This window comes from Inquilinus limosus, assembly GCF_051487185.1.
Classification (GTDB): domain Bacteria; phylum Pseudomonadota; class Alphaproteobacteria; order DSM-16000; family Inquilinaceae; genus Inquilinus; species Inquilinus limosus_F.
This window is the reverse complement of the sequence record NZ_JAHVDK010000012.1, coordinates 57672-169067: the sequence shown is the minus strand read 5'-3', so window position 1 is coordinate 169067 and position 111396 is coordinate 57672. Positions and strand designations below refer to the sequence as shown.

Genomic DNA, 111396 nt, shown 5'->3' with positions numbered 1-111396 from the left:
TCCCTGCTGATGGACCTGCCGGACGTGGCCTTCGAGGCCGAGGCTTCGGACGGCGAGGGCTACGACCTGGTCGATTTCGACGCCGATCTCGACGATGCGGACAGCCTGGCGGGCGAGGACGCGGCGTAGCTGCCGGCCGCTGATGGATCCTTCCTCGTCGCATGCCGAAAAGCTTTGCCGTGCGGGACGTCTTGTCCTAATCGGAGGCGATACTTCCGGCGCGGTTCATCTTGTCCCTTTCCCTCGGCATCGACACCGGCGGCACCTTCACCGATGCGGTCCTGTTCGACCCGGACCGCGGCGTCGTCGCCGCCGCCAAACGGCTGACCACCAAGCACGACCTGGCGCTGGGCATCGGCGCCGCGATCGACGCGGTGCTGGAGCAGCACCCTGCTGAGATCGGCTTCGTCGGCCTGTCCACCACCCTCGCGACCAACGCCGTGGTCGAGGGCCAGGGCAACCCGGCCTGCCTGATCCTGATCGGCTATCCCGAAGCGGCGCTGGACCGCGCCGGGCTGCGCGCCGCGATCGGCGGCGACCCGGTCGTCGCCGTCTCCGGCGGCCACCATCCGTCGGGCGAGGAGCAGGCGCCGCTGGACCTCGAGTCGGCCCGCGCCGCCATCCTGCGCCACGCCCCTTCCGTCACCGCCTTCGCCGTCGCCGGCTATTTCGCCGTGCGCAACCCGGCGCATGAGCAGGCGGTGCGCGACCTGGTGCGCGACCTGACCGGCAAGCCCGTGACCTGCGGCCATGAGCTGACCTCCGGCCTCGACGCGCCGCGGCGGGCCCTGACCGCCCTGCTCAACGCCCGGCTGATCCCGCTGACCGCGTCGCTGATCCGGGCGGTGCGTGGCCGGCTGGACGCCCGCGGCATCGCAGCGCCGCTGATGGTGGTGAAGGGCGACGGGTCGCTGATCGCCGACCGCTTCGCCCTGGCCCGGCCGGTCGAGACCGTGCTGTCCGGCCCCGCCGCCAGCGTGGTCGGCGCCCGCTGGCTGACCGGCCGCGAGGACTGCTTCGTCTCGGATATCGGCGGCACCACCACCGACATCGCCATCCTGAAGGACGGCCTGCCCCTCCTGAGCCGCGAGGGCGCCCAGGTCGGCGGCTGGCGTACCATGGTCGAGGCGGTGGAAATCCGCACCTTCGGCCTGGGCGGCGACAGCGAGGTGCGGGTCGAGCCCGGCATCGGCCTCGCCGTCGGGCCGCGCCGGTCGGTGCCCTTGAGCCTGCTGGCGCATCAGCATCCGGAGATGCTGGTGGCGCTGCGCCGCCAGGCCGAGCGCGCTGAAGGCACCAGCCTGGACGGCCGCTTCGCCCTGCGCCTGCGGGCGCTGGACACCGACACGCTGTCGCCGCAGGAGCGGCGGATCTGGGACGCGCTGGCCGACGGGCCGCAGCCGCTGGAGGCGGTGCTGACCAGCCACCTGCTCGACCGGCCGCTGGAGCGGCTGGTGGCGCGCGGGCTGGTGATCCTGTCCGGCTTCACCCCGACCGACGCGGCGCATGTTCTGGGGCTGCATGGCGGCTGGTCGCGCGAGGCGGCGCTGCTGGGCGCAACCCTATGGACCCGCCGCCCGGCCGAGCCGGGCTGGACACCGCCCGCCGATGCCGAGGTCTTCGCCCGGGCGGTGCTGGAGCGGCTGACCGGGGACAGCGCCCTGGCGCTGGTCGAGGCGGCGCTGGCCCGCGACGGCGTCGTCGAGCCGGCGCGGGAGGCGCGCGGCCTGCTGCCCCGCCGGGCGGTGGCGGGCGATGCCCCCGTCTCCACCTTGCTGCGCCCTGCCCTCGCCCTCGGCCTGCCGCTGGTCGGGATCGGCGCTTCGGCCGCGACCTACTACCCGGAGATCGCCCGGCGGCTCGGCACCGAATGCGTGGTGCCGGAACATGCCGGCGTCACCAACGCGATCGGCGCGGTGGCCAGCGGCGTGCTGCAGCGGGCGACGGTCACCATCACCGCGCCGGAGGAAGGCCGTTTCCGCGTCCATGCCCCGGGCGGCCTCCGCACCTTCGGCAGCCTGGAGGAGGCGGCCGCCCATGCCGAGGCCGAGGCGTGCGGCCGGGCCGAGGTCCTGGCGCGCGAGGCCGGCGGCCGGGAGGTGGCGGTGACCGTCACCCGCGCCGACCGGGTGGTGACGATGGCCGGCGGCCTCGACCTGTTCGTCGAAAGCACCGTCACCGCCACCGCCGCAGGGCGGCCGCGGATGGGATGATGGCCGACGAGCCTGCGAAACAAATCTGAAATATCTGAGAAGATATCCACGCTATTTCTTTTCCCGAGACCACGTCTCCTTAACAAAAGTTTATCTTATCTCGGCTATAGCTCGCTCCGTCAGTGATTCCATTGACTTGGGGACAGCCATCCTCAGGCGTTCGCCGGCCGGCATGGCTCGGACGGCCCAGGTCGACGGACAGCCAGCAGGAGCCAGCAACGATGTCCCTTCCCACCTCCCGTCGACTCGTCCTTCAGGGTGGCGCCGCCGCCGTGGCCCTGGGCGTGATGGACAGCCTGGGCGCGCTGTCGCTGCGCCAGGCCCAGGCCGCCGCCAAGGGCGAGAACTGGACCGCCCCGGTGCCGAGCCCCTATGGCGGGCTCGCCCCCGTGGCCGACCAGAGCACGGGCCTGCCATTGCTGCTGCTGCCGCCGGGCTTCAGCTACAGCTCCTTCGCCTGGACCGGCGACCGCATGGCCGACGGCCAGCCCGTCCCCGCCCGCCATGACGGCATGGCGGTGATGGCCGACCGCGGGCGGTTCGGCTGGGGCGGCTGGCACGGCCGCGGGCGTGGTCACGGCCGCGACCCGGAACTGGTGCTGATCCGCAATCATGAGGTCAGCGCCTCCGCCACCCCGATCAGCGCCCCCGGCACCTACGACACCGGGACGATCGGCACCACCGGCCAGCGCGCCGGCGGCGGCACCACCACGCTGCGCTTCCGCGACGGCAAGTGGCAGACGGCCGAGGCCAGTCTCGCCGGCACGCTGGTCAACTGCGCCGGCGGCCCGACGCCCTGGGGCACCTGGCTGAGCTGCGAGGAGGTCAAGACCAACGCCCTGTCCAGCGCCGGCCGCCGGCACGGCTATGTCTTCGAAGTGCATCCGGAGGCCGAGCGCACCACCGGCCGCCCGCTGGTGGCGATGGGCCGCTTCAGCCACGAGGCGGTGGCGATCGATCCGCGCACCGGCATCGTCTATCTGACCGAGGATGACCGCAACAAGGCGGGGCTGTACCGCTTCATCCCCGACGACCGCTCCGGCCGGCCGGGATCGCTGGAGCATGGCGGCCGGCTGCAGATGGCGCGGGCGCGCCGCCGGCCCAACGCCGACCTCGTCGTCGCGCATATCGGCGACGAGTACGAGCTCGAATGGATCGACATCCGCGAGCCGGACATGGACGCCGTCGCCGCGCCGACGGACTTCCCCGACATCGGCGCCGGCGAGACCCTCAGCGGCCCGTTCGCGCAGGGCTGGGCCCAGGGCGCGCTGCGCATGAGCCGCGGCGAAGGCATCTTCTATGCCGATGGCATGATGTTCATCGTCGACACCAGCACCGGGGTGGAGCCGAGCGGCCGCCGGGGCCGCGGCTACGGCGCGGTCTGGGTGCTGCACCTCGCCTCGCAGCGCCTGCGGGCCCTGTTCGTCAGCGAGAGCCAGATCGCCGCGCACAACCCCGACAACATCACCGTCAGCCCGCGCGGCGGCGTGGTGCTGTGCGAGGACCCGGATGCGGCGCCGGACGGCAGCCCCGACGCCTTCGGCCCCGGCACGCGGCTGGTCGGCCTGACCCGTCGCGGCGCGCCCTTCTACCTGCTGAAGAACAATGTCGAGCTAACCGCGAGCCAGATCGCCGGCGCCGGCAAGACCATCGCCGAGGGCGACTACCGCGACAGTGAGTTCTGCGGCGCCTGCTGGAGCCCGGACGGCCCGACCCTGTTCGTCAATGTCCAGAGCCCGGGCATCACCTTCGCGATCACCGGCCCGTGGGAGCGCGGGCCGCTCTGATCCGGCAGTGCAGGCCGGGTTCGCCTTGTGCGAACCCGGTCTACGCCCCGAGCTGTTTCAGCATGTAGCTGGTGTCCTCCAGCATGCCGGCGGGGGAGCGGGCGTGGCCGGGGACGATGCCGAACAGGCGGAAGCCTAGGCTTTCATACAGCTTCTCGCCGTTATCGCCGCGCCGGGTGTCGAGCAGCAGCAAGCTGCGGCCGTGGCGGCGCGCCAGGTCCTCGGCCGCGAGCATCAGCATGCGGGCGATGCCGCGGCGCCGCGCCGCCGGATGCACCAGCAGCTTGGCGATCTCGGCACGGTGGATCCCGTTGGCCGGCATGCCGAGCACGAGCTGCACGGTGCCGACCGTGCGGCCATCCAGCCGCGCCACGATCAGGCGCCGGGCGCCGCTGCGGAACGCGGGTTCCAGCCCCCGCCAGAAATCCCGCGCCGCCGCGACCGTGAAGGGCAGCACGAAGCCGACGCTGGCGCCGTCCAGCACGCAGGCCTGCAGCACCTCCGCGAGGTCGTCGAGATGTTCGGCGAGACCGTCGGCCTCGACCTCCATCAGGGTGACCGGGGATGGAATGGAGGTATCGGGCATGACGGCGCTCACGGCTTGCAGACGGCGATGACGTAGTGGGCCGGGCGCGGCCCGGGGCAGGCGAAGCGGGTCGGGCCGAACAGGCGGAAGCGCAGGCAGTCGCCCGGCTCCAGCCGGTGGCTGGTGCCGTCGACGGTCAGCTCCAGCACCCCGTCCAGCATCCAGACATGCTGCTCCAGCCCCTGGATCGGTGGCCCGTCATAGGCCACCACCGCGCCGGCAGGCAGCGTGCCTTCCACCAGCTCGCCGCGGAAGCCCGTGGCCGGCGGCGACACGCTGCGGCGGCGGAAGCCGCTCTCGGGATCGGTCCAGCCCGGCTGCTCGGCCCGGCGCAGATGCTGCGGCGGGTCGGTCTCGACCTCGGCGATCAAGCCGGACATGGTGCGGCCATAGGCGGTGCAGAGCCGGCCGAGCAGCGAGGCGGTCGGGCTTGTCTCGCCGCGCTCCATCCGCGACAGCGTCGCCCGGCTGATGCCGCTGCGCTCGGCCAGGACGTCGAGCGACCACCCCTGCTCCGCCCGCAGCGCCGCCAGGCGGGCGGCCAGACGAGCGTCCACCGGCTCCAGATCGTTGATCATCTCGCTTCTCATGATCGAGAAATTATCCCGACCATGAGAGCGACCGCAAGGGCCTACCGCACCGGCGGCGGTGCGAAGCGCGGGTCGCGCGGCGCGTCGGCCGGGAACGGCTGCGCTTCGGCAGCCACCACGTCATTGGCCGGATCGTCGAGGGTGAACACCGCCATGCCGATGACGCCGATGTTGCGCGGATCGCCCTGCAGCGTATTGGCGGCATAAGCCTCGCCCGACGCGGAGAAGCGGAAGGCCGCGACCGCATCCTCGCTCTTGCGGAAACCCTCGATCACCAGCATGTCGCCGGGACGGACCACATAGCCGCGGTTGGCGATGCTGCCCGACCGGCCGCTCAGCACGTCGAGCCCATCCACCGTGGCCACGATCTCGACCGTCTGCCGGCTGCGATTGCTGAAGGCAAGCCGGTACAGGTCGCCGGATCGGCCGCGAAGCCGGAACTCGCCGTTGGCGGCGGGCGTCACGGGCATCGACCGGCCCTGGGCGTCGAGCACCGCCCATTCGATCCAGCCATAAGCGACAGGCAGCCTGCGGAATGCGGCGCCGGATGTCCCGGCCGGGCGACCGCCCTCGTAGCGGATCGTCACTCTGCCTTCGGGGCTGGACCACAAGCGGTCCAGATGGACGAAACGGATCGAGGACGCGATCGTCTCCCCCCATCGCGTACCGAGCCGGCTCGTCGGCGCCGGCTCGCTCCACGGAGCCATCAGACGATCCGCACTTGGAGCCAGCGTCTCCTGCCGCACCATCGGCGTCTCGGCCACCGACGGCGGCGGCGCCGGCCGGGACGAGATGCAGGCGGCCAGCGCCAAAAGCAGCCCGGCCGGCAGAATTCTCCAAAGAACGCGCATGATCCCTCCCCCGAGACATCCAGCGCCGCATGATCCCTCCCGCTCTGCGGCGAAGCCGTGGCCAGCCGGAGGTGAATCGAAGGCCGAGCAATCCCGGTACAGTGGCGCTCCGGTGTCCCTGCTAGGGATCGGCGGCGGGCCTTCCGCCCGTGAAGAGACGGAGACGACCATGCCGCTGCGTCGAGCCCTGCCCCTCCTCGCCCTCCTCGCCTCCCCCGGCGCCGCCTCGGTCGCCGATACGCTGCCCGAGTGTCGTGCGCCGGCGGTGCTGGACGATGGCTGGGCCGTTGCCGCGCCCGCGGGCGAGGGCTTCGAACCGGCAACGCTCTGCGCCCTCGGCCCGACGCTCGCGGCCTGGACCGAGGGCAACGCCCATGCCGTGCTGGTCGCGCGGCACGGCCGTCTGGTCTATGAGCGGTACTTCGCCGGCGAGGACCAGATCTGGGGCCAACCGCTGGGGCGCATCCCGCACGACGCCGAGACCCGGCACGACCTGCGCTCGATCACCAAGAGCGTCACCGCGCTGCTGGTCGGCATCGCCGTCGACACTGGCTGGATCAAGGACATCGACGCACCGGTGCTGTCGCTGCTGCCGCAATACGCCGATCTGCGCTCGCCAGAGACGGACCGCATCACCCTGCGCCACCTGCTGACCATGTCGAGCGGGCTGGCCTGGAGCGAGGAACTGCCCTACAGCGATCCGCGCAACAGCGAGCGGCTGATGTCGGACGCGCCGGACCCGTATCGCTACGTGCTGGAGCAGCCCTTCGCCGCCGCGCCGGGCGAGCGCTTCACCTATAGCGGCGGGGCGACGGCGTTGCTGTCCGCGGTGCTGAAGCAGGTGTCCGGCCGATCGCTGGACGTGCTGGCGCAGGAGGTGCTGTTCGCGCCGCTCGGCATTGCCGATGCCGAATGGGTGCGCTACCCGAACGGCGACCCGATCGCCGCCTCCGGCCTGCGACTGCGGCCGCGCGACATCGCCAGGATCGGCCAGCTGGTGCTCGATCGTGGCGCCTGGCAGGGCAGGCAGATCGTCTCCGCGGAATGGATCGAGCAGGCGACCACGCCGCAGATCGCCGTCGACGACCGGTTCTCCCACGGCTTCCATTGGTGGCTGGGCCGGTCCTTGGTGGATGGCCGGGAGATCGGCTGGATCGCCGGCATCGGCTGGGGCGGGCAGCGGCTGTTCCTGGTGCCATCCGCGGAGCTGCTGGTGGTGATCACCGCCGGCCTCTACGACCGGCCCGACCTGCAGAACGAGCTGGCCCGGATGGTGCTGGAGCGCCACGTGCTGCCGGCGGTGACGGGTCTTTAGGGCGACGCCTGCGAGCGGTAGAAGGCAGCCGCATCGGCGGTGAAGGCGGCGCGGGCGGAGGAGTCGAAATAGAACATGTGCCCGCCCTTGTAGAGCCGGAACGTCACGCGCCCCGCCGGCCCCGCGGGCGGCAGATGGTCGATCACGTAGCGGCTGACGGAATAGGGCGTGACGATGTCGCTGCGGCCATGGGCGACCAGCACGTCGAGATCCGGATTGAGCGCCAGCAGCTCGCGCAGATCCTGCTCGATGCTGGCCTGGGCGATGCCGCCGCGGGCCTCCCACTTCCAATCCCGGGCGACCTGTCGGTTGAGCAGGTTGAAGGTCAGCACCGTCCTGAAGCCGAGCGCATTCTGCGCGTAGCCGACGAACAGCCCGCCCAGGGCCTGGGTGTAGCCGTCGAGCACGGGGTCGGGACCGTCGTCCGGAGAGCCGGGGAACGGATCGGGCGCGAGAAAGGCGGCGTCGTAGGGGCTGGCGATCTCCGCCCCATCCTCGCCGGCCTGCTCGAGAATGGCGTTGCCGATGAAGCCGCGCGAGCGGGCGACCACGTCGGCCGGCCGCCCGATGATCGCAGCCACCCGGGCATGGAAGGCATCGGCCGCCTCGCCTTCGGGCGGCCGCCCGGCCAGGGTCGTCAGATAGTCGGTCAAGGCGAAACGCTCGGCCGCAGCGAGCGCCTCGGGCGTGAAGGCGCCGCGGCGATCGAGTTCGGCCGCGGCGAGCGAGGGCAGCCGCAGCGCGGCGACGAGCGCGAGCCGGTCGGCCCCGAATTGCAGCGGGCCCTCCATGAAGGGCGAGACCATGACGATGCCGTTGACCATGACACCCTGGTCGCGCTGCAGCGCGCGCGCCACCTTCACGCTGCGGAAACCGCCATAGCTTTCCCCGAGCAGGAATTTCGGCGAGGTGTTGCGCCGGCTCTGCGCCAGATAGAGGGCGATGACCTTGGCAAGCGATTGGGCGTCGGCGCGCTCGCCCCAGAAGTCGTCCGACTTGTCTGGCTTGACGGCGCGGCTCCATCCGGTCCCCACCGGATCGATGAAGACCAGGTCGGTGAAGGCCAGCCAAGTGTCGGGATTGTCGCGCAGGCGCGCCCTGGCGGGAGTCCGCGGGAAGTCGGACGACACCGCCTGCGGTCCCGCCAGTCCGAGCTGCAGATAGGCCGAGGCCGCGCCGGGCCCGCCGTTGAATGCGAAGGTCACCGGACGGGTCCCGGCGGGAGCATCGTCCAGGACATAGGCGGTGTAGAAGACCGCGGCTGAACGCTCGCCATTCGGGTCGAACAGCGAGATGGTCCCGGCGGTGGCAGTGTAGGCCAGCGTCCGGCCGCCGACGGACAGAGTGTGCCTGGTGACCGAATCGGCCGGCAGCAGCGCCAGCACGCGGCCGGAAGAGGCCGAGCGGCCGGCGTCGCCTTCCGGCTGCTGCGCCAGGGCCGTGGCGGCCAGAAGCAGGACGAGCAGGCTGGCGAGGAGCGGTCGGAGGGAAATCCTGTGCAGGGCCGTCACCCGTCGAGCTGGGAACCCCAACGACATGTCGGCACCCGGACCGCCGCTGCCAAGTGCCTGCCTATTCGGTCTGGACCCCGCGCTCGCGCAGCATGGCGACCAGGGCGTCGCGCTGCGGCAGGTACTCGTCGCGCAGCAGGCCCAGCACGTAGGCGTCCAGGAACTGGCCCTGCTTGCGCACATGCTGGCGCAGCAGCCCCTCCTCCTTGAAGCCGAAGCGCTTGTGCATGCGGACGACGCCGGGGTTGCTGGCCAGCACTTCGCAGCACAGCTTGTTCAGCTTCAGCTCGAGGAAGACGTGATCCAGCACCCTGAGCTCGACCCAGCTGCCGATGCCTTTGCCGCGCAGATCACTGGCGCCGAGATAGAAGGCCCAGGAGCATTTGCTGTTCTGCTGGTCGATATCGACCAGGTTGGCGAGGCCGATCGGCTCGCCGTCGTCGAGGATGATCCAGTAGACCCGGCGCGGATCGGCCATGGCGCGGGCGAACCAGGCGTCGTGCTCCGGCCGCGTGATGACGTGGTCGCTGTACTGGTGGACCGCAACATGCGGCAGGCTCCGCCAGGTGAACAGCCGGTCGGAATCTCCCGGCTCCACCCGCCTCAGGCTCAGCATTCCCGCGCTCCCCCGGATTCTCGCGATGCGTGTGCCGTCATAGGCCGGGCCGCCCGCCGCTGCCAAGAGCCGCGACGGGCGATCGATGGGCTTACGAAGCGGCTATGCCGCCAAGGCGCGCCGGCGCTCCTCCACCACCTGCTCGGCGATGCGGCCCATCAGCTCCTGCAGATGGTCGAAGCGGGAGGTAAAGCTGCCGACGCCGAGCGTGACCGATCGCAGCTCGACCGCCAGGCCGTGCATCTCCGCTTCCGGCATCTGGCATTCGATCAGGTCCCAGCCGGTCCAGCCCTCGCGCGCGGTCATGCCGAGGATCTGGCCGCGCCGGCTCGAGACAATGGCATGGACTTTGGCGGTGTATTCCGACGGCACCGCGATGGTGACCGCCTGGATCGGCTCCAGCAGCACCGGGTCGCAATTCGCCAGCCCCTCGGCCATCGCCATCTGCGCCACCGTGCGGAAGGCCTGGTCGGAGCTGTCGACCGAATGGTGCTGGCCGTCGACCAGGGCCACGGCGATGTCGACCACCGGGAAGCCCAGCGGGCCGCGGTTCAGGGCCTCGCGCGCCCCCGCCTCCACCGCCGGGATATAGTTCTTCGGCACGGCGCCGCCGACCACCTTGTTCTCGAAGGCGAAGCCGCCGCCGCGCGGCAGCGGCCGGATCTCGACATGGATGTCGGCGAACTGGCCGTGGCCGCCGGTCTGGCGCTTGAACCGGGAGTGCTGCTTGGTCGGCCGCCGGATCGTCTCGCGATAGGCAGTGCGCGTCGGCACCGTGGTCACCGCGACGTTGAAGCGGCTCTTCAGCCGCTCGACCGCAATCTGCAGCTGGATGTCGCCCTGCCCGGCCAGCACCAGCTCGCCGGTGGCTTCGACATGCTGCACCGACAGGGCCGTATCCTCCTCGCAGATCTTGGCGAGCGAGGTGGTGAGCTTGACGTCGTCCTTGCGGTCCGACAGGGCCAGGGCGACGGCATGCACCGGATCCGCCGGCTTCGGCCAGTTCCAAGTCGCCTCGGTGGTGCCGTCGGCGCGCAAGGTCTGGCCGGTGGCGACGTCGTCGAGCCGGGCGATGCCGACGATCTCGCCCGGGCCGACCTCGGCCAGCTTCTGGCTCTCGCCGCCCTTCAGCCGGTAGAGGCCGGAGATCCGGCGGCTGCCGAGATTGCTGTTGTCGGCCAGCCGGCCGCTCCACAGCCGCACCAGGCTGAGCTTGCCGGTATGCGGCTGGTGCTGGGTCTTGAACACGGTGGCGGCGAATCCGCCCTGGGCGTCGTAGCCGAGCCGTGTCGCCGCCGCCTCATGCGACGGCGCCTCGTGGCGCAGCGCCTTCCACAGTCGGGTGACGCCATTGCCGTGCTCGGCCGAGCCGAAGAACACCGGCACAATCAGGTCCTGCTGCAGGTCGCGGGTGAGCTGGGCATAGATCTCCTGCGGCGCCGGGATCTTGTCCTCCAGCAGCTGCTCCAGGAGGGCGTCGTCAAAATCGGCCAGGGATTCGAGCAAGCTCTGGCGCGCCTCCTCCTGGCGCGGCCTGATGTCGCCAGGCGCCTCGATCAGGTCGGAGGATTGGTTCTCGCGCCATTTGTAGGCGCGGCCGCTGACTAGGTCGACATAGCCGGAGACGCTGTCGGCCTCGCGGATCGGCACCTCGCGCAACAGCAGCGGCCGGGACGAGACCTGCTGCAGGGACGCCAGCAGGTCGCGCATGCGGATGCCGGACCGGTCCATCTTGTTGATGAACAGGATGTGCGGGATCTCGTGCTCGTCGAGGAAGCGCAGCAGCGGCGCCAGGATCACGGCGCGGTCGGGATCGGCCTCGGCCACCACCACGGCGATGTCGGCGACCATCAGCGCGGCCAGGGCGTCCTGCGCCAGCTCGACCGAGCCGGAGCAGTCGATCAGAGTCCAGTCCTCGTCCAGATAGCGGCAGGATGCGATGTTCGGCTCGATCGTCATCTGCCGGGCGCGGGACTCGGGCGAGGCGTCGCCCACGGTGTTGCCCTGGGCCACGCTGCCCTTGCGCGGGATCGCGCCGGCGCTGTGCAGCAGCGCTTCCAGCAGCGTGGTCTTGCCGCTCGAATACGGCCCGACCAGGGCCGCGCTTCTGTATCTGGGGGCAGGGCGTTCCTGCGGCATGCGCATCCTCCCTTCTGCACGGGCCCGCCGTGCCGACCGGGCGCATTGCCCGATCACGCGGGCGCCTTCAGGCATCAGGATGACACTTCCGCGACGATCGGCACAGCCCCGATCGAAGCCTCAGGCGATCGACCCCGGCGTGAAGGTCGGGGCGACGCTGGCTGGGCGGCCCGGCAGGTCCAGCGCCGTCACCCGCTCCGGCGTCCGGGCGACGATGCGGCCGGCGCGCAGGACCAGGAGGCGGGTGGTCTTCAGCCGCACCGCCTCGAACGGGTCGGCGGCCTGCAGCACCACCAGGTCAGCCCGGCAGCCCGGCGCCAGGCCGTAGCCGTCAAGCTCCAGGATCTTCGCCGCCTCGGTGGTCACAGCGGCGAAGCACCGGCCGATGGCGTCGAGCGAGGTCATCTGCCCGACATGCACCGCCATATGGGCCACCTCCAGCATGTCGGCCGAACCCATCGAGTACCAGGGGTCCATGACGCAGTCCTGGCCGAGAGCGACGGTGATGCCGGCCGCCATCAGCTCCGACACCCGGGTCATGCCACGGCGCTTCGGATAGGTGTCGTGCCGGCCCTGCAGGGTGATGTTGATCAGCGGATTGGCGATCGCGGCGACGCCGGCCTCGCGCATCAGCGGGATCAGCTTCGAGACATAGTAGTTGTCCATCGAATGCATCGAGGTCAGGTGCGACCCCGTCACCCGGCCTCCGAGGCCGAGGCGATGGGTCTCCGCCGCCAGCGTCTCGATGTGGCGGGACATGGGGTCATCGCTCTCGTCGCAATGCAGGTCGACCGGCAGCCCCCGCTCCGCCGCGATCTCGCACAGCCGGCGCACCGAGGCGGCGCCGTCCGCCATCGTGCGCTCGAAATGCGGGATGCCGCCGACCACGTCGACGCCGAGGTCGAGCGCGCGCAGCAGGTTCCGCTCGGCAGTGGCGGAGCGGTAGAGCCCGTCCTGCGGGAAGGCGACGAGCTGCAGGTCGAGATAGGGCGCGACGCGGCGCTTGACCTCGAGCAGCGCCTCGACCGCCAGCAGCCGGTCGTCGCAGACATCGACATGGCTGCGGATCGCCAGCAGCCCCTGCGCCACGGCAAGATCGCAATAGGCCATGGCGCGGGCGATCACCGCCTCCTGCGTCAGCTGCGGCTTCAGCTCGCCCCACAGCGCGATGCCTTCGAGCAGCGTGCCGGAGCGGTTCATCCGCGGCAGGCCGAGCGACAGCGTGGCGTCGAGATGGAAATGGGAGTCGACGAAGGGCGGCGTCACCAGCCGGCCGGTGACGTCGATCTCCTGTCCTGCCTCCGCGGCCAGATGCGGCTCGACCGCGGCGATGCGGCCGCCCTCGATGCCGACATCGATGCCGGTGCGGCCATCGGGCAGGTTGGCGTTGCGCAGGACGAGATCCATGGCGGGGCTGGCCTTCACGAAATTTCACTGAGGGAACGGCGCCGCCGACGATAGCATGCGGCCAGTGCAGAGAAAGACGGGAGAGCACCCATGTTCGGCTCGACATGGGGCGAGATCCGCCGGGCCCAACCCGACGAGGCGGAGGCGATCCGCGCCCTGGTGCGCCGCGCCTATGCGAAATGGATCATCAGCGTCGGCCGCGAGCCGATGCCGATGCGCGCCGACTATGTCCGCGCCCTGGCCGAGCACGAGATCTGGATGATCGACGGCATCCATGGCTGCATCGCGCTGATCGAGCTGAAGCCCGAGCCCGACCACCTGCTGATCGTCAATGTCGCGGTCGACCCCAGCCATCAGGGCCGCGGCCTCGGCCGCCGGCTGCTGGACTTCGCCGAGCAGGAGGCGCGACGGCGCGGCCTGCCCGAGATCCGGCTCTACACCAACATCCGGATGTCGGAGAACCGCGCCCTCTACGCCGCCCGCGGCTATCGCGAGACGCATCAGGAGCAGCGGGGCGAGTTCACCATCGTGCACATGGCCAAGCCCGTCCCCGCCGCTTGATGCTTGGACGGCGGACCTACAGCACGAAATCGGCGGCCACGAGGGCGATGCTGCCGGTCAGGGTGATGTGGAAATCGGTGACCTTATCGCCGTTGACGTCGCCGCCGATCGTGGTGACGCCATTGACCACGGCGTAGCGGAGCTGGCCGGCGACGCCGGTGTAGAGAGCGGAGCCAATGAAGCTGAAGGCCTGGTTGCCGGCGATGCCGGCGTTGGCGTCGATTGCGCTCAGGTCGATGCGGTCGGCTTGGGCGTGGCTGAAATCGGTGACCCGATCGGCATCGGCACCGACCACGCTGTCGCCGAGAGCGATGAAGTAGAACCGATCGGCCCCGGCACCGCCGGTGAGAGTGTCCTTGCCGGCCCCGCCGACGAGGGCGTCGTTGCCGTTCCAGCCCTGCAGCGTGTTGGCGCCGGCGTCCCCGGCCAGGCCGTCATTGCCCTGGCTGCCGGAGAGGTTCTCGATCCCGACCAGGACGTCGCCCTGGGCATCACCGCCGCCGACAGCGCCGGTAGCGAGGCTGACCGAGATCCCGACCGAGCTGTCGAAGTAGCTGGCGGTGTCGGTGCCGGCGCCGCCGTCGAGACGGTCCGCCCCCGCCCCGCCGCGGAGCGCGTCGTCGCCGTCCATGCCATTGAGCGTGTCGTTGCCGGCCATGCCGGCGAGCGTATCGGCGCCGCCGTAGCCGGACAGGATATTGGCCACGGCCGAGCCGGTCAGGACGTCGCCGAAGCCGACGGTGCCCACGATGTTCTCGATGTCGCCTCCGATCACGTCGCCCTGGGCGTCGCCTCCGGAGGCGGTCAGCGCCGTCAGGTTGACCATTACCCCCGCAGGGCCGTCATAGTTGATCGTGTCGATGCCGGCGCCGCCGGCCAGCACGTCGGCGCCGGCACCGCCGGTGAGGAAATCGTCCCCGTCGCCGCCGTTGAGCGTGTCGTTCCCGGCCAGGCCGGACAGCACGTCGGCACCGGCCTGGCCTGCGAGCCCATTGGCGGCGCCCGACCCCGTCAGGCTGTCGCCGAGGCCGGTGCCGCGGATGCTCTCGATATCGGTGCCGATGCTGTCGCCCTCGGCCTCGCCGCCGGCAGCGGTGAGCTGGGTCAGGTCGACGGTCACCCCGGCCGTGCCACCATAGGCGATCGTATCGGTGCCGGCGCCCCCGATCAGCGCATCCGCCCCGGCACCGCCCTGGAGCACGTCGTTGCCGGCGCCGCCATCGAGCGTGTCGTTGCCATCCAGCCCACTGAGCGTGTCGTTGCCGCCATTGCCCGACAGCACATTGGCGAAGATCGATCCGGTCAGGACGTCGTTGAACCCGTTGGTGCCCTGGATGTTCTCGATATCATTGGCGATCGTGTCGCCTTGGGCGTCGCCGCCGACGCCGGTCCCGCCGATGGCCACAGTGACGCCGGCCGGGCCGTCGTAGTAGCGGATGGTGTCGATCCCGGCGCCGCCGTTCAGCGTGTCCGCCCCGGCGCCGCCGTCGAGCACATCGTTGCCGCTGCTGCCGTTCAGGCTGCTGACCCCGCCATGGAGGACATCGTTGCCGGCGCCGCCGCGGAGCTGATCGTCGCCCGCGCCCCCGTCCAGCGTGTCATCGCCGCCCTGGCCGTCGATGATATCGGCGCCGCCCCGGCCCAGCACGACATTCGCCCCGGCCGAGCCGATCAGCGTGTCGGCGAAGCCGTTCGAGCCCTCGATGTTCTCGATATCCGCGCCGATCACGTCGCCCTGTGCGTCGCCGCCCGACGCGGTCAGGGCGGTCAGGTTGATGGCGATGCCGGCGGAGCTGAAGAAATAGGTGATCTGGTCGATGCCGGTGCCGCCGCTCAGCGTGTCCGCGCCGGCGCCGCCCTGGAGGACATCGTTCCCGTCGCCGCCGCGCAGTGTGTCCGTGCCTCCGCCCGCGGCCAGGGTGTCGTTGCCGGCGCCGCCGTCGAGCAGGTCGTTGCCCGACCCCGACGCATCGCCGGCGACCAGGCTGTCGTCGCCGCCGAGGCCATAGAGGATGTTGTTGCCTGCCCCGCCGACGAGCCGGTTGGCCGCAGCCGAGCCGGTCAGCGTGTCGTTGAAGGCCGATCCCTCGATGTTCTCGACATCGGCGGCCACCACGTCGCCCTGGGCGTCGCCGCCGCTGCCCGCACCGCCGATCGTGACGGTCACCCCCGCGGCGCTGGCGCCGTAATCGGCGGTGTCGATCCCGGCGCCGCCGTTCAGCGTGTCCGCGCCGAGCCCGCCGCGCAGCCGATCGTTTCCGTCGCCGCCATTCAGGGTGTCCTGGCCCTCGGCCCCGGCGAGGGTGTCGTTGCCGCCGAGCCCGTTGATCGTGTCGTTGCTCGCCATGCCCTCGAGATTGTCGATGCCAGCGCCGCCATTGATGACCGCCATGATGGATTCCGCTCGGAAAACGAGAATTTCGACCTCGGATCCTGCCGGAAAAAGACACTAATGACGGTTCGTTTTGCAGATATTTTATTTCGCGCGCTGGAGCCGGAGGCTAGCTGCCGATCGCGCCGCTCGCGAGCGCCATGGCGACGGCCTCGGCGCGGCTGCCCGCGCCCAGCTTGCGCATGGCCGAGGCGACATATTCGTTGACGGTGTAGACCGACAGCGACAGGCGGCGCGCCGTTTCCTTGCTCGACGCGCCGCGGGCGATCCAGGTCAGGCAATCGCATTCGCGTGGGGTCAGGGGCGATGGCGACACGGGCAGCGCGGATGCCGAGGCCCGAGCCGCGGCCAGCCCGCGCTCGATCCGCAGCGCCCGGCTGAGATGCGGCCCGACCATGCGCAGCATCCTGACCTGCGCGTCATCCCAGTCCGGCCGGCGCCGCGGCCGCCAGACCGACAGCATCGCCGAGAGGTCGCGGCGCTCGAAATCCACCCAGTACAGGCCGTGGTCCTTGCCCTGGGGCCGCATGAAATCATTGTAGAACTCGGTGCGCCGGTACTCGGCATCCGGGATCAGCGCCGAATGGGCGAAGGTGGCGCCGGGCTTCAGCCGCGGCAGCACGGGCAGGAGCGGCAGCAGCTTGTGGTAATGCGCGTGGTAGCGCTCGACATAGTTCGGGTCGGTCTCGGTCGCCAAGGTCCCAGGGCTCGGCGCTCTCGGGCCGATCCGGCGCAGCACCACCGCGTCCCCGCCGAGCGCCTCGCCGAGCCGGCACAGCACCGTGAGCCAGTCCTCATTGCCGGTTCCGGCGTCGTAGATCAGGTCGATCAGACCGAGGATCTGCGGCTCGTCCGGTCGGGCGACGTCAGACGGCCCGTCGGCGCCCGGCCGAACCGCCGTCCCGCCGATGGAACGGCCCTGCATGACGTCCCCCTCTTCTCACGCCAAACCTGGCGCGGCCCATGCCGTGCATAAGAGGATAATGATTTGGCCGTCCCTTGTCGCGGTGACGGCGCGCACAGCCTCAGGCTTCGAACAGGGGTCCAGCGGCCTCGACCGGCCTACGGCGAAGCCTTGCGCCTGATCGATCCCCATGGCGCGGACGAACTCGAGGATTTCGGTGTCCTCCACCTGCTCGGCGACAATGCTCGACGGCCGCCGTGGCTCTCGCAATGGGCACGGCCTCACGATAAGCCGTTATCGTGAGAGACCGAATTCCGGAGCGGATGATGGATGTGACGATGCGCGCGGCCGAGGCGACCGACCTGCCGGCGCTCCTGCGCCTGCTGGCGGACGATCCGCTGGGCAAGAACCGCGAGACGGCGGTCGAGGCGCCCTATCAGGCGGCCTTCGCCGCGATCGCCGCCGACCCGAACCAGAAGCTGGTGGTGGCGGAGCTGGACGGCCGAGTGGTCGGCTGCTTTCAGCTCAGCTTCATCCCCGGCCTGTCACGCCGCGGCGCCTGGCGGGCGCAGATCGAATCCGTGCACATCGATTCGGCGCTGCGCGGCCGCGGCGCCGGGCGGGTGATGATGGAATGGGCGATCGCCCGGGCGCGAGAGCGGGGTTGCGCCCTGGTCCAGCTCACCACCGACAAGCGCCGACCCGACGCCCACCGCTTCTATGCCCGGCTCGGCTTCGTCGCCAGCCATGAGGGCATGAAGCTGGAGCTGTAAGGGCAGGCATCGATTACGGTGTCCCCCCGGGGGAATCACCATGCCATCACCCAAGCTCGTGCCCGAGCTCTATGTCTCGGACATCGACCGCAGCCTGCGGTTCTACACCGGAGTGCTCGGCTTCGCCGTGCTCTACGACCGGCCGGAGGAGCGCTTCGCCTATCTCGACCGGAACGGCGCCGCGCTGATGTTGGACCAGCCCGCCGATCCCGGCCGCATCTGGCTGGCCGGGCCACTGGAGCCTCCCTACGGCCGCGGCATTAACCTCCAGATCGAGGTTGCGGATGTCGACGCCCTGAACGCCGCCGTGCTGGCCGCCGGAGCGCCGATTGAGCGGCCGCTGGAGGAACGCTGGTATCGCCGCGACGCCGTCATGCTCGGCCAGCGCCAGTTCGTGGTCCAGGATCCCGACGGCTACCTGCTGCGCTTCTTCCAGCCTCTCGGGTCGTGGCCGGCGCCGTCGGGAGAGGGCTGATGCTGTTCAAGCGCCCGGTGCTGGACCGGATCGCCGCCGGTGCCGTCACCCTCGCCTTCCGCCGCTGGCGCCGGCCGACGGTGCGGGCGGGCGGGACCCTGGCGACGCCGATTGGGGTGCTGGCGATCGAGGCCGTCGACATCATGGCCGCGGACCGGATCACCGAGGCGGAGGCCCGCCGGGCTGGCTTTGCCGGACGCGAAGACCTGCTCGCCAGCCTTGGACCGGCGGAGGGCGAGCTGTACCGCATCGCCTTCCGGCTCCAGGGCGCGGATCCGCGCGCGGCGCTGCGGGAGCAGGACGATCTTTCGACGGAGGACGTCGCCGCCCTGCGCGAGCGGCTGGACCTGCTCGATCGCACGGGCCGGCACGGCGCCTGGACCCGGGCGGTGCTGCGGCTGATCGCCGGGCGGCCGGGCACCCGGGCCCCGGAGCTGGCCGCCCATCTCGGCCGCGAGACCGCCGCCTTCAAGACGGATGTGCGCAAGCTGAAGGCGCTGGGCCTGACCGAGAGCCTGGCGGTCGGCTACCGCTTGTCGCCGCGCGGCCGCGCCCTGCTCGAGCGGATTGGGGACGGGTAAGCCGCCGCCGTCCCGATCACCCCGCCCGGTGCTCCTTCGCGAATTCCCGCTCGAATTCCGCGATCACCTCTTCCTGCTCCGGCACCAGCGTCCGGAAGATCGTCGCGGCGAAGGCGATCGGCGCCGAGCCGGGCGCGGTGATCACCAGCCCGTCGCCGACGCAGGGCCGGTCCTGGTAGTGACCCTGGCCGCAATAGGCCGGCGCGTGCCTGGTCAGAAACTCCAGGCTGTTGCTGGTGTGCGGCCGGTCGTCCAGCAGGCCGGCGGCGGCCAGGGCCAGGGTGCCGGCGCAGATCCCGGCGCTGGGCTTGCCGGCCTGCGCCCGGGCCTGCAGCGCCGCGGTGACCGGCACGAAGGGCCCGTGCTGCCACCAGGCGTCACTGCCGACCAGGATCCAGAGATCCGCAGCCGTCTGGTCGACCTCCGCGATTCCCCGGTCGGGCTGCAGCGTCACGCCGCCGATCGACCGGACCGGCCGGCCGTCCAGGGTGGCCGCGGTGACCTCCGCCCCGCCCAGCCATTCGCGCATCCCGGCCAGCGCCGGACCGGCCTCCCAATCCGCCCAGCCGTCGAGGAACAGCGCAACGATGCCCTTGGCCATGGCATCCTCCCGGATCAGTTCATTTTTTGTTCCTATCACGATTTCCGCGGCGAGGCCATCGCCCATCGGCCTTGACGCCCTCCGGCCCCCGCCCCCATGGTCTCGCCACCTTCGGACGGAATCGGCAGAGCCGCCTTGGACGACGCCAGCCCGAGCAAGGACCGGTCGGCCCAACTGACGCTGCGGCCTGCTACGGCCGCAGACGCCGGCACGCTGGCGGCGATCCATCGCCGGGCCCGCGAGTCGGCGGACATCCCGAATCTGCACAGCCGCACCGCGGTCCGCCGCTTCCTGCTGCGCACCATCCAGCAGTCGCAGGTCATGATCGCCTGCCACGACGGGGCGCCGGTGGGCTATGTCGCGCTCCACAACGGCTGGCTCGACCAGCTCTACATCCACCCGGATCACCACCGCCGCGGCATCGGCTCCACGCTGCTGGGCTGGGCCCGGCGCGAGAGCCCCGACCTCCGCCTTTACTGCTTCGCCCACAACGCCCGCGCCCTCGCCTTCTACCGGTCGCATGGCGGTGTGATTCTCAGCGAAGGCGACGGCTCCGACAACGAAGAGGGATTGCCCGATCTCCTCCTCGGTTTCCCGGAAGGCTGAGAGGCCGCTGCCGTCCTGCGGCGGTTTCCGGGGCGCCTTCGCCGTCGCCGTACTCCGGCCCTCGAACGCGCTGTCAGCCGGCTCATAATATCCCATTCTTCCACGGACTCTGAGCCATCGCCTGCAACCCCGTGATTTCCATGACGAATCCGCATGCGGAACGACCCTGGATTGAACAACTCCGTGCTTGCACCCGCCACGGAACTGACACAATATGTGGGGCCTGGGTGCGACGAACCACCCACCGCTGGGGTCAGCCACAAGAATCGGATCTGTGGCGATTCTGTCGAGGGTGGCACCGCGCCAGGTCCGGAAAGCCGCAGGCTTCTGCGGCTCACGGAAAATAACCACCGGTTCCTCACCGGGTATTCACTGGTCTGTCCACCAGGTTATCCACAGAGGAAGCAAATTTTTGATTTTCAATACTTGTTTTCGACTTAGGATGACGGTTCCTTGACTGGTCTGTGACGGCCCGCTGGCGCGGAGTCGTCGGTGGAGTTCGGCGCGGGGATCGCGATCCCCGAGGACATCAGACGGGGGTCGCGGCGGCGCGACGGAGAAGGAGGATTGGGGACCATGCGGATCGAACGGCGCTTCACGGCCGAAGGGCACGACGCCTATGAGGGGATCGAGTTCCGGTCGGCGACCAGCGAGATCCGCAACCCGGACGGCTCGGTGGTGTTCCGCCAGACCGACATCGAGGTGCCGGCGGAATGGAGCCAGGTTGCGTCCGACATCCTGGCGCAGAAGTATTTCCGCAAGGCCGGCGTGCCGGCGCGGCTGAAGCGCGTCCGCGAGAAGGGCGTGCCCGAGTTCCTGTGGCGCAGCGTGCCCGACGAGAAGGCCCTGGCCGAGCTGCCCGAATCGGAGCGCAGCGGCAGCGAGCGCACCGCCCGCCAGGTGTTCGACCGGCTGGCCGGCACCTGGGCCTATTGGGGCTGGAAGGGCGGGCTGTTCGATTCGGCCGCGGACGCCCGCGCCTATTTCGACGAGATGCGCTGCATGCTGGCGCAGCAGATGGCGGCGCCGAACAGCCCGCAATGGTTCAACACCGGCCTGCACTGGGCCTATGGCATCGACGGCCCGGCCCAGGGCCACTGGTATGTCGACGAGGCAACCGGCGAGCCGCGCCTGTCCGACAGCGCCTATGAGCGGCCGCAGCCGCATGCCTGCTTCATCCAGTCGGTCGCCGACGACCTGGTGAACGAGGGCGGCATCATGGACCTGTGGGTCCGCGAGGCGCGCCTGTTCAAATACGGCTCCGGCACCGGCTCGAACTTCTCCAAGCTGCGCGGCGAGGGCGAGAAGCTGTCCGGCGGCGGCCGCTCCTCCGGCCTGATGAGCTTCCTCAAGATCGGCGACCGCGCCGCCGGGGCAATCAAGTCGGGCGGCACCACCCGCCGCGCCGCCAAGATGGTGACGGTCGACATCGACCACCCGGACATCGAGACCTATATCGACTGGAAGGTGGTCGAGGAGCAGAAGGTCGCGGCCCTGGTCGCCGGCTCCAAGCTCGCCCGCAAGCACCTGAACGAGGTGATGGAGGCGTGCCACGGCGTCTCCGACGCCGAGACCGGCGACCGCTTCGACCCGAAGCAGAACAAGGCGCTGAAGCGCGCCATCCTCGGCGCCCGCAAGGCGATGCTGCCGGAGAACTACGTCCAGCGTGTCATCCACTTCGCGCGCCAGGGCTATACCGGCATCGACTTCAAGGTCTACGACACCGACTGGGATTCGGACGCCTATCTCACCGTCTCGGGCCAGAACTCGAACAATTCCGTCCGCCTCACCAACACCTTCCTCGAGGCGGTGCAGCGTGACGGCGAGTGGCAGCTGATCCGCCGCATCGACGGCAAGGTGGCGAAGACGCTGAAGGCCCGCGATCTATGGGAGAAGATCGGCCACGCCGCCTGGGCCTCGGCCGATCCCGGGCTGCAGTTCGACACCACCATCAACGAGTGGCACACCTGCCCGGAATCGGGGCGGATCAACGCCTCGAACCCGTGCTCGGAATACATGTTCCTGGACGACACGGCCTGCAACCTGGCGTCCCTGAACCTGATGACCTTCCGCCGCGCCGACGGTTCCTTCGACGTGCCGGCCTTCGAGCACGCCTGCCGGCTGTGGACCATCACCCTCGAGATCGCGGTGATGATGGCGCAGTTCCCGAGCCGGGAGATCGCGCGGCTGTCCTATGAGTTCCGCACCCTCGGCCTGGGCTACGCCAATATCGGCGGCCTTTTGATGGCGTCCGGCATCCCCTATGACAGCGAGGAGGGTCGCACCCTCTGCGGCGCCATCACCGCGCTGATGACCGGCGTCGCCTACGCCACCTCGGCCGAGATGGCGAAGGCCGTGGGGCCCTTCCCCGGCTATCAGAAGAACGCTCCGCACATGTTGCGGGTGATCCGCAACCACCGCCGCGCCGCCTATGGCGAGACGGAAGGCTATGAGGACCTGTCGATCCTGCCGGTGCCGCTGGAGGCCGATGCCTGCCCGGACCAGGAGCTGGTCGCCGCCGCCCGCCGCGCCTGGGACCGCGCGCTCGGCCTCGGCGAGAGCTTCGGCTATCGCAACGCCCAGGCGACGGTGATCGCGCCGACCGGCACGATCGGCCTGGTGATGGATTGCGACACCACCGGCATCGAGCCGGACTTCGCCCTGGTGAAGTTCAAGAAGCTGGCCGGCGGCGGCTACTTCAAGATCATCAACCGGGTGGTGCCGGAGGCGCTGCGCGTTCTCGGCTATGACGATGCGCAGATCGAGGCGATCGTGCGCTACGCCGTCGGCCACGGCACGCTGGAGAACGCACCGGCGATCGGCTGGGACGCGCTGAAGGCCAAGGGCTTCACCCAGGCCGCGATCGACTCGGTCGAGCTGGGCCTCAAATCGGCCTTCGACATCAAGTTCGTGTTCAACCGCTACACCCTCGGCGACGATTTCCTGACCGGGACGCTGAAGGTGCCGGCCGCGGCGCTGGATGACATGTCCTTCGACCTCCTCGCCCATCTCGGCTTCTCCCGGGCCGAGATCGAGGCCGCGAACACCTATTGCTGCGGCGCCATGACCCTTGAAGGCGCGCCGGGGCTGAAGGACGAGCACCTGCCGGTGTTCGACTGCGCCAACCCCTGCGGCCGCATCGGCAAGCGCTTCCTGTCGGTCGAGAGCCACATCCGCATGATGGCGGCGGCGCAGCCCTTCATCTCGGGCGCGATCTCCAAGACCATCAACATGCCGAACGCGGCGACGGTCGAGGATTGCAAGCAGGCCTATCTCCTGTCCTGGCAGCTCTGCCTCAAGGCCAACGCGCTCTATCGTGACGGCTCGAAGCTGAGCCAGCCGCTCAACGCCTCCCTCCTCGAGGACGACGCCGAGGACGAGGAGGACAGCGTGGTCGAGCGCATCATCGAGGCGCCGGCCGCGGTCCGCGCCCCGATGGTGGCGGAGCGGATCGTCGAGCGGGTGGTGGAGCGGATCGTCGAGAAGACCGGCATCCGCGGGAAGCTGCCGCACCGCCGCAAGGGCTATACCCAGAAGGCGATCGTCGGCGGCCACAAGGTCTACCTCCGCACCGGCGAATACGACGACGGCCGTCTCGGCGAGATCTTCATCGACATGCACAAGGAAGGCGCCGCCTTCCGCAGCCTGATGAACAACTTCGCCATCGCCGTCTCGATCGGCCTGCAGTACGGCGTGCCGCTGGAGGAGTTCGTCGAGGCCTTCACCTTCACCCGGTTCGAGCCCTCGGGCCCGGTGCAGGGCAACGACGCCATCAAGATGGCGACCTCGATCATCGACTACATCTTCCGCGAGCTGGCGGTGTCCTATCTCGGCCGCAGCGACCTGGCCCATGCGACGCCGGACGACCTGACGCCGGACACGGTCGGCAAGGGCGTGGCCAAGGACGACGGCAAGGCCCCGGCCGTGGCCGAGGCGGCGACACCGATCCGCCGCGTCGCCTCCACCGGCTTCGTCCGCGGCAATTTCCGGGTGTTCGAGGGCGGCAATGTCCGCGACGTCGCGGTCGCCCGGATGGCCGAGGTGCAGGAGCTGGTGAGCGAGGCGGCGACCGCATTGCACACCGAGGGCGCCACCGCCCTGGCGCCGGAGCCGGCCAAGCTTCGCGCGGTGGCGATGAGCGGCACGGCCGACACCCGCCTGGCCAAGATCCGCGAGGCGCGCGCCAAGGGCTATGAGGGCGACCCCTGCCCCGAATGCCAGAACATGACCCTGGTGCGGAACGGCACCTGCTTGAAGTGCGACACCTGCGGCGGGACCACCGGCTGCAGCTGAGGCCCGGAGGGCGATAGGAAGCGAAGCAGAAGAAGAGGTGCCCGGGTAAAACCCGGGCACTTCTTTATCGAAATCTCACAAAAGCCCTCGTGAGCGGGGAATCCTCAGCAGCGCGCACGGCTCGCTAGAAAACGTCTCACGCGTTCGTGCCGTGGCCTCTCCAGGATCGCCCCGGGAGGACCGTTCTCCACCACCTCGCCGCGGTCCAGGAACCAGACGGCGTCCGCCACCTCGCGCGCGAAGCCGAGCTCATGCGTGACGACGATCATCGTCATGCCGCCGCGGGCCAGCGCCTTCATCACCTGCAGGACCTCGCCGACCATCTCCGGGTCGAGCGCGCTGGTCGGTTCGTCGAACAGCATGATCTCCGGGTCCATCGCCAAAGCCCGGGCGATGGCGACCCGCTGACGCTGGCCGCCGGACAGCTTGGCCGGAGAAAGAGCAGCCTTGTCGGCCAGACCGACACGGGCGAGCTCGGCCATCGCCCGTTCCCTCGCCTCGGCCTTCGGCATCCGACGAAGACGCCTGAGGCCGAGCTCGACATTGCCGAGCGCGGTCAGGTGCGGGAACAGGTTGAAGGCCTGGAACACGAAGCCGATCCGCCGGCGCAGCCGGTTGATGTCGACCGCGCGCGATGCGACGTCGACGCCGCCGACCAGGACCCGGCCCTCTTGGATCTCCTCGAGCCGGGTCACCGTCCGGATCAGCGTCGACTTGCCGGAACCGGAGGGGCCGAGCAGCACCGCCACCTCGCCCCGGCGGACCTCGCCGGAGACGCCGTTCAGGACCGGCAGCGGCCCGAAGGACTTCCGGACCTCCTCGAACCGGATCATGCCGTCGCCTCCACCGCCCGTACGAGGCGAAGTCCCGCCCGCCGCGCAGCGACGCGGCGCTCGAGCCACCGCGCCACCGATGTCAGGGCGAAGCAGAGCGCGAAATAGGTCAGCGCCAGCAGGCCGTAGACCTCGAACGGCTTGGTCATCAGCTGGTTGTTCACCTGGCTGGCGGCGAAAGTCACCTCATGGGCGCTGATGACGTAGCCGAGCGAGGTCTCCTTGATGGTCGAGACGAACTGGCTGACCATGCTGGGCAGCATGTTGTGCAGCGCCTGCGGCAGCACCACCCGGAAGGTCGTCGGGATGTACCCCAGGCCGAGGGCGCGTGCTGCCTCGACCTGGCCGCGCGGCAGGGCCTCGATGCCGGCCCGGATGATCTCGGACAGGTAGCTGGCCTCGTAGATCACCAGAGTGATGACCAGCGTCTCAACGCCGCCGATCGGCCGGCCGATGACCAGCGGCGCGACGAAGTAGGTCCAGAAGATGAACATGATCAGCGGCAGGCCGCGGACGACATGCACCACCGCCTTGGCCGGCGCACGCAGCCAGCGATAGGGGCTGAGCCGGGCCAGCGCCAAGGCGACGGCGAAGGGGAAGCTCAGCAGCAGGCCGAGCGCCGCCATGAACAGCGTCATGGCCAGACCGCCGACCGGCCCGTGCGGATACTGGCCGATCAGGAACAGGAGCCAGTTGTCCTGCAGGATCTGGAGCATCAGCGGACCTCCAGCTTGAGCCTGCGGTCGGCATACGAGCCCAACGCCATGATCCCGAAGGAAACGGCGAGGTAGAGCACGGTGGCGACGGCGAAGGCCTCGAAGGTCTTGAAGGTGTAGCTGTCGACCTCGCGTGTCCGGTAGGTCAGCTCGCCGAGGCCGATCGCCATGGCCAGGCTGGTGTTCTTGAACAGCAGCAGGGTCTGGTTGATCAGCGGCGGGACCACGATCCGCAGCGCCTGCGGCAGGATCACCCAGCCCATGGCCCCGAGATAGCCGAAGCCGATCGAGCGGGCGGCCTCGTACTGCGTCTTCGGGATCGAGCGGATGCCGCTGCGCAGATCCTCCGAGACATAGGCCGCGCAGGCGAGGCCGAGGGCGACCGCCGCCAGGAGGAACTCGCTGCCGTGGCCGTTGATCCAGACCAGCATGGCCCGCGGCAGCAGCTGCGGGATGCCGAAATACCAGACGAAGATCTGCACCAGCAGCGGCACGTTGCGGTGGTATTCGACATAGGCCGCCACCAGCCATTCGCACGGCCGGAACGGGATCATGCGGATCAGGGTCAGGAGGATGCCGGCCGCCATGCCGAGCAGCCAGGCGGCGATGGTCAGCGCGATCGTGGTGGCGAGGCCCCAGACGAACCAGCCCAGGTACTCGCCCGACAGGACCGCGGCAGGATCGAAGATGGTACCCATGGCGTCGCGTTCCGCTTGGGCGGCGGGCACGCCCGCCGCCCCTGCCGGTTCAGCCCTTGATCTCTTCGATCCGGAAGTCCCGCTTCAGGCCGTAGACGGTGTCCGGCCCGAACCACTTGGTGAAGATGCGGTCGGCCTCGCCCGAGGCTTCGAGCGCCGCCAGGGCCTTGTCGACCTCGCCCTTGAACGCCGTCTCGCCCTTGCGGATGCCGAGGCCCCAGGGTTCGACGAACACCGATTTCTCGATGATGGCCAGGGGCGCCGACTCCTCCGCCTGCTTGCGCAGCTTCACCAGGATCAGCTCCGAGGCGCAGAAGCCGTCGACCTTGCCCTGGATCAGGGCGAGGAAGGCGGAGGACGAATCCTGGAACGTCACCGTCTCGGCCTCCGGGATCTCGCGGCGAACGCCCTGCTCCGAGGACGAGCCCTTCAGGGCGCTGACTTTATGGCCGGCCAGCTGGTCCAGGGTCTCGATCCCGGAATCGGCCGCCACCAGCATCTTCTGCTGGCTGACGAAGTAGGAGTAGCTGTAGTCGATCTGCTGCGCCCGCTCCTTCGACCAGCCGAGATTGGCGGCCAGGATGTCGACGCGCCCCTGCAGCAGCTCCGGAATCCGGGCCTCCACAGCGATCGGCTTCAGCTCCAGCTTGACGCCCAGCGCCTCCGCGACCTTGCCGCACATGTCGACGTCGTAGCCGACAATCTCGCGCGTCTTCGGGTCCTGGAAGCTGAAGGGCTCGGCCGTGCCCAGCGTGCCGCAGATCAGCGTGCCGCGCGCCTTGACGTCGGCCAGCTCGTCGGCCCGGGCGGTGACGGAAACCCCTGCGGCGAGGGCCATGCCCAGCACCAGGATGCGAAGCGACATCATGACGGAAACCTCCATGCTTGGTCTTGTTTGGTGTCAGGCGAGCGCGGCGCAGGCGCGCGCCAGCCTGGCGCAGGCCTCCTCGATCTGCGGCAGCGACGCCGCGATCGACAGGCGCAGATAGGGCGACAGGCCATAGGCCGTGCCGTCGACCACGGCGACGCCGGCCGCGTCAAGGAAATACATCACCACGTCGCCGTCGGTCTCGAGCACCCGCCCCTCCGGCGTCCGTCGCCCGATCAGCCCGGCGCAGGAGGGATAGACGTAGAATGCGCCGTCCGGGGCGCGGCAGGTCAGGCCGGGACAGGCGTTCAGCAGCTCGACCGCCCGGTCGCGACGGGCGCGGTAGGCGGCCCGCATCTCCGCCACGAAGCCCTGGTCGCCGGTCAGCGCCGCCGCCGCTGCGGCTTGGCTGACCGAGCAGGCGCCGGAGGTCGACTGTGACTGGATGGTGTTGATGGCGGCCATCAGCGGCGCCGGGCCGGCGCCGTAGCCGATGCGGAATCCGGTCATGGCGTAGGTCTTCGAAACACCGTTCACCAGCAGCGTGCGATCCAGGAGCCTCGGCTCGACCGCCACCGGACAGACCGCGGCGCCGCCGTCGAACCGGATATGCTCGTAGATGTCATCGGTCATCAGCGCCACCTGCGGATGGCGCAGCAGCACATCGGCCAGAGCGCGCATCTCGGCCTCGGCGTAGAAGGCCCCGGTCGGGTTGCAGGGTGAGTTCAAGATCACCCAGCGTGTCCGCGGCGTGATCGCCCGCTCCAGCGCCTCGGCCGACAGCTTGAAGCCGGCCTCCTCGCTGCAGGCGACGATAACGGGCGTCGCATCGCAGGCCAGCACCATGTCGGGGTAGGAGACCCAGTAGGGTGCCGGAACGACGACCTCGTCCCCCTCGCCGACGGTGGCGGCCAGGGCGTTGTAGATGACCTGCTTCGCACCGCCTCCGACGCTGATCTGGTCGGCCCCGTAGCGGACGCCGTTCTCGCGCTCCAGCTTCGCGACGATGGCCCGGCGCAGCGCCGGGGTCCCGTTCACCGGCGTGTACCGGGTCTCACCGGCTTCCATCGCCGCCGCCGCGGCCGCCCGGATATGGGCCGGCGTGTCGAAGTCCGGTTCGCCGGCGGTCAGGTCGATGATGTCGCGGCCCTGCGCCTGCAACTGCTGGGCTCGGGCGCGCGCGACCATGCTGGGCGACGGCTTGATGCGCCGGACCCGGGCGGACAGGGCGATGGCTCCAGGGAGTCCGGTCATCGCGCAGCCTCCTGCCGCAGGCCGACATAGCCGTCGGCGCGGCCCTCGCTGATCGCCTTCAGGGCCTCGGCCTCTCGCGCCTCCTGCCGGCGCACCAATGCCAGGAGCTCGCCGGCGACGGCGCGGTCGAAGCAGACGACGCCGTCCTCGTCCCCGAGCACGACGTCGCCGGGCATCACCACCATGCCGTCGATCGCCACCGGGACATTGATCTCGCCGGGACCGGACTTGTACGGCCCGCGATGCGTCACGCCTCGGGCGAAGCAGGGGAAGTCCGCCGCCGCAAAGGCGGCGACGTCGCGGATCGCGCCGTCGATCACGAAGCCGGCCACGCCGATGGCCCGGGCCTTGCTCATCATGATCTCCCCGACCAGCGCCTGGCCGAGGTCACCTCCCCCGTCGACCACCAGCACGTCGCCCGGCCGCAGCAGCTCAAAGGCCTTGTGCAGGGTGATGTTGTCGCCGCCGCGGGTCTTCACCGTGACCGCTGTCCCGATCAGCCGCGCGCCGCGGTGATAGGGCCGCAGCAAGCGGGTGCCGTGCAGCCGGTTCATGTTGTCGGAGACGATGGCCACGGCCGCGTGGCGGAAACCGTCCAGGATCTCGGCCGGGACTGGCGGTTGGGAGGGGAGCAGACGATGACCTGGGACGTCCATGGCGGGAGCACGGGAGTGGCGCGCCGCAGCGCTGATCGGAAAATCATTCCGCCGCACAGACGTGAGGAAAAGCGAATATTTTTGCTATATATAGATCGCTTTCATTCATCGATCACGCAGACCGGCCCGTGACAGTCACTTTGAAGCAGGTGGAAGCCTTTCACTGGATCGTGCGGCTCGGCAGCCTGGTCGATGCCGCCGAACGCCTGAACCTGGCTCAATCGACCATCTCGAAGCGGATCCAGGAGTTGGAGACGATCCTCGGCAAGCCGCTGTTCGATCGCGGCAGCCGCACCGTGCGCCTCACCCGCACCGGTGAAGCGCTGGTGCCGCTCGCGGCGGATCTGCTGAAATCGGAAGCCCGGTTCCGCGAGGCGGCCGCCGGGCCCCTCGCCTTCAGCGGACCGTTCCGCTTCGGCGTGACGGAGCTGATCGCCGTGACCTGGCTGCCCAAGCTGATCGTGGCGATGAAGGCGGCCTATCCGCAGGTGGTGCCCGAGCCCGAGGTCGACTCCAGCGTGACCTTGTTCGAGCGGCTGGCCGAGCGCCGGCTCGATCTCGTCATCGGCCTCGACCCGCCGGCCAATCCTGAGTTCAGGGCGGTGCCGCTCGACAGCGTCAACCTGCAATGGATGTGCGCGCCCGGCGTCGGGCCAGCCGAGGAAGTCGTACCGCTCTCGCGAATGGCGGACTATCCGATCCTGACGCAATCCGCCGGCTCGGGCCTGCAGCGTCTGGTGTTGGACTGGCTCGCGGCCAACGGCCTCACCGTCAACCGCATCGTCCGCTGCAACAGCCTGCATGTCCTGGCCGAGCTCGCCGCTGCCGGGCTCGGCATCGCCTTTCTCAGCGAAGTCTACAGCCGTCCCGAGGTCGCCGGCGGGCGGTTGCGGGTGATCAAGACCGACCCGGCCATTCCGCCGATCCAGTACTTCGCCGTGCACCGCACAGGTGTTCTGGACACGCTGGGTGCGCTGATCGCGCAGATCGCCCAGGAGTGCTGTGACTTCTCGGTTGGTCGATGACCGCTCTCGCCGCGGTGACCTGACGTCCGTTCATACGATCCGGGACGAAGCCGCCGCCGGCTCAGGCCGGCCGGCCCTTCCGGGTCGGCGGCTCACATCCGCACGATGATCTCGACCTCTGGCGGCCGTGTGCCGCCGGGGGAGACGACGACCTGGTCGCCGATGCGCTGGAAGGTCAGGGTCACCTGCCGCTCGCCGACCGGCAGGGCCTCGACCGTCAGGGTCTCGATGCCGATGGGCAGGCGCGGACGGTCGATGCGGATGCGGTTGCGGGGGCCGTCGATCTTGAGGCCGAGGCAGGCCTGCAGCGTCATGAACACGGCGCCCGAGGCCCAGGCCTGCGGCAGGCAGGCGACCGGATAGGCGATCGGCCCCTCGCCGCGCACCCGCGGAAAGCCGCAGAACAGCTCGGGCAGGCGCATGTCGAAATGCACCGCCGCCTCGAACAGCCCGCTCAGGAGGCGCACCACGCCGTCGCGCTCGCCGTAGCGGGCCAGGCCGGCGGCGCAGATCGCCCCGTCATGCGGCCAGATCGAGCCGTTGTGGTAGGACATCGGGTTGAAATTGGCCTCGCCGCGGGCCAGGGTGCGGATGCCCCAGCCGGAGTTGAACGACGTGCCGAGCAATTGCCGCCCGACCTGCGACGCCCGCTCCCGCGACGGCAGGCCGCAATAGAGCAGGTGCCCGGCATTCGAGGCGCGAACGCGGCAGGGCTGGCCATGGCCGTCGAGAGCCAGGGCGTAGAAGCCGAGGTCCTTCATCCAGAACCGGCCTTCGACCGCCATGCGCAGCGCCTCGGCCCGCACACGCCACTGCGTCGCCTGCTCTTCCAGCCCGCGCTGCGCCGCCAGATCCGCCATGGTGCGGAAGGCGGCGAAGGCGTAGCCCTGGACCTCGACCAGCGCAATCGGGCCGTCCGGGAACCGGCCGTCGGCGTGGAAGACGGAATCGTGGCTGTCCTTCCAGCCCTGATTGGACAGCCCCTTCTCGGAGCTGCGGGCGTAGTCGACGAAGCCGTGGCTGTTGTTGTCGCCGACCCGCTCGATCCAGCCGATGGCGCGCAGCAGCGCCGGCCACAGCTCCTCGATCAGCGCCATGTCGCCGGTGCGGCCGGCATAGGCGCCGGCCAGCATGATGAAGAGCGGCGTGGTGTCGACCCCGCCGTAATATTCGCCGAAGGGCAGTTCGCCCAACGCCACCATCTCGCCCTTGCGCGCCTCGTGCATGATCTTGCCGGGCTGGGCGTCCTTGAAATCCGAGGCTTCCAGCGCCTGACGCGAGGCCAGGAAGCGCAGCACGCCGCGCGCCAGAACCGGGCTCAGCCACAGCGTCTGCAGCGCGGTGATGATGGCGTCTCGGCCGAAGGTGGTCGAGAACCACGGAATGCCGGCATAGGGATAGGGTCCCGTCGGCAGCTCGGTCACCAGCAACGACAGGTCGGAGCGCGACTTCTCGATCCAGTCGTTGAACAGCCGGCCGGAGGTGCGCAGGATCGTGCCGTACCGCGACAGGGTGCGCATCCGCCGCTTGGCCTGGGCGGTGGCGTGGCGGAACCGGACGCGGCCGGGCGGCGGCGCCTCCTCCGACCCGATCTCGACATAGAGGTCGACCGCGCCATGGCCCGGCAGCCGGAACCGGAACTCCGCCGTGTCGCCGTCCAGGCGCGGCGGCGCCTCCGAGAACCGGATCACGGCCTGGCGCCCGACCTTGTCCAGGCCTTCGTATCGCAGGACGACCGCGTCGCCGCGCACCTCCGGCTCCGCCAGCCGGCCGCGATGCAGCCTCGAGGCGCCGCGCACCTCGAACATGTCCCGGAAATCCGCCGCGAAGCGGAGGGTGATCGGCACCTGCACCTCGGCCGAGCCGAAATTCTCCACCCGGATCTGCTCGTACAGCCGGTCACTCCACAACAGGATCGAGCGCTGCAGATGGATCGCCCCTTCCGGCAGCCCCTCATCCCCAAGCGGTGACGGGGTGCGGTTGGTCGCGTGCGTGGTGAAGACGGCGTTGTCATGGCTGAGCCCGGCACCGAGCAGCGAGGGCAGCTTGCCGCCGAGCAGGACGATGAAGCGGGACAGGATGCGGGTGTCGTTGTGGAACAGCCCGTCATCGTCGCCGGCGATATTGCCGAGGGCGTCGGCGACGAGGAAGGTGTCCCCGTGCTTCAGCGAATACATGCGCATCGGCACGCGCCGGGCGGAGGCGTCCGGTGGCGGCGCCGGCTCCGGGACGGGCTCGCCCGGAGTCAGTTGCGGCTCGGGCCGGCTCACTCAGCCGCCATCAGGGCTGGAGCGAGCTCGCCGTCGACGCCGGCCAGGCGGCGGTACAGCTCGAGATAGCGCTCCGCCATCACCCGGCTGGAGAAGCGCCGTTCGAAGATGCGGCGGATCTCCCGCCGGTCCAGTTCCGGCAATCGCCCGACCGCCTCCACCGCCTCGTCCATCGACCGGACGATGAAGCCGGTCTCGCCGGTGTCGATCACCTCGGGCACCGAGCCGCAGTTCCAGGCGATCACCGGCGTGCCGCAAGCCATGGCCTCGATCATCACCAGGCCGAAGGGCTCGGGCCAGTCGATCGGGAACAGCAGGCCGGCGGCGTTGCCGAGGAAATCCGCCTTGGCATCGTCGCCGATCTCGCCGATGAACTCGACCAGCGGGTCGTCGAGCATCGGCTCGATCGTCTCGCGGAAATAGATCTGGTCGGCAGTGTCGACCTTGGCCGCGATGCGCAGGCGGCAGCCGGACCGGCGGGCGATCTCGATCGCCCGGTCAGGGCGCTTCTCCGGCGAGATCCGTCCGAGGAAGGCGAGATAGCCGCCCCGCGGCGTATCGGTCGGATGGAAGAGATCCTCCGCCAGCCCGTGATGGACGGTCGCCACCCAGTTCGAATCGGCCAGCGGCGCCCGCTGGGAATCGGAGATCGAGACCAGCGGGTAATCCGGCCAGCGCCGGTACACCTCCGGCAGGTCCTTCAGGTCCAGCCGGCCGTGCAGGGTGGTCACCGTCCGGTGGGCGATCTCCTCGAACACCGGGAAATGGATCATGTCGACATGGAAATGGATGATGTCGAACTCCTCCGCCCGCCGCCGCAGCTCGTGCAGCATCGAGAGATGCGCGGCGAGATCGGATTTGAGCGGGCTCGGATCGAGGCGGATCGCCTGGTCGCGCACCGGGACCAGCTTGGCCCGGCTCTGGGCGTCAGCGCTGGAGAACAGCGTGACGTCGTGACCCAGCGCGACGAGAGCGTCGGAGAGATGGGCGACGATCCGTTCCGTGCCGCCATAGAGCCTGGGCGGCACGGCTTCATAGAGAGGTGCAATCTGGGCAATCTTCATCGACGAACCTGATTGTGACATGGCGAGCCTTGCCGCCGTTTCGGGACACCGGGGGCCGCCCGGTCGGTGCGCACGCGGGCAGGACGGCGGGAGCAGCGACGGTTAGGAGGGCGTGCCGGCGTCCGCGCGATGGCTCGCGCGGGCGGCGGTTGCCAGCCGCCCGGCCCGCGGTGCCGCGCGCCGCAGGGCCGGCAAGGTCGGAACCCGTCCCCGCGCCGGGTCGGCCAGGCGTGCGACGCGGTCGGGCGGATAGGCCTCCCGCAGCACTTCGGAGACGAAGGTGTTGGCGAAATCCGCGGAGGCGTCCGGATGGGCCCGGCAGAACACCTCCAGCGCCTTCTCGCACGCGGTCCACTCGTCCGCCCCGCCGTCGCGGCTGGAGCGGTAGGCGGCGAGCACTCGTGCGCGGATGGATGATGCGGAACCGGTCATGCTGGTCCTCTCTTCCAGGCCCCGGAGACCGGGGCGTGCTGATCACGAGCGTCCGCCGGGCGCCACCTCGACCGCAAAGGTCTGGGTCCTGCCGTCCCGCTCGATGGTGAGTTCGACGCGGTTTCCAACCGGCGTGAGGCCGATCTTGTTCCGGAGCTCGGTCGAATTTCTCACCGGCACACCGTCGACGGCGACGACCAGGTCGTTGGCCCTGATCCCCGCTCGCGCCGCGGGCGACCGTTGATCGACGGAGACCACCACCGCCCCCTGGGACTGGTCGAGATGCAGCGTTTCCGATAATTCGGGCGTCAGGTCGCGGATGGTGACGCCGATCCGCCCGCGCTGGACCGAGCCGTTGCGGACGATCTGATCCATGACGCTGCGCGCCATGTTGATCGGCACGGCGAAGCCGATCCCGACATTGCTGCCGGTGGAGGACAGGATCGCCGTGTTGATGCCGATCAGCCGGCCGTTCAGGTCGATCAGCGCGCCGCCGGAATTCCCCGGATTGATCGAGGCGTCGGTCTGGATGAAGTTCTCATAGCCGCCGTTGCGGCTGATGCCGCTACGGCCAAGGGCGCTGATGATGCCCGAGGTCACCGTCTGGCCCAGCCCGAAGGGATTGCCGATGGCGAGGACGAAATCGCCGACCTGCAGCCTGTCGCTGTCGCCGAACGCCATCTGGGTCAGCGAGGGGTTGCCCGGGATCCGCAGCACGGCGATGTCGGTCGCCGGGTCGCGCCCGACCAGCCGGGCGGTGAAGCGCTGGTTGTCCTTGGTGGTGACCTGGATCGTGTCGGCGTCGTCCACCACATGATTGTTGGTCAGGATGTAGCCGTTCCGGGCGTCGACGATGACGCCCGACCCCGCGGCCTGGACCTCGCGCTCCACCACCTCCGGCATGTCGAAGAAGCGGCGGAAGAACGGATCCTGGAACAGCGGGTTCCGTTCGCGCACATGGCCGCGGACGGCGATATTGACGACGGCCGGCGTCACCTGCTGCAGGATCGGCGCGACCGAGTTGAACTGCGGGCCGGCGAAGGGCGGCAGGGTGCCCGCCGCCGGCGCCGCCGCACCGGACAGGACGAGGATCAGGGCGCCGACGGCCGCCCGGAGCCGGCCGGAAAAGACTCTGCGAACCACCACGATACCTCCGAAGCGATATCCAATGGGACCAGGCCAGGATGCAGGCCGGCCGGCGGCACGGGACGCGACGAGTCGCCTCGCCTCCCTTCTCCGCCGACCGGCCACGCCTCAGTAATCCATGCCGGCCCCGGGCATCGGGGTCTCGGCCGCCGGCTTCTTCGGCACTTCGGCGACCATCGCTTCGGTGGTGATCAGCAGCCCGGCGACCGACGCCGCGTCCTGCAGCGCCGTACGCACGACCTTGGCCGGGTCGATGATGCCCTTGGCGTACATGTCGCCGTATTGGCCGGTCTGGGCGTCGAAGCCGAAGGCGTGGTCCTTGGCCTCCAGCACCTTGCCGACCACGAGCGACCCGTCCTCGCCGGCATTGAGCGCGATCTGCCGCGCCGGCGCCTGCAGCGCCCGGCGGACGATGTCGATGCCGGTCCGCTGGTCGTCATTGTCCGGCTTCAGCCCGTCGAGCGCCTTGGCCGCGCGCAGCAGGGCGACGCCGCCGCCCGGCAGGATGCCCTCTTCCACCGCGGCCTTGGTCGCGTGCCTCGCATCGTCGACCCGGTCCTTGCGTTCCTTCACCTCGATCTCGGTGGCGCCGCCGACGCGGATCACCGCGACGCCGCCCGCCAGCTTGGCCAGACGCTCCTGCAGCTTCTCGCGGTCGTAGTCCGAGGTGGTCTCCTCGATCTGCGCCCGGATCTGGTTGCAGCGGCCCTGGATCTCATCCTTGGACCCGGCGCCGTCGATGATCGTGGTGTTCTCCTTCTCGATCACCACCCGCTTGGCGCGGCCCAGCATGTCGAGGGTGACGTTCTCGAGCTTGATGCCGAGATCCTCGGAGATCGCCTGGCCGGCGGTCAGGATGGCGATGTCCTGGAGCATCGCCTTGCGGCGGTCGCCGAAGCCCGGGGCCTTGACCGCCGCGACCTTGAGGCCGCCGCGCAGCTTGTTGACCACGAGGGTGGCCAGCGCCTCGCCCTCGACATCCTCGGCGATGATCAGCAGCGGCTTGCCCGACTGCACTACCGCCTCGAGCAGCGGGACCAGCGCCTGCAGCGAGGACAGCTTCTTCTCGTGGATCAGGATGTAGGCGTCCTCGAGCTCGACCCGCATCTTCTCCGGATTGGTGACGAAATAGGGCGAGACATAGCCGCGGTCGAACTGCATGCCCTCGACGATCTCGAGCTCGGTGTCGAGGCTCTTCGCCTCCTCGACCGTGATCACGCCCTCGTTGCCGACCTTCTGCATCGCCTCGGCCAGGAACTTGCCGATCTCGGCGTCGCCATTGGCCGAGATGGTGCCGACCTGGGCGATCTCGTCGTTGCGCGTGATCTTCCGCGCCTTGGTCGCGAGCTCGGCGACCACCGCCTCGACCGCCTTGTCGACGCCGCGCTTCAGGTCCATCGGGTTCATCCCGGCGGCGACGGCCTTGGCGCCTTCCCTGACGATCGCCGAGGCCAGGATGGTCGCGGTGGTGGTGCCGTCACCGGCAATGTCGCTGGTCTTCGACGCGACCTCGCGCACCATCTGCGCGCCCATGTTCTCGAACTTGTCGGAGAGCTCGATCTCCTTGGCGACGGTGACGCCATCCTTGGTGATCCGCGGCGCGCCGAACGACTTGTCGAGCACAACGTTGCGGCCCTTCGGGCCGAGCGTGACCTTGACCGCATCGGCCAGGATCTCGACGCCGCGCAGCATCCGCTCGCGCGCGTCAGTGGAGAATTTCACATCCTTGGCAGCCATGCTCATCCCTCCTCAATGATACGCGACCACGCGGGTGGATCAGGCGGCCTTCCTCAGCGAAGCTCCCTCCAGAATACCCAAGATGTCGCTTTCCTTCATGATCAGGATTTCCTGCCCGTCGAGCTTGACCTCTGTGCCCGACCATTTGCCGAACAGCACCCGGTCGCCGACCTTCACATCGAGCGGCACAAGCCGGCCCTGCTCATCCCGCGCCCCTGGGCCGACGGCGATGACCTCGCCCTCCTGCGGCTTCTCCTTGGCGGTGTCGGGAATGATGATGCCGCCCCTGGTCCTCTCCTCCTGGTCGAGGCGCCGGACGGCCACGCGATCGTGCAGCGGACGGAACGTCATTGCGGACTCCTGTCTTGCCAATAGCGTCGTATGATCATGGGCTGCGCCGCTGAAATGCAGGAGCGCCGGCCCAACAGAGGCCGACATAGGAAGGCCGAAAATCGGCTTCAAGAACCTTCCGAAAAATTTTTGGCACTCCCTGCTGGAGAGTGCCAAGACACTGGAATCGCGCACAAAAACCTATTCCAGCCAGTCATCCCACGGTGCCGTGGAGCGCAGAACGCCGCGACAGGCTGGATGCCGGACGCAGTCCGTGCCACTCTCGCCGCCCCCTGCCCTGCCGACGTGCTCGAGACGATGCCGACGCCGCAAGCCCATCCCTGGCTCGAACCCCTCTGGGTCCGGCTGCTGATCGTGGTCTTCCTGATCGCCGCCCTGGCGGCCGAGCTCCTGTGGCTCGGAGATCGGCTGTGGCTGTTCCTGTGGGGCGCGGCCCTGGTTTACGCGGTGTGGGACTTCTTCCTGCGCGGGATCTACGGCAAGCCGAAGGACTGACATCGTCGCGACCAGGGCATGTCCAGATGCCTTCGGCCTGCTAAGATGGGGCGAGCTCTATCGGGGGAGTGAGCTGATGCCGAATACGGTGAGAGTGCCGAACGCGTTGAGATGGTATGTCGGAAATGCCCGATATCTGGCAGCGATAGTGTATCATCTTGTCGGCGTTCACAGACGGACCTGCAATATCTGCGGTTACACGGGCCTTTTCAGGGCCGCCGGCTTGCCACCACGATACGATGCCCGGTGTCCGAGCTGTGGCAGCCTCGAACGGCACAGGCTGTTGTTCTTCTGGTTCAAGGACAATGAGTCGACCATCCAAAGGTCGTCCGTTCTTCACTTCGCGGCCGAAAGCGTCCTGCAGGCATTCTTGAAGCAGACGGCGAAGTCCTATCGCTCCGCCGATCTTCGGCCCGGCGCCGGGGATATCGTTCTCAATATCGAGGAGATCGACCTTCCGTCGGAATCCGTCGATATGGTGATATGCAACCACGTGCTGGAGCATGTGGATGACCGCAGGGCGCTGTCGGAGATTCATCGCATCCTTACGCCAGACGGACTGGCCGTGCTGTCCTTCCCCAATGTGCCGGGGTGGCCGGAAACCTATGAGAATCCAGCCGTTGTCGACCCGCGTGATCGCCTGCTCCACTTCGGACAGGCCGACCATGTCCGCGTTTTCGGCTATGACGTGCGACGGCGGATCAGCGATGCCGGGTTCCGGCTGGAGGAGATCACGGCAAAGGAGCCGTTCGTCCACCGCCATGCGCTGATGCGGGGCGAAACAATCTTCATCGCCCGGAAGACGGCACCGGCCTGACGCCTCACACCGCCTGTCCGCTCGCCGTCTCGAACAGGTGCAGCCGGTCCGGGTCGAGGCTGATCGTCGCCGGCTCGTCCGGCTGCACCGGGAAATGCGCGTCGACCTGGGCGGTGAACTTGCTGCCGGCCACCTCGCCAAGGATCAGTGTGTGGGCGCCGAGCGGCTCGATCACCCGCGGCAAGATCGGCAGCGTCACCGGCCCGGCTGCGCCGCCCGCGACATGCTCCGGCCGGAGGCCGATGGTGACGGCGAGGCCGTTGCGGCCGGCCAGCGCCGCCTGCTTGGCGGTAGGCACCGGCAGCATCGTGCCGTCCTCCAGCCGCAGCCCCGGCGGGCCGCCCTCGGCGACCAGCGTCGCCGGCAGGAAGTTCATGCTGGGGGCGCCGATGAAGGCGGCGACGAACAGGTTGGCCGGGCGCTCATAGAGCGTCAGCGGCTCGGCCGCCTGCTCGATCCGGCCCTGGTTCATCACCACCACCCGGTCGGCCATGGTCATGGCCTCGACCTGGTCGTGGGTGACGTAGACGATGGTGGTCCGAAGCCGCCGGTGCAGCGCCTTGATCTCGGCCCGCATCTCGATCCGCAGCTTGGCGTCGAGATTGGACAGCGGTTCGTCGAACAGGAACACGTCCGGGTCGCGGACGATGGCGCGGCCGATGGCGACGCGCTGGCGCTGGCCGCCCGAGAGCTGCTTCGGCCGGCGGTCGAGATAGGGATCGAGGCCGAGGATGCGTGCCGCCTCCTTGATCTTGGCGTCGATCGCCGCCTTCGGCTCGCCCCGCACCTTCATGCCGTAGCCGATGTTCTCGCGCACCGTCATGTGCGGATACAGGGCGTAGTTCTGAAACACCATGGCGCAGTTGCGCAGCCCGGGGCGCAGCTGGGTGACGTCGCGGTCGCCGATCCGGATGGTGCCGCCGCTCGCGGCCTCCAGCCCGGCGATCATGCGCAGCGTCGTGGTCTTGCCGCAGCCCGAGGGCCCGACCAGCACGACGAATTCGCGGTCCGCGATCTCGAGGTCGAGCGACGGGATGACGGGCACGTCGCCATAGGCCTTGGTGACGGCTTCGAGTCTGACGCGGGCCATGATGTCCTTGTCTCTGGGGCTTCGGCGGGCGCCGCCCCGCCGCCGGATGACGGCGGGGCGGCCTCGTCCCTACGCCTCGGGCCTACTTCTGCAGGGGCGGCAGCCCCATCGAGGCGCGGTAGGCGGCGAGTTGGGTGTCGCGGCCGAACTCGTCGGTCAGCTTGTTCCACTGCTCGGCGATCGAATCGAGCGCCTGCTGCGGCGTCACCTCGCCCGCCAGCGCCTTGGACAGCTCGATCTCCAGCACCTCGGTGTAGGAGAAGTAGCCAGGAAGGCGCATGTCGAGGGCCACGTTCTTGGCCTCGAGGCTGCCTCGCTGCGCCGCCAGGTACTCGTCCGCCTCCTGCTTGGTCATCTTTTCGAGCCAGCGGTCGGGCGCGAAATGGCTGAGGCGGTAAGGGTTGACGCCGGAACCGCCGGTCACCGTGGCGATGCCGCTGTTCTCCGGGTTCGAGACCCATTCGACGTAGTTCCAGGCGGCTTCGACATTCTTGCCGGCCGAGGGTACGGCCGCCTGCCAGCCGCCATACGCCATGAAAGGTGAGAATACCGGCTGGTCGAACTTGTCCCAGGCCTTGGTCTTGTGATTCCAGATCTCGGTCGAGCCGGGGGTCAGGGCCGAGCCGACATGGCCGGCCACCTTGCTCTGCGTCTTGTCGGCGCCGATCACGCCGGTGTCGCCCCAGTCGAAGTTCATCGCCACTTGGCCGCCGGAAAAGGCGGTGCGGATGTCGCCGGAGGAGAAGTTCAGCGCCCCGGGCGGCGAGAACTTCACCGACTTGATGTAGTCCTCCAGCGCCTTGGCCCAGCCGGGGTTGTTGACCTGCGCGTCCATCGTCTCCGGATCGAAGAACATGCTGCCCGGGTTCTGCGGATCGTTGGTGTAGCTGGCGGCGTGGGTGAAGAAGAACCAGAATTGCTGGCCGCCGCGCCGGAACGCCTCTGCCGTGCCCCATAGCTTCTGGTCGGGCCGGGTGAAGAACTCCGCGATGTCGTAATATTCCTTCCAGGTCTTCGGCGGGGCCAGGTCGTAGCCGTACTTGGCCTTGAAGGCCTGCTTCTCCTTCGGGTCGTCAAACAGGTCCTTGCGGTAGGACAGGGTGTGCAGGTCGCCGTCGATCGTCTGCGACAGGTGCTTGCCGTCCCATACCATCAGCCGGTCGCGATAGACCGGGGCGATGTCCTCCCAGTCCTTGCCCTGGCGCACGGACGCCGGCATCTCCGACAGATAGGGCGCGAAGTCCGGCATCCAGGCCGGGGCGAAGGTGATGACGTCGAAGGTCGACTCGCCGGCGGTCATCGCCGTCAGGTATTTCGGATAGAGCTCGCCGAACGGGAACTCGACCACGTTGACCTTGCCGCAGGTCTTCTGCTCCCAGGTCTTGGCCGCCATCTGCAGCGCCAGCGCGATGAACGGACCGGTCTGCGAGCCCGCGGTCAGGGTCACCCCGGAATAGTCGGGGTCGCAGGCCGCGGCGGCGGGGCCGTGGAGCGCCGCGGTCAGCGCCAGCGCGCCGGCGGCAGCGAGAAGCATGTTTTTCATCGTTGTTCCTCCCTGAATCGCGATCATCGGATGCTGCCCAGCAGCAGGCCGGATCGCATCAGCCTGGCCAGGAGAATCGCCATCACCATCATCGGCCCGATCGAGATCATGGCGGCGACCGAGATCGCCCACCATTCGTCGCCGCGATAGGAGTTCTGCCCCGACAGCATGATCGGCAGGGTCTGCCAGCTTCCGGCGGTCAGCAACAGCGAGAAGAGGAACTCGTTCCAGACGAAGCTGAGCGTGATCATTGACGTGGCGATCAGACCGGGCCGCGCCATCGGCAGCACGATCTCGAGGAAGATGCGGAAGCGCGGCACGTCATCGACCAGCGCCGCCTCCTCGATCTCGACCGGCAGCGCCTGGAAGAAGTCGCGCATCAGCCAGACCACGATCGGCAGCGAGAACGCCGTGTAGCACAGCGTCATGCCCCAATAGCTGTCGAGCAGCGGCAGGCCGGCCTTGCCGACCTCGGAATAGAGGAGATAGAGCGCGAAGGCGGTGACGATCGGCGGGAACATGCGCTGGCTGACGAACCAGAACACGACGTCGTCATTGCCCAGCACCGGTCCGGGCAGGCGCAGCGCGTTGAGCGGCACCGACACCAGCAGCGCCGCGACCAGGGCGCCGCCCAGCGCCTGCAGCCGGGTCAGGCCGAGGGCGTTCGACAGCAGCAGGAAGCCGCCGATCGCGACCGCGGCGAAGGCGACCCCGGCCAGGAGGCGGACTTGGAACGGAAACCGCACCAGCGCATAGGCCGCCATCGACCCCAGGGCCACCGACAGCACCGTCGCCGACAACCCGATCAGGGTGGAGTTGACGAAGGGCGTGATGAAGTTGCCGCGGACGCCCGTCAAGGCGTCGATCCAGGCCTGCAGCGTCGGCTCGAAGTCGATCCAGGGCAGGTAGGTCGGCCCGCCGCTGACCGCGACCGGCGGCTTGAACGAGGTGATCAGCGCCCAGTAAATCGGGAACAGCGTCACCAGGAACCAGGCCAGGCAGAGCAGGAAGACGAAGCTGCGTCTCGGCCGCGAGGGAGTCATCGCCGCTTCTCCAGATGCGGCTTCAGGATCGCGAGATAGACCGTGCCGAAGACGACGATCACGATCAGGAACAGGAAGCTGAGCGCCGAGGTGTAGCCGAGGTTGAACTTCTTGAACCCTTCCTGATAGGCGAACAGGGTCAGGGTCTCGGTCGAGACGCCGGGGCCGCCGCCGGTCAGGACGAAGACCGTGTCGATGATCTTGAAGCCTTCGATGATGCGGATGAAGACGACCGCGGCCGAGATCGGCAGCAGCATCGGGAAGGTGATGCCCCAGAACTGCTGCCAGGCGCTGGCGTTCTCGAGCTGCGCCGCCTCGTACACGTCCTGCGGCAGGCTCTGCAGCCCGGCCAGCATCATCAGGATGACGAAGGGCGTCCACTGCCAGACCTCGACCGCGATGATGGTGCCCAGCGCCCAGGTGGCATTGGTCAGGAACGGCAGGTTCGGCAGGCCGAACTGGGTGAACATGTCGTTCACCGGCCCGACCGTGGAATGGAACAGCATGCGGCCGACCAGCGACACCGCGATCGGCGCCATCAGCATCGGCAGCAGAAAGCCGACGCGGAACAGACGTTCGCCCGGAATCTTGCTATGCAGCGCCAGCGCGATGGCGAAGCCGAGGACGTACTGGATCGAGACCGATAGGAAGACGACGGTCGCGGTCGTCCGCACGGTGGTCCAGAAGCGCGGATTGGCCAGCAGCGAGGCGTAGTTGTCGAGCCCGACGAAGCGCGGCGGCAGCGGCGGCACCAGCCGCATGCTCTGGAAGCTGATCGTCAGCGAATAGATGAGGGGAAAGATGCCGACCAGCAGGACGACGAGGAAGGCCGGCCAGATGAAGGCGTGCTTGATCGGCTCCCGCAACGTCGCTGCCTCCCATCGCCGCTGCCTGTCGCGCGGCTTTGCTGACTTGTCGTACGTTATGGTGAGTCACCCCGCCAGCGCAACCGGCGGAACCGAAGGGAGAAGGATCTGATGGACACCGTCGACCCCGTGCGGAATGCCGCGCCCGCCCCCGCGGCCGGCGGCATCTCGGCGGTGATCTTCGATTGCGACGGGGTGCTGGTCGACAGCGAGATCATCGCCTGTCGCGCGGTGGCCGAGCTGATCGCGCGGCACGAGCCGCGGGCGCCGGTCGAGGAGCTGGTGGAGCAGCTGGTCGGCACGCCGGACATGCACATTGTGCGCCAGGTGGCGGCGCGCTTCGGCACCGTGTTCCCGGACGATATCGGCCCGCGCATGGCGCAGGTGATCGACGACGCGCTGGCGCTCGGCCTCGATGCGATCCCCGGGGTGCAGGTGGCGCTGGCAGGCCTCGGCCTGCCGATGGCGGTGGCCTCGAACAGCCATGCCGACCGGGTCCGCCGCTCGCTCGAGATCGCTGGCCTGACCCGCCTGTTCGGCGAGCATGTCTATACCCCGGAGGCGGTGGCGCGGCCGAAACCGGCGCCGGACCTCTATCTGCACGCGGCCGCGCGCCTCGACGTCGAGCCCGGCCGCTGTCTGGTGATCGAGGATAGCGTCACCGGCACCACGGCCGGTGTCGCCGCCGGCATGACGGTGATCGGCTTCCTGGGCGGCCGCCACATCCGCGACGGCCATGCCGACCGGCTGCGCGCCGCCGGCGCCCGGCTGATCTGCCCGCATATGGACGATCTGGCCGGGCTGGTGGCGGGCCTCCGGGACTGACCTGCGATCAGGCGGCGGCCGCCCGCGCGGGCTCGACCCGGATCACGGTCAGGTTGCGCGGCTTGCCGGAGGGGGTGATCCAGGTGATGGTCTGGCCGCGGCGCAGGCCGATCAACGCGGCGCCGACCGGGGTCAGCACCGACAGGCGGCCGGCTTCGATGTCGGCCTCCTCCGGATAGACCAGGGCGACGGTGTGCTCCTCGCCGGTCTCGTCGTCGCGATAGGTGACGGTCGAGTGCATCTGGACCACGCCCTTGGCCGCGGTCGCGTCGATGATCTGGGCGCGGTCGAGCTCCGCCGCGAGGAAGTCGGCGACCGCCGGGAAGGCATCCGCCGCGGCGTCGGCCAGCGCCGCGAGGCGATCATAGTCGCCGGCGGTGACGTGGATTTCCGGACGCTTGGGCAGGCTTCTGCGGGACATGCCGACTTTCCTTTCTTCTGACGGCCCGTTTCGGGGATCACGCCCCGAAGGCCTTGGCTGCGACCGGCGCCGCATGGCTGCCGGGACGCGGAAAACTTTGGAAAAGGTGGGAAACGGGTCGCGCGGTGCGACGAAGGCGAGAACGGACGGACGGGGCGGCCCAACCACGGGGGCACCGCCCCCGAGGTCAGCAGCCCCGGGGCTGAAGCGGCGTTCGACGCGCCGCTATCGGGTTCGTCCACGGTGTTCTCATGATGATTGAGAAATAGGTTGTCGGGCCGCGGCCGTCAACCGGGGCGGTCCGGATCCGCTCCGCCCAAGAAAAAGGCCGCGCGGCGACAAGCGCCGCGCGGCCGCGAGGACCGGAAGACCGGTCAGAGCACGAAGTCGGACGCCTCCAGGACGGTGTGGGTCCGGACGAAGATCTCGAAATCCGCCCGGCCATCGCCGTTGGTATCACCGACCACGCTGCCGCTGGTGAATTCGCCGACGACGAAGCGCAACTCGCCCGCGACATTGTGGAAGGCCTGGTCGCCGATAAAAGTGAAGGCCTGGTTGCCGGCCACGGCGGCGTTCGCGTCGATCGCGGAGAGGTCGATCTTGTCGCCCTCGACGCGGATGAAGTCGTAGACGATGTCCCGGCCGCCACCCACCGTGCTTTCCGACGCGGCGGCGAAACGGAACATGTCGGCGTCGTCACCGCCGCTCATGATGTCTGTGCCGGCGCCGCCGATCAGCACGTCCTGGCCCAGCCCACCCTTGAGATTGTCGGCTCCGGCGCCGCCCTTCAGCAGGTCCTCGCCGGTGCCGCCGGAGAGCTGGTCGTTGCCGCTGCCGCCGTCGATCTGATCATTGCCGAGCCAGCCGTTCATCGTGTCCGCACCGGCGGTGCCGACCCGGATGTCGTTGACGTCACGGATCGAGGCATGCAGATCGGTGAACACCTGCGCCGACGTCTCGGCAGCCTCCTCGAGCGTTCCGGCCAGGGCGATCAGGGCATCGAGCTGCGGCACCCCGCCGCCGATGTCCTGGAACTCGGCGATCACCTCCTTCAGGTCCTGGACCACGTCGGAGATGTTCATCACGCTCATATCGAGCACGGCCTGCAGGCCGTCCCGACCGTTGACGCCGCCGATCAGGCTCTCCAGCGCGGCGCCGATTACGCCGTTCTCGCCGAAGAACTGGTTGATCACCGCCTCGGGCGCCACGCCGTGCAACAGGCCGTCGTCGCCGGCCAGAAGGTCGGCCACCGTGCCGGCGATGGCCAGCGGGCCGGCGACCTTGATCACCTCGCCGCCGATGGCCAGCACGCCGACATCCAGCAGCGTGTTGAACACGTCCCCGATCAGCCCGTCGCCGAGCGCGTTGCGCAGGCCGAGCTGGTCGCCGCCGAGGATACCGAACTCGCTGAAGAAGTTGCCGATCAGGCCGCCGTCGCCCTGCAGCAGGCTGCCGTTCAGCGCCCCGCCGAGCACGTCGCCGAGAAGCGTGTTGAGCACACCGGCGGCGCCGCCGAGCACGCTCTCGAGCAGGCCGGACACGCCGCCGCTGTCGATCACGTTCTGCATCAGGACATCCGGCGACAGGGCGCCGAGGGCGCCGAGGGCGCCGAGCAGCAGGTCGGTCAGGCCGCCGCCGTCCGGGCCCAGCACGTCGCCGAGCAGACCGCCGAGGATGCCGTCGGTCAGCAGGCCGTCGAGCACGTCCAGCCCCGGCAGTTGATCGAAGATCCCGCCGATGATCTCGCCGACATCGGTGCCAACGCCCGCCTCGGCCAGGAGGCCACCGATCAGGCCGTCCGCGTCGAACAGGTTGCCGATGATGCCGGTGACGCTCAGGTCGTCGAACAGCCCGCCGACATCGCCCAGCACGCCGCCGATCAGGCTGGTGACGAGCCCACCCTCGCCCACCAGGCTGTCGCCGAGGCCGCCGACAATGTCGACCACATTGGCGAGCAGGCCGTTGGGGTCGAGCAGCGAACCGACCAGGTCGCCGGAGCCTTGCACCACCTCGACCAGTTGAGTCAGCAGCCCGTCCTCGCCCAGCAGGCCGCCGAGCACACCATCGGCGCTGAGCAGACCGCCGTCGCCGAACAGCCCGCCGAGCAGGTCGTCGACCGGCACGCCGCCGATCGCGCCGCCGAGCAGACCGCCGAGATTGCCGAGCAGGCCGGACACCACGCCGCCGATCAGGTCGGGGGTGAGCAACTCGCCGAGCAGGCCGCCGGCATCGGTGAGCCCGCCGAGGAGATCACCGAGCAGGCCGCTGAGGCCGCCGCCGAGCAGGCCGCCGAGCAGCCCGTCCAGGACACCATCGAGCAGCCCGCCGACGCCGCCGAGAACACCGCCCAGCAGACCACCGACGCCGCTCACCACGCCGCCCAGCAAGCCGTCCTCGCCGAGAAGACCACCCAGCAATCCGCCAAGCAAGCCGTCGCTGTCGAGAAGTCCATCCAAGGAATCTGTGGAAGCCATTGTCTACTCCTCCAGGGATTTGGGAGCCCCAGACGCCACCGTTCTCTTGACGGCTTCAAGCCTCTTCTGACAAGGCTAACACGTATTTCGGAGAGAAATAAGAATTTATGCAGAAAAACAGGAATCATCGCTTTTCAATTACTCATGATATTTCCCGGATATTCTATTTCATTTTACATAAAATGGTAGTCAGCACGGCAGGCCGCGACCCGGCCTCCGCAGGAAAGTGTCGCGTTCGCGAGCCGGCGAAGGCGGCTCGCGATGACGGCTCAATCAAGGACTTGCCGGCATCAGGACTGGCGCAGCAGCGCCTCGACCTCGTCGCGCCGCGGCATCGACGGCGCCGTGCCCGCTCGGGTCACCGAGATCCCGGCGACAGCGCAGCCGAAGCGGACCGCCTCGGCCATCGGCCGGCCCTCGGCCAGGGCCAGGGCGAAACCGCCGTTGAAGGCGTCGCCCGCGCCGGCGGTCTCGACCACCTCCCCGGCCGCGAAGGCCGGGACATGCACGGTGTCTGACCGGCTCTTCAGCAGGGCACCCTTGGCCCCGAGGGTGACGATCACCGTGCCGACGCCCTTGCCCAGCAGCACCTCCGCCGCGCGCGCCGCCTGCTGGCCGCTGTCGACCGCGAAATCGACCAGGCTCTCCGCCTCGGTCTCGTTCGGGGTGAGATAGTCGACCAGTGGATAGAGATCGTCCGGCAGCGCCATGGCCGGCGCCGGGTTCAGGATCGTCGTCACCCCGTGCCGCCGCGCGATCTCCAGCCCGCGGCGCACCACCGGCAGCGGCAGCTCGAGCTGGGCGACGAAGACCCGCGCCGCGGCGATCGCCGGCGCCGCCGCTTCGATCTCGTCCTCGGTCAGGGCCGCCGCGGCCCCCGGCTCGATGATGATCGCGTTCTCGCCGGTCCTGCCGTCGACGAAGATGAAGGCGGCGCCGGTCTGCCGCTCCGGGTCGGTCAGCACATGGGTGGCGTCGATCCCCTCGGCGGCATAGAGGCCGCGCGCCATCTGGCCGAACGGGTCGGTCCCGAGCTTGGTGATGAAGGCGACGTCCGCACCGGCCCGCGCCGCGGCGACCGACTGGTTCGAGCCCTTGCCGCCCGGGCCGAGCTTGAAGCCCCGCGACAGCAGAGTCTCGCCCATCACCGGCAGCCGGGCGGCGCGGAAGGCGAGGTCGGCGACGAAGACGCCTTGAATGGCGATCCTGGCTCGCATGAGGCGGCTCCTACTTCGGCGGGATCACGCCCATCTTCAGCAGGAAACAGCCATAGAACCGCCCCTCCCCGGCCCGGACCACGGCATAGGCCCGCTTCGCCTCCTCGTAGAAGGCGAAGCGCTCGATCGACCCCATCGGCCAGGACCGGCCCTCGGCCCGGTCGATCTCGGCCTGGACCTCGCGCTGCACCTCCGGAATCTCATCGGGCTGCCCAACCACCTCCATCCGCCGCGCCGGATGCTCGACGAAGCTGTCGAGCGGCATCAGCGACAGGATCGCCCGCACCGCCCGGGCGGCGCTGACGCCCGGCAGCTCGATCGGCGTCTTGACCATGGTGTGCTGCGCCACCGAGCGGGACGGGAAGTTGGTGTCGCAGATCACCAGGTCGTCGCCATGCCCCATGCCGGCCAGGACATACAGCAGATCCGGGGTGATGATCGGATCGATGTTTTTCAGCATTCTCAGCAGCTTCCCTGGGTTTCCTCGAGCGGCATGGAAACTTGGCCACGCATGCCCTCGCGCCTTGATTTGTCGTGCTTTTCGGCCCGGCGCATTCTGGATCACCGGCGCGACGCTTGGCAACATGGCCGTGGCGCCCCGGCTCGTGTATAGCTGCGGCCATGTCGCTTCTCAGCCGCTACATGTTCCGCCAGATCGCGGTCGCCACGGTGCTCGCCACCGTGATTCTCGTCTTCGCGATCATGCTCACCACCTCGATGCGGCTGATCCAGCTGATCGTCGACGGCGGCGTCGGCGTCGGCATGTTCCTCGAGCTGGTCTTCTTGTCGATGCCGGAGTTCCTGATCGCGGTGCTGCCCGTCGGCGTGGTGGCGGCCTGCCTGATCGTCTACAATCGGATGCTGGCCGACGGCGAGCTGCTGGTGATGCGCGGCGCCGGCATCGGCCAGATCCGGCTGGCCCTGCCCGGCCTGCTGATGGGGCTGATCATCACCGGCCTCAGCTACAGCATGACGCTGTATTTCTGGCCGGTGGCCAATCGCGAGTTCCGCGACCTGACGGCGATGGCCCAGTCGGACGTCTCCGCCGCCTTCCTGCAGACCGGCGAGTTCAACGCCATCGGCGACAGCAAGACGGTGTTCGTGCGCAGCCGCAACCCGGTGACCGGGGATCTGAGCGGCATCCTGGTGCACATCACCGACAACGAGACCCAGCCGGTCACCATCATCGCCGATCGCGGCTATGTCGAGGACAGCGAGGACGGGCCGCGGATCGTGGCGCTGGACGGCGTGATCCAGCAGCTCGACCGCAAGACCGGCAAGGTCGACCCGGTGGCCTTCGACAGCTACACCGTGCCGCTGAACACACCCGGCGCCGAGGACCTGGCCCGCAGCTACCGGGCCCCGTCCGAGCGGTTCCTGCCCGACCTGCTCTACCCCGACCCGAATTCGCCGCGCGACCAGAAGAACTACGGCCGGCTGGTGATGGAAGGGCACAAGCGCATCACCGACCCGCTGCTGCCCTTCGCCTATGTCGTCTTTTGCCTCGGCGTCCTCCTGAGCGGCGACTACAACCGCCGCGGCCTGGGCCGCCGCATCCTGGTCGCTGCGATCGGCGTCGTCGCGGTACAGGCCACGACCATGAGCATCGCCGGCATGGCCCGCGATTCGCTGCAACTGGTGCCGGTCATGTATGTGCTGCCGATCGTGACCACGATCGCCGGCTTTACCATCCTGCTGATGGCGCGGCGCCGGAAGGTCCCGACGGAGGCGCCCCCGACGGCCCCGGATCTGGCGCCCGCCTGACGCATCCCAGGCTGTCGCAGGCCTGGATGCAGAACACTGCCAAACCACAACCTGTTGTGGTTCAAAGGCCGATCGCAAACGGTATTTGGTCTGATCCCGGCGGGCCGCTATAAGCGGCTCTATGCCCCGCGACCCGCTCTCCGTTCTGCACGACATCTTCGGCTACACCGCCTTCCGCGGCCAGCAGGCGGAGATCGTCGGCCATATCGTGGCCGGCGGCGACGCGCTGGTGCTGATGCCGACCGGCGGCGGCAAGTCGCTGTGCTACCAGGTGCCGGCGCTGGTGCGGGCGGGGCTCGGCGTCGTGGTCTCGCCGCTGATCGCGCTGATGCAGGACCAGGTCGAGACGCTGCGCCAGCTCGGCGTCCGCGCCGCGGCGCTGCATTCGGCCCTGCCGCCGGGCGAATCGCGCGGCATCACCCGGGCGATGCGGTCCGGCGAGCTCGACCTGCTCTACGTCTCGCCCGAACGGTTGCTGACCGACGGCCTTCTCGACCTGCTGGACGACTGCAAGCTGGCGCTCTTCGCCATCGATGAGGCGCATTGCGTGTCGCAATGGGGCCACGACTTCCGGCCGGAATACCTGCAGCTCGACATGCTGGCGACGCGCTATCCGGGCGTGCCGCGCATCGCCTTGACCGCCACCGCCGACGGCCCGACCCGGCGCGACATCGCCGAGCGGCTGAAGCTGCAGAATGGCCGCATCTTCGTCGCCGGCTTCGACCGGCCGAACATCCGCTACCGCATCGTGCCGAAGGAGAATCCGCGGCAGCAGCTCCTCTCCTTCATCCGGCGCGAGCATCCGAACGAGGCCGGCATCGTCTACTGCCTGTCGCGCAGCAAGGTCGAGGCGACGGCGGAATGGCTGCGCGGCGAGGGCATCGAGGCCCTGCCTTACCATGCCGGGCTGGACCGCGAGGTGCGGGCCGCCAACCAGGACCGCTTCCTCAAGGAGGACGGCGTGGTCATGGTCGCGACCATCGCCTTCGGCATGGGCATCGACAAGCCGGATGTCCGCTTCGTCGCCCATCTCGACCTGCCGAAGAGCCTCGAGGCCTATTATCAGGAGACCGGCCGTGCCGGCCGCGACGGCCTGCCGTCAGACGCCTGGATGGCCTATGGCATCCAGGATGTCGGCAAGATCCAGGGGCTGATCGCGGATTCCGATGCGCCGGAGCGGCAGAAGCAGATCGACCGGCAGAAGCTGGACGCGCTGCTCGGCTATTGCGAGACGGTCCGCTGCCGCCGCCAGGTGCTGCTGGAGTATTTCGCCGACGCGCTGCCGCAGCCCTGCGGCAACTGCGACACCTGCCTGGAGCCGGTCGAGGCCTTCGACGGCACCGAGCTGGCGCGCAAGGCGCTGTCCTGTGTCTACCGCACCGGCCAGCGCTTCGGCGTCGGCCATGTCATCGACGTGCTGACCGGCAGCGAGACCGACCGCGTCCGCCAGCTCGGCCACGACCGGCTGAGCACCTGGGGCATCGGCCGCGACCTGTCGAAGGCGGAGTGGAAGTCGGTGTTCCGGCAATTGGTGGCGGCCGGCCTGCTGGTGGTCGACACCGAGGGCCATGGCGGGCTGCATCTGGCGCCCGACTGCCGCGAGGTGCTGCGCGGCGAGAAACAGATCCATCTGCGGCGCGAGGCGGTGAAGCGGACCGCGCGCGGCAAGGCCGGCAGCCGCACCGTGCGGGCGCTGCCGGACGACCCGGCCGAGGCGTCGCTGTTCCAGGCGCTGCGGGCGAAGCGGCTGGAGCTGGCGCGCGAGCAGGGCGTGCCGCCCTATGTCATCTTCCACGACGCGACCTTGACCGAGCTGGCCCATGCAAGGCCGCGCTCGATCACCGAATTCGCCGCCATCCCCGGTGTCGGCCAGGCCAAGCTGCTGCGCTATGCCGACGCCTTCCTGGGGGTGATCGAGCAGCACGCAGAGTAGCGGCCCTTCACCAGACGAACGGCACCAGCCGATAGCGCACGCGCCGGGCATAATCCGGATAGCCGGGCAGGCCGCGATGCAGCTCGCGATCCTCGAGCGCGGTGCGGATCACCAGGATGACGGTAAAGGCGACGGAGGCGACGAGGCCCCACCAGGAGCCGAGCATCAGCGCCGTCGCCGCGAACCAGGCCAGCGCCGCGGTGTAGAGCGGATGGCGCACCACCGCATAGGGCCCGGTCGTGATCACCTTGTGCGCCCGCTCCTCCTGGATCCGCACCACCGGCGCCAGGAAGGTGTTCTCGCGGAAAACGAGGCCCATGGCGAGGAGCGACAGGATCAGCGCCGCCGCCCCGGCCCATTGCAGCCAGACCGGCATCGCCGACCAGCCGAAGCGCACCGCATCCAGCCCGATCAGCACCAGCCAGAGCGGGAAGAGCGCAAACAGGACCGGCAGCAGGATCCGGTCCCACAGCGGCTGCCCCTTCTGGAACGGCGACTTCATCCGCTCCTCCAGCAGTGCCGGGTCGTGCCGCGCCAGCCACAGGCAGAACGGCACGGCAAGGCCGAAGGACAGGATCAGATAGGCCCAGGCGGCCGGCCAGCGCAGCGTTCCCGCCGCGCCGAACAGCAGCGCCGCGAACACCACGACCTCGATCGCGAGGGCGATCCAGACCTTCCTCGGCATCGCTCCGTCCCTCCGACAGGCCGGCCCTGCGCCGATCGGGTTTGACCGGCCCGTCCCGCTGGCCGAAAGATGTCGGCCCGGTTCCGACTGAACAACACTGCCGCCGACCGACATGTCCAAGTCCCGCCGCCCCGCCACCGTCCTCGCCCATGCCGGCCGCCACCCGAGAGCCAATCACGGCATGGTCAACCCGCCCGTCTACCACACCTCGACCGTGCTGTGGCCGACGGTGGCGGCGATGGACGCGGCGCATAGCGGCTTCGAGCACGGCCAGTACAGCTACGGCCGGATCGGCACCCCGACCAGCGAAGCCTTCGAGGACGCGGTGGCGGCGATCGAGGGCGGGCACGGCGCAATCGCCGTCTCCTCCGGCCTCGCCGCGGTCAATGTGGCGCTGACCGCCTTCGTCAAGGCCGGCGACCATGTCCTGATCACCGACAGCGCCTATGGACCGACCCGGCGCTATGCGGACTCCGTCCTGAACCGCTTCGGCGTCGAGGTCGAGTACTACGACCCGCTGATCGGCGCCGGGATCGAGCGGCTGTTCCGGGACAACACCCGGCTGGTCTATCTCGAATCCCCCGGCTCGCTGACCTTCGAGGTGCAGGACGTGCCGGCGATCGCGGCCGCGGCCCGGGCACGCGGCGTCCTGACCGCGCTCGACAACACCTGGGCCACGCCGCTCCATTTCGACGCCTTCGGCCACGGCGTCGATGTCACGGTCCACGCCGCGACCAAATACATGGTCGGCCATTCCGACGCGATGATGGGCATCGTCGGGGCCAAGGACAAATCGGTCTGGCAGACGCTGAAGACCTGTGCCGTGCTGGCCGGCCACTGTGCTGGGCCGGATGACCTGTACCTCGCCCAGCGCGGGCTGCGCACCATGAGTGTGCGGCTGCGCCAGCACCAGGAGAACGCGCTGGAGATCGCCCGCTGGCTGCAGGCGCGGCCGGAGGTGTCGCGCGTGCTGTACCCTGCTCTGCCGCAGGATCCCGGCCATGCGCTGTGGCGGCGCGACTTCACCGGCGCCTCGGGCCTATTCGCGATGGTGCTGAAGCCGGCCTCCAAGGCCCAGGTCACGGCGATGCTGGACGGCATGGAGCTGTTCCAGATGGGCGCGAGCTGGGGCGGTTATGAGAGCCTGATCCTGCCGACCCATCCGGAGAAGATCCGCACCGCCACGCGCTGGGAGGCCGAGGGGCCGGGCATCCGGCTGCATGTCGGGCTCGAGGACCCGGCCGACCTGATCGCCGATTTGGAAGCCGGCCTCGACCGGCTGAGGGCTGCGGCATGAACGCGGAGACGCTTCTCGACGAGGTCCGGTTCGACGCCGACGGGCTGGTCCCCGCCATCGCCCAGCAGCACGACACCGGCGAGATCCTGATGCTGGCCTGGATGAACCGCGAGGCGCTGGCGGAGACGCTGGCGACTGGCCGGGTCTGCTACTGGTCGCGCTCGCGCCGGGCGCTGTGGCGCAAGGGCGACACCTCCGGCCAGGTGCAGCGCCTGGTCGAGCTGCGCCTGGACTGCGATGGCGACGCCGTGCTGGTCCGGGTCGACCAGACCGGCGTGGCCTGCCACACCGGCAGGCGCAGCTGCTTCTTCCGGGTCGCCCGCGACGACGGCGCCTGGCACACCGACCTGCCGGTGCTGCAGGATCCGAAGGCGCTGTACGGGCACAATCATTGACCGATCGGTCAGCCTTTCGAGAGGAGAGGGCGTGATCCGATGGCCCGAGCGGATCTAGCCCAGCGGCGCGTCCGCGGCGATCAGGAACCACGGCAGGGCGAGGCCGGCGATCCGGCCGATCGTCCGGGTCCATGACAGGTCGAAACCATCCCGCTCGACCATGCGGTCCAGATCGATCACAAGCACCTCGTGAAGGCTGGTGTCGTTGGTCGCGGTCCAATGGTTGATGCGGTTCGACCCGTCGATCACCCAGAACGTGCCCGACCGGCGGGCCAGGATCACCGGCCCCTGCAGCCCCCAGGGTTCCGACCGGTCATGACGCCCGCCACCGTGCCGCGCGAGCGCATCGGTCGACCACAGCTCCTTGGAGATGCGCCACCGGCCGTCGCCGGGCGGCAGCTCGCCGAACCGTTTCGCCAGGAGGCGCCGCAGCACATTGTGGCCCCTCCATGCCCCTCTTCGGCGATGGTTCCGCAGGACACGCCAGACCTCGCGCCAAAGGCGATCCCGGTACCGCACGCGTGCTCCCCTCCTCGCACGGAGACCGCTCTTCCTGGCAGGTCACACGGGCGATGCGCATGCCCCATCGCCGCAAACGGCGGCAATCAGGGGTTGTAAGCTGAAGATTACATTTTTGTGACAATTCGGCCAATACCTGATCCTCGCTGCCTTGGGCAGCACAGGGGGCTAGGATTCCAATCATCGACCGAGCGGAAGGGCGAGTGGTAAGGGGCCCGGGCAGGCTCTATACCCGGATGAGGAGCATTACGGAAAATGCTGAAAAATCTCGCGATTGCCCTGACCATGTCGCTCGCGGCGGCACGGCCGGGCCAGGCCGCCGATGTCGCCATCACCCTGGACGATCTGCCCTATGCCGTGCCGTCGCGCGTCTCGCCGCAGGAGGGGCTGGCGATCGTCGAGGCGATCAACCGGACCCTCGGCCGCTACGGCGTGATCGCGACGGGCTTCGCCATCGGGCAAAAGGTGAATCCGGACAGCCTTCCGGCCCTCCTCGCCTTCGTCCACGCCGGCCATGGCCTGGGGAACCACAGCTGGTCGCATCCGGACTACAACCGGCTCACGCCGGAGGAGTTCAGGACCGAGACGGCACGGGCCGACCAGGGGCTCGCGGATTGGCTGACGGACGGCAAATACTATCGCTTCCCCTTCCTCCATCAGGGCGAGACGTCGGAGAAACGGGAGGCCGCGGCGGCGATCCTGGCGCAGCTCGGATACCAGAACGTGCCGGTCTCGATCGACAATGACGAGTACCAGTTCAACGACGACTACATGAAGGCCCTGGCCAAGGGCGGCAGCAAGGCAGCGCGGGAAATCGCCGGCCGCTACCTGCAGCACATGCAGGAGCGGACCGGGTATTTCCAGGCGCTGGCGAAGGACAAGCTCGGACGCGACATCAAGCACATCCTGCTGCTGCACATGAACCGGATCAACGCCGACCATCTCGATGATCTGCTCGGCTGGTACAAGGCCCAGGGCTGGAGCTTCATCACGGTGCAGGAGGCGCTGATGGATCCGGTCTACTCGGCGGAAGACCACTATGTCGGCCCGAAGGGCCTGTCGCAGATCGAACGCGTGACCACACGGCCTTGAGAACCGCTTCCGGGAACGGCCGACGAGGGGCACCGATGCTCCAGCGCCCTCACCTGTTGGCGTCAGCGATCGCCGGCGACCCGAGCTAGGTCCTGGTCGTGGGTCTCGCGGATCAGCCAGACGGCGGCCAGGCTGATCACCGCGGCGATGCTGATATAGCCACCGACCCAGCCGAGCCCGCCCTGCTCGACCAGCATCTGGGCGATGTAGGGCGCCAGCGACGCGCCGAGGATGCCGGCCAGGTTGTAGGTCAGCGAGGCGCCGGTGTAGCGCACCCGGGTCGGGAACAGCTCGGGCAGGAAGGCGCCCATCGGGCCGAAGATCAGGCCCATCAGGAACAGCCCGAGGCACAGAAACACGGTCACCAGCAGCACCGAGCCGCTGCCCAGCAGCGGGCCGAGGGCGAAGCCGAACAGCGCCGTCAGCATGCCGCCGACGATCAGCACCGGGCGGCGCCCGATGCGGTCGCTGAGGCGCGAGGCGATCGGGATGCCGATGCCGAGAAAGATGATGGCGAAGCATTCCAGCCCGAGGAAGGCCTGGCGCGAATAGCCGAGCGCCTTGGTGCCGTAGCCCAGCGAGAACACCGTGGTGATGTAGAACAGGGCGTAGCAGGACACCATCGCCAGCGTGCCGAGGATGGTGATCCGGGTGTGGCGGGCCAGCACCTCGCCGATCGGCACGCGCACCCGCTCCTGCCGCTCCATGGCCTTGCGGAACACCGGCGTCTCGACCAGCTTCAGCCGGACATAGAGACCGACCGCCACCAGCGCGGCGCTGAGCAGGAAGGGCACGCGCCAGCCCCAGCTGCGGAACTGGTCGTCGTCCAGGCCCAGCGCCAGCAGCAGAAACAGCCCGTTGGCGGCAAGGAAGCCGATCGGCGCCCCGAGCTGCGGGAACATGCCGAACCAGCCGCGCTTGCCGGCCGGGGCGTTCTCCACCGCCAGCAGCACCGCGCCGCCCCATTCGCCGCCGAGGCCGAGCCCCTGGCCGAAGCGCATCAGGCACAGGAGCGCCGGAGCCACCCAGCCGATCGCAGCATAGCCGGGCAGGACGCCGATCAGGGTGGTCGAGACGCCCATCAGCAGCAGCGACGCCACCAGCGTCGCCTTGCGGCCGATGCGGTCGCCGAAATGGCCGAGCAGCGCCGAGCCGATCGGCCGGGCGAGGAAGGCGATGGCGAAGGTGGCGAAGGCGGCGAGAAGCTGCGCCGCCTCCGATTCCTGGGGGAAGAACACCGGCCCGAAGACCAGGGCCGCGGCCGTGCCGTAGATGTAGAAGTCGTAGAACTCGATGGCGGTGCCGACCAGGCTCGCCACCACGATCCGGCCGGTGGTGTTGGCGGCGGCCGGGGCGGCCGTCCTCCCGAATGTTGTGTCCGTCATGAAGGAATGTACCGATCGTTGCGCAGCCTTCTGGGCTGCGTTCCTTTTCTGTCGCGGCCGGCCGCGCCGTCAACACCAAGCAGAGCGGCCGGCCCGGCGTCTCGGACATGACTGCAGCGCGTGGGGCGAAGACTGCCGGCCCGCCGCGACGATCTTGCGATCGGAGACGGAACGGAGCATCAAGCGTTCGTCGCCCGGAGGACCCGGCGCCTCCATCCGTTCGACGTCGAAGGACCCGTTGCTCGATGACCGATCGCAAAGCCGGCCAAGTCCGGCCGGACATGAACCCCTGGCTGTTCTTCCGCCGCTGGCTCGCCAACCCGCGCGAGGTGGGGTCGGTGACGCCCTCCTCGCCCGCCCTGAAGCGACGGCTGACCCAGGAGATCGTCCGCGGTCCCGACGAGTATGTGATCGAGCTGGGCGGCGGCACCGGGGCCATCACCCGCGGCATTCTGGAGCGCGGCGTCCCGGCCGAGCGCCTCTACGTGCTCGAGATCAACCCGGAGATGGCGCAGCATCTGCGCGAGACCTTCCCGGGCATCCATGTGATCGAGGGCGATGCCCGCCGCCTGAGCGAGATCCTGCCACCCGAGGTGGTCGGCAAGGTCGGCACCACCGTGTGCGGCATCCCGATGCTGCTGCTGACGCTGGAGGAGCAGAAGGCGATCCTCGATTCGGCCTATTCGGTGATGCCGCAGGGGCGGCAGGTCGTGCTCTACACCTATGCCCTCTCCTCGCCGCTGCAGCGCGAGGCGCTGGGCCTGACCGGCCGCCGCGTCGGCTTCGTCCCAGCCAACATCCCGCCGGCCTCGGTCTGGGCTTATCGGCAGCGCAGCGCCGGCTGACGCGTCCCGCTCCGCTTCCGCCGCCCTGCGCGACAGGGCATAATTCCCACCTGACGGATTCGACCAGCGACGCCCGGCCGGCCGACTGGTCGTGCGTCTATGGCCGGCACGGTGCCGGGCCGCCGGCTTCGAAGGATGGGTGACGATGAGACCTTCGCTTCTTCTGATCGCCGCGGCCGGGCTCGCGCTGCCGATCGCGCCGCCGGCGCAGGCCCAGGGCCCCGCCTATCATCTCCAGCTCCAGGTCAACAGCACCTCCGGCCTTGGCGGCGGATCGTGCCGGATCAGCACCGGGGTGATCGGCACCTACCCGGACAGCGCTGGCCGGCTGGCGATCGGCACGCCGGTGGACCTGGTCGTCCCCTGCGCCGCGGCCGGGGCGTCCTTCTTCGACGCCCGTCTGGCCGGCCGTCCGGGCGCTTTCCAGCCCGCCGGGCCGGATGCGCTGCGGCCGCTGGCGACCCCCGTGCCGCTGCCGGCGGCCGGCCCGGCGGCGCCGAGCCTGGCGCCGCCTCCGCCACAGCCGCAGCAGGTGCTGCAGCCGCAGCCGCGGCAGGTGCTGATCGCCCCGACCGCGCCCACGAMGACCCGGGCCGCGCCTCCCGCCGCGCCCCAGTGGCAGGCGCCGCGGCCGATGCAGCCGCTGCCGGCCAACCCGGTGGCGCCGTCGCGCCCGCTGGTCGTTCAGGGGGCGGCGCCACCGGCGACCGCCGCCCCGGTCACGGTGGCGCCGAGAACCACCCTCACCCCGTCGCGCTCATTCGCGAGCCCGGCGCCGGTGCCGCCGGCCCAGGGGGGCGACACGGCCATGATGCGCCCGGACGCGGCGATCGTGCTGACCTTCGGCCCGGTCAGCGCCGCCCGGACCGGGACGTCGCAGCGCGTCGTGCTGCCGACCGATCCGAGCTATCCGGCGCTGCTGACCCAGCTCGGCGGCATCGTACCGGGCCAGACCAAGCCGCTGCCGCGTTAGCCTGCATGGCCCCCGCGCTGCCGTCCTTCGAGACACCGCGCCTGATCCTGCGGCCGCGGACCATGGCCGACCTCGAGGATTGTCTGGCGATGGACCGCGATCCCGAGGTGGTACGCCACATCGACGGGCCCTGGAGTGATCCGGAGGCGCATCGCCGCTTCGTCGAGGACCGGATCACCCGGACCTATCCGGACGGCATGGGCTATTGGACGGTGCGGGCGAAGGCACCCGAGGGCCGCTTTCTCGGCTGGGTGCTGCTGATTCCCGCCGACGCCGTGGGGCCGGAGATCGAGATCGGCTGGCGGTTGGTTCGCGCCGCCTGGGGCCACGGCTATGCCACCGAGGCTGCGGCGCCGATCCTGGCCCATGCGCGTGAGACGCTGGGGGTGACCGTTATCGCCGATATCGATCCGGGCAACACCGCTTCGATCCGGGTGGCTGAGAAGATCGGCATGCATCGCCTCGATCCCGCCGGCACGAGCCGCTCCATCCGCTACTCCAGCTAGATCCGCTCGATCGCGATCGCCGTCGCCTCGCCGCCGCCGATGCAGAGGGCGGCGACGCCGCGGCGCAGGCTGTGGCGCTGCATCGCCGCCAGCAGGGTGACGATCAGCCGGGCTCCGGTGGCGCCGATCGGATGGCCGAGAGCGCAGGCGCCGCCATGGATGTTCACCCTGTCCTGCGGCAGGTCGAGCTCGCGCATCGCCGCCATCACCACGCAGGCGAAGGCCTCGTTGATCTCGAACAGCTCGACATCGCCCGGCCGCCAGCCGACCTGGTCGAGCAGCGTCCGGATCGCGCCGATCGGCGCCGTGGTGAACCATTCCGGCGCCTGCGAATGCGTGGCATGGCCGCGGATCGCGGCGAACACAGGCAGGCCCAGCCTGTCGGCGACCGAGCGCCGGGCCAGGACCAGCGCCGCGGCGCCGTCAGCATTGGCGCTGGAGCTGGCGGCGGTGATGGTGCCGTCCGGGCGGAAGGGCGGCTTGAGCATCGGGATCTTGTCGGCCGACAGCGACCGCGGGTTCTCGTCGACCGCGATCTCGACCGGGCCGCCCTTGGCCGGGACCGCGACCGGCGCGATCTCGGCGGCGAAGGCTCCGGCCGTGATCGCCGCCTGGGCCCGTTGCAGCGAGACCGAGGCGTAGGCGTCCTGGTCCGCCCGGGTAAAGCCGTAGCGGGCGGCCGTGGCCTCGCCGAAATCGCCCATCGCTCGACCCTTGTCATAGGCGTCCTCGAGCCCGTCCAGCGCCGCATGGTCGAAGATCCGGCCATGGCCGAAGCGCAGCCCGTCGCGCACGCCCGGCAGCAGCCAGGGCGCGTTCGACATGCTCTCCATACCGCCTGCAACGACGATGCCGGCGGATCCGGCGGCGATCAGGTCGCGGCCGAGCATCGCCGCCTTCATGCCGGAGCCGCAGACCTTGTTCACCGTGGTCGCCCCGACCGCGTCGGGCAAGCCGGCGCCGCGGGCGGCCTGGCGCGCCGGCGCCTGGCCCTGCCCGGCCGGCAGCACGCAGCCCATCAGCACCTCGTCGACCTGCGCCGGCGCGACGCCGGCCCGGGCGACGGCGGCGGCGATCGCGGCGGCGCCGAGCTGCGGTGCGACCAGCGGCGTCAGCGCGCCGCGGAAGCGGCCGAGCGGCGTGCGGGCGAACCCGACGATCACGACGGGATCTTCGGCGGACATCGGAATTCCCTTGGATCGTTATATGACGACCACAATATTATAACCGTCATCTAAAAAGGCAATCTCCGCCATCATCGGCGAGGACACCGGGAGGCCGGCATGCGCTACAGCAAGGACCACAAGCAGGAAACGCGGGAGCGGATCATCCGCACGGCGGCGAAGCGGTTCCGCGAGGAGGGAGTGGAGGCGGTAGGCGTCGCCGCGCTGATGGCCGATGCCGGGCTGACCCATGGCGGCTTCTACGCCCATTTCCCGTCCAAGGAGGCGCTGGTGGCCGCTGCCTGCGTCGAAGGCTTCGGCGAGAGCCAGGCCCGGCTGCGCAGGACTGTGGAGCGCCGCCCGCCCGGCGAGCGGTTGGCGGCGATGGCCGAGACCTATCTGACGCCGGCGCATCGCGACCACCCGGGCGAAGGCTGCACCGCTGCCGCGATCGGGCCGGAGATCGCGCGCCATCCGGCCGAGACCCGCGCCGAGTTCACGCGCGGCCTGCGCGGGCTCCTGGCGCTGGCCGAGGAGGCGATCGAGGCCGATGGCGGCGACCCGGCGGCGGCACCGCAGGCGGTCGCCGCGATGGTCGGCGCCCTGATCCTGGCCCGCGTCGTGACCGACGAGGCCCTGTCGGACCGATTCCTCGCGGACGGGGTGCAGGCCGTCCGGCGTCTTGCGCCGCGCGGGGCCGGGTGATGGGTTCTGAGCCTCCTCACCGCCCGGTGAGCCGGCCCGGCTGATGGCAGCGGAAGCCGGCATTGCCGGGCGCCGGCGCCGGCTGATAGAAGGCGCCATGGCCCGCCCGATCTTCACCTTCCCCGATGACGCCGCCTGGAACGAGATGCGCCAGGCGGTCGAGTTCGGGGTCGAGATCGGCGACTATGCCGGCCGGGTGTTCCTGCCCGCGGCGGCGCTGCGCTTGCTGCTCGGGCATCGACCTACCCCGGCCGAGGCGGTCGAGATCTACCACCTCCACCGCGCCGCGATCGAGCGCGCGACGGAGCTGCGGATCGAGGAGCGGCGGCTGGACCCCGACGCCAATGTGACGCTGGACGGGCGCGACCTGCGGCGCCGTTGATGACGCCGGCAGCCATCCCCGCCTCTCAGGGCAGCGGAGGGTCGAAGGCCGGCATCCGAAAGCCGGCGCCCCACACGACGGTATAGCCGAATTCCATAAGGCAGACCTGGATCCTCGTTCGATCGTCGATCCTCGGACTCGCCGCCATGGATCCAGCCAGCCCGTTGAAGCCGGCTGCCGCCCCCACCAGCGCGCCCAGAACGGTCGCATTCCTGACATTGCCGTGAAGGAGCGTTGCGCCACCACCACCGATCGACGCCCCCGCCGACGTTGCTGCCAGGACGGCCAGCCCGCCATTCGGGCCGGATGGTCTTGCCGCAGCCTCGTCCTGGCACAGTTTCAGATCCTTCTCGTAATGGATGCCGCCGTCTCGCGAGGCCTGGGGATCGATGTCGGGCCGGATATCGTAGGCGCTGCAGGCGGAGAGAAGGATGGAGGCAATCGCCAGCGCCGAGGCGGCGGGGAGCAGAGATTGCGGCCCGCCTGCGCCACAAAGTGCCGGCGCGGCCTGTTTCCGCGGATGCATGGGCAGCCTCGCCATTGGATGTGCCGACTGATCCATCGATATGTATCAAAAATAGAGCCTTAGTCTACTTCTCTATTTTATATGTCACTCCCGTTCAGCCATATGCCGTCCGCCACAGCGGAACTATGTTGCGATTGGTTCTTACTTGCGATACCGAGACGCCCATGGCCTGCAATGATGCTCTTCAGCGGAACGGGAGCGGTCGCACCCCACCCACCGTCACCGGCCGAGGCGGCGTTTCCGGCCGATCCAACGGCCCCTCCGTCCGGATCGCGGGGCTGGCGTGATCGAGATCCTGCGGCCGATCTTCACCGGGGATCTGGCGCATTGCGGCGAGGCCGTGGTGCTGCCGGATGACGACCGCCCCGCCCTTCCCGGCCCGAGCCTGCTCGACCCGGCGGTGATCGACCGGGTGCTCGACGACTATACGGCCCGGTATCCCGGGGCGGATCGGCGCGCCGTCGCCTCCTTCTGGTCGCAATGGTACTTCGCCCGGCTGCTGCCGCCGGTGATGGCGGCGAGCCTGCTGCTCGGCCGCCGCTTCCCGATCGCGCTGTCGGAGGTCGCGGTGATCCCGGCGCCGGAGGGCCACCCGATCGCCTTCCGGATGGCGCATGACGGCGAGCCCGAGGAGGAGATGGACATCTTCCGCCGCTTCGACCGGCTGATCGGCGATCACATCGAGCCCTTCATCGCCGCCTGGGCCCCGCACACGCGGGTGGCGCCGCGGCTCTACTGGAACAACGCGGCGGTCTATCTCGACTGGATCCTGGGCGAGATCGCGGCCCATCCGCTGGCCCGCGGCAGGAGCCTGGCAGCCGAGGCCGGCCGTCTGCTGTCCAGCCGCGAGCGGCCGGACGGCACGCCGAACCCGCTGTTCGATCCGCTCCAGACGGTCGAGGAGGACGGCGAGGCCAAGCGGTGGCGCCGGCTGTGCTGCCTCCGCTACCGACTGCCGGAGATCCCGGAATGCGGCACCTGTCCGCATCTGCGGGCACGGCTGCGCAAAGCCCCGACGCAGCAGGTCGCCTGAGCGGTCTGGCTAAAAATCCACAAAAATCAGCACACTGTAGGATATTCTTATGTCAGAGCCCCGGCCGCGCCGTCTCGCGCATCGGCGTGGGCAGCGTTTTCCATGCCCGGATCAGCTCGCCCAGTACGACGAATGCGAGAACGAGACATCGTTGACAGATTTCCGGTGGTGTTGAGGGCGCTGCTCGCGCCGGCCCGGCCGGGCCGACCTGTGCCAAGGGCCAGGATGTCCCATCCTTCGGTGTGCCGGACTACCGGTCGGCCCAGTGGTGAGAGGCCTCTGTGATGCACGATCCTTCCTCTCGTTTCCAGGCGCTGGCGGTGACGTGAAGGACCACGTCCCTCGACCGAGACGGCGGCCTGTCCGCGAGGAGAACTCATGAAGATCGCCGTCATAGACGGGACCGGCCTGATCGGTTCGAAGGTCGTCGCCAAGCTGACCCAGAAGGGCCATGAGAGGGGCATCAGCCAGGAGGCGGCGGCGCGGCAGCTGTTGGACGAGAAGCAGCCCTCGATGACCTTCGTGACGCCGGAGCAGCTCGGCGGCACCGTCGCCTTCCTGTGCTCGGCCGCGGCCGACCAGATCACCGGCACGAGCGTGTCGGTCGACGGTGGTTGGACCGCCCAATAGACGCCATCCCGGTACAGGATCCGATCCGCATTCGCAAGTCGGCCCGGATCCGACCCCGCCGGCGCGTAGCCCCGGCCGGCTTCTCCATTGCCAGATCATGCGGACCGTAAGGGAAACCACCATGTCAAAGTTCACGGACAGCGTCGCCATCGTCACTGGCGGAGGAGCGGGGATCGGACTTGCCGTCGCGACAACGCTCGCTGAAGCCGGCGCGCGGGTTCTCATCACGGGAAGACGCCCCGATGCCATCGAGACGGCCGCGTCGACACACCCGGCCATCGAAGGCTTCGTTGCCGATGCCAGCAGCCCCACCGCCGCGGAGGCGACGGTTGCCCGGGCAATCGAGCGCTGGGGAAGGCTGGATATCCTGGTCAACAATGCCGGAGCGGGGCAACCGGAGCCGCTCGAGACCGCCTCACTCGACAGCATAGAGGCTGTTTACAAAACGAACGTCTTCGGGCCGACGCTGCTCGCGAAGGCGGCGCTGCCGCACCTTCGGAAGACCAAAGGAGCGATCGTCAATCTGTCGAGCACGCTTGCGCGCAAGCCGATCGCCGGCTTTTCCGCCTACGCGGCCAGCAAGGCCGCCCTCGAGCAGCTGACGCGCACCTGGGCGGTCGAGCTTGCGCCGGACCATATTCGGGTCAACGCGGTCGCTTCCGGCCCGGTCGAGAGCGATTTTCTGCGGGAACGCATGGGTTTTTCCGATAGCCAGATCGCGGCGATCAAGGCGAAGGAAATCGAGATGATCCCCCTGCATCGGCGCGGCGTCCCTGAGGATGTTGCCCGCTGGGTCGTCGCATTCGCCGATCCGAGCGCCGACTGGGTCACCGGACAAATTCTTGGCGTGGATGGCGGCTTCAGTCTGTGAGTCGCTTTCTTCCATCGCCATGCCCGACGTGAAATATCTCGTGGTCGAACGAGGCGCGACGGTCGACGAGCGCGTCGTGGCCGAATTCGAATGGTTGGACGAGGCAGTTCTCTACGCGGTCATCCAGTACTCAGAGTATGAGCGCCGCCGCAGTGGCGTCATGGTCTACCGCGATGAAGACGGCAGACGCTCCCACGAGTTCTGACTAGGTTGGAGACTGAATTGAGCGGCGAGCGGGTGGAGCGACGGTTGGCGGCAGTGCTGGCGGCGGACGTCGCCGGCTATAGCCGCCTGATGGGCCGAGATGAGGAGCGCACGCTCGCAGAGTTGAAGACCACCAGGCAGACAGTGTTCGATCCCACCGTGGCCGCTTATCGCGGCCGCATTGTCAAGACCACTGGCGACGGCCTGCTTGTGGAGTTTGCGAGTGTTGTCGATGCCGTGCGATGCGCGATCGAGGTGCAGCGTTCGATGTCCGCGCAGAACGCCGATTTGCCGCAGGAAGTAAGAATCGAATACCGAATCGGCGTGCACGTCGGCGATATCATTATTGATGACAATGATATTTTCGGCGACGGGGTAAACATCGCTGCACGGTTGGAAGGTATCGCGGAGCCTGGGAACGTCTGCATCTCAGATGACGCCCAACGCCAAGTCCGCGGCAAGGTCGATATTGCCTTCGAAGACATCGGCGAGCAAAACCTCAAGAATATTGTCGAACCAATTCGCGCTTGGCGTATTAGGCTGCGCAGCGACTCGATCGGAGCACCGGCAGAACCTGCCGAAGCCAGCCCGTTGCCCGCCCTTCCTGACAAGCCATCCATCGCTGTTCTTCCGTTTCAAAATTTGAGCGGCGACGCGGATCAAGAGTACTTTGCTGACGGCATGGTCGAGGACATCATTACCGCGTTATCACGATTCCAATTTTTATTTGTGATTGCTCGAAACTCATCATTTACCTACAAAGGAAAGTCGATCGACATCAAACAAGTCGGCCGCGAGCTTGGTGTTCGTTACGTCCTGGAAGGCAGTGTGAGAAAGGTGGGTGGTCGCGTACGCACCACGGGGCAGTTGATCGAAGCGGCCACCGGAGCGCATCTGTGGGCAGAGAAATTCGACGGAGCGCTTGACGACATCTTCGAGCTGCAGGATCACTTTACGAAAAAGCTGGTCGGCGCGATCGCCCCGAAGGTGCAGCAGGCGGAAATCGAAAGATCAGCCCGCAAGCCAACCCAAAATCTCGATGCTTACGACTATTATTATCGAGGCATCAGTCTTTTGCAGCTCATGACCGCCGAAGCTAATGCGGAGGCATTGCAACATTTCCGGTTGGCGATCGATCTCGACCCGTCCTTCGCTGCGGCATATGGGCTGGCATCGGAATGTTATCGCCTCCGACAGAACATCGGTTGGGCAAGAAACGATGCTGAGCAGCTGGCTCGCGGCAGGCAATTTGCTTTACTCGCAGTCGAGCATGGCGGGGACGATGCCGTAGCATTGGCATGTGCGGCGCAGTTTTTTGGGTTTGCCATGCGTGATGCGCAAACCGCCGATATCCTTGCCAACCAGGCACTGTCCGTAAATCCGAACCTGTTTCGGGCTTGGCAAGCCCGGAGCTGGACGAGCGTCTATCTCGGACAGCATGAGAGGGCTCTGACCGAAATCAGCCACACGATGCGGCTCAACCCGGTCGACCCCCAGATGCATCAGGCGGAAGCCGCCATGGGCATCGCGCTGCTTCTACTTCATAAGCCGGCGGAAGCATTGGAGTGGATCAACAAGGCGCTCGCGCGCCGTCCCAGCTTTCCGTCTGCGCTCAGGTTCGCAGCAATTGCATATTCGCTCCTGAATCGTGTCGATGAAGCGCAATCCATGATGAGACGACTGCAAAATGTCGACCCGGAAGCACGAGTTTCCCAACTAAAGAATTGGATACCATTCCAGCGCTCGGAAGATGCAGAAATATTCATTGAGGGAATGCGCAAGTCTGGAATGCCGGAATAATTTTTTCCCCAGAATATCAGGCGCCTCCCTACTTCCGGCCAAGCCGCTCACAAGGATGGATCTCTCTCAAGCGAAGGCACGGCTTCGGGTTTGATCCGGGTCCGAGGGCATGGTCGGCGTCAGCCAAAGGGACAAAGCGGCCAGGCATTATTCACACCTGGATCGCTTCTCCCGCAAACAACAGCTTCGATCACGTGGATCCTTTATCGAGAGGTCGACACCGCTCTGTCCGGCAGCGCGGCGACTCCCGCCGCTGGCGGCAGATGTGGCCCGTCATTCTTGGCGGATTTCCTTGCATGGGCGAAGCCGCCGCGGGTGACCTCGCGGCGGTTCGGTGTGATCGCAGCTTAGCCGGCCGCTGATGGCGCGGACCGCTTTCGCTCCGCCACGGCGGTGGCCAACAGCTTGTCCACGCGGCGCCCGTCCATATCCACGACCTCGAAGCGCCACCCCTCCCAGCTGAAATGATCGCCCGCGGCCGGGATCCGGCCGAACTGGTGCGGCGTGAATCCGGCAATGGTGTTGAAGTCGCGGTCCTCCGGCCACCGCCGGATGTGCAGCCGGCCGAACGCCTCCGCGGCCGATGTCAGGCCGTCGATGAGGTAGGAGCCGTCCTCGCGCGTCACGATGGCCGGTTCCTCGCCCGCCTCGGGGATCTCACCCGCAATGGCCTCGAGAAGATCGGTCTGGGTGACGATCCCTTCGAGAGTGCCGTATTCGTCCATCACAACCGCCAGGCGGACCGGCTTGGACTTGAACTGCTCGATGACCTTCAGAACCGCGGTCGCCTCGTGCAAAACGACCACGTCATGAATGGTGCTCATCGGATCGAGCGGCTGGCCGTCGATCACCCGGTCGAGCAGATCCTGCTTGCGCACGACACCGACGATCTCGTCGATGCTGCCGCGGCTGACCAGGAGTTGCTCGTGGCGGCAGGCGCGAATGGTCTTGAGGATCTCCTCCCGGCTGTCGCCGGCGTCGATCCACTCGACTTCGGGCCGCGGCGTCATGATATCCCGGACGCGGCGCGTGCCGATGCTGAAGATCCGGTCGGCATACTCCTGCTGCGCCGGATCGAGCAGGCCTGCCTCGCGGCTCTGGGCGACGATGAGCCTGCGCTCCTCCGGCGAATGCAGCATCTCCTCTCCGGTGCCGGGCTGAAGACCGGCCGGGCGCAACACGCGGTTGCCCGTTCCGTTCAGGAACAGGATGATCGGGCGGAACAGGAACAGGAAGGCCGCGAGCGGCCGGACGACCCACAGGGCCGTGCCTTCACTGCGCTGCAGCGCCAAGCTCTTCGGCGCCAGTTCCCCGAGCACGATGTGGAGGGCGGTGATGATGAAGAACGCGATCGCCACCGCGATGGCGTGCGAACCGTATTCGGCCATCGAGCCGGGTAGCGCATTTAGCAGCGGTTCGATCAGATGGGCCAGGGCGGGCTCACCGATCCAGCCGAGGGCCAGCGACGAGATGGTGATGCCGAGCTGGGTCGCAGCAAGGTTGGAGTCGAGGTGACTGACCGCCCGCTGCAGCGCCACGGCATTGGTGCGGCGCTGCGCCACCAGCTCCGTCACCCGGCTGCGCCGCACGGCGACCAGGGAGAATTCGGCGGCAACGAAAAACCCGTTGGCCAACACGGGAAAAAGGACAGCGATGATCTTCAGGATGTCGATCGTACTGTCGTCTATGCCGGACATTGTCTCCTTCTTTTCGCGCCGCGAGGGGCGCGAATCGTTTGCAAATGGAGACTGATTGAAGCATGGCCGCCCTGGCCGGGTGAACGGCCCTTCAGGAGGGACCCCAGATCGATGCGAAGATGGTCGGTCGCGTCAGAGCGCTAGCGCCGCTCCTCCGGCGGCTTGATGTGGCGGAACTGTACGAGGAGCAGCAAGTCATAGGCGATCTTGAGGGCGCCACAGATCAAGAGCGGCCATGCCTTGTAGGACGCAGCGAACAAGGCACCGGCCAGCGCGGGACTGGCCGCGGCGGCGAGGCTGCGCGGGACGGAGGTGAAGCTTGCCGCGGCAGCTCGCTCGGCCTCCGTCACCACGGCCATCACGTAGGACGATCGCGTCGGCACGTCCATTTGCGAGAGCGCGGCGCGGACCAGCAGCAGGGCAAGAGCGACGGCAAGGTCGGGCGCGAGCGCCGCGAGCATCAAGGCGATGCTGGAGGGAATGTGGGTGAACACCATCGTGTTCACGAGCCCGATGCGCCGCGACAGCCAGGCGGCAACGGGAAAGGAGAAGGCCGACAGCACGCCCGACCAGAAGAAGAACACGCCCGCGGCCGAGAGCGACATGTCGAACCGCTCGAACAGCCACAGCGCCAGGAGGGACTGCACGACGAATCCTCCCGCGAAGGCATCGAGGCTGAACAGGGCCGCGAGCTTGAGGACGATGGCGCGCGAGGGGCCAAGCGCGGCGGCGTCCGCCTCCCTCGCGGGCGGACGCTTGGGGATGCGGGCATAGAGCAGACCGCCCGCGAGCCCGACAAGCGCATAGAGGACGAACATCAGCTTGATCGCCGTGAGCCGGTCGAGGCCCACGCCGGTCATCAAATCCGGGCCAGTCGCAGCAAGCGCGCCGACGGCGCTTGCGAGCGCTCCCGCGAGGCTGTAGCGCGCGAACATCGTCGTCCGGCCGGTGTCGGTCACTTCCCGCGTCAGCACCGCATGCTCGAGAGGCACGAACACGCTGACGCTGCCGGCGGAGGGATTGATGGTGCCGGCGAAGGCGACGACCAGAAGGAGCGCGTAGTCGTGAACCGCGGCGAAGGCGACGCCGGTCGCGATCATCAGACTGGCGGCAGCCAGCAGCAGCTGGCGATGATCAAAACGCGGGCCGAGGAACCCGACGGCGATGGTGAGCAGTGCCGAACCCAAAAGCGATGCGGTGGCGATGATGCCGACCTCGAGCGGCGAAAGACCCAGTCCGAGCAGATAGACCGGCAGGAGGACGGCCACGAAGCCGTCGCCGAAGTCGCGCAGCGCACGCGCCGCGAGAAGACAGGTGACCGGCTGAAGCCATGGTCGCGGCGGGATGTCTGGTCTGGATTTCGCGTGGAGCGGCATCGGCGCCCTCTGCTCAATAGCTCCGCCTGGCCGCCATCCGAAATCAGAGGGACCCGTAGAGCAGCCCCGCCAGGGAGCAGGCTCCGAGCACGGGCAGCATGCCGATCCTGAAGCGGAACACGGCCAGGAGGGCGGCAAGCGTCAGCAGCAATGACGCGAGATTCACGGAGCTGAGCACCGGCACGTCGAGCGTCGCTCCCGCCCAGCGAATCTCGCGCAGCTCCGCGAACAGCGTGTGGAGCGCGAACCAGACCGCGAGGTTGAGGATGACGCCGACGACGGCCGCGGTGATCGTCGCCAGCGCGGCCGACAGGGCCCTGTTGCTGCGCAGCCCTTCGATGAAGGGCGCGCCGAGGAAGATCCACAGGAAGCACGGGGTGAAGGTGACCCAGGTCGTCAGCAGCCCGCCCAACGTGCCGGCGAGAAGCGGCGGGAGCGTGCCCGGGTCGCGGAACGCTGCCATGAAGCCGACGAACTGCGTCACCATGATCAGCGGCCCGGGCGTGGTCTCGGCCATGCCGAGGCCGTCCAGCATCTCGCCGGGACGGAGCCAGCCGTAGGTCTCAACCGCCTGCTGCGCGACGTAGGCCAGGACGGCGTAGGCGCCGCCGAAGGTCACGACGGCCATCTTCGAGAAGAACACGGCGATGTCGGCGAAGACGTTGCCGGTTCCGAACAGCGCCACCAGCCCCAGGACCGGCAGGAGCCAGAGGGCCAGGAAGGCTGCGCCGATCTTCAGTGACCAGCCGAGCGGCGGCCGGGCATGGGCCGGAACGCCCTCGCCGAGCGCGCTGTCGGCATCGGCGACCTGCCGGCCGCCGACTTTACCATGCCCGTTTCCGGCCAGGAACGGCGCCAGGCCGGCCCGGCCGCCGGCGAAGCCGATCGCGGCGGCGGCCAGGATGATCAGCGGGAACGGCACGCGGAAGACGAAGATCGCGATGAAGGCCGCGGCGGCCAGCGCCACCATGATGTTGTTCTTCAGCGCCCGCCGGCCGACGCGCACCACCGCCTCCAACACGATGGCGAGCACAGCCGCCTTCAGACCGAAGAACAGCGCCTGCACCGCGCCGATTTGGCCGAAGATTGCGTAGATCCAGCTCAGCGCCATGATGGCGACGACGCCCGGCAGCACGAACAGGGTGCCGGCGACCAGGCCGCCGCGGGTCTTGTGCAGCAGCCAGCCGATATAGACGGCGAGCTGCTGTGCCTCGGGCCCCGGCAAGAGCATGCAGTAGTTGAGCGCGTGCAGGAACCGCGTCTCGCCGATCCAGCGCTTCTCCTCGACCAGGATGCGGTGCATCACCGCGATCTGGCCGGCCGGGCCGCCGAAGCTCAAGGCGGCGACCCGGATCCAGACGGCGAGGGCGGCGCGGAACGGGATGCCGTGCGCGGGTGCGTCCGGGGCGGGAACCGCGGCAGCCTCGATGCTCTGTGCCATCGCCTAGTCCTTTCCGATCACCCGCGCTTCGTGCGGAAGTACTGGTAGAGGTTGTCGAAGATTGGCACGCCCTGGGCGACCCGCTGCTCGTCGCCCTTGTTCGCCATGGCCACGCCGGCGATCAGGTGGGCGATGCCGGTCGCTTCCTCGCGCGCGAACTTGTCGTCCTTCAGGTCGATGTCGTGGACGATCTCCGCGATCGCCTGCAGCGCCGGATCGGTCAGGCCGGCCCGGCCCAGCAGCACCTCGAAGCTGCAGCGGTCGCCCTCATGGGTGATCTCGCCCTCGAACATGTCGAAGCGCAGCTCGCCCGGATTCGGGACATAGCCCTTGCCCGGCACGAAGCGGATCACCGCGTCGGGATCGATGAAGCGGCGGATCAGCCAAGCGCAGGCGATGCGGTCGACATGCACGCCCTGGCGCGTCACCCAGACCCGCCCGACGAGGCTCGTCGCCGCCTGCGGCTGTTCCTCGGTCATCTCGTTGTCCTCCGCAATCCGGGCCTCGAGGCCCGCGATCAGGCTTTCTGCAGTGAGGCGACCGGTGGCTCCGAAGAAGTCGATCGCCGCGATCTCCGTGAGCCGCTTGCGCAGGCGCCTGACCTGCGCCGGCGCCTCGGTGCCATCCTCCTGAGCGGTGGTCGCGTCAAGCTTGGCCGAAAGGTCTCGTGCCTCTTGGGTCAGCGCCTCGTAGTCCTCGTCCCGCGCGGCATCGAACAGCGCCCGCACCTGGCCGTCGGACAGGCCGTCGACCAGCCGTGCCTCGCACACCATCGCCTCGCCGCCGCCCTCGACGATCTCCTTCAGGAGCCACTCGAAATCCTCCTGCGCCTCGGCGTTCGCCGGCAGGGCGTAGACGGTGTTCTTCACGGCCACGGCGCCGATGCCCTGCAGCCGGCGCCAGATCTTCACCCGGAAATAGGCCGGCTTGGTCGGCAGCTGATGGATCAGCAGCAGCCACCGCTGCTCGGCTGGTGATGCGTCGTTCGTCATCATCATACTGTATCACCAGAAGAATGGAATGCAACACTTGTATCATTTCTCAATTGAGTGTAGCCTGCGGCCCCTGATCATCGTTCAGCCATGGAGGACGTCGTGCAGCACCGTATCGTTCCTCTGCCCTTCAAGCCGACCGGCCTCGACGGCCTCTCCGAACGCTTACTGGCCGTGCTCGCCAGCCTGTGGCGGTCGATGGCCGAATACAATCGCATCCGCCGCGACGAGCAGCGCCTGGCGGAGATGAGCGACGGCGAGCTGCTGGACATCGGCCTCCACCGAGTCAACGCCCGTCGACTGCAGCTCCTGTCGGAGATGACCGATTGCGAGCTGCGGGACATCGGCCTGCGCCGCATCCGCGCCCGTCATGTCGAGCAGATCATCCCGGCTGGCGATCCGGCGGCGCCGTCGCGCTGTCCGCCACAGCATCAGCCGCTCGGCCGGGACATTGTCGTTTTAAGCAAGCTGTATCAAGAATCAGTATAATTGAAACAGTTGTATCATAGTCGAATTGGACGTAGCGTACGCTCCTGATCGACTGCCGCCATGGAGATCGCCATGCCGCACCGGATCGTGCCTCTGCCGTTCAAGCCGCCCCGCCTCGAGGGCCTCTCCGAACGGCTGCTGGCCAGCCATTACGAGAACAACTACGGCGGCGCCGTCCGCCGCCTGAACGCGATCGAGGCCCGGCTCCAGGGCCTCGACTGGACGACGGCGCCGGTGTTCGAGATCAACGGGCTGAAGCGGGAGGAGCTGGTCGCCGCCAACTCAATGATCCTGCACGAGGTCTATTTCGACGGCCTCGGCGGCTCGGGCGATGCCGAAGGCGAGCTCGCCGCGGCGCTGGAACGCGACTTCGGCAGCGTCGCCGGCTGGCGCTCGGCCTTCGCCGCCTGCGCCAAGGCCCAGGCCGGCGGTTCCGGCTGGACCCTGCTGACCTGGTCGGAGCGGCATGGCCGCCTCGTCATCCAATGGGCCGCCGATCATACGAACTGCCTCGCCGGCGGCGTGCCCATCCTGGCGCTCGACATGTACGAGCATGCCTATCACCTCGACTTCGGCGCCAAGGCTGGCGCCTATGTCGACGCCTTCATGAAGAATATCCACTGGCAGCGGGTCGCCGCGCGCTTCGGCCGCGCGCTGAAGCGTCAGCCTGAGCCGGCTGCCGGGCCGGAAACCGATCTGTCAATCGCGCCGGAGGATCTGCGGGCGCGGCTCGAGCGGGGCGAGGAGCTGGTCCTGCTCGACATCTGTCTCGCCGAGGATCTGGCCAAGCGCAGCGACATGCTGCCGGGCGCACAGATCCGCGCCCCGGAGCGGATCGCCGAATGGGCCGGTGAGCTGCCGCGGGACAAACCGGTGATCGCCTATTGCGTCTATGGCTTCCAGGTCAGCGGCGACGCCGTCGCCGAGTTGCGCCGGCGCGGCTTCGACGCCCGCAACCTCGCCGGCGGCGTCGCCGCCTGGCACGCGATCGGCGGGCCGACAGTCCCGCTGGCCGCGAGCGAAGGGAGATGACGATGAAGTGGGTCACGCGCGAACATCCGAAGATCGACCGGATCGCCTGCCCCTGGCTGGTCGCCCGGTTCATCGACAAGGAGCCGGAATTCCTCTACGTCCCGCCCGACAAGGTGCTGGACACGGCCCGGGAGACCGGCGCCATCCCCTATGACGTGCCCGATGTCGAGCTCAGCCATGTCGGCGAGACGTGCAGCTTCGACGCCTTCCTGGAGAAGTACCGTCTCGACGACCCGGCGCTGCGGCGCCTCGCCGTGATTGTCCGCGGCGCCGACACCTCGCGGCACGACCTGACGCCGCAATCGGCCGGGCTGTTCGCGATCTCGCTCGGCCTGTCCGCCAATTTCCCCGATGACCAGGAAATGCTGAAGCACGGAATGGTCATGTACGACGCGCTCTACACCTGGTGCCGCGACCTCCAGGCCGAGACGCACAACTGGAAACCGAAGACCTGAGACCACGACCCGACGGGAGGGGGGCCGCAGAAAAGGGAACTGAGCCATGCGTATCATTCCGCTGATCGCCGGAGCGGCGCTCGCCGCCGGCGTCGTCGCGCCGGCTCATGCCGAGATCGACTGGACGAAGGTCGACCAGGCGATCGGGCGTCCGGGCGCCGCGCAGCCGGACGGGGTGCACCGCTACGGCCTGCCGCGGACCGATCTGCACGTCACCCTCGACGGGGTCGCGATCAAGCCGGCCCTGGCGCTGGGCTCCTGGCTCGCCTTTCAGCCGATGGGCGACGAGGCGATGGTCATGGGCGATCTCGTGCTGACCCAGGACGAGGTCGGGCCGGTGACGAAGAGCCTGGCCGAGGGCGGGATCGAGGTGACCGCACTGCACAACCATCTGCTGCGCGCCGAGCCGGCGACGCTGTACCTGCATGTCGACGGCCACGGCGACCCGGTCAAGCTCGCCGTGGCCCTGCACGCGGCCCTTGCGCTCAGCAAGACGCCGCTGGCCCCGCCGCCCGGCAGCAGCGCGCAGCAGCCGGTCGATCTCGACACCGCCGCGCTCGACGGCATTCTCCGCAGCAAGGGCAAGGCCAATGGCGGCGTTTACCAGTTCACCATCCCTCGCGCCGAGACGATCATGGACGGCGGCATGGCGGTCCCGGTGTCGATGGGCACCGGCATCGCCATCAACTTCCAGCCGACCGGCAACGGCAAGGCCGCGATCACCGGCGATTTTGTCCTGATCGGATCGGAGGTCAACCCGGTGCTGCGGACGCTGCGGGAGAGCGGCATCGAGGTGACGGCGCTGCACAATCACATGCTGGACGACCAGCCGCGGCTGTTCTTCATGCACTTCTGGGCCAATGACGACGCAGGGAAGCTGGCCCGAGGGCTGAGGGCCGCGCTCGACCAGATGAACCTCGCCAAGAGCTGAAGGACAACACCCATGCCCGCCCGCCTCGGCAGGGCGACCGCCCTGTCGCTCGTTCTCGGGATGCTGTCGATCGGTGGCTTCGCCGCCGATCGACCGCTCGTCCTGGAACGCACGATCCCCCTCGACGGTGTCGAGGGACGTATCGATCATCTGGCCGTCGATCTCGGCCGCAAGCGGCTGTTCGTGGCCGAGCTCGGCAACGACACCGTCGATGCCGTCGACCTCGACACCGGCAAGGTCGTGCATCGGCTCACCGGACTCAGCGAGCCTCAGGGCGTCGCCTATCTCCCCGGCCCCGATCTGGTCGTGGTCGCGAATGGCGGCGACGGCTCGGTCCGGGTGTTCCAGGGTGAGGATCTGGCCCCGGCCGGGAGCATCGCCCTTGGAGACGATGCCGACAACGTTCGGGTGGATCCCAGCACCGGCCAGATCCTTGTCGGCTATGGCGCTGGCGCGCTGGCGATCATCGATCCGCTGAGCCGGTCCAGAATCGGGGAGGTCGAGCTCGCTGCCCATCCGGAGTCCTTTCAGTTCGATCCGCAGGCGGGCCGGGTGTTCGTGAACCTGCCCGATGCGCGCCAGATCGCCGTGATCGATCTGGCCTCGCGCCGGCAGGTGGCGAGCTGGACCGTGCCCGGCCTGCGATCGAACTTCCCGATGGCATTGGACGAACGGGCCGCCGCCTTGGCCGTGGTCTATCGCGACCCACCGCGGCTCGTCCTCCTCAACCCGAAGGCGGGCGCGGTGATCCAGAGCCTCGAGACATGCGGTGATGCTGACGACGTCTTCTTCGACGCGAAGCGGCAGCGGATCTATGTCAGCTGCGGGGACGGCGCCGTCGATGTCATCCAGAGGGATTCGAGAGGGATCGGCTCAGTTGACCGGATCGAGACCTCGTCCGGCGCACGAACATCGTTGTTCGTGCCGGAGCTTGACCGGCTGTTCGTGGCGGCGCGGGCCGGGTGGTTCGGAGGGAAAGCCTCAATTCTGGTCTTTCGACCCGAATCCTGACCGGTCTCCACCCTTGCCCCTCCCTATTGCGGCAGAAGCTCCGCGAAACTCCCGCGGCCGGGACGACGCTGCCGTTATGATGCCAGCTCGAGATCCGACTTCAGTGCGACAAGGAAGCGTGCCGCCTCGCCGCCTGTCACGACACGGTGATCGAAGGTCAGAGACAATGGCAACACCCGCCGGACTGCCGGCTGGCCCCCATGCACCATCACGCGCCGATCGACGCGGCCGGCCCCGATGATCGCCACCTGGGGCGGCACCACGACCAGGCTCGCGAAGCGTCCGCCGATCATGCCGAAATTTGACAAGGTGATGGTCGCCCCTCGCAGTTCCTCCAGCGGGATCGAGCGCGCGGCGGCGTCGGCCCGCAGCCGATCGAGGCCGGCGCGCAAGTCGCCCGCGGTGCGCCCGCTGACATCGCGCAACACCGGAACGATGAGACCATCCCCGGTGTCCACCGCGATGCCGATATCGATGCGCGACAGCAGCCGCCGCTCGCCGGCCGCCGCATCGTACCAGGCATTGAGCGACGGCTCGGCTTTGCAGGCGGCTGCAATCGCACGCAACAGCCGGATCGTGATGTCCTCGCCTGGCGCCCAGTCGTCGATGTCGGCCTCGTCGGTCACCCCGGCGGGCACCACTTCGGCGTGCGCGGCCGCCATCCTCTGCGCCATGGCGCGACGCATGCCCCTCAGCACCTCGGGGGGGCCCGCCTCGGCCAAGCTCCTGGCTGCCCGCTCGACATCCGCACGCGTGATCGTGCCGTCGGGCCCGGTGCCCTGCACGAGATTGAGGTCGACGTCGAGCTTGCGCGCAAGCGCCCGCACCGCCGGAAGGGCGTGGCCCCCTCTGACACCCATCGGTTCAGTCGGCGCCGTGACCTTGGGGGGCTCCTGCCCTGCTTGCTCAAGTTCGCCAACCACCGTGCCGGTATCCTCTTCGACCGTGTCCGCAAATGCGACGAGCGGGGCGCCGACCTTCACCAGATCTCCCTTGGCGCCGAACAGGCGGACGACGCGGCCACTCCAGGGCGACGGCACCTCCACGACGGCCTTGTCCGTTTCGACCGACACGAGCGGCTGATCGACGACCACATGGTCGCCTTCCGTCACGTGCCAATCGACGATCTCCGCCTCCTCGAGGCCTTCACCGAGATCGGGCAGGAGAAACTCGCGCATGGGAGCCTCCGGTGAGCGTCAACCGAACTGGCAGATCCGGCGTGCCGCGGCCACGATGCGATCGACCGACGGCATGTACTGCTGCTCGAGCCGGTGCAGCGGTATGACCGTGTCATAGCCGGTGACCCGGGCGATCGGGGCGAACAGCGACGTCAGCCCGCGCTCGGCGATCAGGGCGGCGATCTCGGCGCCGAACCCGCCGGTGCGCGCCGCTTCATGCACGATGACGCAGCGTCCTGTCTTTGCCACCGAGGTGAGCAGGGTCTGTTCGTCGTAAGGCTTGAGGGTGGCGAGGTCGATCACCTCCGCGCCAATGCCGTCGGCTGCGAGCGCGTCGGCGGCCGCCAGCGTCTCCTTCAGCATCGCTCCCCAGCTGACAAGCGTCACATCCCGCCCCTCTCGCAGCACGAAGGCGACATCCAGCGGCAATGCCTCGCCATTGTCCTCGACCTGGGCCTTCACCGTCCGATAGAGCCGCGTCGGCTCCAGGAACACCACGGGGTCCGGATCGCGGATTGCCGCGAGGAGGAGCCCGTAGGCGCGTTCGGGCGAGGACGGCACCACGACGCGGAGCCCTGGAATATGGGCCAGCATGGCCTCCATGCTCTCGGAGTGATGCTCCGGCGCGCGAATTCCGGCGCCCCAGGTGGTGCGCAGGACCATCGGACAGCTGAGCCGGCCCTGGGTGCGGTTGCGGAGCCTGGAGGCATGGTTCGCCAGCTGATCCATGCAGGGATAGAGAAAGCCCATGAACTGGATCTCGCCCACAGGCCGCAGGCCTTGCGCTGCCATGCCGATGCACAGACCGCTGATCAGGAGCTCGGACAGCGGCGTGTCGATCACACGCTCGGCCCCGAAACGCCGCTGCAGACCGGCGGTGGCGCGAAAGACGCCGCCGTTGACCCCGACGTCCTCGCCGAGCACGAGCACATTGGGATCGTCCTCCAAGGCCCGGGCGAGCGCCAGGTTGACGGCTTCGACGAGCGTCACCTCAGACATCGGATGCTCCCTTCAGCTCATCACGCTGGGCGACATAGCTGCGCGGAAGCTCGGCATAGAGATGATCGAACATGGTCTCGGGCGGGCGCGGACCGATCGCCAGATAGCGCTCGATCGCCGCCTCGATGCGTCTCTGACACTCGGCCGAGAGTTGCTCCTCCGCCGCCTTGTCCCAGGCCTGCCGGCCCACGAGGCAGGCCCTGAGCCGTGCGATCGGCTCCTCCTTCCAGCGCGCCTGGACCTCATCCGGCGGGCGATAGCGTGCGGCATCATCCGCCGTCGTATGGTCGCCGAGCCGGTAGGTGACAGCCTCGATCAGGCGCGGCCCGCCGCCGGTCCGGGCGGTCTCGATCGCCTCCTCCGCCGCGGCCCGGACGGCGATCACGTCATTGCCGTCCACCTGCTCGCCGAGGAAGCCGGCGGCAATCGCCTTCTGGGCCAATGTCTGCGATGCGGTCTGGAGCTTGAGCGGCACGGAGATGGCCCACTGGTTGTTGTTGACGACGAACACCACCGGCAGCTTCCAGACACCGGCGAAGTTCATCGCTTCCCACAGATCGCCCTTCGAGGTCGCCCCGTCGCCAAGCACACAGACCACAACCCTCGGCTCCCGTCTGAGCCTGAAGGCGTAGGCGGCGCCCGCGGCATGCGGCGCCTGCGATCCGACGGGGACGCAGAACGGGAAATCATGGGTCGGCCCGGCAAAGCAGCTGCCGCGTTCGTCACCGCCCCAATAGAGCAGGATCTCCTCCATCGTGACGCCGCGCCAGAGGAGCGCTCCGGTGTCGCGATAGGAGGGGACGAGCAGGTCTTCCGCCCGCATGGCGCTGGCGATGCCGACCGACACCGCCTCCTGGCCGAGGGAGACAGGGTAGGTCCCGAGGCGCCCCGTGCGCTGAAGCGCAACCGCCTTCACGTCAAAGGCGCGGGTCAGCACCATGGCCCGAAGCAGAGAGACCAGCAGACCCGTTTCGGACGCGAAGCTCGGCAGACTTTTGCGGACGCTGCCGTCCGGCGCGAGATAGCTGCGGCGGCGCACCTCGAACCGCGCAATCACCGGGAGTTCCGGATCGGCCGTTGTTTCAGCCATGCTCTCGCCTCCTGTCGGTGGACGGTTGAGCGCTCACGAGGCTCGCGGTCGAAGCGCTGACTCGCTGCCTTGAGGAGATGGCAGCGAACCGGAATGGCCGGGATCACCGGCCATCGGGTGAGCAGCGCGCGGCGGCACAACGGATCGCCAATCCCGACCCAGGCTTCCGGCCGGGTTTCGGACGGACGGGTCTTCAGCTGTGGGTCGTAAAGCGCCCGTGCTGCGTCTGTGCCGTGAGCCGCGCAAACTGCGTCTGGCTCATGTGGAGCAGCGTCGCGTGATCGCCGCCCTCCAGGTAGACCTCTGGCTGTTCCTGGATGCTGTCGTCGACGATCGTGTTCAGCCCGTAGCACCTGCCAACCGGGGGAACAGCGCCATGGGCACAGTCCCGGAAGATCTCATCGATCTCCGTTTCGGAGGCGAGATCGACGTCGCGACCGAGCTGCGTCTTCAGATCCGACAAGCGGAGGTGGTGAGACGCGGGCAGGACGGCGAGGACATATCCGCTCCCGCAGCGAAGCACGACGCCTTTGGCCAGACGGTCGCCCGGGATGTGGCACGCCTCGGCCGTGCCTGACGACGATCGCGTCGATTCATGTGTGATCACATCGTACTCGATGCTCTCGTCGGCCAGATATTTTTCGAGTGTCGGGGCGATGGACATGGTGTTCCCTCCGATGCGCCGACCGCAAACTGCGCACCTGTGAGGGTCGTCCTGGCAGGCCGCCACCTCACGGGGCGTGGCTGCTGTTCTTTAATAAGATATGTCCCTTGCTCGTTGACGACAATTGATCCCGGCGCCCGCTGCCCCAGGGCCTGATCGAGAGCACCATGCCGACGGATAACGATTCAGCCGGCTGACGACTGTCCGGCGGTTGATGCACCTGCGGCGATCCGGTCGAGCTTGACGGCCATGATGAAGTCATTTTCATGCAGGCCTTTGATCTTCTTGGTCAGCAGCGAGACCGTCGCGTAACCCCAGCCGAAGGCAATGTCCGGATGATGCCCCTCGGCTTCAGCGAGTGCGGCCGCGCGCTCGACGAATTCGAAGGCGTCGCGGAACGTCTTGAACCGATACGTGTGCTCGATTCTGCGGCCGTCGTCGACGAGAGCCCAATCGGGCGCTTGCTCCAGGTATCGCCTTGCCTCTTCAGGCGTGAGTGGCGGAACACCGCCGCGGCACGGCGTACAGGTCTTCTCGGAGAGTGCTGTGGTCATTCCGGTTTCCCTTCGTCACGGGTCGCTGCCGAGGGGTGGTCCTTGGGCCGGCCCGCGGCCTCACGCGCGCCTTCGTACATGATAGGCGGGCCAAGCTCGTCGAGGCGGAAGAGACGGAAGGCCCGCTCGCCGTTGAAATCGAGGACGCGAAGGTCGTCCGATTCGTGCAGGTCGCGCATGACCACTTGGAAATGACCTCCGTAGCGTTCCTGCGCCATTGTCAGAGGGACCTCATAGGCGATGAATTTCGCGATGCCCTTGGCCCGAAGCTTCTCGGTAAACGCCGGATCGGTCAGCGAGGGATGCGAGGTCATGATCACCAGGGGACCGCTTCCGGTGAACAGCAGCGCCGCTTTCATGGCGAGGCCTCCTAAGAAGAGTCCGTTTGGAAATGGAGTCTAGAGAGAGATACGACGGGGAAGGAGGCTTGCCATGGCGACGTGGATCATCGCCCCGGAGACGTCGCCGCGAGCTTCGCCGTCGCGGACCAGCCGTCTTCATCATGTCATCCGTCCGAAGGTGCTCGACGACCCGGCGTCGCCGCGGCATGCCGCGTGCAGCCCGTCTCCTCCGTGGCGCCGTCGAAGCTTCGGGCAGCACTAGGCGCCGGCGCCGAATCCGATGGAGACCACCGTTCTTGCCAACTCCAGCCTCCTCGGGTGGTGACAATAAAGCCGCATTCGTGATCTGATCATCAGACATAAGAGGAGCGACGCGCTGGGCGCGTCGACCTCAAACACAAGTGGTCTTCAGGACCGGGTCGGCAGGGACGGGAAACGCCATACATGGCGACGAGGATAACAGGCGCCTCGCCATCGACTGTGCAGGTAACTCCGGCTTGGCTTCGCCTCGCTGGACCTGTCAAGCCCCATGACCATGGATGAACGCGCCGTGGCCCCGGTTGTTGAACTCGCGGGCATCTCCAAATCCTTCGCCGGGCTGACCGTGCTCAGGGACATCAGCTTCGACGTGCACCCAGGGGAGATACATGCCCTTCTCGGTGAGAACGGCGCCGGCAAGTCGACCTTGATCAAGATCATCGCCGGCGTACACCGGCCGGACACCGGGGAGCTGCGCGTCGACGGCACGCCAGCGCGTTTCTCCTCGCCGCGCGAGGCGCAGCGGGCCGGCATCGCCACGGTCTATCAGGAACTGCTGCTCTTTCCCGAGCTCACGGTTGCCGAAAACATCTTCCTCGGCCATGCGCCGCGCCGCCCCTGGGGTGGGCTCGACTGGGAGGCAATGCGGCTCAAGGCGCGCGATCTCCTCGATTCCCTCGACAGCCACGACCTCGACGTCGACGCCAAGGTCGGCAGCCTCTCGGTCGCCAACCGCCAGCGGGTCGAGATCGCCAAGGCGCTGTCCTGGAATGCCCGCCTGGTGATCATGGACGAGCCGACGGCGGCGCTGGCGGACGCCGATGTCAAGCGGTTGATGGACGTGGTGCGCTGGTTGCGCGGGCGCGGCGTGGCGATCGTCTATGTCAGCCACCGCATGGCCGAGATCTTCGCTCTGGCCGACCGCGTCACGGTGCTGCGCGACGGGGCGCTGATCGGCACACGGCCGATCGGCGAGGTCGATGAGAGGACGCTCGTCAACATGATGGTCGGCCGCTCGATCGAGCAGCTCTTCCCGAAGGAGGAGGCGAAGATCGGCCCGACCATGCTCGAGCTGCGCAACGTCTCTCACCACACGACCGTCAAGGACATCTCCCTGTCGCTGCGCGCCGGCGAGATCCTCGGCATCGCCGGCCTCGTCGGCTCGGGCCGCACCGAATTGGCGCTGACCGTCTTCGGCATCACCCCAGCGACAGCGGGTGAGATCCTGGTGGACGGCAAGCCGGTCGTGATCGACCGGCCGGGCAAGGCGCGGGACCTCGGCATCGCTTACGTGCCGGAGGATCGCGGACTGCAGGGCCTGATCCGGCCGCAGACGGTGCGCGAGAACGTGTCGCTCGCCGTCCTCGGCCGCATCGCCAAGGCTTTTGTCGTCGATTACCGGCGCGAGGCGACCCTCGCCCGCGACGCCATCAAGCGCTTCGGCATCCGCACACGCGGCCCCGAGCAGGCGGTGCGTCAGCTGTCCGGCGGCAACCAGCAGAAGGTGGTGCTGGCGAAATGGCTCGCCACCGAGCCGCGCATCCTGATCCTCGATGAGCCGACGCGCGGCATCGATGTCGGCGCCAAGGCCGAGGTGCATGCCCTGATCAGCCGGCTGGCGACCCAGGGCCTCGCCATCCTCTTGATCTCGAGCGAGCTCCCTGAGGTGCTGGGCATGAGCGACCGTGTCCTCGTCATGAGCGGGGGCTGCATCGTCGCCGGCTTCGACCGGGCGGAGGCCACGCCCGACGCGGTCGGGGCGGCGATGACGCGGGCCGGCGGCACGGCGGAGGCGGCCTGATGACGACGACGATCACGGCCCAGGCCCGCCCCTCGCCCCGCCGCAGCACGCGGCTCGGCCGGTTCCTCGGCGCCTATGGCCAGGAGCTCGTTATTCTCGGCGCGCTCATCGTGCTCTTCGTCGTGGTCGGCACGATCAACCCGCGGTTCCTGAGCGACACCAACCTCACCAGCATCTTCTCGAGCAACGCCTATATCGCGGTGGCCGCGCTCGGCATGTCCCTGGTCATCATCTCGGGCCATATCGACGTCTCGATCGGCTCGCTTATCGGCGTGCTCGCCACGCTCTCCGGCACGCTCGCGGTCGGCGGCTATCCCGTCTGGGTCGCCTGGACGGCGCCGATCCTCGCCGGCATGGCCGTCAATGCCGTCGTCGGCGGCCTCGTCACCTATATGCGCATCCCATCGATCGTGGTGACGCTCGGCATGCTGTCGATCCTGAAGGGCGGCCTGATCAGCGTCACCGACGGCGCCTGGATCACCAACCTGCCGGCCGACTATCTGATCGCTCAGAAGCGCCTCTTCGGCCTGCCGCTGCCGATCTACTTCATGGTCGTGCTCACGCTCCTCACTGCCTTTTGGATGCGCTACTCGGCCTTCGGCCGGTCGATCTACGCCATCGGCGGCAATGCCGAGGCGGCGCGGGCGACCGGCATCCAGGTCGAGGCCACGACCGTCGCCGTCTTCGCCATCCACGGCGTCTTCGCCGGCATCACCGCCGTGCTGTTCGCGACCCAGCTCCAGGTCATCCAGTCGACTGTGCCGCCCAATCTCGAACTCACGGTCATCACCGCCTCGGTGATCGGCGGGGTCTCGATCCTGGGCGGCACGGGTACGGTGATCGGCTCGACCCTGGCCGCCGTCCTCTTCGCCACCATCGGGTCGGCGCTGATCTTCCTCAACGTGTCGGCCTACTGGCTGCGCGCGGTGCTCGGCCTCCTCATCCTGGCCACGGTGCTCGCCGACATGGTGCGGCGCCGGCGTGTCGCGGTCTGAGGAGGCGCCGGTGTCGCTGCGCTTCCTCCTCCGCCACGAGACGATCCTCGCCATCCTCGTCGCGCTGGCGCTTGCCGTGCTCGCCACCCAGTCGGACCGCTTCTTCACGACGGACAACCTGCTGAACCAGGGGCGGCTGATTGCGGAGGTCGGGCTGGTGGCGCTGGCCATGACCTTCGTCATCGTGACCGGGGGGATCGACCTGTCGGTCGGCTCGATCCTCGGGCTCTGCGCCATCCTCCTCGGCGTCTTCTGGAAGAATCTCGGTCTGCCCCTGCCCGCCGCGATGGCCGCGGCACTCGCCATCGGCGCCGTGGCGGGCCTGTTCAATGGCCTGATCATCACCCGCTTCCGGGTGCCGCCGCTGATCGCCACCCTCGCCACCCTCGCCCTCTATCGCGGCCTCGCCGAGGGCATCAGCCAGGCGCGCTCCGTGCGCGGCTATCCGGACTGGTTCTTCGGCCTCGGCCAGGGCGAGGCGCTCGGCGTGCCTTCACAGCTCTGGATCCTGCTTGCCGTCACACTAGCCGCTGGCCTGGTCCTCGGCCTCACCACCTTCGGCCGCTCGACCTATTCGATCGGGGCCAACGAGACGGCGGCCCGCTTCTCGGGGATCAATGTCAATCGAACCAAGCTCCTGATCTACACCGGCTCGGGACTGATGGCCGGGCTGGCCGCCGTCGTCTTCGTATCGCGCGTATCGACCACGCGCTCTGACATGGGCACGGGGCTGGAGCTCGACGTCATCACCGCCGTCGTCCTCGGCGGCACCAGCATCTTCGGTGGGCGGGGCACGATCATCGGCACCGTGCTCGGTCTCGTCCTGATGCAGGCCGTCAAGAATGGTCTCTCCCTGGCCGGGGTGAAGGGCGACGGCACCATTGTCGTCATCGGCGTGGTGCTGATCATCGCCATTCTCGTCGGCAACCTGTTCCGCCGCGACGGCGACGGCTGACCAAAAAGCGCGGGCCTCGCCGGATTCCGGCCCGCAAACAGTGGAGGAGATGGACATGAGGCGGACCACTTGCGCCCTGGCACTCGGCGTGCTGCTCGCCGCCGGTGCGGCGAGGGCGGAATCGGCCTGGACGGGTGGGGACGACCTGCCGACCAGCCCGCTCGCCTGCGACGCGACGGCCGCGACACCGGTGGCGAAGCCCTATGACGGCGGCGCCCCAGCCAACGCGCCGGATCGTGCGGGCAAGAAGATTACCGTGGTCGACGTGCCGAAGCTGATCGGCATCGGCTACTTCAACGCAACCTCGAAGGGTATCGCCGACGCGGCGAAGGAGCTCGGTAACGTCAGCGCCAAGACGGACGGGCCGACCAAGGCCAATATCGACGAGCAGATCACCTTCATCGACAACTACATCACCAGCGGCGTCGACGGCATCCTGTTCGCTGCCAACGACCCCGTCGCCATCGCGCCGGTGCTGAAGAAGGCCCTGTCGAAGGGCATCAACGTCGTCGGCTACGACGCCAACTCGACGCCGGACGCCCGGCAGTGGTTCGTCAACCAGGCGGAATTCAACGGCATCGCCAAGTCGCTGATCGACAACATGGCGAAGGAGATCGGCGAGGACGGCGCCTTCGCCATCGTCACCTCGACCTTCACCACGCCGAACCAGGCGCGCTGGATTGCCGAGATGGCGGCCTATGCCGAGAAGTGTCATCCGAAGATGAAGTGGCTGGAGACGGTCGAGGCGCAGGAGGACAATATCCTGTCCTTCAACCAGGCGACGACGCTGATCAACAAACACGGGGACGAGCTCAAGGGCATCTTCGGCATGACCAGCGTGGCGACGCCGGCCTCCGCCGAGGCGGTTACCCAGGCCGGCAAATGCGGCCAGATCGCCGTGGTCGGCCTGGCCACGCCCAATGCCATGAAGCCCTATGTGGCAAAGGACTGCGTCAAGTCGGTGGTGCTGTGGAACCCGATCGACCTGGGCTATGCCGCCATGTACGTCCTGCGGGCCGTAGCCGACGGCACGCTCAAGCCCGGCGCGACCTCGGTGAAGGCCGGCAAGCTCGGCGACCTCCAGGTCGTCAACGGCAGCGAGATCCTGCTTGGGCCGCCCTTTGTGTTTACCAAAGAGAACATCGACAAGTTCGACTTCTGAGTGGCGAAGCCGCAATCGGCCTCCTTGATCGTTACCCGCTTGCGGCTGGAGCTGAGCTCTAGCATCGGCGGAAGACGATCTGCCTGTGTCGGAGCGGGGGCTTGGTCTCCGCTCCGATCGGGCAGTCGATGCCGCGTCAGGCCTGCCGATCGGACCGGTCAGCCCCCGCATCGGCCCAGCCTTGCTTCATGTGCTCGAAGCCGAATTGGTAGACCTCTTCCTCGTTGGGGAAGAAGTCGCGCCACACGCAGGTGGCGGCGGCCAGCGCCGGAACGGCGCGGCCGAAGGCCTCGATCGTCAGCCTGCCGTCATATGCCGAGGCCCGCAGCGCCCGATAAGTGGCCGCCCACGGCACATGACCTTTGCCCGGCGTGCCGCGGTCGTTCTCCGAGATATGGACATGGATCATGTGGCGGCGGATCGTGCCGATGGCGGCGACCGGGTCCTTTTCCTCGATATTTGCGTGGAAGGTGTCGTACATCCCCTTCACGGCGGGATGGTCGACCTCGTCCAGATAGTCGGCCAGCTGCTCCATCGTGTTGAGAAAGTAGCATTCGAAGCGGTTGAGCGCCTCGAGGGCGAAGCGAACGCCGTGCCGATGGGCGTGGTCGCCGGCGCGGCGGTGGAATTCGATGCCGCGCCGGCGCTCCTCGGCCGTGGGGCCGTGGCCCGTGAAGTGGCCGAGCTGCGAGTGCATCGGGCCGGCGACGATCGGCCCTCCGAGCGCCCTGGTGCAGTCGACGACCCACTTCGCCCGGTCCACCGCGGCCTCCCGCTCGGCTCGGTCGTCCGAGAGGCAATTGTGCCCTGCCCCCAGCACGCTCACGGCCGTGACGTCGAAGCCCAGCGCCGCAAGCTGCTCTCCGCGCCTGGCGTAGTCGTCGGGCGTGCCTTCGAAGACGGGGACCTCCACGCTGTCATACCCCGTCTCCTTGAGCGCCTTCAGCAGGGGCGCGTGTTCGTCGGTGACGTGTCCCGTCCAGAGCAGCAGGTTGAACCCATACTTCATGCCGCATTCCTCCCTTGGCCGGCGCGGATCGCCGGCCCGGACGCATCAGGCGAGATCAGCCGCGACGCTCACTGCGCCGCCGACGCCTGTCCCGTTGCGGCCAGCAGCTGCTGCACCATCGCCTGGACCAGCCGCGGCAGGTCGTAGGGGAAACGCGCGGTGATCAGGTTGCCGTCGACCACGCAGGGCTCGTCGAGGACGACGGCGCCGGCATTCTCGAGATCGATCTGGATGTTCCATACCGCGGTGGCGCGCTTGCCCTTGAGGATCCTGGCGCTGACCATCACCCATTGACCGTGGCAGATCGCGGTCGTCGGCTTGCCGGCTTCGTGCATGGCGCGGACCAAGGCCAGGGCGTGCTTGTCCATCCGCAGCGCATCGGGGTTCCAGCAGCCGCCGGGCAGGAGAACGGCGTCGTAATCCGCCGCCTTTGCCTCGTCGGTGTAGCGGTCGATCTTCAGCCAGCCCGCATTCTCCATCAGGCGGATGGCGAGGACATGAGTGGCGCATTGCGGCGGGAAGCGCAGCCCCAACGTCGGATCGAATTCGCCGATGCGCGGCGAGACGATGTGGACGGTGGCCCCATGCTCGGTCAGCCAGCGGTGGGCGCCCAGGATCTCCACCTCCTCCACGCCGTTGGTGCAGCAGATGGCGATCCGCTTGCCCTTCAGCAGGTTCGGATCGGAGGGCGGATCGAACAGGAAGCTGTTGAGCTCCCGGTTCAGCTCGCCGTCCGCCGTAACCAGCAGCTCCGTGGAGATGGAGGGAACCGGAGATGTGGACATCAGCTGCTGCATCCGGTGGAAGGCGCCCGCTTGATCGCGATGGCTCATCTTTCACTCCCCTGGAGATGTTGAAGGATTGTGCTCGCCGGATCCTTCCTCGCTTCTGGTCCTCCAGCGGCCCTGCAGCATCAGCGCGCCGGCCAGGACGCAGGCGATGATCGCGACCGTCCAGGTGAAGCCGTGCATGTACCAGGGCTTGGCGCTCAGCTGGGCCTTGCCGGAGAGGGTGTTGGGATCCGGCGGCTTGAGGAAGAACAGGCCGTAGAGATACGCCGCGAGAATCGCGACCAGCAGGACGAGGCAGAAGATCATGGCGACGATCATCGCCGCCTTCACCACGGACCGCTTCGGGACGCCGGGCTGCGCCAGCGGCAGCAGGTTGTTCGCCAGCGCCGCCAGGACGACGATGACGCCCCCCGCCGTGAACAGCGCGATCTCGAAAGGCTGGAAGATCAGCAGGAGCGCCGCGACGCCGAGCCCGATGATCGCATATTCCAGCCTGCGCGCGGCTGCGGGCGACAGCCCACCATTGCCCTGGTCGTGTCTGCTCATGCGCGGACCGCCTTGCCGTCCGCGGCGAAGATGTGGGTCTGCATGGGATCCGGAATCAGATGGAGCGGTTCTCCAACCTTCACCTTCCTGTCGCGTGGGACCACCACCCGGATGTCGCCGCCGGCCTTGGTCCGCGCATGGATCAGCGTCTCGGCACCCATCGGCTCGATCAGCTCGGTCACGGCATCGATCGTGCCGGCGGTATCCTCGGGGACGACGGTGAAGGCGCGCGGGCGCACGCCGACCGTGACCCTTCCCGGCCCCAAGGCCGCGACGGCGGGGTCGGCGGGGAGATCGACGTCCTGCTGGTCGAAGGTGACCGTCGCCTTGCCGTCATCGTAGCCCTTGAGCTCCGCCTCGATCAGATTCATCTGCGGCGTGCCGATGAAGCTCGCGACGAAGACATTGGCCGGCTTGGCGAAGACCTCGTGCGGGCTTCCCACCTGTTCGATCAGGCCGTCGCGCATGATCGCGATGCGATCCGCCATGGTCAGGGCCTCGAGCTGGTCGTGGGTGACGATGACCGTGGCCTTGGACAGGTTGGACAGCACGGCCTTGATCTGTCCGCGCATGGCGTGGCGCAGCTCCACGTCCAGCCGCGACAGCGGCTCGTCGAACAGGAAGCAGTTGGGATCGCGTACGATGGCGCGCGCGACGGCGACGCGCTGCTTCTCGCCCTCGGAGACCTGCCCCGGCATCCGGTCCAGGACATCGCGCAGATGCAGGATGTCGGCCACTTTGCCGACGCGGGCGGCGATCTCCGCCTTGCCGATGCCCTCGCAGTGCAGCGGCATCGCGATGTTCTCGCCGACCGTCAGCGCCGGATACAGCGCATAGAACTGGAAGACCATGGCGATGTTGCGCTTCTGCGGCGGCAGCTCGTTCATGCGCTGCCCCGCGATCACGATGTCGCCCGCCGTCGCCCGCTCCAGCCCCGCGATCATGCGCAGGGTCGTCGTCTTGCCGCAGCCCGACGGGCCGAGCAGGCAGACCACTTCGCCCGCCGCCACCGACAGGTCGGCGTCCCGGACCGCGACGAACGGGCCGAAAGCCTTGGTGATCCTGCGGATTTCGATGGTCGACATGGCTATTTCCTGACCGTGCCGAAGGTGACGCCGCGCAGCAGGTGTTCCTGCAGGAAGAAGGTGACGAGGAAGACCGGGATCAGGAACAGCGTCTCGATCGCGGCCAGCAGCGTCCAATCGGTGCCGCGGCCGCCGGAGGAGACGGCCTGGTTCATCGCCACCGGCACGGTACGCGTGTCGGGGCCGGTCAGGAGGAGAGCGAACAGGAACTCGTTCCAGGTCAGGATCAGGCCGAACACGAAGGTCGCGGCGAGGCCGGCGACGACCTGCGGCAGACAGATCTTCCAGAACACCTTGACCTCGGACGAGCCGTCGATGCGGGCGGCGTCCTCGACGTCGGTCGAGAGCTCGTCGAAGAAGCTCTTCATCATCCAGATGGTGAAGGCCAGGTTGAAGGCGGTGTAGAGCAGGATGATGCCGGGATAGGACCCGGACAGGCCGGCGGCGCGGAACATCAGGATCACCGGGATGATGACGACGATGGCCGGCAGCATCCGGGTGGTCAGGATGATGAAGAGATAGGTGTCGTTGCCCTTGAGCGGGTAGCGCGAGAAGCCGTAGGCCGCCAGCGTGCCGAGGACGAGGGCGAGCAGGACCGAGACGGACGCGATCACGATCGAGTTGAAGAAGAAGCGGTCGAAGCCGGTCGCCTCCGGCTGCCCGCCGGCCGTCATCACCCGCGAGAACACCGAGCCGAAATTCTCCAGCGTCGGGGTGAAGACGAAGCGGTCGGGGATGAGGCCGAACAGCGAGGTCGGCGACAGCGTCGGCGGCACCGACAGCGCCAGCTCCTGCGGCTTGATGGCGGTGAAGATGATGAACAGCACCGGCAGGAAGTAGACGAAGCTGACGCCCGCCACGACCAGGGTGTGTCCCCAGCCGGCCTCCGCGACGCCGTGGCTCCGGCGAAAACCGATGCGTTCCCAGACGGACGGGCCGGACGCCATGGTCAGCTCTCCCGGTTCCTGCGATTGGCGAGATAGAGGTAGAGGTTGGTGAGGACGATCACCATGAACAGCATGATGTAGGAGATCGCCGCCCCTTCGCTCGTCTTGTTCTGCTCGTTGGCGATGCGGATCAGGTGGTACGAGATCGTCATCGTGTCGTTGCCGCCCTTGGTGAGGAGGATCACGAGGTCGGCCAGCTTGAACGCCTCGATGGTGCGGAACAGCAGCGCCAGCATCAGCAACCCGCGGATATAAGGGAAGGTGATGGTCCAGAAGCGCCGCCAGGCGGAGACGCGATCGATCGCGGCCGCCTCATAGAGGTATTTCGGCACGGACACGAGCCCCGCCAGCACCAGCAGCATGACGAAGGGGGACCACATCCAGGCATCGGCAAAGACGATGCCCGCCACCGCGCCCGCCTTGCTGTCCATCAGGATGAACTGGCCGTCGGCGATGCTGTTCAGCACATAGCTGAGGATGCCGAAGGTCGGGTCGTAGTAGTAGGTGAAGAACACGCCCGAGGCGACGACCGACAGCATCATCGGCGTCAATACGAGGATCAGGAGATACTTGCGCAGCGGAAACCGCTTGGCGAAGAGCATCGCCAGCAGGAAGCCGACGATCATCTGGGCCGTCACCGTGAGCACGACGAACATGGCCGTGTTGATCAGGGCGTGCCAGTTGGCCGCCGCGGCGATGTCGTTGGTGAGCACCTTGATGTAGTTGCCGAGCCCGACGAACCGGATCGACTGCTGGTTCGACTGATAGGCGAAGAACGAAAGCCCCAGCGACCACAGCAGCGGAAAGATGTTCATCGTGAACAGCACGGCGATGGCCGGCGCCACGAGCAGCCCGCCATAGTAGCGGCGGCGATAGGCGTTGACCGCGAACGCCGCGGCGACCAGCGCCGCCGCGGCGCCGACAATCCAGAAGGCGATTGCCGCAGGCAGCGCCGCGGCGGCGGCCGCAGAGACGACGATGCCCGCGACGATGGCCAAGCGCCAGTTGTCGGCGGAAATCTCCAGAAATGCCGGCGACGTCCGGGCCCTGGGAGCCGACATGGTTGGTGTCACTGACATGGGCGCTCTCGATCGCAGTTCTGCTTGGCGGATCCGTCCCGCCCGGCCGCGGCTCGGGGCTGCTGCCGCCGGCCCGGACAACCGGCGGCAGCGGCCTCCGTCACATCATTCGATCAGGCCCGCTTCGGTCAGCAGGTTCTGCTGGAACTTGGCGATGTTGTCCAAGGTCGTCTTGGCGTCCTGCTTGCCGGTGATCGCGAGATCGAACTGGTCCTGCTGCTGGGTCAGCAGCTCAAAGAACTGAGGCACGTGCCACACGTCCTTCTGCCAGTCCAGCGACGGGGCCCATGCCCGGTTCCATGGGCGATAGGTCACGTATTTGGGATCCGAATACACGGACTTGATCGCCGATTGGCCGCCCGCCGCCGCGAACTGGTGCTGGATGTCGGACGACAGCCACCACTTCACGAACTCCACGGCCTCCTTGATCTGGATGTCGGTCGTCCAGGTGGTCAGCACAAAGGGCTGTCCTCCGATATTGGACCAGCGGACCATCTTGCCGTCGGGTCCTATGGTTCCCGGCATGAGGCCGAACACCAGCTTGTCCGCGACCTTCGAGGTCTTCGGGTCGAGCGAGGCTTCGCCCAGGCCGATCCAGTTGACGTTCATGGCCACCTTGCCTTCGCGGAACAGTTCGTCCGTCTTGAAGATGTCCATGGTGCCGGTCTTGGCCACCGGCGGCATGTACTCGATCAGGCTCAGATACGTCTCCAGCGCCTTCACCGCGGCGGGCGAATTCACCACGCCCTCCGCCTGGCCTTGGGGCACCTGGGTTTCGTCCCAGATGTTGCCGCCGATCTGCCAGATGAAGCCGTTGATCTGCATGGATGAGAAGTCGTAGCTTTTCCCGGCCTGGAAGGCGATACCGTAGAAATCGTCTTCGGCAGGCTTGCCTGCCAGCATCTCTCCCTTCTTACGCCGGAAGAACTCGCCGACATTCCTGAAATCGTCCCAGGTCATGGCGTCGATCTCTTCACCCGTGCAGGGCAGCTTCTTCTGGTACTTCGCCATGAAGTTCTTCTGCTCGGTCTCGTCGCAGATGATGTCCTTGCGCGCGAAGGTGACCAGCACGTCGGGAAACTGCGGGAAGCCGTAATAGTTCTCGGATTTATAGGGGTAAGTCGAATAGGCGTTCAGCGGATTGGGATGGATCTCCATGAACGCCTTCTTGAACTCGGGATCGGCATCCAGGAGGTCGTTGATCTTCCGGAAATAGCCGCCCTCGACGAAGGCGCCCAGCCACTGCGAGTCGGATACGATGAAGTTGTATTTCTGTTCGCCGGAGGTAAGCGAGGCGTTCACGCGTGTGTAGAAATCGGGCCACGGGATGAAGTCGACATCGAGCTTCACGGTGTTGCCGGATTTCGGTTTGTACTGTTCGTCGAAGAACTTCTTCATGATGCGCGTCGGCGGCCAATCGGGCACCGCCATCGACAGGGTGACCTCTTCGGCCAAGGAAAGCCTGGCCCCGCCCGTCATCAGCAAAGCAGCCAGTCCTGCCGCCGCCACCACGCCCTTGATCTTCGTCGTCGCCGTCATCTTCAGGTCTCCTCCCATGTATTATCAGCGTCTTTTTTGCTTGTTCTTGTATCTTTTTGTTTCTGGTCTTTTGGCCTCCGGCTCAGGTGATCGCCTGTCCGTTCGAAGCCCGGAAGACGTAGAGTTTTCCTGGATCGAGAACGATCGATGCCTGCTGACCGGGCTGCAGGCCCGAAGCCGCCGCTTCCGGCAGCACCAGCCGAAGCGTCTCCCCGCCTGTCTCCATCGAGATCACCGTGATGTCGCCCAACGGCTCCAGCATGGCGATGCTCGCCGTCACGCTGCCTTCGCCGCCTGTCGCGAGGCGGATGTCGCTCGGCCGGATGCCCACCACGGCCGCCTCCCCCGCTTCCGCGGTGCTCAGCTTGCGCGTGCACGGCAGGGGGCCGATCGCGGACTCGATGACGGTGCCGTCGCGGGCCAGCGTGCCTTTGATCATGTTCATGGGGGGCGAGCCGATCTTGCCGGCCACATACAGATCGCGCGGCGCTTCGTAGAGCTCGTCGGGCGTCCCGGTCTGCACGACGCCGCCGTCACGCAGCACGGCGATCTCCTCGCCCATCGACAGCGCCTCGAGCTCGTCGGGCGTCGCATAGACGATCGTGAGTCCGAACTGACGATGCAGCCGCTTCAACTCGGCACGCATGTCGTGCCGGAGCTTGGCGTCGAGATTGGTCAGGGGTTCGTCCAGCAGCAGGATCCGCGGGCGCCGGATCAGGGACCGGCCGAGCGCGACCCGCTGCTGCTCGCCGCCCGAGAGCGTGCCGGGCTTGCGGTCGAGCTTCGTGTCGAGCCGGAGCATCGCCGCCGTCTCCCGGACGCGGTGATCGATCTCCTGCCGCCCCTCCCCCGCTTCGACCAGCGGATAGGCCAGATTCTGATAGACGGTGAGATGCGGATAGAGCGCGAAGGACTGGAACACCATCGACACGCCGCGTCCCGCGATCGGCTGGTGCGTCCAGTCCCGACCGAAGATCTCGACGCGGCCCCGGTCCGGCGCGACGAGCCCGGCGATCGTGCGCAGCGTCGTCGTCTTGCCCACCGAGCTGGGCCCGAACAGCACGAAGAAGCGGCCTTCCGCGACGCTGAACGACAGGTTGTGCAGGGCTCGGACGCGGCCGTAGGACTTGCTGACATTCGTCAGGCTCAGCGCGCAGGTGTCGACCTGTCCCATCGCTTCCCTCCCTTCATCCCAGCGTATCACGGATCCGCTCGCCGCTGGCGACTCCCGCATTCGGGCGAGGGACGCGTGCCTGGCGAAACCACGGCCGGCATCAGTCGAACGCCGGCAGCAGGCGGTCGCGCGACCGCTCGATATGGATGCGCATCGCCCGCTCGGCTTCGTCCGGGTCGCGCCGGGAGAAGGCGGCGAGGATCGCCGCATGCTCGTCGAGCGCCTCCTCGGTCACCCGCGAATGGAACATCAGGCGGAAGATGTGGAAATGGGTGTGCTGGTGCGCCAGCGTCTCGCGGATGAGCTCGTTGCCGGCGACCGCGAGGATCTTGTCGTGGAACACGGCATCCTCGCGCGCGAACTGCGAATAGCGGGCCCGTGCGTCCGGTCCGTCCGGGCGTGACATCACCCCCGCCGCCTCGGTCAGCTCCTGCAGCGCCGCATCCGTCATCGCCGCCGCGGCCTTGCGTGCCGCGTCGGGCTCGAGCAGCAGGCGCAGCTGGTACAGTTCGGTGAAGCGCCGGCGCGAGATCTGGGGCGCCGCGCTATAGCCGACCAGATGCGTCTTCACCACCAGGCCCTCGCCTTCCAGGCGGCCGAGCGCCTCGCGGATCGGCGTCTGCGACACGTTGAACTCGCGCGCCAGGGCGTCGACGGTGATGCGGGCGCCGGGAGGGATCTTCAGCGCCATCAGCCGGGCGAAGATCGCCTCGTAGACCTCTTCCGCGAGGCTGGCGGCCCGGTGGATCGCCGGGGCGCCCTCGCCCGGATCGGCCGCCGGACGGGATTCGATGAGTGGTTTCTGGCTGCGCACTGCTTTGTCCCTTGACAATGCCGGAGAGCTAGCACGATCCTCCGCCGCATTCAATACGATATCCTATATGATTCGATATAGGATGCTTTGACTGGCCGATTTGCGGCTCATCAATCGATGGAGTCGATCGTGACGTCCTTCTCGGCGATCCGGCTGCCCAAGGAGATCCTGTTCGGCAAAGGCCAGTGCGATGCCCTGCCCGCGGTTGCCAGCCGCCTCGGCCGACGGGCGCTGGTGTGCACCGACGAGCGCCTCGCTCAATCATCCGATTTCGAGCGGATGCTGGACGGCCTGCGCGCGGCCGGCCTCGTCGTCAGTGTCTATGGCCGCGTGCTGCCGGACGTGCCGCGCGACAGCGCCGCCGACTGTGCCGACGAGGCACGCGGCTTCGCGCCCGACCTCGTCATCGGCATCGGCGGCGGCAGTTGCATGGACATGGCGAAATGCGCCGCCCTGCTGCTCACCCATGGCGGCCGGCTGCCGGACTATTACGGCGAGTTCAAGGTGCCGGGACAAGTGCTGCCGGTCGTCGCCGTTCCCACCACCGCGGGGACCGGCTCGGAAGCGACGCCCGTCGCGGTGATCTCCGACCCGGACCGCATGCTGAAGGTCGGCATCTCAAGCCCGTACCTCATTCCCGCCGCGGCCATCTGCGACCCCGACCTCACCCTCTCCTGCCCGCCCGCCCTGACGGCGGTCGCCGGCGCCGACGCGCTGACCCACGCCATCGAGGCGTTCACCGCGGGCCGGCGCCCGCCTTCGGCGGAGCTCGCGCAGCAGCACGTCTTCATCGGCAAGAGCGCGCTGACCGACCATTTCGCGCTTCTCGCCATCCGGCTGCTCGGGCGCAGCCTCGAACGCGCCTGGCGCGACGGGGCGGACGAGGATGCGAGGGCGGAGGTGATGATGGCGGCGCTGGCCGCGGGCTGCGCCTTCGGCACGGCGGGCACGGCGGCGGCGCATGCCATCCAATATCCGGTCGGCGCCTTGACCCACACGCCCCACGGGCTCGGCGTCGCGACCGCCCTGCCTTATGTGATGCGCTTCAACCGCGCCGCGGCGCTGGACGAGATGGCGGAGATCGCCGTCGCGCTCGGGGTCGGCGGCGGGATCAGCTCGCGCGCGGCGCTAGCCGACGCCGCCATCGACGAGGTGACGCGGCTGCTGCGCGCCATCGGCATCACGCCGACGCTCGCCGGCCTCAGCCTGCCCGCGGACAAGCTGGACTGGACCGCCGAGCAGGCGGTCGGCATCGAGCGCCTGATCAAGAACAATCCGCGCCCGATCGGGCTCGCCGAGATGCGCCGCTTGGTCGACGCCGCCTTTCGCGGCGATCCGGACGCGGCGGCATCCGACCCTGTCCTCGACTAAGGAATTCCGCCCATGGCCCTTGCGACGCCGCTTTCAGCCGCGCCCCCCTCTTCCGCATCGGGCATCGATCCCGCCAGCTGCGCCCGCGGCCTCTATATCGGCGGAGAATGGCTGTGGCCGGCGGGGCGTGCACCGATCCCCGTCATCGATCCGTCGACCGAACAGCTCCTGGCCGAGGTGCCGGACGCATCGGTCGAGGATGCGGCCGCCGCGGTCGAGGCGGCCGCGCAGGCGGGCGCGGCCTGGCGCTCGACACCGCCGCGCCGACGGTCGGAGATCCTGCGCCGCTGCTTCGAGCTGATGACGGAGCGCGCCGAGGACCTGGCGCAGCTGATCGCGCTGGAGAACGGCAAGGCCCTGCGCGACGCACGCGGCGAGGTCGCCTACGCCGCCGACTTCTTCCGCTGGAACGCGGAAGAGGCGGTGCGCATCTGCGGTGACTTCATGCTCTCCCCCACCGGGGCGAACCACATCGTCGTCGATTACGAGCCGATCGGCATCTGCGTGCTCGTCACGCCCTGGAACTTCCCGGCGGCGATGGCGACCCGCAAGATCGCCCCGGCGCTCGCCGCCGGCTGCACCGTGGTGCTCAAGCCGGCGAGCGAGACGCCGCTGACCGCCTATGCGCTGGCCGCCCTCTGCGCGGAGGCCGGCGTGCCGCCGGGTGTCGTCAACGTGCTGACCACCTCGACGCCCGGTCCGGTGACGGCTTCGATGCTGGCGGATCCGCGGGTGCGGAAGCTGTCCTTCACCGGCTCCACCCAGGTCGGCCGGGTGCTGCTCGCCGAGGCAGCGAAGCATGTGGTGAGCTGTTCGATGGAGCTCGGCGGCAACGCGCCGCTCATCGTCTTCGATGACGCCGATCTCGACCTGGCGATCGACGGCGCCATGCTGGCCAAGATGCGCAATGGCGGCGAGGCCTGCACCGCCGCCAACCGCCTCTATGTCCAGTCCGGCCTCTACGACCGGTTCGCAGTGGAGCTCGCGGCGCGCATGGCGGCGCTGAAGGTCGGCCCCGGCACCGACCCCGCCACCGAATGCGGCCCGATGATCAACCCGGCGGCGGTCGGCAAGATCGAGCGGCTGGTGGACGACGCCCTGTCGCGCGGCGCCCGGCTGCTCTGCGGCGGCCGGCGGCCGAACGGGCCCGGCTATTTCTATCCGCCGACCGTGCTGGATGGGGTCCCGGCCGATGCCGCCATGGCACAGGAGGAGATCTTCGGGCCGGTTGCCGCGCTCAGCCGCTTCGAGACGGAGGACGAGGCCGTCGCCCTCGCCAATGCCACCGAGTACGGCCTGGCCGCCTACGTCTTCACCCACGATCTGGCGCGTGGCCTGCGGGTCTGCCGCCGCATCGAGACCGGCATGGTTGGGCTCAACCGCGGACTGGTCTCCGATCCGTCGGCGCCGTTCGGCGGCACCAAGCAGAGCGGGCTCGGACGGGAGGGCGGCGCGCAGGGCGTGCTGGAATTCCTCGAGGCGAAGTATATCGCGACGCGGCTCTGATCCGACGGCCGACCCGTTCCGCCCCGCTACACCACTCCCCAGGGACACGAGCACTGCCTCGACCTCATGGCGGTCACGACGACATTGACGCGCAGCGTCGCGCCAACGTGCTTGCCTGCCGGTTCGCGACCCGGTGAAATCTCCCCGATGCGCCATCGCCGCGACGGTCAGCGCTGCGCCGATTTGGCGACCGGGAGGGGACCATGGCGGATGCCGTTCGTGTGCTGATCGTCGGTGCCGGCCCAGTTGGGCTCACCTTGGCGGCCGAGCTGACCCGCTATGGCGTTCCTGTTCGCATCATCGACAAGGCGGCGACGCGGACCGACAAATCGAAGGCGCTGGTGCTCTGGAGTCGCTCGCTGGAGCTGCTTGAGCACGCGGGCAGCGTCGACCGCTTCCTCGCCGCCGGCATCAAGGCCCACGGCGTGCGGATCTCCAACGGGCGGCGGCTCATCGGCGAGGTCGGCTTCGACCAGATCGAAAGTCCCTATCCGTTTGCGCTCATGATTCCCCAGAACGAGACCGAGCGACTTCTGGAAGCCCGGCTGGAGGAGTTCGGGTGCCGGGTCGAGCGTCAGGTCGAGCTGCTGCGCTTCGATGCCCGCGCGGATGGGATCACGGCAACCCTGCGCCACGCCGCCAACCGCGAGGAGATCGTGGAGGCTGACTGGCTGATCGGCTGCGACGGCGCGCATTCGACGGTGCGCCGTGGGCTGGGCTTCGAATTCGCCGGCTCGACCCAGCCGAGCGACTGGGTTCTTGCCGACATACGGCTCGACGGGCTCGGTCTCCCGGACAAGCTCGACATCTTCTGGCACCGGGACGGCATCCTGGCCTTCTTCCCGATCGGCGGGACCGGTATCGCGTGGTCGCCGATCTCGGCCCCGCCGACGGCAAGGATCGGCGTCCCGATCCGACCCTGGCGGAGGTGCAGGCGCTGGTCGACCACCGCGGCCCGGGCGGCGTGCGGCTGCGCGATCCGATCTGGCTGTCCTCGTTCCGCATCAACGAGCGCAAGGTCAGGGACTATGCCGCCGGCCACGTCTTCCTCGCCGGCGACGCCGCCCATATCCACAGCCCGGCTGGCGGCCAGGGCATGAACACCGGGATGCAGGACGCCTTCAACCTCGCCTGGAAGCTCGCCTTGGTCGCGAAGGGCACGGCCCGGGCGTCGCTGCTCGACAGCTACTCGGTCGAGCGCAGTGCCGTCGGCGAGCGCGTGCTGCGCAACGCCGGACGGATGACCGATGTCGCGATCCTGCGCAACCCCGTGGCCCAGGCGGTGCGCAACGCCGCGGCTAGGATCGTGCTCGGCCTGTCGCAGGTGCAGCGCCGCATGTCGGACGCTCTGAGTGAGCTCGAGATCGCCTATCCCGACAGCCCGCTGTCGGTCGCGGCTTCCCACGCGCCGCGCGGCGGCGCGCTGCCGGCGGCAGGCGAGCGCTGGCCGCCGGCGGCGGGCGATCCCGCGCCGATCGGATCCGGCGAGGCGCCGCGTTTCGCAGTGGCGGGGGCCGGCGATGCCGCCGCCCGTCTCTCGGCGCTCTTCCCCGGTCTCGTCGACACACGACCACGGCCGGCGCCGTCGGAGGACGGGTTGTGGCTGATCCGCCCCGACGGGTATGTCGGGCTCGTCGTCGGTCACGATTGGCAAGCCCCGGCGGAGCGGTACCTCGCGGCGATCGCCCCGCAAATCGGGCCATGAAGCATCTCAGGGCTAGGCCGATACCATCGCCTCGATCTCTGCAGCCGAAACGCCGACGGATTCGGCTGCGGCGCGGATATCGCCCCAGGTTGCGTCGTCGATCGGTATCCCTCCGGCGGTGCGGCGCCTGCGGGTCGCGGCCTCGGCCTCGCCCGGCAGCAGCACCGGCGCCGCCGGATCGACCGGCGGCGATCCCTTCACCCAATCTGAGAAGCGCAGGACCTCCGCTGTATAGGCGGCGCGGTCCGGCAGCCGGCCGACGTCGATCGCGATGCTGGTCATGGTATTCTCCAGCACAGCGACGCCGGGGGCGGTGCAGCCGCCACCCGACAGCGCGCCGGCGAGGATGTCGGTCAGGATGTTGAGGCCCGCGCCCCTGTGCCCGCCGAACGGCAGGATCGCGCCGCCGTCGTAGAAGTCGGCCGGATCGGTGGTCGGCCGACCGGCCTTGTCGACGATGATGCCCGGCGCGACGGCCTCGCCCTTGTTCTTCGCCACCAGCAGCTTGCCCTCGGCAGTCATGGCGGTGGTGATGTCGAGCAGGATCGGGTCGCGGCCCGCCACCGGCACGCAGATCGCCATCGGGCTCGGCGACAGCCGCCGGTCGCTGCCGCCGAATGGCGTCACCATCAGCCCGAGGCCGGTGGTGTTCAGGAAGTGCAGCGAGACCAGGCCGTACCCGGCCAGCCGCTCCGCCCAGTCCCCCAGCCGGCCGAGATGGCCGGACCGGCGGATGGTGACGAGCGCGATGCCATGCGCCTTCGCGCGCTCGGCCAGCAGGTCCATGGCCTGCTCGCCGATGGTCTGGCCGAAGCCGAACTGCCCGTCGATGACCAGCAGGCTGCCGCCGTCGAAGACCAGATCGGCGCTGCGGCCGGGGAAGACCTTACCGGCGCGGAGGAAGTCGATGTAACGCCGGGTGCGCACGACGCCATGCGAGTCATGGCCGCAGAGATTGCTGTCGACGAGGTGGCGGGCGATACGCCCCGCCTCTTCCGCGGCGCAGCCGCCGGCCGTGAAGATCCGCTCCACGACGCCGGTCAGGGGCCCGGCCCCGATCAGCCGCATGATGTCCTCCCCGTGCTGTTGCCTTGTCTTTGCCGGGCAGTATAGCGTTCGCCCAGGTCGATGGACCCGTCGCCAAATGGGGTGCACCATGATCGAGGATCCGCCGCTGCTGACGATCCGCCGCTGCTTCGCCCGGCCGGATCCGGCGCTGGTCGAGGCCCTGCGGGGTGTCCAGACCGGCTTCGCCGTCGACGCTATGGGCGGCTCGGGCGCGCTGCATCACCGGATCAAGCCGGTCGATCCCGCCATGGCCGGCTTCGTCGGCGTCACGGTGACCTGCGACTGCGGCCCGGCCGACAACCTGGCGGTGTTCGCCGCGCTCGACATCGCCGGACCGGGCGATGTCCTGGTCTGCGCCGCCGGCGGCTATGAGGGCACGGCGGTGATCGGCGACCTGGTCGCCGGCATGGCCCGCAACAAGGGCGCTGTGGCGCTCGTGACCGACGGGCTGGTGCGCGATCTGGTCGGGCTTCGGCAGGTCGGGCTGCAGGTGTTCGCGGCCGGCGTCACCCCGAACTCACCGGCGCGGCAGGGGCCGGGCACGGCAGGGCTGCCGGTCGTGGTCGGCGGGGTGCGGATCGAGTCCGGAGACGTCCTGGTCGGCGACCTGGACGGCGTGGTGGTGATCCCGCGGGAGCGCTTGGCCGCGGTCGTCGATCGTTTGGAGGCGATCCGGCAGAAGGAGGCAGCGCTTGACGCGGCGGTCCGGGAAGGCCTGGCCATGCCGGACTTCGCCCGCCGCATCCTCGATTCCGAACGGGTGCGATCGATCGACTGAGTCAGGCGGCACGCGCGCCCAACCGGAACTGCGTGCTCTGACCCCCAGACCCAGCCATTTTCAGGTCCATGCTGGTGTGGTGCAATCCACGTCTTCTGCCGGAATAGTCGCAGCGCCGAGCATTATTTGATCTGATCTGCCTATTTGGCATCGGCTGCGGTTTCGCCCGGCGGCACGATCCGGAACATGAAGGTCGAAACGCTCTCTCCAGGTTTGAACGGCCCGGGGACCTGGTTATGAACAGGGGCTAAACTTTGGAGAAAAGCCGCGATCGCCGTGCCGTCATCCGCCGTGAGCTGTGCGAAGGCGTGCCATGGCATGATCGGCGCCAACATGCGGCCGTCCGGCCGCTGGCCGCCTTGTATCGCTGTCACGATCTGCTCCCGGGTCCAACTGCCGATGCCGGTCTCCTTGTCGGGTGTTATGTTCGGGCCGACAAAGACACCGAGGCCCGGCATCTCGAAGCCGACATCTGAGCCGCCAAGAAAGCGTGACATGTCGGGCCTGCCGAAGAAATATCCCGGCGTGTGGCAGTCGTTGCAGCCGCTGATCGTGACAAGGTATTTGCCGCGTGCAATCTGGGTATCGTCGGCCAGGGCCGTAACCGCTGGAAGCGCGGCGACCGACGTGATCAGCAACGCAAGGCAAATGCGTAGCATGATTATGCCTCCCTAGCCCCGCTTGCCCCTTGCCCTCCGCGCATGGAGCAAAGCATTTGTCAAAAATTTATCACATAATCAAGATTTCCTGGTGCTCTCAGTTCGTTGGAGCCTACGCGCCGAAGCCCACGCCGAAATGGGGACTAAGAAGTGCCTGCAGGCTGGCACGCCGAAGGTGAATACGCGCTCGTAGGCTTCATGCCCATCGTTTCGATCGTCTCGCCCATGTTGCACGGGAGACTGCATGGCCTGCAGAGATGTCCGCATAGGCAATCTCCCTTTCCGCATGTATTTGCGCGCGTGCAGCCCGACAACATCATGGGAATCATGGCGGCGGCTATCCATCTCGCATTCAGCGTGCGCATAGCCTTTCTCATTTGAAACCGTGAAATATGAGGCGAATTGATAAGGAAATCTACTTGTCCGATTGAGGTACATTCGAAGCATGGATGGGGGGGGGAAAGGCGCGAGATGTTCCTGCCGAGTGTGGATCTGGCAACCGATCCCTGGGAGCGGGCCGATCTTCGCCGTTGCGAGTCGAGGAGCTTGCTGAAGGTTGCCTTCATCCACCAATATCGCGGAGCGCGCGCAAATAGTCTGACTATACCGAAGTGCGCCCCAGTACAGTATTCCTACGGCGATATGATCATAATCACGGGATATTATAATACTAAATGTCCGACAACATTTGAAGGAGAAACCTTACACCTGTGCAGTGATACGAATCTCGTGCCTTAGATCAATAAATGCATTGACGGAGATGAAGAGAGCTGGTTTATCGAGGGGCAGCCGGATTCAAGATCGCCCAAGCATAGTGCTCCCGGCGCATGCCGGAGGATGCGAGATCGCAGCGACGCGCCGGCTCAGGCGTTCGAGGCGAACCCATCTGCCGACGCTTTCCCAACGATCACAGGAATCTACGAACCCCAGGGAGGACCGGCAAATGCCCGCAGACGGCACCGATTTGATCCGTGGTTTGCCTGACGCGTCACCGCGACAGGGCGGCTTCATCTGTGGAGCTTGGCCGGTCGGTCGCGCTGCCCTCGCGGCGCTGATTGATATGGGCATGACGGAAGAGAACATCGCCCGCTACTTTTCCATCAGCCCCGACAGTGTTGCCGCGATCCGCGCAGAGTACCAAGCCACATCCGGTTCGGAGCTTGCATAAGGACGGCGGTGGCGATGACGGTCCGTGCTGGACAAGCCTTGAGACAGGCCCCTCGGCTTTCGGCCGGAGAGCAGGGCCGGGGACCTTCTTCATCAGGGTCGACCAGCGGAAGTGATCTCGACCGCCGCGACGGACGGCATTCATTCTTGAGGAAACATGCACAACAAAGCCCTTTACCTGGTCTCCACTTCCGGTCCTGAGGCGAGTCATCTCGCTACTCAGCCGCTGTTTCGGACGCAGTCCATGACCGGTCCCGGCCTCGCGGATTTTGAGCGGCTTGGGCTGTCTGTCGAGGGCGCTGGAACCGAATGGGTGCGGCTGACCGGCTGCTTTGCGCATCGGCTTGACCTCCGTGTCACCGGCCGGCCGCGCGAAGGCGAGGATGACTCTGCGCCCATTGTCTGGGACGTTCTTGGTCACTGGCGGATGCCGCGCCGGCGTTGCCTCGTTTCGTCGGATATCGATGAGTGGCTCGGCTTGTGCGGCCTCGACGCCTTTGCCTTACTCCGCGGGCTCCGGAACGACGCGATCGCGGAGACCACCGGCTCGGCGACGGTCTCGGATGGCTTCGACCATTGCGGCCGGCGCGTCATCAACCCGTTCCGCGACCGCTTCGGCAACGACACCTGTCCTGCCAGCGAATACGGCCATGCCTATCGCTTGTGGCGGAGCCGTTGGCGCGACGCCTTGGCGGAGTAACCCGCTTCACAATGGATTCGCTGGGGCGCTTCTGCCGACCCACAGCCGCCGCTGTGGCCTGGCCGGACACGGCTGGGTTCGACCCGAAGCGGCCATGGGAGAGGCCCGCGGTGCTGCTGATCCAGTCAGCATATTCGGCCAGCTTGGAAAGGCAGCGAAGATGGTCATAATAGAGCCGTCAGACTGCCTCTCGTCGTCGTCACAGTTCGTCGGCGGTTCGCTCCGGATGCCACACCCTCCAGCTGGCCCGGTCCGCTCCCTGCTTCCGGACGCGCTCGCGCGGCCGATCAAAGACACGATCGCTGCCCAGGTCGTCGCAATGTTCAACGACCGGCGGCGCGGCGAGCGTCCTGTCGTGCGGCGCGCCGACGGGTTGTTCGGCCCGTGCGCGGTCGCATGGCGGGTCCATGGCGACGTCACCTCGATGATGGTCGGAGGCGTCGCGGCCCTGCTGCTGCAGATGCTTCACCCGGCCGTTTTGGCGGGGGTGTGGGATCATTCGAACTTTCGGACCGATATGCGGGGACGGCTCCGACGCACGGCGCGCTTCATCGCGCTGACCACCTATGGCGGGCGGGCAGAGGCCGAGGCCGCGATCGCGCGCGTCCGCGCCATCCACAATCGGGTCCGGGGCGTGTTGCCCGACGGCAGCCCGTACGCGGCCAATGATCCGTCGCTGCTGGCCTGGGTTCACCTCACGGAGACGACCTGCTTCCTGGACGCCTGGATCCGTTACGCCGAGCCAGGCATGTCGGCCGCCGACCAGGACCGCTACTTCGCCGAGATGGCGCAGATCGCAGAGGCGCTCGGTGCCGATCCGATCCCGCGCAGCCGATCAAGGGCGCGACAGCTGTTTGGCGCTATGGGGCCGCAGCTACGGTCCGACGAGCGAACCCGGGAAGTCGCCCGTTTCGTTCTGACGCAACCTGCGCCGAGCATGCTGGCGGAGCCCCTGCAGGCGGTTACCATCCAGGCCGCCATCGACTTGCTGCCTGCATGGGCGCGCCACATGCATGGGTTGGATATTCCGATCATCAGTCGCGTGCTGGTCCGCGCCGGCACCCTCAGCCTTGCGAGGACACTCCGCTGGGCATTCGAGTGATGGCCTTCCTGGGTCCGACCGGGGTCACCGCCAGGGCGGTTGCCCGCGGGCCACGAGCTGCCGACGCCTCAGTTTCACGGGCGCCGAGGCTCCGCCCTGGCGGGCCGAACGTCAGGAGATCTGGGGCCACCAGGAGCCGCTGACTGGCTCCGGCCGGACCGCGCCGCAGCAGCATAGGAGCCCACCCGTACTGGCCTTTCGGAACTCGACCGGAAACCAGATCAGCCACTATTCTTTCCGGAGGTCGTCGACCACCTTGTTCCCAGACCGTCCGACCTTGGGTCGGAACGGCCCATCCAAAGCCCCGACGCGAGATCTGCATGCGGGCTATCGTTGAATTTTGGTGTGGCGAACTTCCACTTGGTCGCGCCTTCTGGCTCTGGGGCATCTTGGGCGGGGCCGTCGTCAGCCTGGCCTCCACAGTGCTGGCGCTGATGCTCCTTGCCGCCCATGCGCCGGCTTGGCTCGCTGTGCTCGCCTTTATCGCGCATCTCCCATGGAACCTGGTTCTGCTGATCGGAGTTTGGCGGAGCGCGGGGCGCGGCGAGACCAGTCGCGAGATCGCCAATCTCGCCCGTATGACCATTGTGGTCTGGGTAGTTGCGCTATCCCTGCTGTAGTCCCTGGGCCGCCAGAGTCTCGGCAGTATGGCGACCGCGTCGACATCGGCCGGGCGTCCGTCGGACAGCGCTCGGCCCGCTGAGGGTGTCGGTTCGGGCTTGACCTCACAGAGCCCAGCGTGGGTCTCGGAGCCCGAAGCGGAAATCAAACCGGCAGGCCCCTCATCGCCCGAGGAACGGTCATTCGAAAGATCGTGTTTCCGATTCCATGTTCATGTCCGAGGGATTTTTGACGCAGCATATGGCGGCGCATCTCGCGGCGATGAACATGGTCGCGCCGCTGTGCGTGGTGGCATGGGATCGGTTTGCCCGCGGCCGGATGTCGGTAGAAGCCGTCCGCCTCCTTCCGGCGGCCGCTCTCCAGGCCGTCCTGATCTGGGGCTGGCATCTCCCGGCCGTGTTCGCAGCCGTCTGCCGAAGTCCGGTACTGACCGCGGCGATGCATGTCTCGCTGTTCCTGTCGGCCTGCTGGTTCTGGTTCGCCGTGATCCATGCAGCCCGGCGCGCCGCCTGGACGCCGCTGGCCGCCCTGCTGGCCACGGGCAAGCTGTTCTGCCTTCTCGGCGTCCTCCTCGCCTTCTCTCCGCGTCCGATCTATGCGTCGCCGGCGCTGCCGCCCACCTGCTTCGATCCGGCCTCGCCCTGGCCGCTGGTGGAGGACCAGCAGCTCGCCGGGCTGCTGATGCTGACGGCCTGCCCACTGGTCTATGGGACGGCGGCGATCCTGATCGCACGCCGCCGGCTCGCCGCGCTGGCCCGCGACGGCGGCTGGCGCTTCGGCCGGAGGGCCGGCTAGATGGCTTTGCTCGCGACGGCGCACCGCTGTGCCCTGGCTCTCGGCGTGCTGGTCGCCGTTGTCGGCGCCCTTGTCCTCGGTGCGGTTCTCGTTCTTTCGGGCGTGTACAACGTCGCCGCGTCGGACAAGCATTTCCACATCACCGACCGGCTGCTCAGGCTGGTGCTCTGGCGCTCCGTGGACACGCACAGCACCGGCATCGAGGTGCCCGACCTCGATGATGCCGGTCTCATCCGCCTCGGTGCCCGGCATTTCGCCGCCGGTTGCGAACCCTGCCACGCCGGGCCCGGGATCCGCCAGAACCCTGTTGCCACATCCATGTACCCGACCGCTCCGGCGCTGGGCGATCAGGTCGCCGGTTGGGAAACGAGGGAGCTGTTCTGGATCGTCCGCCACGGGCTCAAGTTCACTGGCATGCCGCAGTGGCCCGGCGACGGCCGGGACGACGAGGTCTGGCCCGTGGTCGCCTTCCTCCGCCGGCTCCCTGGCCTGTCGCCCGGCGAATACGCGGATCTGACCGGGCTCGACGAGGCCGGCAAGCCCTCCGGCTTCATGGCCGACAGGTCCGTCGCCGCCGGCTGCGCCCTTTGCCACGGCGATGCCGATCAGGCTCCGGTGGCGGATCCGGCGCCGGCGCTCCGGGGCCAGAGCAAACCCTATCTCCTGCGCGCGCTGGAGGAATACGCCGGGGATACGCGCCAGAGCGGCATGATGGAAGCCGTCGCCGCGGCGCTATCGGCTCGTGAACGGGAAAGGCTTGCCGGCGAGTTCGCCGCCATGCCGCCCCCGGCCGGCGACCAGGACGTGCAGCAGGATCCCGAGCCGGTCGCGCGGGGTGCGGCGATCGCCTCCGGCGGCGTTCCCGAGCGGAATGTCCCGCCCTGCCTCGCCTGCCACTTGGGGCGAAGGTCGCCGCAATTCCCCCGGCTGGGGGGCTTGTCCGCCGGCTACATCGCAAACCAGCTCCGGCTGTTTCGCGATGGTGTCCGGGGTGGGACGCCCTATGGCGCGATCATGGCACCGATCGCCGGGCGCCTCACCGATCGGCAGATCGAGGATGTGGCCGCCTATTTCGCAAGCCGCCGCAGGTCAAGCCCCGAGATGGCGACCGACGCCGGCGAAGCGGCGCCATGAGCCGCCGCCGGACATCCGCCCCGGCACTCGTGGCGCCGCTCTGCGGCTGCACGGGCGTCCAGTCGGCGCTGGTCCCACGCGGGACGGAGGCGCAGGAGATCGACGCGCTGTTCTGGACCGCCACCGGGATAGCGGTCGTGGTCACGGCCCTAGTCCTTGTCGCCATCGCCCTGGCTTTGCACGGGCCGGCCGGCTGGCGTCGGTTCCTCGCCACGGACCGGATCGTCGTCGGCGGCGGCATCGTGCTGCCGGTGGTCGTGCTCAGCGCCCTTCTGGCCTACGGCCTGCTGGTGATGGAAGCGGGCGCGGCGCGGTCCCGGAGCGCCGAGGGGCCGGGGGTGACGATCACCGGCAAGCGCTGGTGGTGGCGGGTCGTCTATGAGGACCGTGATGGGCGTGACATCGTCAGCGCCAACGAGCTGCGCCTGCCGGTCGGCCGGCCGGTCGCGGTCCGGCTCGAGACGGACGACGTGATCCACAGCTTCTGGGCGCCGCAGCTCGGCGGCAAGCTCGACATGATCCCGGGCCGGACCAATGTCCTGACGCTCGAAGCCACGGAGGCCGGCGTCAGCCGCGCGCAATGCGCGGAGTATTGCGGCGGCGCCCATGCGCTGATGTCGATGTATGTCGTGGCGCTCGAAGCCGATGCCTATGACGCCTGGCTCGCCGCCGAGGCTGCGCCGGCCCGTCCGCCCGCATCGGAGCCGGCGCGGCGCGGCATGCAGCTCTTCCTCCAGAATGGCTGCGGCGCCTGCCACGCCGTGCGCGGCACCGAGGCGGCTGGCACGATCGGCCCGGACCTCACCCATGTCGGCGGCCGCCTCTCGCTCGGCGCCGCGGCGCTGCCGAACGATGCCGAGGCGTTCGCGCGCTGGATTGCCGAGAACCAGCACGTCAAGCCGGGCAACCTGATGCCGCCCTACCGCAGCCTGTCGCAGGACGAGCTCGCCGCGATCGCCGCCTATCTGGAGGGGCTGGACTAGGCGATGGTCGACTTCACCGCGATCTCCCTGCCGTTCAATCTGCTTCTCTTCGCGGTGGCCGCCGTCGTCGTCTGGCTCGCGGGCGCCAGGCTCACCCGCTATGCCGACGCGATCAGCCGGGCCACCGGCATCGGCCAGGCCGTCATCGGCATCATCCTGCTCGCCGGCGTGACCTCGCTGCCCGAGATCGGCGTCACGGCAACGGCCTCGATCGCCGGCGACGCGGAGCTCGCGGTCAACAACCTCATCGGCAGCATCGCACTGCAGGTCACCATGCTGGCCGTGGTCGATGCCTTCATCGGCCGCCGGGCACTGACGGCGGTCGTGCCGGAGCCGGCCGTGCTGCTGGAGGGCAGCCTCAACGTCATCCTGATCAGCTTCGCGGCGGCAGCCATGGTGGTCGGCGACGTCGCCCTCTTCGGCGCGGGCCTCTGGGCCTGGGGCTGTCTCGCCCTCTATGTCGGCTGCATCTTCGTCCTGGCCCATGCGGAAGGCCGGCGGCCTTGGCTGGCCGCCCAAGCGGGACACGTGGACCACGAGGTGATCGGGGACCAGGAGCGCAAGGACGAGCCGGGCGAGATGCCGGATCGGCTCTACTGGAAGACGGTCGCGATCGCAGCCGTGATCCTCCTGGGCGGCTTCGTGCTCGCTCGCAGCGGCGACGCGATCGCCGAGCAGAGCGGGCTGGGCGCGAGCTTCGTCGGCTTCGTGCTGATCGCCTTCGCCACATCGCTGCCGGAGCTCAGTACCGCCCTCACGGCGGCACGCCGCGGCCTTTACACCATGGCTATCTCCGACATCCTCGGTACGAACCTACTCAACATCGCCATGATCGCGCTCGTCGACATCATCGGCAGCGGCGAGCCCGTCCTCGGGCGCCTCGGCAGCTTTTCGATCTTCGGGGCGCTGCTGGCGATCCTGCTCACCTCGCTGTTCCAGGCCGGCCTCGCGGAACGCCGCGACCGGTCGATCTTCCGGATGGGGTACGATTCGGCACTGGTCCTGGTCGTCTATGCCGGCGGGGTGGCGCTGCTCTATATGCTGAGGCCGGACCGGTGAACGGCGACGCCGGATACGAGCTGCCGAACCCGGAGCCGCGGCCCGAGGGCGAGGAGGAGGAGCTGCTGCGGATCTGGGCGCGGCCCAGGGGCTGGCGGATCATCTCCGCCGTCAACAACACCGTCGTCGGCATCGCCTATCTGGGTGGGGCCTTCCTGTTCTTCCTGCTGGCCGGGGTGCTGGGGTTGCTCATCCGAACGCAACTGGCCGTCCCCGGGAACGACTTCCTCGGCCAGGACCTGTACAACCAGATGTTCACCGTACACGGCACGACGATGATGTTCCTGTTCGCCGTGCCGGCGGTCGAGGCCCTGGGCATCATGCTGCTGCCGCAGATGCTGGCCGCGCGGGACCTGCCGTTTCCGCGGCTCAGCGCCTTCGCGATCTGGGCCTATATCGTCGGCGGCCTGGTCTTCTTCTCGACCATCCTCTACGACCTCGCGCCGGCGGGCGGCTGGTTCATGTACACGCCGCTGACGCTCAAGGAGTTCTCGCCGGGCGACAATGCGGATTTCTGGCTGCTCGGCATCGGCTTTATCGAGATCTCGGCGATCGCCGGCGCGGTCGAGATCGTCGTCGGCACGCTGAAGACGCGGCCGCCGGGCATGTCGCTGGCGAAGATGCCGATCTTCGCCTGGGCGATGCTGATCTTCGCGGCGATGATCATCTTCGCCTTTCCACCCGTCATCCTCGGCACGATGCTGCTCGAGATCGAGCGGTCCTTCGGCTGGCCCTTCTTCACCGCGGCCCAGGGCGGCGATCCGCTCCTGTGGCAGCACCTGTTCTGGTTCTTCGGCCATCCGGAGGTCTACATCATCTTCCTGCCCGCCGCGGGCCTGGTCTCGATGATCGTGTCGACGATGGCCCGGCGACCGCTGGTGGGGCACGACCTGATCGTGGTCGCGCTGCTCGGGACGGGCTTCTTCTCCTTCGGCCTGTGGGTCCACCACATGTTCACGACGGGCATACCGTCGCTCAGCCTCGCCTTCTTCTCCGCGGCCAGCATGGCGGTGGCGATCCCGTCGGGCATCCAGGTCTTCTCCTGGATCGCGACGATCGCGGCGAGCCGCGGCCGCTTCCGCATCACCACATCGTCGCTCTTCGTGATCGGTTTTCTCTTCGTCTTCACGATGGGCGGGCTGACCGGCGTCATGGTCGCCCTGGTGCCGGTCGACTTCCAGGTGCACGACACCTATTTCGTCGTCGCCCATTTCCATTACGTGCTGATCGGCGGGGTGGTGTTCCCGCTGTTCGCGACCTTCTACCACTGGGTCCCGATGGTGAGCCGGAGAATGCTGTCCGAGCGGCTCGGGCGCTGGGTCTTCGGGCTGATGTTCACCGGCTTCCACATCGCCTTCTTCCCGATGCACCTGAGCGGGCTGCTCGGCATGCCGCGCCGCGTCTGGACCTATCCCGAGGATCTCGGGTGGAACACGCTGAACCTGGTCTCGACCGTCGGCGCCTATGTCCTCGCCGCCGGCGTGCTGCTCTTCGTGATCGATCTCTGCCGCCGGTTCCGGCCGGCCATCTCCGATTCCGGCCGACCCGACAATCCCTGGGGTGCGGGCACGCTGGAATGGCTTCCGAGCGACG

107 protein-coding genes and 1 pseudogene (2 of these 108 running past the window's edge) are annotated in these 111396 nt (G+C 68.3%); 52 read left to right on the top strand and 56 right to left on the bottom strand.

The window, feature by feature from the left end; genetic code table 11:
• From KXR53_RS15835 to KXR53_RS15825, 3 genes are all read left to right on the top strand, one after another.
• A protein-coding gene (locus KXR53_RS15835; RefSeq protein WP_437376193.1) for a hypothetical protein crosses the window boundary here: on the top strand, positions 1-129 show its 3' portion. It extends 288 nt beyond the left edge of the window; the window shows 129 of its 417 coding nt (coding positions 289-417); the start codon falls outside the window, past its left edge; its stop codon occupies positions 127-129.
• Positions 130-230: 101 nt separating this feature from the next.
• Positions 231-2213 (top strand): hydantoinase/oxoprolinase N-terminal domain-containing protein, encoded by a 1983-nt coding sequence (locus tag KXR53_RS15830; protein WP_437376192.1) that lies wholly within the window; start codon positions 231-233, stop codon positions 2211-2213.
• Positions 2214-2434: 221 nt separating this feature from the next.
• Entirely contained in the window at positions 2435-4000 is a 1566-nt protein-coding gene (locus tag KXR53_RS15825) for an alkaline phosphatase PhoX (protein ID WP_437376191.1), read from the top strand.
• A 40-nt stretch (positions 4001-4040) separates the two neighbouring features.
• Here KXR53_RS15825 and KXR53_RS15820 read toward each other — a convergent pair whose 3' ends face one another.
• The 3 genes from KXR53_RS15820 to KXR53_RS15810 are packed head-to-tail and all read right to left on the bottom strand — an operon-like array spanning position 4041 to position 6027.
• Positions 4041-4586 (bottom strand): N-acetyltransferase family protein, encoded by a 546-nt coding sequence (locus KXR53_RS15820; RefSeq protein WP_437376190.1) that lies wholly within the window; start codon positions 4584-4586, stop codon positions 4041-4043.
• Positions 4587-4594: 8 nt separating this feature from the next.
• Positions 4595-5164 carry a helix-turn-helix domain-containing protein gene (locus KXR53_RS15815; protein WP_437376189.1) on the bottom strand — a complete coding sequence of 190 codons (570 nt, stop codon included), beginning with the start codon at positions 5162-5164 and terminating at the stop codon, positions 4595-4597.
• 53 nt (positions 5165-5217) lie between these two features.
• Positions 5218-6027 (bottom strand): hypothetical protein, encoded by an 810-nt coding sequence (locus tag KXR53_RS15810; protein WP_437376188.1) that lies wholly within the window; start codon positions 6025-6027, stop codon positions 5218-5220.
• A 169-nt stretch (positions 6028-6196) separates the two neighbouring features.
• On the opposite strand from KXR53_RS15810, the gene KXR53_RS15805 reads away from it, so the two are divergent.
• Positions 6197-7342 (top strand): serine hydrolase domain-containing protein, encoded by a 1146-nt coding sequence (locus KXR53_RS15805; RefSeq protein ID WP_437376187.1) that lies wholly within the window; start codon positions 6197-6199, stop codon positions 7340-7342.
• Here KXR53_RS15805 and KXR53_RS15800 read toward each other — a convergent pair.
• The 4 genes from KXR53_RS15800 to KXR53_RS15785 all read right to left on the bottom strand — a co-directional run bounded on the left by KXR53_RS15800 (position 7339) and on the right by KXR53_RS15785 (position 13015).
• The gene (locus KXR53_RS15800) at positions 7339-8880 is read right to left on the bottom strand and encodes a S10 family peptidase (RefSeq protein ID WP_437376186.1); all 1542 of its coding nucleotides are present in this window, start codon (positions 8878-8880) and stop codon (positions 7339-7341) included. The genes KXR53_RS15805 and KXR53_RS15800 overlap by 4 nt on opposite strands.
• 34 nt (positions 8881-8914) lie before the next feature.
• Positions 8915-9469, bottom strand: coding sequence for a UDP-4-amino-4,6-dideoxy-N-acetyl-beta-L-altrosamine N-acetyltransferase (pseH, locus tag KXR53_RS15795; protein ID WP_437376185.1), 555 nt, complete (start codon positions 9467-9469; stop codon positions 8915-8917).
• Positions 9470-9571: 102 nt separating this feature from the next.
• A complete protein-coding gene (locus tag KXR53_RS15790; RefSeq protein WP_437376184.1) occupies positions 9572-11608 on the bottom strand; it encodes an elongation factor G in 2037 nt (678 codons plus the stop codon).
• Positions 11609-11728: 120 nt separating this feature from the next.
• Positions 11729-13015: an amidohydrolase family protein gene (locus tag KXR53_RS15785; protein WP_437376238.1), complete on the bottom strand. Its 1287-nt coding sequence runs from the start codon at positions 13013-13015 to the stop codon at positions 11729-11731.
• Positions 13016-13105: 90 nt separating this feature from the next.
• Here KXR53_RS15785 and KXR53_RS15780 point away from each other — a divergent pair, with 90 nt between their 5' ends.
• Entirely contained in the window at positions 13106-13576 is a 471-nt protein-coding gene (locus tag KXR53_RS15780; RefSeq protein WP_437376183.1) for a GNAT family N-acetyltransferase, read from the top strand.
• A 16-nt stretch (positions 13577-13592) separates the two neighbouring features.
• On the opposite strand, the gene KXR53_RS15775 is transcribed toward KXR53_RS15780, so the two are convergent.
• Complete coding sequence (locus KXR53_RS15775) at positions 13593-15968, bottom strand: beta strand repeat-containing protein (RefSeq protein WP_437376182.1); 2376 nt, start codon at positions 15966-15968, stop codon at positions 13593-13595.
• 109 nt (positions 15969-16077) lie between these two features.
• Entirely contained in the window at positions 16078-16893 is an 816-nt protein-coding gene (locus KXR53_RS15770) for a helix-turn-helix transcriptional regulator (protein WP_437376181.1), read from the bottom strand.
• A 305-nt stretch (positions 16894-17198) separates the two neighbouring features.
• Here KXR53_RS15770 and KXR53_RS15765 point away from each other — a divergent pair, with 305 nt between their 5' ends.
• From KXR53_RS15765 to KXR53_RS15755, 3 genes are read left to right on the top strand one after another with little or no spacing between them, the layout of a single operon-like run.
• The gene (locus tag KXR53_RS15765; protein WP_437376180.1) at positions 17199-17645 is read left to right on the top strand and encodes an N-acetyltransferase family protein; all 447 of its coding nucleotides are present in this window, start codon (positions 17199-17201) and stop codon (positions 17643-17645) included.
• A 40-nt stretch (positions 17646-17685) separates the two neighbouring features.
• Positions 17686-18120 carry a bleomycin resistance protein gene (locus tag KXR53_RS15760; RefSeq protein WP_437376179.1) on the top strand — a complete coding sequence of 145 codons (435 nt, stop codon included), beginning with the start codon at positions 17686-17688 and terminating at the stop codon, positions 18118-18120.
• On the top strand, positions 18120-18701 hold the full coding sequence (locus KXR53_RS15755) for a hypothetical protein (protein ID WP_437376178.1): 582 nt from the start codon (positions 18120-18122) through the stop codon (positions 18699-18701). Before KXR53_RS15760 ends, KXR53_RS15755 begins: the two co-directional genes overlap by 1 nt.
• 16 nt (positions 18702-18717) lie before the next feature.
• Here KXR53_RS15755 and KXR53_RS15750 read toward each other — a convergent pair whose 3' ends face one another.
• Positions 18718-19302: a DJ-1/PfpI family protein gene (locus tag KXR53_RS15750; RefSeq protein ID WP_437376177.1), complete on the bottom strand. Its 585-nt coding sequence runs from the start codon at positions 19300-19302 to the stop codon at positions 18718-18720.
• Positions 19303-19437: 135 nt separating this feature from the next.
• On the opposite strand from KXR53_RS15750, the gene KXR53_RS15745 reads away from it, so the two are divergent.
• Both KXR53_RS15745 and KXR53_RS15740 read left to right on the top strand, forming a co-directional pair.
• The gene (locus KXR53_RS15745) at positions 19438-19908 is read left to right on the top strand and encodes an N-acetyltransferase family protein (RefSeq protein ID WP_437376176.1); all 471 of its coding nucleotides are present in this window, start codon (positions 19438-19440) and stop codon (positions 19906-19908) included.
• Between the two features lie 576 nt (positions 19909-20484).
• Positions 20485-24201 carry a vitamin B12-dependent ribonucleotide reductase gene (locus tag KXR53_RS15740; protein WP_437376175.1) on the top strand — a complete coding sequence of 1239 codons (3717 nt, stop codon included), beginning with the start codon at positions 20485-20487 and terminating at the stop codon, positions 24199-24201.
• A gap of 104 nt (positions 24202-24305) precedes the next feature.
• Here KXR53_RS15740 and KXR53_RS15735 read toward each other — a convergent pair whose 3' ends face one another.
• Genes KXR53_RS15735 through KXR53_RS15710 form a run of 6 tightly spaced genes read right to left on the bottom strand, consistent with a single transcriptional unit; the run spans position 24306 to position 29226 of the window.
• Positions 24306-25034, bottom strand: coding sequence for an amino acid ABC transporter ATP-binding protein (locus tag KXR53_RS15735; protein ID WP_437376174.1), 729 nt, complete (start codon positions 25032-25034; stop codon positions 24306-24308).
• Positions 25031-25750 (bottom strand): amino acid ABC transporter permease, encoded by a 720-nt coding sequence (locus tag KXR53_RS15730; protein WP_437376173.1) that lies wholly within the window; start codon positions 25748-25750, stop codon positions 25031-25033. Before KXR53_RS15730 ends, KXR53_RS15735 begins: the two co-directional genes overlap by 4 nt.
• Positions 25750-26448, bottom strand: coding sequence for an amino acid ABC transporter permease (locus KXR53_RS15725; protein ID WP_437376172.1), 699 nt, complete (start codon positions 26446-26448; stop codon positions 25750-25752). The genes KXR53_RS15730 and KXR53_RS15725 overlap by 1 nt, the downstream gene beginning before the upstream one ends.
• 49 nt (positions 26449-26497) lie before the next feature.
• On the bottom strand, positions 26498-27316 hold the full coding sequence (locus KXR53_RS15720) for an ABC transporter substrate-binding protein (protein WP_437376171.1): 819 nt from the start codon (positions 27314-27316) through the stop codon (positions 26498-26500).
• Positions 27317-27349: 33 nt separating this feature from the next.
• Entirely contained in the window at positions 27350-28570 is a 1221-nt protein-coding gene (locus KXR53_RS15715; RefSeq protein WP_437376170.1) for an aspartate transaminase, read from the bottom strand.
• Positions 28567-29226 carry an RraA family protein gene (locus tag KXR53_RS15710; RefSeq protein ID WP_437376169.1) on the bottom strand — a complete coding sequence of 220 codons (660 nt, stop codon included), beginning with the start codon at positions 29224-29226 and terminating at the stop codon, positions 28567-28569. Before KXR53_RS15710 ends, KXR53_RS15715 begins: the two co-directional genes overlap by 4 nt.
• 128 nt (positions 29227-29354) lie before the next feature.
• Between KXR53_RS15710 and KXR53_RS15705 the strand changes: the two genes are divergently transcribed.
• Positions 29355-30251, top strand: a complete 897-nt coding sequence (locus tag KXR53_RS15705; RefSeq protein ID WP_437376168.1) for a LysR family transcriptional regulator — start codon at positions 29355-29357, stop codon at positions 30249-30251.
• Positions 30252-30343: 92 nt separating this feature from the next.
• On the opposite strand, the gene KXR53_RS15700 is transcribed toward KXR53_RS15705, so the two are convergent.
• The 6 genes from KXR53_RS15700 to groES form a co-directional block, all read right to left on the bottom strand.
• Complete coding sequence (locus KXR53_RS15700; RefSeq protein WP_437376167.1) at positions 30344-32521, bottom strand: amylo-alpha-1,6-glucosidase; 2178 nt, start codon at positions 32519-32521, stop codon at positions 30344-30346.
• Positions 32518-33585 (bottom strand): glycosyltransferase family 4 protein, encoded by a 1068-nt coding sequence (locus tag KXR53_RS15695; RefSeq protein WP_437376166.1) that lies wholly within the window; start codon positions 33583-33585, stop codon positions 32518-32520. Before KXR53_RS15695 ends, KXR53_RS15700 begins: the two co-directional genes overlap by 4 nt.
• Before the next feature lie 102 nt (positions 33586-33687).
• Positions 33688-34017, bottom strand: coding sequence for a hypothetical protein (locus tag KXR53_RS15690; RefSeq protein ID WP_437376165.1), 330 nt, complete (start codon positions 34015-34017; stop codon positions 33688-33690).
• A gap of 42 nt (positions 34018-34059) precedes the next feature.
• Positions 34060-35163 (bottom strand): Do family serine endopeptidase, encoded by a 1104-nt coding sequence (locus tag KXR53_RS15685; RefSeq protein WP_437376164.1) that lies wholly within the window; start codon positions 35161-35163, stop codon positions 34060-34062.
• A gap of 108 nt (positions 35164-35271) precedes the next feature.
• Positions 35272-36900, bottom strand: coding sequence for a chaperonin GroEL (gene groL, locus KXR53_RS15680; protein ID WP_437376163.1), 1629 nt, complete (start codon positions 36898-36900; stop codon positions 35272-35274).
• 39 nt (positions 36901-36939) lie between these two features.
• A complete protein-coding gene (gene groES / locus KXR53_RS15675; protein WP_437376162.1) occupies positions 36940-37251 on the bottom strand; it encodes a co-chaperone GroES in 312 nt (103 codons plus the stop codon).
• A 237-nt stretch (positions 37252-37488) separates the two neighbouring features.
• Here groES and KXR53_RS15670 point away from each other — a divergent pair, with 237 nt between their 5' ends.
• Positions 37489-37746 (top strand): hypothetical protein, encoded by a 258-nt coding sequence (locus tag KXR53_RS15670; protein WP_437376161.1) that lies wholly within the window; start codon positions 37489-37491, stop codon positions 37744-37746.
• A 283-nt stretch (positions 37747-38029) separates the two neighbouring features.
• Entirely contained in the window at positions 38030-38563 is a 534-nt protein-coding gene (locus KXR53_RS15665) for a class I SAM-dependent methyltransferase (protein WP_437376160.1), read from the top strand.
• Positions 38564-38567: 4 nt separating this feature from the next.
• Here KXR53_RS15665 and KXR53_RS15660 read toward each other — a convergent pair whose 3' ends face one another.
• The 4 genes from KXR53_RS15660 to KXR53_RS15645 all read right to left on the bottom strand — a co-directional run bounded on the left by KXR53_RS15660 (position 38568) and on the right by KXR53_RS15645 (position 43105).
• Entirely contained in the window at positions 38568-39653 is a 1086-nt protein-coding gene (locus KXR53_RS15660) for an ABC transporter ATP-binding protein (protein WP_437376159.1), read from the bottom strand.
• Positions 39654-39735: 82 nt separating this feature from the next.
• Entirely contained in the window at positions 39736-41196 is a 1461-nt protein-coding gene (locus KXR53_RS15655) for an extracellular solute-binding protein (protein ID WP_437376158.1), read from the bottom strand.
• Between the two features lie 23 nt (positions 41197-41219).
• Positions 41220-42239, bottom strand: a complete 1020-nt coding sequence (locus KXR53_RS15650) for a carbohydrate ABC transporter permease (RefSeq protein ID WP_437376157.1) — start codon at positions 42237-42239, stop codon at positions 41220-41222.
• The gene (locus KXR53_RS15645) at positions 42236-43105 is read right to left on the bottom strand and encodes a carbohydrate ABC transporter permease (protein WP_437376156.1); all 870 of its coding nucleotides are present in this window, start codon (positions 43103-43105) and stop codon (positions 42236-42238) included. The genes KXR53_RS15650 and KXR53_RS15645 overlap by 4 nt, the downstream gene beginning before the upstream one ends.
• Positions 43106-43216: 111 nt before the next feature.
• Here KXR53_RS15645 and KXR53_RS15640 point away from each other — a divergent pair, with 111 nt between their 5' ends.
• Complete coding sequence (locus KXR53_RS15640; protein ID WP_437376155.1) at positions 43217-43930, top strand: HAD family hydrolase; 714 nt, start codon at positions 43217-43219, stop codon at positions 43928-43930.
• A 7-nt stretch (positions 43931-43937) separates the two neighbouring features.
• Here KXR53_RS15640 and rnk read toward each other — a convergent pair whose 3' ends face one another.
• The 4 genes from rnk to KXR53_RS15620 all read right to left on the bottom strand — a co-directional run bounded on the left by rnk (position 43938) and on the right by KXR53_RS15620 (position 48502).
• Positions 43938-44351, bottom strand: a complete 414-nt coding sequence (rnk, locus tag KXR53_RS15635; protein ID WP_437376154.1) for a nucleoside diphosphate kinase regulator — start codon at positions 44349-44351, stop codon at positions 43938-43940.
• A 374-nt stretch (positions 44352-44725) separates the two neighbouring features.
• Entirely contained in the window at positions 44726-46825 is a 2100-nt protein-coding gene (locus tag KXR53_RS15630; protein ID WP_437376153.1) for a calcium-binding protein, read from the bottom strand.
• Positions 46826-47115: 290 nt separating this feature from the next.
• Complete coding sequence (rbsK, locus tag KXR53_RS15625; protein WP_437376152.1) at positions 47116-48042, bottom strand: ribokinase; 927 nt, start codon at positions 48040-48042, stop codon at positions 47116-47118.
• Between the two features lie 10 nt (positions 48043-48052).
• Positions 48053-48502 carry an RbsD/FucU family protein gene (locus KXR53_RS15620; protein ID WP_437376151.1) on the bottom strand — a complete coding sequence of 150 codons (450 nt, stop codon included), beginning with the start codon at positions 48500-48502 and terminating at the stop codon, positions 48053-48055.
• Between the two features lie 161 nt (positions 48503-48663).
• On the opposite strand from KXR53_RS15620, the gene KXR53_RS15615 reads away from it, so the two are divergent.
• Both KXR53_RS15615 and recQ read left to right on the top strand, forming a co-directional pair.
• A complete protein-coding gene (locus KXR53_RS15615; RefSeq protein WP_437376150.1) occupies positions 48664-49806 on the top strand; it encodes an LptF/LptG family permease in 1143 nt (380 codons plus the stop codon).
• Between the two features lie 121 nt (positions 49807-49927).
• Complete coding sequence (recQ, locus tag KXR53_RS15610; protein ID WP_437376149.1) at positions 49928-51739, top strand: DNA helicase RecQ; 1812 nt, start codon at positions 49928-49930, stop codon at positions 51737-51739.
• A gap of 7 nt (positions 51740-51746) precedes the next feature.
• Here the strand turns inward: recQ and KXR53_RS15605 are convergent, their stop codons facing one another.
• On the bottom strand, positions 51747-52424 hold the full coding sequence (locus tag KXR53_RS15605; RefSeq protein WP_437376148.1) for a methyltransferase family protein: 678 nt from the start codon (positions 52422-52424) through the stop codon (positions 51747-51749).
• Between the two features lie 112 nt (positions 52425-52536).
• Here KXR53_RS15605 and metC point away from each other — a divergent pair, with 112 nt between their 5' ends.
• Together metC and hisI are read left to right on the top strand one after the other, a co-directional pair.
• The gene (gene metC, locus KXR53_RS15600) at positions 52537-53721 is read left to right on the top strand and encodes a cystathionine beta-lyase (protein ID WP_437376147.1); all 1185 of its coding nucleotides are present in this window, start codon (positions 52537-52539) and stop codon (positions 53719-53721) included.
• Positions 53718-54116 (top strand): phosphoribosyl-AMP cyclohydrolase, encoded by a 399-nt coding sequence (gene hisI / locus KXR53_RS15595; RefSeq protein WP_437376146.1) that lies wholly within the window; start codon positions 53718-53720, stop codon positions 54114-54116. The genes metC and hisI overlap by 4 nt, the downstream gene beginning before the upstream one ends.
• 54 nt (positions 54117-54170) lie before the next feature.
• On the opposite strand, the gene KXR53_RS15590 is transcribed toward hisI, so the two are convergent.
• On the bottom strand, positions 54171-54551 hold the full coding sequence (locus tag KXR53_RS15590) for a hypothetical protein (RefSeq protein ID WP_437376145.1): 381 nt from the start codon (positions 54549-54551) through the stop codon (positions 54171-54173).
• Between the two features lie 339 nt (positions 54552-54890).
• Here KXR53_RS15590 and KXR53_RS15585 point away from each other — a divergent pair, with 339 nt between their 5' ends.
• Positions 54891-55727, top strand: coding sequence for a polysaccharide deacetylase family protein (locus KXR53_RS15585; RefSeq protein ID WP_437376144.1), 837 nt, complete (start codon positions 54891-54893; stop codon positions 55725-55727).
• 62 nt (positions 55728-55789) lie between these two features.
• Here the strand turns inward: KXR53_RS15585 and KXR53_RS15580 are convergent, their stop codons facing one another.
• The gene (locus tag KXR53_RS15580) at positions 55790-57112 is read right to left on the bottom strand and encodes an MFS transporter (RefSeq protein ID WP_437376143.1); all 1323 of its coding nucleotides are present in this window, start codon (positions 57110-57112) and stop codon (positions 55790-55792) included.
• 245 nt (positions 57113-57357) lie between these two features.
• On the opposite strand from KXR53_RS15580, the gene KXR53_RS15575 reads away from it, so the two are divergent.
• The 3 genes from KXR53_RS15575 (at position 57358) to KXR53_RS15565 (ending at position 59436) form a co-directional block, all read left to right on the top strand.
• On the top strand, positions 57358-57957 hold the full coding sequence (locus tag KXR53_RS15575) for a class I SAM-dependent methyltransferase (RefSeq protein ID WP_437376142.1): 600 nt from the start codon (positions 57358-57360) through the stop codon (positions 57955-57957).
• A gap of 145 nt (positions 57958-58102) precedes the next feature.
• Positions 58103-58930, top strand: coding sequence for a hypothetical protein (locus tag KXR53_RS15570; protein WP_437376141.1), 828 nt, complete (start codon positions 58103-58105; stop codon positions 58928-58930).
• A gap of 5 nt (positions 58931-58935) precedes the next feature.
• A complete protein-coding gene (locus tag KXR53_RS15565; protein WP_437376140.1) occupies positions 58936-59436 on the top strand; it encodes a GNAT family N-acetyltransferase in 501 nt (166 codons plus the stop codon).
• Here KXR53_RS15565 and KXR53_RS15560 read toward each other — a convergent pair.
• On the bottom strand, positions 59433-60620 hold the full coding sequence (locus KXR53_RS15560; RefSeq protein ID WP_437376139.1) for an acetyl-CoA C-acyltransferase: 1188 nt from the start codon (positions 60618-60620) through the stop codon (positions 59433-59435). The genes KXR53_RS15565 and KXR53_RS15560 overlap by 4 nt on opposite strands.
• A gap of 99 nt (positions 60621-60719) precedes the next feature.
• Here KXR53_RS15560 and KXR53_RS15555 point away from each other — a divergent pair, with 99 nt between their 5' ends.
• Positions 60720-61304 (top strand): TetR/AcrR family transcriptional regulator, encoded by a 585-nt coding sequence (locus tag KXR53_RS15555; RefSeq protein WP_437376138.1) that lies wholly within the window; start codon positions 60720-60722, stop codon positions 61302-61304.
• 97 nt (positions 61305-61401) lie between these two features.
• Entirely contained in the window at positions 61402-61686 is a 285-nt protein-coding gene (locus tag KXR53_RS15550) for a DUF1488 family protein (protein ID WP_437376137.1), read from the top strand.
• 25 nt (positions 61687-61711) lie between these two features.
• On the opposite strand, the gene KXR53_RS15545 is transcribed toward KXR53_RS15550, so the two are convergent.
• Positions 61712-62212: a hypothetical protein gene (locus KXR53_RS15545; protein WP_437376136.1), complete on the bottom strand. Its 501-nt coding sequence runs from the start codon at positions 62210-62212 to the stop codon at positions 61712-61714.
• 283 nt (positions 62213-62495) lie between these two features.
• Between KXR53_RS15545 and fhuF the strand changes: the two genes are divergently transcribed.
• The 5 genes from fhuF (at position 62496) to KXR53_RS15520 (ending at position 66750) form a co-directional block, all read left to right on the top strand.
• The gene (fhuF, locus tag KXR53_RS15540; RefSeq protein ID WP_437376135.1) at positions 62496-63245 is read left to right on the top strand and encodes a siderophore-iron reductase FhuF; all 750 of its coding nucleotides are present in this window, start codon (positions 62496-62498) and stop codon (positions 63243-63245) included.
• Positions 63246-63623: 378 nt separating this feature from the next.
• Complete coding sequence (locus tag KXR53_RS15535; protein ID WP_437376134.1) at positions 63624-63875, top strand: SDR family oxidoreductase; 252 nt, start codon at positions 63624-63626, stop codon at positions 63873-63875.
• A 121-nt stretch (positions 63876-63996) separates the two neighbouring features.
• Entirely contained in the window at positions 63997-64746 is a 750-nt protein-coding gene (locus tag KXR53_RS15530; RefSeq protein WP_437376133.1) for an SDR family NAD(P)-dependent oxidoreductase, read from the top strand.
• A complete protein-coding gene (locus KXR53_RS15525) occupies positions 64718-64951 on the top strand; it encodes a hypothetical protein (RefSeq protein WP_437376132.1) in 234 nt (77 codons plus the stop codon). The genes KXR53_RS15530 and KXR53_RS15525 overlap by 29 nt, the downstream gene beginning before the upstream one ends.
• A gap of 17 nt (positions 64952-64968) precedes the next feature.
• Positions 64969-66750, top strand: coding sequence for an adenylate/guanylate cyclase domain-containing protein (locus KXR53_RS15520; RefSeq protein ID WP_437376131.1), 1782 nt, complete (start codon positions 64969-64971; stop codon positions 66748-66750).
• A 347-nt stretch (positions 66751-67097) separates the two neighbouring features.
• Here the strand turns inward: KXR53_RS15520 and KXR53_RS15515 are convergent, their stop codons facing one another.
• From KXR53_RS15515 to KXR53_RS15500, 4 genes are all read right to left on the bottom strand, one after another.
• Positions 67098-68447: a hemolysin family protein gene (locus KXR53_RS15515; protein WP_437376130.1), complete on the bottom strand. Its 1350-nt coding sequence runs from the start codon at positions 68445-68447 to the stop codon at positions 67098-67100.
• A 140-nt stretch (positions 68448-68587) separates the two neighbouring features.
• On the bottom strand, positions 68588-69823 hold the full coding sequence (locus KXR53_RS15510) for an MFS transporter (protein ID WP_437376129.1): 1236 nt from the start codon (positions 69821-69823) through the stop codon (positions 68588-68590).
• 43 nt (positions 69824-69866) lie between these two features.
• Entirely contained in the window at positions 69867-71264 is a 1398-nt protein-coding gene (chrA, locus tag KXR53_RS15505; RefSeq protein WP_437376128.1) for a chromate efflux transporter, read from the bottom strand.
• A 17-nt stretch (positions 71265-71281) separates the two neighbouring features.
• Positions 71282-72259, bottom strand: coding sequence for a chromate resistance protein ChrB domain-containing protein (locus tag KXR53_RS15500; RefSeq protein ID WP_437376127.1), 978 nt, complete (start codon positions 72257-72259; stop codon positions 71282-71284).
• Positions 72260-72346: 87 nt separating this feature from the next.
• Here KXR53_RS15500 and KXR53_RS15495 point away from each other — a divergent pair, with 87 nt between their 5' ends.
• From KXR53_RS15495 to KXR53_RS15475, 5 genes are all read left to right on the top strand, one after another.
• A complete protein-coding gene (locus tag KXR53_RS15495; RefSeq protein ID WP_437376126.1) occupies positions 72347-72745 on the top strand; it encodes a DUF1127 domain-containing protein in 399 nt (132 codons plus the stop codon).
• A gap of 72 nt (positions 72746-72817) precedes the next feature.
• The gene (locus KXR53_RS15490) at positions 72818-73777 is read left to right on the top strand and encodes a Fe-Mn family superoxide dismutase (RefSeq protein WP_437376125.1); all 960 of its coding nucleotides are present in this window, start codon (positions 72818-72820) and stop codon (positions 73775-73777) included.
• Positions 73778-73779: 2 nt separating this feature from the next.
• Positions 73780-74232 carry a chromate resistance protein ChrB domain-containing protein gene (locus KXR53_RS15485; protein ID WP_437376124.1) on the top strand — a complete coding sequence of 151 codons (453 nt, stop codon included), beginning with the start codon at positions 73780-73782 and terminating at the stop codon, positions 74230-74232.
• A 46-nt stretch (positions 74233-74278) separates the two neighbouring features.
• Positions 74279-75163, top strand: a complete 885-nt coding sequence (locus KXR53_RS15480; protein WP_437376123.1) for a DUF1259 domain-containing protein — start codon at positions 74279-74281, stop codon at positions 75161-75163.
• A gap of 12 nt (positions 75164-75175) precedes the next feature.
• Positions 75176-76174: a YncE family protein gene (locus KXR53_RS15475; RefSeq protein WP_437376122.1), complete on the top strand. Its 999-nt coding sequence runs from the start codon at positions 75176-75178 to the stop codon at positions 76172-76174.
• Positions 76175-76248: 74 nt separating this feature from the next.
• Here KXR53_RS15475 and KXR53_RS15470 read toward each other — a convergent pair whose 3' ends face one another.
• The 6 genes from KXR53_RS15470 to KXR53_RS15445 form a co-directional block, all read right to left on the bottom strand.
• Positions 76249-77352 carry a dihydrolipoamide acetyltransferase family protein gene (locus KXR53_RS15470; protein WP_437376121.1) on the bottom strand — a complete coding sequence of 368 codons (1104 nt, stop codon included), beginning with the start codon at positions 77350-77352 and terminating at the stop codon, positions 76249-76251.
• 18 nt (positions 77353-77370) lie between these two features.
• A complete protein-coding gene (locus KXR53_RS15465; protein ID WP_437376120.1) occupies positions 77371-78351 on the bottom strand; it encodes an alpha-ketoacid dehydrogenase subunit beta in 981 nt (326 codons plus the stop codon).
• On the bottom strand, positions 78344-79441 hold the full coding sequence (gene pdhA, locus KXR53_RS15460; protein WP_437376119.1) for a pyruvate dehydrogenase (acetyl-transferring) E1 component subunit alpha: 1098 nt from the start codon (positions 79439-79441) through the stop codon (positions 78344-78346). Before pdhA ends, KXR53_RS15465 begins: the two co-directional genes overlap by 8 nt.
• 193 nt (positions 79442-79634) lie before the next feature.
• Positions 79635-80105 (bottom strand): aminoacyl-tRNA deacylase, encoded by a 471-nt coding sequence (locus KXR53_RS15455; protein WP_437376118.1) that lies wholly within the window; start codon positions 80103-80105, stop codon positions 79635-79637.
• Positions 80106-80290: 185 nt separating this feature from the next.
• The gene (locus KXR53_RS15450) at positions 80291-80659 is read right to left on the bottom strand and encodes a 4a-hydroxytetrahydrobiopterin dehydratase (RefSeq protein WP_437376117.1); all 369 of its coding nucleotides are present in this window, start codon (positions 80657-80659) and stop codon (positions 80291-80293) included.
• Entirely contained in the window at positions 80656-81018 is a 363-nt protein-coding gene (locus KXR53_RS15445) for a hypothetical protein (protein WP_437376116.1), read from the bottom strand. Before KXR53_RS15445 ends, KXR53_RS15450 begins: the two co-directional genes overlap by 4 nt.
• A 511-nt stretch (positions 81019-81529) precedes the next feature.
• Between KXR53_RS15445 and KXR53_RS15440 the strand changes: the two genes are divergently transcribed.
• From KXR53_RS15440 to KXR53_RS15425, 4 genes are read left to right on the top strand one after another with little or no spacing between them, the layout of a single operon-like run.
• The gene (locus KXR53_RS15440) at positions 81530-83059 is read left to right on the top strand and encodes a sugar ABC transporter ATP-binding protein (protein ID WP_437376115.1); all 1530 of its coding nucleotides are present in this window, start codon (positions 81530-81532) and stop codon (positions 83057-83059) included.
• Positions 83059-84054 (top strand): ABC transporter permease, encoded by a 996-nt coding sequence (locus tag KXR53_RS15435; RefSeq protein WP_437376114.1) that lies wholly within the window; start codon positions 83059-83061, stop codon positions 84052-84054. Before KXR53_RS15440 ends, KXR53_RS15435 begins: the two co-directional genes overlap by 1 nt.
• 10 nt (positions 84055-84064) lie before the next feature.
• The gene (locus tag KXR53_RS15430; RefSeq protein WP_437376113.1) at positions 84065-85009 is read left to right on the top strand and encodes an ABC transporter permease; all 945 of its coding nucleotides are present in this window, start codon (positions 84065-84067) and stop codon (positions 85007-85009) included.
• A 55-nt stretch (positions 85010-85064) separates the two neighbouring features.
• A complete protein-coding gene (locus KXR53_RS15425; protein WP_437376112.1) occupies positions 85065-86171 on the top strand; it encodes an autoinducer 2 ABC transporter substrate-binding protein in 1107 nt (368 codons plus the stop codon).
• Positions 86172-86307: 136 nt separating this feature from the next.
• Here the strand turns inward: KXR53_RS15425 and KXR53_RS15420 are convergent, their stop codons facing one another.
• The 9 genes from KXR53_RS15420 to KXR53_RS15380 all read right to left on the bottom strand — a co-directional run bounded on the left by KXR53_RS15420 (position 86308) and on the right by KXR53_RS15380 (position 95155).
• Positions 86308-87180 carry a sugar phosphate isomerase/epimerase family protein gene (locus tag KXR53_RS15420; protein ID WP_437376111.1) on the bottom strand — a complete coding sequence of 291 codons (873 nt, stop codon included), beginning with the start codon at positions 87178-87180 and terminating at the stop codon, positions 86308-86310.
• Positions 87181-87248: 68 nt separating this feature from the next.
• On the bottom strand, positions 87249-88013 hold the full coding sequence (locus KXR53_RS15415; protein ID WP_437376110.1) for a type 1 glutamine amidotransferase domain-containing protein: 765 nt from the start codon (positions 88011-88013) through the stop codon (positions 87249-87251).
• 3 nt (positions 88014-88016) lie between these two features.
• Complete coding sequence (locus KXR53_RS15410) at positions 88017-88517, bottom strand: hypothetical protein (RefSeq protein WP_437376109.1); 501 nt, start codon at positions 88515-88517, stop codon at positions 88017-88019.
• The gene (locus KXR53_RS15405; RefSeq protein ID WP_437376108.1) at positions 88514-89602 is read right to left on the bottom strand and encodes an ABC transporter ATP-binding protein; all 1089 of its coding nucleotides are present in this window, start codon (positions 89600-89602) and stop codon (positions 88514-88516) included. Before KXR53_RS15405 ends, KXR53_RS15410 begins: the two co-directional genes overlap by 4 nt.
• 2 nt (positions 89603-89604) lie before the next feature.
• Positions 89605-90549, bottom strand: a complete 945-nt coding sequence (locus KXR53_RS15400) for a carbohydrate ABC transporter permease (RefSeq protein ID WP_437376107.1) — start codon at positions 90547-90549, stop codon at positions 89605-89607.
• A 2-nt stretch (positions 90550-90551) separates the two neighbouring features.
• Positions 90552-91610, bottom strand: a complete 1059-nt coding sequence (locus KXR53_RS15395) for a carbohydrate ABC transporter permease (protein WP_437376106.1) — start codon at positions 91608-91610, stop codon at positions 90552-90554.
• A 123-nt stretch (positions 91611-91733) separates the two neighbouring features.
• The gene (locus tag KXR53_RS15390) at positions 91734-93167 is read right to left on the bottom strand and encodes an extracellular solute-binding protein (protein WP_437376105.1); all 1434 of its coding nucleotides are present in this window, start codon (positions 93165-93167) and stop codon (positions 91734-91736) included.
• An 82-nt stretch (positions 93168-93249) separates the two neighbouring features.
• Entirely contained in the window at positions 93250-94341 is a 1092-nt protein-coding gene (locus tag KXR53_RS15385) for an ABC transporter ATP-binding protein (RefSeq protein WP_437376104.1), read from the bottom strand.
• Positions 94342-94441: 100 nt separating this feature from the next.
• The gene (locus KXR53_RS15380; protein WP_437376103.1) at positions 94442-95155 is read right to left on the bottom strand and encodes a GntR family transcriptional regulator; all 714 of its coding nucleotides are present in this window, start codon (positions 95153-95155) and stop codon (positions 94442-94444) included.
• Positions 95156-95284: 129 nt separating this feature from the next.
• Between KXR53_RS15380 and KXR53_RS15375 the strand changes: the two genes are divergently transcribed.
• The 4 genes and pseudogenes from KXR53_RS15375 (at position 95285) to KXR53_RS15360 (ending at position 99737) form a co-directional block, all read left to right on the top strand.
• A complete protein-coding gene (locus tag KXR53_RS15375) occupies positions 95285-96526 on the top strand; it encodes an iron-containing alcohol dehydrogenase (protein ID WP_437376102.1) in 1242 nt (413 codons plus the stop codon).
• A gap of 12 nt (positions 96527-96538) precedes the next feature.
• The gene (locus KXR53_RS15370) at positions 96539-98032 is read left to right on the top strand and encodes an NAD-dependent succinate-semialdehyde dehydrogenase (RefSeq protein WP_437376101.1); all 1494 of its coding nucleotides are present in this window, start codon (positions 96539-96541) and stop codon (positions 98030-98032) included.
• A gap of 203 nt (positions 98033-98235) precedes the next feature.
• A pseudogene (locus KXR53_RS15365) lies at positions 98236-98814 on the top strand (FAD-dependent monooxygenase); the annotation flags it as partial.
• Positions 98815-98897: 83 nt separating this feature from the next.
• The gene (locus KXR53_RS15360) at positions 98898-99737 is read left to right on the top strand and encodes an FAD-dependent monooxygenase (RefSeq protein ID WP_437376100.1); all 840 of its coding nucleotides are present in this window, start codon (positions 98898-98900) and stop codon (positions 99735-99737) included.
• 12 nt (positions 99738-99749) lie between these two features.
• Here KXR53_RS15360 and KXR53_RS15355 read toward each other — a convergent pair whose 3' ends face one another.
• The gene (locus KXR53_RS15355; RefSeq protein ID WP_437376099.1) at positions 99750-100805 is read right to left on the bottom strand and encodes an Ldh family oxidoreductase; all 1056 of its coding nucleotides are present in this window, start codon (positions 100803-100805) and stop codon (positions 99750-99752) included.
• Between the two features lie 88 nt (positions 100806-100893).
• Here KXR53_RS15355 and KXR53_RS15350 point away from each other — a divergent pair, with 88 nt between their 5' ends.
• Entirely contained in the window at positions 100894-101583 is a 690-nt protein-coding gene (locus KXR53_RS15350; protein ID WP_437376098.1) for an RraA family protein, read from the top strand.
• 140 nt (positions 101584-101723) lie between these two features.
• Here the strand turns inward: KXR53_RS15350 and KXR53_RS15345 are convergent, their stop codons facing one another.
• The gene (locus KXR53_RS15345; protein ID WP_437376097.1) at positions 101724-102242 is read right to left on the bottom strand and encodes a c-type cytochrome; all 519 of its coding nucleotides are present in this window, start codon (positions 102240-102242) and stop codon (positions 101724-101726) included.
• A 943-nt stretch (positions 102243-103185) separates the two neighbouring features.
• Between KXR53_RS15345 and KXR53_RS15340 the strand changes: the two genes are divergently transcribed.
• From KXR53_RS15340 to KXR53_RS15300, 9 genes are all read left to right on the top strand, one after another.
• Positions 103186-103410, top strand: coding sequence for a hypothetical protein (locus tag KXR53_RS15340; protein ID WP_437376096.1), 225 nt, complete (start codon positions 103186-103188; stop codon positions 103408-103410).
• 243 nt (positions 103411-103653) lie between these two features.
• Positions 103654-104109, top strand: coding sequence for a hypothetical protein (locus KXR53_RS15335; protein WP_437376095.1), 456 nt, complete (start codon positions 103654-103656; stop codon positions 104107-104109).
• A gap of 94 nt (positions 104110-104203) precedes the next feature.
• Entirely contained in the window at positions 104204-105211 is a 1008-nt protein-coding gene (locus tag KXR53_RS15330; RefSeq protein WP_437376094.1) for an oxygenase MpaB family protein, read from the top strand.
• Positions 105212-105531: 320 nt separating this feature from the next.
• Positions 105532-105831, top strand: coding sequence for a hypothetical protein (locus KXR53_RS15325; RefSeq protein WP_437376093.1), 300 nt, complete (start codon positions 105532-105534; stop codon positions 105829-105831).
• 214 nt (positions 105832-106045) lie between these two features.
• On the top strand, positions 106046-106627 hold the full coding sequence (locus tag KXR53_RS15320; protein WP_437376092.1) for a cytochrome c oxidase assembly protein: 582 nt from the start codon (positions 106046-106048) through the stop codon (positions 106625-106627).
• Complete coding sequence (locus tag KXR53_RS15315; RefSeq protein WP_437376091.1) at positions 106628-107761, top strand: c-type cytochrome; 1134 nt, start codon at positions 106628-106630, stop codon at positions 107759-107761.
• Entirely contained in the window at positions 107758-108744 is a 987-nt protein-coding gene (locus KXR53_RS15310) for a c-type cytochrome (protein ID WP_437376090.1), read from the top strand. Before KXR53_RS15315 ends, KXR53_RS15310 begins: the two co-directional genes overlap by 4 nt.
• Positions 108745-108747: 3 nt before the next feature.
• Complete coding sequence (locus tag KXR53_RS15305) at positions 108748-109803, top strand: sodium:calcium antiporter (RefSeq protein WP_437376089.1); 1056 nt, start codon at positions 108748-108750, stop codon at positions 109801-109803.
• Positions 109800-111396, top strand: partial view of a cbb3-type cytochrome c oxidase subunit I gene (locus KXR53_RS15300; protein WP_437376088.1) — the 5' portion only. The gene runs 953 nt beyond the window's last position; only the first 1597 of its 2550 coding nucleotides appear in the window; its start codon is at positions 109800-109802; its stop codon lies beyond the right edge, outside the window. Before KXR53_RS15305 ends, KXR53_RS15300 begins: the two co-directional genes overlap by 4 nt.

What these genes read in the sequence shown, in the direction of transcription:
- KXR53_RS15825 (WP_437376191.1), top strand. Translation starts at nt 2,435, where the DNA reads ATGTCCCTTCCCACCTCCCGTCGACTCGTCCTTCAGGGTGGCGCCGCC.
- KXR53_RS15820 (WP_437376190.1), bottom strand. Translation starts at nt 4,586, where the DNA reads ATGCCCGATACCTCCATTCCATCCCCGGTCACCCTGATGGAGGTCGAG.
- KXR53_RS15815 (WP_437376189.1), bottom strand. Translation starts at nt 5,164, where the DNA reads ATGATCAACGATCTGGAGCCGGTGGACGCTCGTCTGGCCGCCCGCCTG.
- KXR53_RS15810 (WP_437376188.1), bottom strand. Translation starts at nt 6,027, where the DNA reads ATGCGCGTTCTTTGGAGAATTCTGCCGGCCGGGCTGCTTTTGGCGCTG.
- KXR53_RS15805 (WP_437376187.1), top strand. Translation starts at nt 6,197, where the DNA reads ATGCCGCTGCGTCGAGCCCTGCCCCTCCTCGCCCTCCTCGCCTCCCCC.
- KXR53_RS15800 (WP_437376186.1), bottom strand. Translation starts at nt 8,880, where the DNA reads ATGTCGTTGGGGTTCCCAGCTCGACGGGTGACGGCCCTGCACAGGATT.
- pseH (WP_437376185.1), bottom strand. Translation starts at nt 9,469, where the DNA reads ATGCTGAGCCTGAGGCGGGTGGAGCCGGGAGATTCCGACCGGCTGTTC.
- KXR53_RS15790 (WP_437376184.1), bottom strand. Translation starts at nt 11,608, where the DNA reads ATGCCGCAGGAACGCCCTGCCCCCAGATACAGAAGCGCGGCCCTGGTC.
- KXR53_RS15785 (WP_437376238.1), bottom strand. Translation starts at nt 13,015, where the DNA reads ATGGATCTCGTCCTGCGCAACGCCAACCTGCCCGATGGCCGCACCGGC.
- KXR53_RS15780 (WP_437376183.1), top strand. Translation starts at nt 13,106, where the DNA reads ATGTTCGGCTCGACATGGGGCGAGATCCGCCGGGCCCAACCCGACGAG.
- KXR53_RS15775 (WP_437376182.1), bottom strand. Translation starts at nt 15,968, where the DNA reads ATGGCGGTCATCAATGGCGGCGCTGGCATCGACAATCTCGAGGGCATG.
- KXR53_RS15770 (WP_437376181.1), bottom strand. Translation starts at nt 16,893, where the DNA reads ATGCAGGGCCGTTCCATCGGCGGGACGGCGGTTCGGCCGGGCGCCGAC.
- KXR53_RS15765 (WP_437376180.1), top strand. Translation starts at nt 17,199, where the DNA reads ATGGATGTGACGATGCGCGCGGCCGAGGCGACCGACCTGCCGGCGCTC.
- KXR53_RS15760 (WP_437376179.1), top strand. Translation starts at nt 17,686, where the DNA reads ATGCCATCACCCAAGCTCGTGCCCGAGCTCTATGTCTCGGACATCGAC.
- KXR53_RS15755 (WP_437376178.1), top strand. Translation starts at nt 18,120, where the DNA reads ATGCTGTTCAAGCGCCCGGTGCTGGACCGGATCGCCGCCGGTGCCGTC.
- KXR53_RS15750 (WP_437376177.1), bottom strand. Translation starts at nt 19,302, where the DNA reads ATGGCCAAGGGCATCGTTGCGCTGTTCCTCGACGGCTGGGCGGATTGG.
- KXR53_RS15740 (WP_437376175.1), top strand. Translation starts at nt 20,485, where the DNA reads ATGCGGATCGAACGGCGCTTCACGGCCGAAGGGCACGACGCCTATGAG.
- KXR53_RS15735 (WP_437376174.1), bottom strand. Translation starts at nt 25,034, where the DNA reads ATGATCCGGTTCGAGGAGGTCCGGAAGTCCTTCGGGCCGCTGCCGGTC.
- KXR53_RS15730 (WP_437376173.1), bottom strand. Translation starts at nt 25,750, where the DNA reads ATGCTCCAGATCCTGCAGGACAACTGGCTCCTGTTCCTGATCGGCCAG.
- KXR53_RS15725 (WP_437376172.1), bottom strand. Translation starts at nt 26,448, where the DNA reads ATGGGTACCATCTTCGATCCTGCCGCGGTCCTGTCGGGCGAGTACCTG.
- KXR53_RS15720 (WP_437376171.1), bottom strand. Translation starts at nt 27,316, where the DNA reads ATGATGTCGCTTCGCATCCTGGTGCTGGGCATGGCCCTCGCCGCAGGG.
- KXR53_RS15715 (WP_437376170.1), bottom strand. Translation starts at nt 28,570, where the DNA reads ATGACCGGACTCCCTGGAGCCATCGCCCTGTCCGCCCGGGTCCGGCGC.
- KXR53_RS15710 (WP_437376169.1), bottom strand. Translation starts at nt 29,226, where the DNA reads ATGGACGTCCCAGGTCATCGTCTGCTCCCCTCCCAACCGCCAGTCCCG.
- KXR53_RS15695 (WP_437376166.1), bottom strand. Translation starts at nt 33,585, where the DNA reads ATGAAGATTGCCCAGATTGCACCTCTCTATGAAGCCGTGCCGCCCAGG.
- KXR53_RS15690 (WP_437376165.1), bottom strand. Translation starts at nt 34,017, where the DNA reads ATGACCGGTTCCGCATCATCCATCCGCGCACGAGTGCTCGCCGCCTAC.
- groL (WP_437376163.1), bottom strand. Translation starts at nt 36,900, where the DNA reads ATGGCTGCCAAGGATGTGAAATTCTCCACTGACGCGCGCGAGCGGATG.
- groES (WP_437376162.1), bottom strand. Translation starts at nt 37,251, where the DNA reads ATGACGTTCCGTCCGCTGCACGATCGCGTGGCCGTCCGGCGCCTCGAC.
- KXR53_RS15670 (WP_437376161.1), top strand. Translation starts at nt 37,489, where the DNA reads ATGCCGGACGCAGTCCGTGCCACTCTCGCCGCCCCCTGCCCTGCCGAC.
- KXR53_RS15660 (WP_437376159.1), bottom strand. Translation starts at nt 39,653, where the DNA reads ATGGCCCGCGTCAGACTCGAAGCCGTCACCAAGGCCTATGGCGACGTG.
- KXR53_RS15655 (WP_437376158.1), bottom strand. Translation starts at nt 41,196, where the DNA reads ATGAAAAACATGCTTCTCGCTGCCGCCGGCGCGCTGGCGCTGACCGCG.
- KXR53_RS15650 (WP_437376157.1), bottom strand. Translation starts at nt 42,239, where the DNA reads ATGACTCCCTCGCGGCCGAGACGCAGCTTCGTCTTCCTGCTCTGCCTG.
- KXR53_RS15640 (WP_437376155.1), top strand. Translation starts at nt 43,217, where the DNA reads ATGGACACCGTCGACCCCGTGCGGAATGCCGCGCCCGCCCCCGCGGCC.
- rnk (WP_437376154.1), bottom strand. Translation starts at nt 44,351, where the DNA reads ATGTCCCGCAGAAGCCTGCCCAAGCGTCCGGAAATCCACGTCACCGCC.
- KXR53_RS15630 (WP_437376153.1), bottom strand. Translation starts at nt 46,825, where the DNA reads ATGGCTTCCACAGATTCCTTGGATGGACTTCTCGACAGCGACGGCTTG.
- rbsK (WP_437376152.1), bottom strand. Translation starts at nt 48,042, where the DNA reads ATGCGAGCCAGGATCGCCATTCAAGGCGTCTTCGTCGCCGACCTCGCC.
- KXR53_RS15620 (WP_437376151.1), bottom strand. Translation starts at nt 48,502, where the DNA reads ATGCTGAAAAACATCGATCCGATCATCACCCCGGATCTGCTGTATGTC.
- KXR53_RS15615 (WP_437376150.1), top strand. Translation starts at nt 48,664, where the DNA reads ATGTCGCTTCTCAGCCGCTACATGTTCCGCCAGATCGCGGTCGCCACG.
- recQ (WP_437376149.1), top strand. Translation starts at nt 49,928, where the DNA reads ATGCCCCGCGACCCGCTCTCCGTTCTGCACGACATCTTCGGCTACACC.
- KXR53_RS15605 (WP_437376148.1), bottom strand. Translation starts at nt 52,424, where the DNA reads ATGCCGAGGAAGGTCTGGATCGCCCTCGCGATCGAGGTCGTGGTGTTC.
- metC (WP_437376147.1), top strand. Translation starts at nt 52,537, where the DNA reads ATGTCCAAGTCCCGCCGCCCCGCCACCGTCCTCGCCCATGCCGGCCGC.
- hisI (WP_437376146.1), top strand. Translation starts at nt 53,718, where the DNA reads ATGAACGCGGAGACGCTTCTCGACGAGGTCCGGTTCGACGCCGACGGG.
- KXR53_RS15585 (WP_437376144.1), top strand. Translation starts at nt 54,891, where the DNA reads ATGCTGAAAAATCTCGCGATTGCCCTGACCATGTCGCTCGCGGCGGCA.
- KXR53_RS15580 (WP_437376143.1), bottom strand. Translation starts at nt 57,112, where the DNA reads ATGACGGACACAACATTCGGGAGGACGGCCGCCCCGGCCGCCGCCAAC.
- KXR53_RS15575 (WP_437376142.1), top strand. Translation starts at nt 57,358, where the DNA reads ATGACCGATCGCAAAGCCGGCCAAGTCCGGCCGGACATGAACCCCTGG.
- KXR53_RS15565 (WP_437376140.1), top strand. Translation starts at nt 58,936, where the DNA reads ATGGCCCCCGCGCTGCCGTCCTTCGAGACACCGCGCCTGATCCTGCGG.
- KXR53_RS15560 (WP_437376139.1), bottom strand. Translation starts at nt 60,620, where the DNA reads ATGTCCGCCGAAGATCCCGTCGTGATCGTCGGGTTCGCCCGCACGCCG.
- KXR53_RS15555 (WP_437376138.1), top strand. Translation starts at nt 60,720, where the DNA reads ATGCGCTACAGCAAGGACCACAAGCAGGAAACGCGGGAGCGGATCATC.
- KXR53_RS15550 (WP_437376137.1), top strand. Translation starts at nt 61,402, where the DNA reads ATGGCCCGCCCGATCTTCACCTTCCCCGATGACGCCGCCTGGAACGAG.
- KXR53_RS15545 (WP_437376136.1), bottom strand. Translation starts at nt 62,212, where the DNA reads ATGCATCCGCGGAAACAGGCCGCGCCGGCACTTTGTGGCGCAGGCGGG.
- KXR53_RS15535 (WP_437376134.1), top strand. Translation starts at nt 63,624, where the DNA reads ATGAAGATCGCCGTCATAGACGGGACCGGCCTGATCGGTTCGAAGGTC.
- KXR53_RS15530 (WP_437376133.1), top strand. Translation starts at nt 63,997, where the DNA reads ATGTCAAAGTTCACGGACAGCGTCGCCATCGTCACTGGCGGAGGAGCG.
- KXR53_RS15515 (WP_437376130.1), bottom strand. Translation starts at nt 68,447, where the DNA reads ATGTCCGGCATAGACGACAGTACGATCGACATCCTGAAGATCATCGCT.
- KXR53_RS15510 (WP_437376129.1), bottom strand. Translation starts at nt 69,823, where the DNA reads ATGCCGCTCCACGCGAAATCCAGACCAGACATCCCGCCGCGACCATGG.
- chrA (WP_437376128.1), bottom strand. Translation starts at nt 71,264, where the DNA reads ATGGCACAGAGCATCGAGGCTGCCGCGGTTCCCGCCCCGGACGCACCC.
- KXR53_RS15500 (WP_437376127.1), bottom strand. Translation starts at nt 72,259, where the DNA reads ATGATGACGAACGACGCATCACCAGCCGAGCAGCGGTGGCTGCTGCTG.
- KXR53_RS15495 (WP_437376126.1), top strand. Translation starts at nt 72,347, where the DNA reads ATGGAGGACGTCGTGCAGCACCGTATCGTTCCTCTGCCCTTCAAGCCG.
- KXR53_RS15490 (WP_437376125.1), top strand. Translation starts at nt 72,818, where the DNA reads ATGCCGCACCGGATCGTGCCTCTGCCGTTCAAGCCGCCCCGCCTCGAG.
- KXR53_RS15485 (WP_437376124.1), top strand. Translation starts at nt 73,780, where the DNA reads ATGAAGTGGGTCACGCGCGAACATCCGAAGATCGACCGGATCGCCTGC.
- KXR53_RS15480 (WP_437376123.1), top strand. Translation starts at nt 74,279, where the DNA reads ATGCGTATCATTCCGCTGATCGCCGGAGCGGCGCTCGCCGCCGGCGTC.
- KXR53_RS15475 (WP_437376122.1), top strand. Translation starts at nt 75,176, where the DNA reads ATGCCCGCCCGCCTCGGCAGGGCGACCGCCCTGTCGCTCGTTCTCGGG.
- KXR53_RS15470 (WP_437376121.1), bottom strand. Translation starts at nt 77,352, where the DNA reads ATGCGCGAGTTTCTCCTGCCCGATCTCGGTGAAGGCCTCGAGGAGGCG.
- KXR53_RS15465 (WP_437376120.1), bottom strand. Translation starts at nt 78,351, where the DNA reads ATGTCTGAGGTGACGCTCGTCGAAGCCGTCAACCTGGCGCTCGCCCGG.
- pdhA (WP_437376119.1), bottom strand. Translation starts at nt 79,441, where the DNA reads ATGGCTGAAACAACGGCCGATCCGGAACTCCCGGTGATTGCGCGGTTC.
- KXR53_RS15455 (WP_437376118.1), bottom strand. Translation starts at nt 80,105, where the DNA reads ATGTCCATCGCCCCGACACTCGAAAAATATCTGGCCGACGAGAGCATC.
- KXR53_RS15450 (WP_437376117.1), bottom strand. Translation starts at nt 80,659, where the DNA reads ATGACCACAGCACTCTCCGAGAAGACCTGTACGCCGTGCCGCGGCGGT.
- KXR53_RS15445 (WP_437376116.1), bottom strand. Translation starts at nt 81,018, where the DNA reads ATGAAAGCGGCGCTGCTGTTCACCGGAAGCGGTCCCCTGGTGATCATG.
- KXR53_RS15440 (WP_437376115.1), top strand. Translation starts at nt 81,530, where the DNA reads ATGACCATGGATGAACGCGCCGTGGCCCCGGTTGTTGAACTCGCGGGC.
- KXR53_RS15435 (WP_437376114.1), top strand. Translation starts at nt 83,059, where the DNA reads ATGACGACGACGATCACGGCCCAGGCCCGCCCCTCGCCCCGCCGCAGC.
- KXR53_RS15425 (WP_437376112.1), top strand. Translation starts at nt 85,065, where the DNA reads ATGAGGCGGACCACTTGCGCCCTGGCACTCGGCGTGCTGCTCGCCGCC.
- KXR53_RS15420 (WP_437376111.1), bottom strand. Translation starts at nt 87,180, where the DNA reads ATGAAGTATGGGTTCAACCTGCTGCTCTGGACGGGACACGTCACCGAC.
- KXR53_RS15415 (WP_437376110.1), bottom strand. Translation starts at nt 88,013, where the DNA reads ATGAGCCATCGCGATCAAGCGGGCGCCTTCCACCGGATGCAGCAGCTG.
- KXR53_RS15410 (WP_437376109.1), bottom strand. Translation starts at nt 88,517, where the DNA reads ATGAGCAGACACGACCAGGGCAATGGTGGGCTGTCGCCCGCAGCCGCG.
- KXR53_RS15405 (WP_437376108.1), bottom strand. Translation starts at nt 89,602, where the DNA reads ATGTCGACCATCGAAATCCGCAGGATCACCAAGGCTTTCGGCCCGTTC.
- KXR53_RS15400 (WP_437376107.1), bottom strand. Translation starts at nt 90,549, where the DNA reads ATGGCGTCCGGCCCGTCCGTCTGGGAACGCATCGGTTTTCGCCGGAGC.
- KXR53_RS15395 (WP_437376106.1), bottom strand. Translation starts at nt 91,610, where the DNA reads ATGTCGGCTCCCAGGGCCCGGACGTCGCCGGCATTTCTGGAGATTTCC.
- KXR53_RS15390 (WP_437376105.1), bottom strand. Translation starts at nt 93,167, where the DNA reads ATGACGGCGACGACGAAGATCAAGGGCGTGGTGGCGGCGGCAGGACTG.
- KXR53_RS15385 (WP_437376104.1), bottom strand. Translation starts at nt 94,341, where the DNA reads ATGGGACAGGTCGACACCTGCGCGCTGAGCCTGACGAATGTCAGCAAG.
- KXR53_RS15370 (WP_437376101.1), top strand. Translation starts at nt 96,539, where the DNA reads ATGGCCCTTGCGACGCCGCTTTCAGCCGCGCCCCCCTCTTCCGCATCG.
- KXR53_RS15355 (WP_437376099.1), bottom strand. Translation starts at nt 100,805, where the DNA reads ATGCGGCTGATCGGGGCCGGGCCCCTGACCGGCGTCGTGGAGCGGATC.
- KXR53_RS15350 (WP_437376098.1), top strand. Translation starts at nt 100,894, where the DNA reads ATGATCGAGGATCCGCCGCTGCTGACGATCCGCCGCTGCTTCGCCCGG.
- KXR53_RS15345 (WP_437376097.1), bottom strand. Translation starts at nt 102,242, where the DNA reads ATGCTACGCATTTGCCTTGCGTTGCTGATCACGTCGGTCGCCGCGCTT.
- KXR53_RS15340 (WP_437376096.1), top strand. Translation starts at nt 103,186, where the DNA reads ATGCCCGCAGACGGCACCGATTTGATCCGTGGTTTGCCTGACGCGTCA.
- KXR53_RS15335 (WP_437376095.1), top strand. Translation starts at nt 103,654, where the DNA reads ATGACCGGTCCCGGCCTCGCGGATTTTGAGCGGCTTGGGCTGTCTGTC.
- KXR53_RS15330 (WP_437376094.1), top strand. Translation starts at nt 104,204, where the DNA reads ATGGGAGAGGCCCGCGGTGCTGCTGATCCAGTCAGCATATTCGGCCAG.
- KXR53_RS15325 (WP_437376093.1), top strand. Translation starts at nt 105,532, where the DNA reads ATGCGGGCTATCGTTGAATTTTGGTGTGGCGAACTTCCACTTGGTCGC.
- KXR53_RS15320 (WP_437376092.1), top strand. Translation starts at nt 106,046, where the DNA reads ATGTCCGAGGGATTTTTGACGCAGCATATGGCGGCGCATCTCGCGGCG.
- KXR53_RS15315 (WP_437376091.1), top strand. Translation starts at nt 106,628, where the DNA reads ATGGCTTTGCTCGCGACGGCGCACCGCTGTGCCCTGGCTCTCGGCGTG.
- KXR53_RS15310 (WP_437376090.1), top strand. Translation starts at nt 107,758, where the DNA reads ATGAGCCGCCGCCGGACATCCGCCCCGGCACTCGTGGCGCCGCTCTGC.
- KXR53_RS15305 (WP_437376089.1), top strand. Translation starts at nt 108,748, where the DNA reads ATGGTCGACTTCACCGCGATCTCCCTGCCGTTCAATCTGCTTCTCTTC.